This is a genomic window from Aureispira sp. CCB-QB1 (genome assembly GCF_000724545.1).
Lineage (GTDB): Bacteria > Bacteroidota > Bacteroidia > Chitinophagales > Saprospiraceae > Aureispira.
This window is the reverse complement of sequence record NZ_JHBV01000038.1, coordinates 1-83,792: the sequence shown is the minus strand read 5'-3', so window position 1 is coordinate 83,792 and position 83,792 is coordinate 1. Positions and strand designations below refer to the sequence as shown.

At 36.7% G+C, this 83,792-nt stretch carries 54 protein-coding genes; 41 read left to right on the top strand and 13 right to left on the bottom strand.

Annotated elements, in window-relative coordinates:
* The coding region (locus tag CG11_RS19435) for a hypothetical protein (RefSeq protein WP_052598504.1) at positions 1-281 on the bottom strand (281 nt) is incomplete at its 3' end.
* A gap of 1,053 nt (positions 282-1,334) precedes the next feature.
* Between CG11_RS19435 and CG11_RS19430 the strand changes: the two genes are divergently transcribed.
* The 4 genes from CG11_RS19430 to CG11_RS19415 all read left to right on the top strand — a co-directional run bounded on the left by CG11_RS19430 (position 1,335) and on the right by CG11_RS19415 (position 10,818).
* A complete protein-coding gene (locus tag CG11_RS19430) occupies positions 1,335-2,342 on the top strand; it encodes a type IX secretion system membrane protein PorP/SprF (RefSeq protein WP_052598503.1) in 1,008 nt (335 codons plus the stop codon).
* 61 nt (positions 2,343-2,403) lie between these two features.
* Positions 2,404-3,912 (top strand): SUMF1/EgtB/PvdO family nonheme iron enzyme, encoded by a 1,509-nt coding sequence (locus tag CG11_RS19425; RefSeq protein ID WP_052598502.1) that lies wholly within the window; start codon positions 2,404-2,406, stop codon positions 3,910-3,912.
* A gap of 336 nt (positions 3,913-4,248) precedes the next feature.
* Positions 4,249-8,811: an alpha-2-macroglobulin family protein gene (locus CG11_RS19420; RefSeq protein WP_052598501.1), complete on the top strand. Its 4,563-nt coding sequence runs from the start codon at positions 4,249-4,251 to the stop codon at positions 8,809-8,811.
* Positions 8,812-8,967: 156 nt separating this feature from the next.
* Positions 8,968-10,818, top strand: a complete 1,851-nt coding sequence (locus CG11_RS19415; protein WP_052598500.1) for a DNA topoisomerase IV subunit B — start codon at positions 8,968-8,970, stop codon at positions 10,816-10,818.
* A gap of 74 nt (positions 10,819-10,892) precedes the next feature.
* On the opposite strand, the gene CG11_RS19410 is transcribed toward CG11_RS19415, so the two are convergent.
* Complete coding sequence (locus tag CG11_RS19410) at positions 10,893-14,537, bottom strand: T9SS type A sorting domain-containing protein (RefSeq protein WP_052598499.1); 3,645 nt, start codon at positions 14,535-14,537, stop codon at positions 10,893-10,895.
* 631 nt (positions 14,538-15,168) lie between these two features.
* Between CG11_RS19410 and CG11_RS19405 the strand changes: the two genes are divergently transcribed.
* The 4 genes from CG11_RS19405 (at position 15,169) to CG11_RS19390 (ending at position 20,672) form a co-directional block, all read left to right on the top strand.
* On the top strand, positions 15,169-16,392 hold the full coding sequence (locus tag CG11_RS19405; protein ID WP_052598498.1) for an HD domain-containing protein: 1,224 nt from the start codon (positions 15,169-15,171) through the stop codon (positions 16,390-16,392).
* Positions 16,393-16,610: 218 nt separating this feature from the next.
* The gene (locus CG11_RS19400) at positions 16,611-17,696 is read left to right on the top strand and encodes a peptidoglycan-binding protein (protein WP_052598497.1); all 1,086 of its coding nucleotides are present in this window, start codon (positions 16,611-16,613) and stop codon (positions 17,694-17,696) included.
* A gap of 263 nt (positions 17,697-17,959) precedes the next feature.
* Positions 17,960-19,234 carry a hypothetical protein gene (locus CG11_RS19395; RefSeq protein ID WP_052598496.1) on the top strand — a complete coding sequence of 425 codons (1,275 nt, stop codon included), beginning with the start codon at positions 17,960-17,962 and terminating at the stop codon, positions 19,232-19,234.
* Between the two features lie 478 nt (positions 19,235-19,712).
* Positions 19,713-20,672, top strand: coding sequence for an energy transducer TonB (locus CG11_RS19390; protein ID WP_063833150.1), 960 nt, complete (start codon positions 19,713-19,715; stop codon positions 20,670-20,672).
* Positions 20,673-20,768: 96 nt separating this feature from the next.
* Here CG11_RS19390 and CG11_RS19385 read toward each other — a convergent pair whose 3' ends face one another.
* Complete coding sequence (locus tag CG11_RS19385; protein WP_052598494.1) at positions 20,769-21,872, bottom strand: anhydro-N-acetylmuramic acid kinase; 1,104 nt, start codon at positions 21,870-21,872, stop codon at positions 20,769-20,771.
* Positions 21,873-22,025: 153 nt separating this feature from the next.
* Positions 22,026-22,448, bottom strand: a complete 423-nt coding sequence (locus tag CG11_RS19380) for a hypothetical protein (RefSeq protein ID WP_052598493.1) — start codon at positions 22,446-22,448, stop codon at positions 22,026-22,028.
* Positions 22,449-22,900: 452 nt separating this feature from the next.
* Between CG11_RS19380 and CG11_RS19375 the strand changes: the two genes are divergently transcribed.
* From CG11_RS19375 to CG11_RS19360, 4 genes are all read left to right on the top strand, one after another.
* Entirely contained in the window at positions 22,901-23,293 is a 393-nt protein-coding gene (locus CG11_RS19375) for a RidA family protein (RefSeq protein WP_052598506.1), read from the top strand.
* Positions 23,294-23,533: 240 nt separating this feature from the next.
* Positions 23,534-24,790, top strand: a complete 1,257-nt coding sequence (gene hemA, locus CG11_RS19370) for a glutamyl-tRNA reductase (protein WP_052598492.1) — start codon at positions 23,534-23,536, stop codon at positions 24,788-24,790.
* Positions 24,791-25,017: 227 nt separating this feature from the next.
* Positions 25,018-26,046 (top strand): hypothetical protein, encoded by a 1,029-nt coding sequence (locus CG11_RS19365; RefSeq protein WP_052598491.1) that lies wholly within the window; start codon positions 25,018-25,020, stop codon positions 26,044-26,046.
* Positions 26,047-26,059: 13 nt separating this feature from the next.
* Complete coding sequence (locus CG11_RS19360; RefSeq protein WP_052598490.1) at positions 26,060-26,707, top strand: hypothetical protein; 648 nt, start codon at positions 26,060-26,062, stop codon at positions 26,705-26,707.
* A gap of 55 nt (positions 26,708-26,762) precedes the next feature.
* Here the strand turns inward: CG11_RS19360 and CG11_RS19355 are convergent, their stop codons facing one another.
* From CG11_RS19355 to guaB, 4 genes are all read right to left on the bottom strand, one after another.
* The gene (locus tag CG11_RS19355; protein ID WP_052598489.1) at positions 26,763-29,321 is read right to left on the bottom strand and encodes a T9SS type A sorting domain-containing protein; all 2,559 of its coding nucleotides are present in this window, start codon (positions 29,319-29,321) and stop codon (positions 26,763-26,765) included.
* 4 nt (positions 29,322-29,325) lie between these two features.
* Positions 29,326-29,685, bottom strand: coding sequence for a hypothetical protein (locus CG11_RS19350; protein WP_052598488.1), 360 nt, complete (start codon positions 29,683-29,685; stop codon positions 29,326-29,328).
* Positions 29,686-30,120: 435 nt separating this feature from the next.
* Positions 30,121-31,662 (bottom strand): glutamine-hydrolyzing GMP synthase, encoded by a 1,542-nt coding sequence (gene guaA, locus CG11_RS19345; RefSeq protein ID WP_052598487.1) that lies wholly within the window; start codon positions 31,660-31,662, stop codon positions 30,121-30,123.
* A 107-nt stretch (positions 31,663-31,769) separates the two neighbouring features.
* Positions 31,770-33,233 (bottom strand): IMP dehydrogenase, encoded by a 1,464-nt coding sequence (guaB, locus tag CG11_RS19340; protein WP_052598486.1) that lies wholly within the window; start codon positions 33,231-33,233, stop codon positions 31,770-31,772.
* Positions 33,234-33,602: 369 nt separating this feature from the next.
* Here guaB and CG11_RS19335 point away from each other — a divergent pair, with 369 nt between their 5' ends.
* The 10 genes from CG11_RS19335 to purF all read left to right on the top strand — a co-directional run bounded on the left by CG11_RS19335 (position 33,603) and on the right by purF (position 49,536).
* Entirely contained in the window at positions 33,603-34,682 is a 1,080-nt protein-coding gene (locus CG11_RS19335) for an AIR synthase-related protein (protein ID WP_052598485.1), read from the top strand.
* 681 nt (positions 34,683-35,363) lie between these two features.
* Positions 35,364-36,446, top strand: a complete 1,083-nt coding sequence (locus tag CG11_RS19330) for a 3-oxoacyl-ACP synthase III family protein (RefSeq protein WP_052598484.1) — start codon at positions 35,364-35,366, stop codon at positions 36,444-36,446.
* A gap of 288 nt (positions 36,447-36,734) precedes the next feature.
* Positions 36,735-39,740 (top strand): AIR synthase-related protein, encoded by a 3,006-nt coding sequence (locus tag CG11_RS19325; protein ID WP_052598483.1) that lies wholly within the window; start codon positions 36,735-36,737, stop codon positions 39,738-39,740.
* 16 nt (positions 39,741-39,756) lie between these two features.
* Positions 39,757-40,593, top strand: coding sequence for a phosphoribosylformylglycinamidine synthase subunit PurQ (locus CG11_RS19320; protein WP_052598482.1), 837 nt, complete (start codon positions 39,757-39,759; stop codon positions 40,591-40,593).
* A gap of 280 nt (positions 40,594-40,873) precedes the next feature.
* Entirely contained in the window at positions 40,874-42,493 is a 1,620-nt protein-coding gene (gene purH / locus CG11_RS19315) for a bifunctional phosphoribosylaminoimidazolecarboxamide formyltransferase/IMP cyclohydrolase (RefSeq protein WP_052598481.1), read from the top strand.
* Between the two features lie 188 nt (positions 42,494-42,681).
* Entirely contained in the window at positions 42,682-43,980 is a 1,299-nt protein-coding gene (gene purC / locus CG11_RS19310) for a phosphoribosylaminoimidazolesuccinocarboxamide synthase (RefSeq protein ID WP_063833149.1), read from the top strand.
* A gap of 471 nt (positions 43,981-44,451) precedes the next feature.
* A complete protein-coding gene (purB, locus tag CG11_RS19305; protein ID WP_052598480.1) occupies positions 44,452-45,813 on the top strand; it encodes an adenylosuccinate lyase in 1,362 nt (453 codons plus the stop codon).
* A gap of 222 nt (positions 45,814-46,035) precedes the next feature.
* Positions 46,036-47,286 (top strand): phosphoribosylamine--glycine ligase, encoded by a 1,251-nt coding sequence (gene purD / locus CG11_RS19300; RefSeq protein WP_052598479.1) that lies wholly within the window; start codon positions 46,036-46,038, stop codon positions 47,284-47,286.
* A complete protein-coding gene (gene purN / locus CG11_RS19295) occupies positions 47,287-47,856 on the top strand; it encodes a phosphoribosylglycinamide formyltransferase (RefSeq protein WP_052598478.1) in 570 nt (189 codons plus the stop codon).
* A gap of 234 nt (positions 47,857-48,090) precedes the next feature.
* On the top strand, positions 48,091-49,536 hold the full coding sequence (purF, locus tag CG11_RS19290) for an amidophosphoribosyltransferase (protein WP_052598477.1): 1,446 nt from the start codon (positions 48,091-48,093) through the stop codon (positions 49,534-49,536).
* 84 nt (positions 49,537-49,620) lie between these two features.
* Here purF and CG11_RS19285 read toward each other — a convergent pair whose 3' ends face one another.
* Complete coding sequence (locus CG11_RS19285; protein ID WP_052598476.1) at positions 49,621-50,259, bottom strand: hypothetical protein; 639 nt, start codon at positions 50,257-50,259, stop codon at positions 49,621-49,623.
* A gap of 223 nt (positions 50,260-50,482) precedes the next feature.
* Here CG11_RS19285 and CG11_RS19280 point away from each other — a divergent pair, with 223 nt between their 5' ends.
* Positions 50,483-51,742, top strand: a complete 1,260-nt coding sequence (locus CG11_RS19280; protein ID WP_231512819.1) for a pyruvate dehydrogenase complex dihydrolipoamide acetyltransferase — start codon at positions 50,483-50,485, stop codon at positions 51,740-51,742.
* A gap of 62 nt (positions 51,743-51,804) precedes the next feature.
* Positions 51,805-52,674: a hypothetical protein gene (locus CG11_RS19275; protein WP_156039835.1), complete on the top strand. Its 870-nt coding sequence runs from the start codon at positions 51,805-51,807 to the stop codon at positions 52,672-52,674.
* Between the two features lie 54 nt (positions 52,675-52,728).
* Here CG11_RS19275 and CG11_RS19270 read toward each other — a convergent pair whose 3' ends face one another.
* Positions 52,729-53,319 carry an SIS domain-containing protein gene (locus CG11_RS19270; protein WP_052598473.1) on the bottom strand — a complete coding sequence of 197 codons (591 nt, stop codon included), beginning with the start codon at positions 53,317-53,319 and terminating at the stop codon, positions 52,729-52,731.
* Positions 53,320-53,925: 606 nt separating this feature from the next.
* Between CG11_RS19270 and CG11_RS19265 the strand changes: the two genes are divergently transcribed.
* The 13 genes from CG11_RS19265 to CG11_RS19205 all read left to right on the top strand — a co-directional run bounded on the left by CG11_RS19265 (position 53,926) and on the right by CG11_RS19205 (position 75,480).
* Entirely contained in the window at positions 53,926-55,191 is a 1,266-nt protein-coding gene (locus CG11_RS19265) for a CinA family nicotinamide mononucleotide deamidase-related protein (protein ID WP_052598472.1), read from the top strand.
* A 371-nt stretch (positions 55,192-55,562) separates the two neighbouring features.
* Entirely contained in the window at positions 55,563-57,944 is a 2,382-nt protein-coding gene (locus tag CG11_RS19260) for a TonB-dependent receptor (protein WP_052598471.1), read from the top strand.
* Positions 57,945-58,225: 281 nt separating this feature from the next.
* Complete coding sequence (locus CG11_RS19255; protein WP_052598470.1) at positions 58,226-59,554, top strand: dihydrolipoamide acetyltransferase family protein; 1,329 nt, start codon at positions 58,226-58,228, stop codon at positions 59,552-59,554.
* Positions 59,555-59,830: 276 nt separating this feature from the next.
* Positions 59,831-60,616 carry a hypothetical protein gene (locus tag CG11_RS19250; RefSeq protein WP_052598469.1) on the top strand — a complete coding sequence of 262 codons (786 nt, stop codon included), beginning with the start codon at positions 59,831-59,833 and terminating at the stop codon, positions 60,614-60,616.
* Positions 60,617-60,788: 172 nt separating this feature from the next.
* Positions 60,789-61,589, top strand: coding sequence for an alpha/beta fold hydrolase (locus CG11_RS19245; protein WP_052598468.1), 801 nt, complete (start codon positions 60,789-60,791; stop codon positions 61,587-61,589).
* Positions 61,590-61,862: 273 nt separating this feature from the next.
* Positions 61,863-63,212, top strand: a complete 1,350-nt coding sequence (locus CG11_RS19240) for a cytochrome-c peroxidase (protein WP_052598467.1) — start codon at positions 61,863-61,865, stop codon at positions 63,210-63,212.
* Positions 63,213-63,732: 520 nt separating this feature from the next.
* Positions 63,733-65,268, top strand: a complete 1,536-nt coding sequence (gene cysS, locus CG11_RS19235) for a cysteine--tRNA ligase (RefSeq protein WP_052598466.1) — start codon at positions 63,733-63,735, stop codon at positions 65,266-65,268.
* A gap of 557 nt (positions 65,269-65,825) precedes the next feature.
* Complete coding sequence (locus CG11_RS19230; RefSeq protein ID WP_052598465.1) at positions 65,826-68,048, top strand: tetratricopeptide repeat protein; 2,223 nt, start codon at positions 65,826-65,828, stop codon at positions 68,046-68,048.
* 132 nt (positions 68,049-68,180) lie between these two features.
* Positions 68,181-68,930, top strand: coding sequence for a LytTR family DNA-binding domain-containing protein (locus CG11_RS19225; protein WP_052598464.1), 750 nt, complete (start codon positions 68,181-68,183; stop codon positions 68,928-68,930).
* A 317-nt stretch (positions 68,931-69,247) separates the two neighbouring features.
* Positions 69,248-70,540 (top strand): T9SS type A sorting domain-containing protein, encoded by a 1,293-nt coding sequence (locus tag CG11_RS19220; protein WP_052598463.1) that lies wholly within the window; start codon positions 69,248-69,250, stop codon positions 70,538-70,540.
* A gap of 165 nt (positions 70,541-70,705) precedes the next feature.
* The gene (scpA, locus tag CG11_RS19215; RefSeq protein WP_072011008.1) at positions 70,706-72,847 is read left to right on the top strand and encodes a methylmalonyl-CoA mutase; all 2,142 of its coding nucleotides are present in this window, start codon (positions 70,706-70,708) and stop codon (positions 72,845-72,847) included.
* 18 nt (positions 72,848-72,865) lie between these two features.
* Positions 72,866-74,074, top strand: coding sequence for a macrolide family glycosyltransferase (locus CG11_RS19210; protein ID WP_052598462.1), 1,209 nt, complete (start codon positions 72,866-72,868; stop codon positions 74,072-74,074).
* Positions 74,075-74,175: 101 nt separating this feature from the next.
* A complete protein-coding gene (locus tag CG11_RS19205) occupies positions 74,176-75,480 on the top strand; it encodes an NAD(P)/FAD-dependent oxidoreductase (RefSeq protein WP_052598461.1) in 1,305 nt (434 codons plus the stop codon).
* A gap of 129 nt (positions 75,481-75,609) precedes the next feature.
* Here the strand turns inward: CG11_RS19205 and CG11_RS19200 are convergent, their stop codons facing one another.
* Positions 75,610-76,758 carry a hypothetical protein gene (locus CG11_RS19200; protein WP_052598460.1) on the bottom strand — a complete coding sequence of 383 codons (1,149 nt, stop codon included), beginning with the start codon at positions 76,756-76,758 and terminating at the stop codon, positions 75,610-75,612.
* A gap of 411 nt (positions 76,759-77,169) precedes the next feature.
* Between CG11_RS19200 and CG11_RS19195 the strand changes: the two genes are divergently transcribed.
* Both CG11_RS19195 and CG11_RS19190 read left to right on the top strand, forming a co-directional pair.
* Entirely contained in the window at positions 77,170-78,393 is a 1,224-nt protein-coding gene (locus CG11_RS19195; RefSeq protein WP_052598459.1) for a macrolide family glycosyltransferase, read from the top strand.
* Entirely contained in the window at positions 78,386-79,063 is a 678-nt protein-coding gene (locus CG11_RS19190) for a glycoside hydrolase family 25 protein (RefSeq protein ID WP_052598458.1), read from the top strand. Before CG11_RS19195 ends, CG11_RS19190 begins: the two co-directional genes overlap by 8 nt.
* 326 nt (positions 79,064-79,389) lie before the next feature.
* Here the strand turns inward: CG11_RS19190 and CG11_RS19185 are convergent, their stop codons facing one another.
* On the bottom strand, positions 79,390-80,814 hold the full coding sequence (locus tag CG11_RS19185) for a hypothetical protein (protein WP_052598457.1): 1,425 nt from the start codon (positions 80,812-80,814) through the stop codon (positions 79,390-79,392).
* Complete coding sequence (locus tag CG11_RS19180; protein ID WP_052598456.1) at positions 80,807-81,319, bottom strand: RNA polymerase sigma factor; 513 nt, start codon at positions 81,317-81,319, stop codon at positions 80,807-80,809. The genes CG11_RS19185 and CG11_RS19180 overlap by 8 nt, the downstream gene beginning before the upstream one ends.
* Before the next feature lie 297 nt (positions 81,320-81,616).
* Here CG11_RS19180 and CG11_RS19175 point away from each other — a divergent pair, with 297 nt between their 5' ends.
* Positions 81,617-82,141 carry a TetR/AcrR family transcriptional regulator gene (locus tag CG11_RS19175; RefSeq protein ID WP_052598455.1) on the top strand — a complete coding sequence of 175 codons (525 nt, stop codon included), beginning with the start codon at positions 81,617-81,619 and terminating at the stop codon, positions 82,139-82,141.
* A gap of 49 nt (positions 82,142-82,190) precedes the next feature.
* Positions 82,191-83,387 (top strand): FAD-dependent monooxygenase, encoded by a 1,197-nt coding sequence (locus tag CG11_RS19170; RefSeq protein ID WP_052598454.1) that lies wholly within the window; start codon positions 82,191-82,193, stop codon positions 83,385-83,387.
* The last annotated feature ends 405 nt before the right edge of the window (positions 83,388-83,792 follow it).

The window sequence follows — 83,792 nt, the reverse complement described above, 5'->3', positions numbered from 1 at the left end:
GTATTAGTCAAAGGTGAGTATTGTTCATTGACCAATCTTGCGGTCAAATCACCATAACTATTCAAACGAATTTGTTTAGAGAAGATAGGAAGACGTGCTTCTGTTCCATTGTAATTTGCCTTTTCAAAATAAAGATAATGTAAGGTGTTTCCATCGGGCAATTGGTATGTCCTAGGTTGTTCTTGCCAATTAATGGTGATGCTTTCTGTGGTGGTTTGTGCATAGGAGCTTGTACTAACAAGCAATGTTAGTAGAGATGCTTTGAAAAAAGAGTTAAGCATAGCGTTCTTTTTTTAGAATGATGATCTAGCAGTGATAGGATTTGCGATCAGAAATATAATTGATATTGCAAAGTGCTTGCTTGGCAACCATCTGTCTTGTGAATAGTGTAGGAGAGGCTATTTTAGGAGAAGACAAAAACTCAAGTTTAGGAGACAAGAGCGGTTGCATAAAGACTTTGATAAATGACAAAATTTATACAGGTGTATTGGTTTAGTGTTGTTTAGGTGTTTGGATACAAAATTACATTGGTGAAAAAAATTATAAAGTATCAATTAATAATACTCCGTTGATTTTTTAGTTTTTCTACGAAAAACGTAAAAAAGCATCTTGTATTAGTTTGATTACCAGTCTTTTAGTGTAAAGGTTAGTAAAAGTGCATCTTGCTGATAATCAAACTAATACGATTTTTCAACGGAGTAATGAATTAACATTAGTTTGCGTAAACTATGTAGTAGCAGTGTCCCCAAGTTGTTGGCTCATAACCCAAGAGAATAACAACGCTCATCGAATAAAAGAGGCTGTTACCTTTCAGTTAAAGAGCTACGTAACTTCTTGCTAGAAGGAAGTGAATGAGCGAACTACTACTGATTAAAACGTAAGAAAATCAAAAGTGTAGAGGGATGTAGTAGAAAAAATAATAGAATTGTTCAATTCCTTAATTTGACATTATCAAGTAGATCCTTTATATTTATAGGCAATACGTTCCCGCCTTTTGGCTTAAACACCTTTAAGCCGTCACACATCATTAAAAACTTTTAGTGGTGGTGGTCATCCATTACATAGTTATAAGAGTATTATTATAGTATACAATCTTAGTAGAGTTGGAGACACCAACTATATAAAAGTGGAATAATAATTTTGATTTCGTACATAAGCTTAAAAATAAGTGTACTTTTATCACCGTTAAAAGAGGGTCGAATTTAAATTCTTTCAGAGAATTTAAAATAATTGATGCTATAGACAACCAAAAGACTTTCGGTTTTGTATGCTTATGAAATGGTTCGAAATCAGCTAGAATCGTCATCAATTACCCATCTATCAAATAAAATGTTATGAGATATAGATTTTTTGTACTTTTAGGATTGTTGTTGATTGGTACAAAAATATCAGCACAAGATCCTGTTTACAGTCAATTTTTTGCAGCACCAATGCAGTTAAATCCAGCTATGACTGGCTTGGTAGAAGCACCTGTCATCACCCTAAATTATAGAAATCAGTGGCCTAATATTCCTAATGCTTATTCTACTTATGCTGTATCTATCAGTCATTATGCTTCTAAAATCAATAGTGGTTTTGGGGCATTAGTAGAGGCAGATATAGCTGGTGGAGGTATCTATGCAACCTATCGTATCGGGTTATTTTATGCATATGACATTCGCTTTTCAAAAAAATTCTATATTCGTGCTGGTTTAGAAGGAAATTTTGTGAATTCTAGATTGGCTTGGAACAAATTGGTCTTTTTAGATCAGTTGAATGTTGCAACAGGAACGGTGGATATGAATGGAAACCCAAATCCTACCAATGAAGCTCAAGGTAGTTCAAGTCTCAACTATTTTGATTTGGGAACGGGTTTATTGGTCAACACGCCTTATTTTTATGCTGGGGTCTCTGTAAAACACTTGACAACACCTAGGGAAAGTTTTTTGGGAGCATCTCAAGATGGATCGGATGAATTGCCCTTGCGCTATAGCATACATGCGGGAAGCGAAATTCGTCTAACCAAACGCAATAAATTGGGAAAACAAGCGTTTTTATCTCCAAATGTATTATTTGTTAAGCAAAGATCCTTTCATCAACTGAATATTGGTACATACGCTCGGTACGGAATATTTTTGGGAGGAATTTGGTTTCGACATACTTTTACCAATGCTGATGCCGTTATATTTATGGTTGGTATTCAGAAGGGTGTTTTTAAATTGGGATATAGTTATGATTTGACCGTATCCAAACTAGGAGCTGAATCGGGAGGAGCACATGAAATCTCTTTGACTCTCAACTTTGAAAATAAAAAACGAAAACACCGAAATAGATATAATGATTGCCTAGAAATATTTAGGTAATTTAAAAATTTTACTAAATTTGTTAGCCTTTTATTTAGATCATAAAAAATCTTAGCTCGTAATGAAGAAAATATTTTTATTTGGACTGCTTGGTATGTTGGTAGCAATGTCTTCTTGTAAAAAAGAAGAACGTTCAAACACAACAGGGTGGGTATACAACTCTCCAGAATGGGGTGGTTTTGAAAAACCCATTGACTATCAAGGGCAGGAAACAGGTCCAAACCTCGTTTTTATTGAAGGTGGTACCTTCAATATGGGACAAACAGAAGAAGATGTGATGAAGGATTATCGTGGTATTCCTCGTCGTGTAACGGTATCTTCTTTTTATATGGACGAAACAGAAGTTTCTAATATTGCTTACTTAGAATACTTATATTGGTTACAACGAGTGCATTCTTCAATGCCTCAATTACATAGAAAAGCATTGCCAGATACATTGGTATGGTTAGAAGAATTGTCTTATAACGAACCTTATGTTGAAACATATTTGCGCCATCCTGCTTATATGGATTATCCTTTGGTAGGGGTTACTTGGTTGCAAGCACAAGAATATTGTAAATGGAGAACAGACCGTGTCAACGAAATGATTCTTATCAGAGATGGTAAAATTGCTGGAGACATGGAAGGTCAACAAGGAGCTAACAATTTTGTGACAGAATCTTACTTAGCAGGTGTTTATGAAGCTGATCCAGGAGACAAGCCAATGGTAAGTCCTTCTACTGGTGAAGAAAGAAGCGTAAGATTTGAAGATGGTATTATTCTACCCGACTACCGTTTGCCTTCGGAAGCAGAGTGGGAATATGCTGCTTTGGCTTTAGTAGGAAATCAAGCATATGCTAGAGATGAGCGTATCTCTGACCGTAGAATCTACCCTTGGGATGGAACTACAGTACGTTATCCTCAACATGGTAGATACCAAGGGATGATTGTGGCTAACTTTAAGCGTGGACGTGGTGATTACATGGGTATGGCTGGTGCCTTGAATGATAATGCATCAATCACAGCTCCTGTTCGTTCTTATGTGCCAAACGATTATGGTCTATACAATATGGCTGGTAACGTAAACGAATGGGTACAAGATGTTTACCGTCCAATGACTAGTACTACTTTAAGAGATGTTGAAACGCAAGATTTGAATCCTTATCGTGGTAATGTATTTATGGAAATAGAGTTAGATGCAGATGGCAAGCCTCAATTGGATGATGATTCTATTGCTCCTGGGCGTTTGAAATACAAAGAATTGGATGCAGATGAAATTGCAAATAGAAGAAACTTCCAATTCTCTAATGTAATCAATCACTTGGATGGTGATGCTCAGTCTGAAGCAACATATGAGTACGGAAAACACAGTTTAGTTTCTGACAAAGCACGTGTTTATAAAGGTGGTGCTTGGAACGACAGAGCTTACTGGATGTCTCCTGGTACTAGACGTTTCTTAGAAGAAGATAAATCTTCTGCTTATTTAGGTTTCCGTTGTGCGATGACTCGTACAGGTTCTCCAAAAGGTAATGGAATGCCAGGTGGTAACCAGTTTAAAACTACAAAACGCAAAACTAAGAGAAGATACTAGAATTAATATAAGCTAAATTTTTTAGTGACTTGAAGCCGCCTCAATTTAATTGAGGCGGCTTTTTGTTTTTATTAATTGCGTTTTATAACTATTTTATAATTATTATCGCTTTAGTTGGGGGAATTATTAGGAAGTTTCTTATGGGCTCAATGATAATAAAATTCGTACCCCAAACACCAAAAAAAAGCAAGGCTGCATCTTCTAAGTTATAAGCCAATTCAACCACACCTTATTATATAGACTAGTCGTTGCTCGTCTAGGTTGGATGCGGTCTTAGAAAACCCAAAGAGTGAAAACCTGATCACCAACTTATTCTTTTATTCCAGTCTTATAATTATGAAATCGACAACACAAAAAATAGCTATTTCCTTTTTAATTTTTATGATGTTGGGCATTGGCTTAGCAAGTGCTATTTATAACCAACCCAATATATTATCCAATCATCCATTTCTAAAAAACTTGGTAGAAAAGTTAGCGCTTTATCAAGAGCAAATGGCAGAGGACAAAGTTTATCTGCAATTTGATAAAACTTTTTATGAACCAGGAGAATCAATTTGGTTTACAGCGTATGTTAGAGATGCTCGTACGTTTCAGGCAAGTGATAAAAGTGAAGTAGTGTATGTAGAATTACTGAGTCCTAAAGGAAGTGTAGAACAAACCTTAACGCTGATTGCCCAAGAAGGACAGGTAGGTGGTGCTTTTGATTTGGTCGCAAGTTTAAAAGGTGGTTTGTATACCATCAAAGCCTATACACAATGGCAGAAGAATACAAACGCTTTTTTTGAACGGGATATCACTGTCCAAAAATCTGTATTGCCCAACCTTAATATGAAGCTTAATTTTGATAAAAAAGCATACGGTGCAGGAGCTGCTGTAATCGCAACGTTAGATTTGAATACGCTAACAAAGAAAGCATTGGTAGGACATGCCTTTGATTATGTTGTTAATTTGGAAGGGAAAAGAATAAAAGCAGGAAAAGGAAAGACCAATAATGTAGGTCGTGCTTACCTCAAATTTAATTTGCCTCAAAAACTGGCTACCAATGATGGTTTGTTGAATGTAATGATTCAATACAAAGGTCAAACTGAGTCCATAGCTAGAAGCATTCCTATTGTGCTGGGGAATATTGATTTAGCATTTTATCCAGAAGGGGGGGATTTAATCACAGGTATGAATTGTGGAGTTGGCTTTAAAGCACTTGATGAGTTTGGTAAACCTGCAGATGTAGAAGGACATATTGTTGATCAAGAAGGAAAAATTGTCACAACATTTGATAGTTACCATCAAGGAATGGGACAGTTTGAGATGACGGCACAAAAAGGACAACAGTATACTGCCAAAATTACAAGCCCTGCTTTTATAACAAAAGAGTATCCTCTTCCCGTTGCCTTAGACGAAGGCTATGCTTTAAAAGCCGTGACGTCTGACCCAAAACATATCAATTTAGGGGTAATCAGTTCTAAAGAAGAAGAACTCTATGTTGTGGTTCAAAGTCGCCAAGAGGTTCAGTATTCTAAAGTAGTTGCTGCCCAAAAAGGCTTGAACACACTTTCTATTCCAACAACTAATTTTCCTGTAGGAATTGCCCAAATTACCTTGTTTAGTAGTGACAAAATAGCTAGAGCAGAGCGATTGATTTTTGTGAATCCTAATAAACAATTGAATGTAGAAGTTATTACCAACAAAGAAAAATACCTTCCGAGAGAAAAAGTAGAAATGAGCCTAAAGGTAACCAATGAATTGGGACAACCTGTATCTGGAGACTTTTCCTTGGCAGTAGTAGATGATAAGTTGTTGACTTTTGCTGATGATAAACAAGGGCATTTGTTGTCTTATATGTTGTTGGAGTCGGATTTAAAGGGCGAGGTTGTTGAACCTAATTTTTATTTTGATGACGAAAAAGATGCAACGCGTTTAAAGCCTAATATTGATCGAAAAAAAGCATTAGACCACTTAATGATGACACAAGGGTGGAGAAAATTTGCTTGGAAAGAAATTATAGCAGAAAGTTATCAAGCACCAACTCAAACTGGTGAATTAGCTAGAATAGGAGGTACTGTGTTAAATGAAAAGGGAGAGCCAGTATCTGGCATAGCTGTCGAGTTAATGGGAAAAGATGTGGTAGCAGTAACCGATCAAAATGGTCGATTTTCTATCAACAATTGGAAGTTGTTTGAATCGGTTAATCTTCAGACAAAGTCTGATATTTATTATCCTGTATTGACAAGCGTTTTGGATTATAATAATGACCTCACTCTACAAGTATACAAAAAAAGAGTTATTACTGGAGTTGTTAAAAATAGTGATAATAAGGTAATTGCAAATGCGGAAGTGCGGGCTTCGGGAATAACAGCAACCAAAACGAATGGAAAGGGTGTCTTTTCTTTAACCATCCCTAACAATATAACAGCTTTGCAAGTATATGGAGCTGGTTATCGTGCTGAAAATATTATTCTAAAAGAAGGAGAGAATGTTGTTAATGTAATGTTGGATGAAGCTTTAATTGTTGCGACTAGGGCTACGGCTGTTAATAGAGGTGGTGTGGTGAGAGTATTTGATGCTCCTGAAGCGGTAGAGGAATTTGAAGAAGTTGTTATGTTTGATGGAGTAGCAGAGCCTTTGCCAGAGCCAGAACCTGCCCCAATGGATGATGTTGCATTGATAGATGAAGATGTAGAAGGGCTTATAATAGGGGAGTTGGTACTTGATAAAGAAGATTTGGTATTAGAGGATTTGGAAATGAAAAAAAATGAATTGGAAGGATATTGGGCGCCTCAAATTACAGGGACACGTTATCAGCGTGTTCGAGAGTTTCCAGTAGTGACGTATGAAAAAGAATCAGTTTCTACAGTGCGGACAGATTTTCGATCAACGGTATATTGGAACCCCAGTGTTAGAGTGGGAGCCGATGGCAAAGCACAGATAACTTTTTATAACAATGATGCCATTACGCAGTTTAGAGTGACAATCGAAGGGTTTGGAGATAACGGAGGACTTGGTCGTACGAGTTATACATACTTTACACAACTACCATTTGAAATGTTGACCAAAGTACCTAAAGAGGTGTTGACTGGAGATCAAATTACCATTCCATTAACGTTAACAAACAACAGATCAATAGCGCTTAAAGGAAATTTGAGCATCACACTGCCTACTCATATTCAACTGCTAGAAAAAGCTCCTACGACTATTCATGTAACAGCAGAAGGAAGCAAAACAATAGCTTTAAAGTGTTTGGTTTTAGACAAAGTTGCAGAAGGAGATTTGTTGCTTGGATTTGAAGCAGAAGGTTTAAAAGATCAATTATTGACGACAATTAATGCTCGACCAAGAGGCTTTCCTGTGCATGAGGTAGTTACAGGTGACAAAATGCGCCAAGAGTTTTCGTTGACAATTCAGGAACAATTAGAAGGTTCTCTAGTTGCTAAATTGCAAGCATACCCCAACACTTTGGATGAAGTTATGAAAGGAATGGAAAATATGTTGAGAATGCCCCATGGTTGTTTTGAGCAGACTTCTAGCTCTAATTATCCGAATTTATTAGTATTGGATTATTTACGAGAAACAGGAATGTCTTTGCCTCAAATAGAAAAACAAGCGATGGAGTATCTTGATGCAGGATACAAGCGTTTGGTAGGTTATGAGTCGCCTTCAGGAGGTTTTGATTGGTGGGGAAGAGACCCTGGGCATGAAGCTTTATCGGCATATGGTTTGATGGAGTTTGTTGACATGAAACGAGTTTACGATGTTGACAAAGAATTGATTGATCGAACCGCAAAATGGCTGTTGAGCAGAAAGGATGGAAAAGGGAGTTGGAACAAAAATCAACAGGCACTACATAGTTGGGCGGTAGCTGAAGTTACCGATGCGTATATTGTTTGGGCAGTAGCAGAAGCAGGATATTCTGATAAAATAACCAAAGAACTGGACAAATCGTATAAGGATGCTGTGAAAAGTGAGGATCCTTACATGATGGCTTTGGTGGCAAATGCTTTATTTAAGGCAAAGGATAAGCGAGCAACAACGCTTGTAAAAGAACTCGCCAAGTTGCAGCAGAAAGATGGTCGTTTTGTCGGCTTAACTAGTTCGGTAACCAATTCAACAGGACAGTCTTTGATGATCGAAACGTCTAGCCTAGCGGTTTTAGCAATGTTGCAAGCTCAGGGGTATGACAAGGCTGTACAAGAGGCTATAAAAGCAATTCAGAGTGGAAAAAATTACTATGGATATGGTTCTACCCAAGGGACAGTTTTGGCATTAAAAGCAATGTTAGAGTATGCCAAAAATAGTAAGAAAGCCGCCGAACCAGGAGAACTTGTTGTGTCTATAGATGGGCAACAAGTAGCTACAGTTGCTTACACGGAGGACCAAAGTGAGGTTTTGATTCCTAATCTAGGTGAATTCTTAAAAGATGGAAAGCAAAATATTGTTGTTGAATACAAAGGAACTAAAGTAGCAATGCCTTGGGATTTAGAAGTTACTTACACAACTCGTTTGCCTCAAAATTCTCCCAATTGTCCATTGTCCTTGCATACTACATTGCCTAAAAACGAGGTTAAAATGGGAGAAACCATTCGGTTAACAACAACATTGTCTAATACTAGTGCTAAAGGGCAACCAATGGCGATGGCGATGGTTGGGATTCCTGCTGGTTTGAGTTTACAGCCTTGGCAGTTAAAAGAATTACAAGAAAAGAAGATCGTCGATTATTATGAATTATTTGATGGATATGCTGTCTTTCATTACGAACAATTAGAGCCCAATCAAACCAAAACGATACAGCTTGATTTGAAAGCAGATGTCCCTGGAACTTATGAAGCCCCTGCTTCTTCGGCATTTTTGTACTACACTAATGAGGATAAGGTTTGGGCGAAGCCCAAGCGGATGATTATCCAATAAAGCGATAAAAAAACTTCAATTTCAACATCTTGTTTAGAATTTATTTTTGAAACAATTTGTTTTTTATTCCTAGAATTAGTATATTTGTAGTAAAGCTTGAAATTTTTTAGAATTTCAGGCTTTTCTTTTGAAAAGAACAAGCATTAAATAACACAAATGGCAACAGCAAAATATACAGAAGATAATATACGATCTTTAGATTGGAAAGAGCATATTCGTTTACGTCCAGGTATGTACATCGGAAAGCTGGGCAACGGAACAGCTCCTGACGATGGAATCTATATTTTATTCAAAGAGGTAATTGATAACTCTATTGATGAATATATGATGGGGGCTGGCAAGAAAATTGAAATCAAGCTGACAGATGATGGCATGATGACTCTAAGAGACTATGGTCGTGGTATTCCTTTGGGTAAAGTTGTTGATTGTGTTTCAAAAATTAACACTGGAGGAAAGTATGATTCCAATGCTTTTCAAAAAGCAGTAGGACTGAATGGGGTTGGTACAAAGGCTGTTAATGCATTGTCTACTTATTTCAAAGTTTGCTCTTATCGTGATGGAAAAATGAAAACAGCCATTTTTGAGCAAGGAGTATTGAAAGAAGATAAAAAGCTTGTTAAAACGGAAGAACCTAATGGAACATACATCGAATTCCGTCCAGACAATTCCATTTTTAAGAACTATAAATTCAATCGACAATATATTGAAGATCGTATTTGGGATTATGCTTACCTAAATGCAGGCTTGCGATTGACGTTCAACAGCAAATCATTTGTTTCTAAAAATGGTCTGTTGGATTTATTGACCAAACGTGTCGATATTGAAAAAATTCGTTATCCTATTATTCATTTAAAAGGAGACGATATAGAAATTGCCATGACACATGGACAACATTATGGAGAACAATATAATTCTTTTGTTAATGGTCAAAATACGACTCAAGGAGGAACGCACCTAAATGCGTTTCGTGCAGCGCTGGTAAAAACTGTTCGTGATTTTTATGGTAAAAATTATGATGCAGCAGATATTCGGAGTGCGATTGTTGCAGCAATTAGTGTGCGTGTTCAAGAACCTATTTTTGAGTCACAAACTAAAACAAAATTAGGTTCCATTAATGTAGGTCCTCAAGGTCCTAGTTTGAATGTCTTTGTAGGGGATTTTATCAAAGAAAAGCTAGATAACTTTTTGCACAAAAATCCAGAAGTTGCAACTGCCTTACAGAAGCGTATTGTTCAGTCTGAACGAGAGCGCAAAGAAATTGCAGGGATCAAAAAGTTGGCAAATACTAGAGCTAAGAAAGCGAATTTGCACAATAAAAAACTTAGAGATTGCCGTTTGCATTACAATACAAATAAAGAAGGGGCAAACGAAACGATGTTGTTTATTACAGAGGGAGACTCAGCAAGTGGATCGATTACCAAAGCTAGAGATGTAAAAACTCAGGCTGTTTTTAGTTTGCGTGGAAAACCTTTGAATTGTTATAATCTCACTAAGAAAGTGGTTTATGAAAACGAAGAATTTAATTTGCTGCAACATGCTTTGAACATTGAAGACGGCTTGGATGATTTGAGATACAACAAAGTAATTATTGCTACCGATGCCGACGTTGATGGTATGCATATTCGTCTATTGTTATTGACCTTCTTTTTGCAATTTTTCCCAGAGTTAGTGATTCGTGGACATTTGTATATCCTAGAGACGCCTCTCTTTCGAGTAAGAAATAAAAAGAAAACATTCTATTGTTATAGCGAAGAAGAAAAGCAGGAGGCAATGAATAAGTTAGGAAAAACAGCTGAGGTGACTCGATTTAAAGGTCTAGGAGAGATTTCACCAAGCGAATTCGGGCAATTTATTGGCGAAGATATTCATTTAGAGCCTGTACAAATGAGCCCATCTGCCGATATTGATAAACTATTGTCTTATTATATGGGCAAAAATACTGCCGATCGCCAACAAAATATTATACAAAATTTACGTATTGAACAAGATGTCGTAACCGTAGATTAGTGGAATGTAATTTTTTGTTGTAAATAAAAAATCCCCGTATAGCAAGTGCCATACGGGGATTTTTAGCATCAAGATTAATTCTTCACTAGTTTAATCATTTTACCTTCTGTATGGAGAAGATAAATTCCTTTAGGAAGGTCTTGTATGGGTAGGACAAACGTATTCAACCCTTTGCTAGCTTGAACCTGTCCTTGAAGTAAGTTTTGTCCTAATAGATTGGTAATTCTATAAGGAAGATTGGCAGCAAATTCAGAATGAAATTGCAAAGATACCTCATTTTTGAATGGATTCGGGAAAACAACAAAGCTGTATACATCAACATCGCAGTTAGCTACTGTGTTTAAGCTATAGTTTTTGGTATCGTTGTTACCAATCATAGCTAAACGGTAGAGGTTTTCACCTAAAAGAGGGTTGGGATCATTAAATTGGTATTCTCTTTGGTTGGTTGCTGTTGTCGTGCCAATAGTCGTCCATTGTTCATCAATATATTTCTCTATTTCAAATATACCTTTAAACTGATTGTCAGACATTGTCCATTCTAACAAGTTGTTACCACCGCCTTGACAATTTGCTTTAAAGCTTTCCAATCTTGTTGATAATAGAACGTTAGAAACCAGTCGGATATCATCAATAGCAATATCTGATTGAAAACCATTGCCTGTAATTCCTCTAAATCTAAGTTTTACGGTTTGGCCTGTATATGGTGCTAAACTAATGTTTGTTGTTCGCCAAGCATTCCCTTGGTCGCCACTAATGGCTGGCATTATATCTAAAGTCCAAACACCTCCAATTTGAATATCCAAATGAAGTTCACCAACAGCATTGCCTGTCATGTGGTGTCCAAATACAAAATCATAATTTTGATCTAAAGTCATACAAGCTGTTTGAAGAATACCTGTACGACCACTACAACTAGATGCTTCCAAGTAAGCGTAATTTCCTGTTGCAGTACCTGGATTAAAGTCAACAGAAGGACCTGTACCAGTAGAAGGAGTTCCGCCCCTATCTATTCGCCAGTCAATATCATCATCTGTGCCGTTGGTAAGATTAGACCATAGTGGACTAGCTAGTGGACAAGTTGTTGCTCCACAGTCACTAGTAGTTGCGCAAGTTGCTTCGGCTTCAAAATCGTTATTGAATGAAGAAGCATTGGTTGCACTTGATACTGTAATGTAGCCATTCTTAGTTTCTAAATCACTTCCCGTAGCATTGCTTGCATTTAACTGTACATTGTAAGTCCCCGCAGCAGTAAAACTTACTTGTGGATTTTGAGAATTGGCATTGGTACCTCCAACAAAAGTGAATGTAGCTGGCGTAATGGTCCATGTCCAAGAAGTAGGAGTATAAGAAGAATTATCTGTAAAAGTAACAGGCTCTCCCATACAAACATTGGTAGCAGAGGTTTCAAAGCAAGCCAAAGCAGCAACATTTCCAGGATCTTTAAGATCGCTTTTCCACAATCCTTGTCCGTATGTTGCAGCATATAGCATACTTTTACATTGAGCACTGTTGTAGTGAATTTCTAATTCTGTTACCTCAACATTAGGAATGCCTGTTGCGTAAAGTACCCAATCTGCTAGTGTGTTGTCTTTGTAATAAACTCCTACATCCATACCAACATACATGGCCTCAACAGGACTTTCAGCATCAATGACAATTGTGTTTAGAGATATGTTGGGAAGTGTTCCCGAAACATCTGTCCAACTAACTCCGCTATTGGTTGACTCATAAATATTATTACCTAAAGCGATGAATAAATGAGTAGGATCTGTTGGGTCAATTTCTATATCTCTAGGTGTTCCACTAGCAGGCAGGTTAGCATCTAAGTCTGTCCATGTAGGAGAGGCAGCGAGTGCGTTGTTGGTACGGTAGAAGTTGCTACTACCTCCTTTAGAGGCATATAGTACATTGCTATTAGAAGGAGCGATCGCCAAATCGACCATATTAGAAGTATTGGCAAAATTAGAAATCTGAGTCCATGCTGTCCCTGTACGAACGGCATCGTTGCGCCAGATATCATCATAACCCGCAAACATCCTATTGGCATTATTGGGATCTAATTTATAAGGCGTAACCCAACCTCCACCTTCACCAGTAGGGCCAGAGATGCTCGCAAAACTTGTTCCTCCATTGGTAGAGCGTCTGATGTCTCCATAGTACAATGCACCATACATATACGTATCATCTGTTGGATCAATGATACATTCCATTCCATCCCCTCCAATTTCGGTTACAAAAGTAGTTCCTTCGTTAATAGCTGTTCCATTATCTTGATAACCATTGATTGCTTTATCAAGAGTTTGTTGAGAAACGCCGATTTTATAAATTTGAGCAATAGCAAGACCACTACTAAGATCCGTCCAGTTGGTGCCACCATCTACCGTAAGATAGAGCCCTCCATCATTCCCATTATAAAGATTGTTATTATGAGGAGAAAAATCTAAGGCATGTTGGTCGGCATGAACGCCATCAACACCACCAGAAGGACCTACCCAATAAGAAACACAATTCATTGTTGCCCCTCCATCAGTAGATTTCCAAATATTAACACCACCCGTATAAATCGTATTAGCATCGGTTGGGTCAGCAGCAATGACCAAGTCATACCAAGCCTGACTACCCGTACCAGAACCATTAATCGCATAATCTAATACATTAGGAGTGGTAGTTCGAGTTGTGAAAGAGGTACCACTATTGGTAGAACGATAAATACCCACTAAGCCATTCCCCGCTCCTCCTATGAGGTATACCCAGTCTGGTTGATTGGGCGAAACAGCTAAAGCAATTCGTTGCACTCCACCAGGAACGCCATTGGTAATTCGAGTCCAAGTGACACCACCATCCGTAGATTTGTGAAATCTTGTTCCTGAAGCGTAGGCAATGTTGGAGTTGGTAGGATGATAGGCAATGTCTTTAGGGTTATGCCCTAAAGAAGCAGACGAAGTCCAAGTAGCGCCAGCATCTGTTGTTCTATAAATGCGTTGATTGGAACTAGCCGCAATCATAATATTGGGGTTCGTTGGGTCCATCAACAATTCATTGATCGTTCTATTACCCATTCCTGTATTGCGAGGAGACCAAGTTAGTCCCCCATCTGTACTACGCCATACACCATACCCAGGAGCATCCCCCCCATCTCTATCCCCCGTTGCTACATAAATCGTATTGGGGTTAGTTGGATGAATTACAATACTAGATATACCTAATCTTGTTAATCCTGTAATATATTGTGTCCAAGTAGTTCCATTATCTGTGGTTTTCCAAACGCCACCAGAGGGCGCACCAACATAAATGGTATTGGCATCTGTAGGGTGAAAAGCAATACAGTTTAAACGACCATTCCCGTTTAATTGTCCAGTGCCATTGTTTGGGGTAGGAGTAGGACCTAGTATTGTCCAATTACCAGAACCAGCGGTATAGTTCCTGCTGTTAGAATGTGTATTATAATATTTAGACATTTCATTTAAGACATGTCCAGGGGCAGGGAATCTCCCTTTTTCATCGACTCGATGTTCCCAATAATATTCCCAACGTTTGTATTGTTTGATACCCAACCCTTTTTTATAGGGAACATTGCCTAGTTCATCTTCGTAAGCTTTTTGGATATCATAAAAATTGGCAGTAGGATCGTGAATCATGTCTTGCCAACTATTTTGGCCAAACAAGATAGAGCTAATAAAAAAAGAAAAGAGTAGAAGTAAGACCGTAAAAATTTTCATAGTTTAGTATATTAAAAGTGTGGTCTCTCTTCTGTTTCTAAATTGGCGATAGGAAACAGAAAAGTGCTTTTGGGACAAAAGCAGAAAGAAATTTTAAACTAAAAAATAATTGATTGAGAATTATGCGGTGAGTTTGCGTATTAAATTTCTTTTAAAGTATTGTTTTTTGTTATTAAAGTTGTTTTTTTTGTTAAAAGTAAAACAATAATTTGGTATAACATCATTATGTTAAGATATATTTGGAGGTGTCTGTTCAATTTTAGTTAAGATAATGAACCTAAAGGGAGGAGTATAAGTAATAGACAGAGTAAGAGCGATCAATATATGTATCTTATTATAAGTGGCATTATAAATAGCAAGTGGCTAGCCCAATTCTATTATATATTATGAGATAACTTACCCCTTCAACTTGGTTTTACAGAACGATTGTTATTATATTAGATTAATATGCCAAAAAACATTACTCCGTTGAAAAATCGTATTAGTTTGATTATCAGTAAGATGTGCTTTTGTTGACTTTTGTACTAAAAGGCTGATAATCAAACTAATGCAAGATGCTTTTTTACGTTTTTCGTAGGAAAACTAAAAAATCAACGGAGTATTAAAAAAAACGTAAAGGAATATAAATATTATGAGCTTAGGATATAAAATTGTGAACGATCCAATCTATGGTTTGATAGAAATACCCAAAGGAATTATTTCAGATTTGATAGAACACCCCTATTTTCAGCGTCTACGTAGAATTACACAATTAGGATTGACACATTATGTATATCCTGGGGCTACACACAATCGATTTCATCATTCGATAGGGGCGATGCATTTGACGATGCAAGCCGTCCACACACTAAAGTGTAAGGGAGTAGATATTACAAAAGAAGAATCTGAAGCAGTCATTATTGCTATTTTGTTGCATGACTTGGGGCATGGCCCTTTTTCGCACTCTTTAGAGCATATGTTGGTAGATATTAATCATGAGGCAATATCTATGCTATTGATGGAGCGTTTGAATAAGGTTTTTGAGGGGCAATTGGATTTGGCTATTCAGATTTTTAAAAATAAATATCCAAAGAAATTTTTGTATCAATTGGTTTCTGGACAATTGGATATGGATCGGATGGACTATTTAACAAGAGATAGCTTTTTTACAGGAGTTCAGGAAGGCAACATAGGTTACGATCGTTTGTTGCAAATGTTGAATGTACATGAAGACAAACTAGTCATCGAGTTTAAAGGAATTTATTCTGTCGAAAATTTTCTCATTGCTCGACGCTTAATGTACTGGCAAGTTTACTTGCATAAAAATGTGATTTGTGCTGGAGAAATGTTAATCCAAATTGTACGGAGAGCAAGGTATTTATGTCAAAACGGGGTGGAGTTACCAATTTCTAAAACATTGCATTACTTCTTAAGTCAAACTTTAACATCAAAGGATTTGAAAAAAAATGCCAATGAAATTGTAGAGTATTTTTATAGATTAGATGATATCGATATCTTAGCAGCTATAAAAGGTTTTGAAGAACATCCTGATTTTGTGCTTTCTTTTTTGTCCAAAAGCTTGTTGGAGCGAAAGCTACTAAAAGTAGATCTTAGAAACAAACCTATAGATGCGAGTTTTTTGGATGCTGTTCGGACTAAAATTAAACAAATATATCCAGAGATTAGTGACGATGAGCTTTCTTATTTGGTTTTGGAAGGGAAAGAAGCCAACCGTGCTTATAAAATGGGGAAGGAGGAAATTTTGATTTTATTACAAGATAAGACAGCCAAACCAATTTCTAAATGGCAAGAACATAGCATGCAGCGCAAAGAAATTGTTAAATATTTTGCTTGTTATCCTAAATTTGTTGTCTAAAAAGCTGCATTTCAAATTAAGATTCGGTAAAAAGCAGTTCTTGGCAAGAATAAACCTGCCAATATGATAAAAAAGTAATAAGTTTGCATATATTAATAATAATTGTTATTTGATTAGTAGGCGAATAGTTCTATACTTTCAGTAGTTAAACTTGTGATTTTACTAATGTTATTGTTCAATAAAATCCCTGAATTAAATTTATGAAACATCTTAATAATATGAAAAGAATAACTTACATTCTCTGTACGGCCTTACTTGTGGTTCCATTTCTTTCTAGTAAAATTATAGCACAAGATTATCCGCCTAATGCTGAACCAGGAAAATGCTACGCCAAATGTATGATTCCTGATGAATATGAAAATCTGACAGAAGAGGTTTTAACGAAACAGGCAACACAAAGATTAGAAATTGTTCCAGCTCAATTTGAAGAAGTAGACGAACAAGTTGAAGTAAAAGGAGCTTCAACTCGCTTAGAAATTATTCCAGCAGTTTATGAGACGGTTACAGAGCAAATTGAAATTAAACCAGCTTCTTTTCGCTTAGAACCTGTTGCGGCTACTTATAAAGATGTTGAGACTCAAATCATGGTTCGTCCAGAGGAAATTAAGTTGGTTGAAGTACCAGCCGTTTACGAAACGGTAACCGAACAAATCGAAATTTCTCCTGCTTCTACAAAATGGGTTAAACGGAAAGGTGACAAAAATTGTTTGTCGCAAGACCCTGAGGATTGTTTGGTTTGGTGTTTGGTTGAAGTGCCAGCACAATATCAAACGGTTACAAAAACAATTATGAAAACGCCTCCAACAACCAAAGAGGTGGTTATCCCTGCTGAATATAAAACGACCAAAGATCGTGTGGTGGAAACGCCTCCAACAACAAGAAGAGTTGAAATTCCAGCAGAATACAAAACGATTACTAAGACCATCGTTGTTCGCCCATCAGAAACTAGAACCATTGAAATTCCAGCAGAATACAAAACTGTGAAGAAAACAGTAATGGTAAAACCAGCCGAAACAAAGGTGACGGAGGTACCTGCTCAATATAGAACGGTTTCTAATCGTCGTCTAGTAAAAGCAGGCGGTTTCTCTGAGTGGAGAGAGGTTTTATGTCAAAATAAAATTAATGCGGTTAAAGTACAAGAAATTCAAGCTGCTTTGAAAGCAAGAGGTTATGATCCAGGACCAATTGATAATGTAATGGGAAAATTGACAAAGGCGGCTTTGGTGAAGTTTCAAAAAGATAATGGTCTTCCAATCGGTCAATTAGACTTTGATACACTTAAAGCCTTGGGTGTTAGTTACTAAATCTGTAAAAAAAATAATTTAGTAGAAATCATAAATTCTAAACGACAATAAAAATATCGCCACTTGTTCTTTTTTTAAGGCAAGTGGCCTCTTTTTTTGCAAAAGAAAGCTTAAATTAGAGGACGAACCATTTATCATACGGATTTGTTATAATGATAAACGAACATCTATATTGGCATAGATGTGGAGAGAAAATTAAATATACATTGTACAAAAAGGCTGCTAAATGGCCTTGATTATAAATTACGGAAAGAAGGACTGTTATGAAAACAAAACTTGTATTGTGGGGAACTAAAGGTACTGAAGAAAATGCTCAAAAAGTATTGATCGCTTTAGAGTTAAATCCTGAAACAAACAAAGTGAAATCTTGGTTTTTCGAAGGAGAGGTAGCATCAGAGGAATTTGCAAAAGCCTTGATGGACCAATGGCGAAAAGGAGAAGCCGTTGCTTTTCCTGAAGGAGTAGAAGCGCAAGAGATGGCACTGTCTGCTAGTACTAGCTTGCTCCCAGAAGGGATTAGCACAGACAAAGCAGAGTTGTTAGCACGCACACAAACAGAATGGATTTTTATCGTTTTGTCTACCAAATTGTACAAAAACTATCAAGTAGAACTAGAGGAGTTGCAAGAACAGGTCGATGGGTTGAAATCTTACTCGAAAGATATGTGGGAACGTATGAAAGATTTTTGGGCAAAGGTTCAAATGCAAGTTAGTGAGCAAAACTTATTTAGGGAGCATACTAATAATCTTAGAAATAGAACCAATGAGTTATTTGCTCAACTGAAAAAAATGCGCTCTCAAGAAGATGCTAAGTTTGAATCAGAGGCAACAGAAAATTATAATAAATTATTGGCAGTTTTAGAACCTATTGAAGCACTAATTGAGCAAGAAGGAGCTGACTTGCAAAAGGTGTTTGATAAGCTCAAAACACTTCAGCAAAATTTTAAAAACTCTAAATTAACAAGAACTCTTCGATCAAAACTTTGGGATCGAATAGACAGTGCCTTTAAAAAAGTAAAAGCTAAACGCTCTCCTAATAGTTCTCCTGAAGGTCGCCTTACTCGCCGTATAGAAGGGTTAAAAGGTGCTATTGATAAAATGGAAAAATCTATTGGAAGAGATCAAAAAGAATTGTCTATCCAAAATGATAAAATCAACTCGGGTGATGTGAGTCAACTAGAAACACAACTAAGAGAGGTACGAGCAAAACTTATTCGTGAACGCATTGATTCTAAAAGTAAGAAGTTAGAGGATATGTATGCGACTATGAAAGATTTGGAAACAAAGCATGCTCGAAACTTAGCTCGAAGAGCCAAAGAAGAGGCGGCAGCAGCGGCTAAAAAGGCAGAAGAGGCTAAGGCAGCAGCAGAACAAGCAAAAGCAGTGGCAGAACAAGCTATTGCTGAGCAGCAAGAGCAACCAAGTGAAACTGTAGAGCAACAAGATAAGACAGAGGAAGTATCTGAAACTGCTAAAAATGAGGAGATTAAAGAGAATGTTTCTAACGAGACTCCAGCAGAAAAAGATGAAGAGGAATAAGGGAACTACAATGAATTTAGTATAACTGATTTATAATCAGTAGTAAAGTCGCTATCCATTATTGGGTGGCGACTTTTTTTTGAAAAAAAATAATCTAGACACACCAAAATAGAAAATGGCAACATCTATATAATCAAATGCTACTATTAAATGCTAGTTTACTTTAGATAGTATTTTATTACTTACTACAAGAGGATAAAATTTGACGAGGATTCACATTGGCTTTGAGGTTTGTCAAAAAATCAATGAGATAGCAAATTTTCATGCTTCTAAACATAAAGTATAAGTGGTGGGCAAAAGGCTCACCCTACTTTACACACCAATATTTATATTCACCACAACATACTTGTAATTATATCTAAAAGCATAACCCAATGGGTGTTATAGCTAAAGGGCATTGCCATGCCTAAAACTAAACTTTTAACATTAAATTGACTATAAGCTCTAGGAGTTTATGGTCCAAACAATTCTAAACATTATGAATACATTATTTGCTACATCAACCCTAATTTTGAGTGGGGGACAGGTATTGTTAGGTTTTGCTGCTGTAGGAGTAGCCATCTACTTGGGAATTTTTGCCACAAAGACTTATATGAATCAACAGGCATTAAAAATCAAAACAGAAGGAAACAAGAATGATTCTCCTTTGGTTCGGAAGTATGCCGCAGTAGATATTCATCAACATACTAAAAATATAAAGTTAGCAGGTTTTGCTTCAGCGGTAGCCGTGGTATTGATTGCGTTTGCTTGGACACAGTTTACGAGTGAGCAAGTATTGGCAGAATTTTTTCCTGAGCTAGAAGAAATCGAAATGGAGGTGCCACCAACTTCTCAAGACAAACCTAAATTGCCACCAGCTTTGCCGCCACCAGCTCCTAAACCTGCGCTAACTTTTGAGCCAACAGATGAGCCAGAACCCGAACCAGAAAAGCCAGAAGAACCTATTATAGATGTGAGTCCAACTCCTAGTACTTATACAGGTCCAACCGACCCAAATGCTACAGAATTGCCACCAGTTATCGCAATAGAACCAGAGCCAGAACCAGAAGAACCAGCACCTAATGATGATATTATTCTGATTGCAGATCAAATGCCAAGATTTCCAGGATGTGAAGAACAAACAGGAAATCATGAAGCGAAAAAAGCCTGTGCCGATAAAAAATTATTGAGCTTTATTTATGAGAATATTAAATATCCAAGTATGGCTCGTGATATGGGCATAGAAGGAGCCGTTGCGGTGAGTTTTGTTATTAACAAAGATGGTTCGGTAGGAGATATTAAAATTCTAAGAGACCCAGGAGGAGGATTAGGCAAAGAGACCATTAGAATTATAAAACTAATGAACAAAATGCCTGAAAAATGGACGCCAGGAAAACAACGTGGAAGACCAGTAAGAGTTCGTTATAATTTGCCAGTAAGATTTAAACTAAATGATTAATAAGTATTTATAATCTATTCTATTGATTGCTAGATAGAAGTTATGAATGATAGAGTCGCAGCCTGAGTAACTGCGGCTCTTTTCTTTTTTAGAAACTTACAACAAACCTTGGTAAATTGCACCATTTATAGTGTTTCTTCGAGCGCCTGTAATGCTTTTTAGGCTGTTACTGGTCTTTTCTATGCGCATGACACCCAACAATGCCATCAAAATGGCTTCTTTAAAAGAAATAATAGAAGCATCAGGTAGAAATAATTCTACTTCAGCATGGCGATTGCAATAAGCATTGATGCGCTCCATTAAAAATTCATTAAATGCGCCTCCACCTGTTACTAGAACCTTGTAGTTTTGTTTTGAAAATGCTTCCTTTTGAAGTACTTGTTCGATACAGGTAGCAATTTCAATAGCAATATGTTCGCAGGCAGTGGCTAGTTTGTCTTGCCATGAAAAAGATGCTGCTAAGTAAAGTGGTAAAACTTGTTGCCGAATCCACGCGTTGCCCAGTGATTTTGGGTAGGATTGAGTGTAATAGTCAAAATTGGCAACTTGTTCCAATAGTCCTTGAGCAACGATGCCTTGACTAGACCAAATACCTTTATCGTCATATTCTGCTCCTAGTTCTTGCGCCAAAGCATTTAAAACTTGGTTGGCAGGACAACAATCCATAGCTACCCATTTGTTATTGATATTGGCGGATAAGTTGGCTATCCCTCCAATATTGAGATAAAAATCGTAGCCTTTGAAAAGATATTGGTCGGCTAATGGAGCTAGAGGCGCGCCTTCTCCATCCAACGCAACATCTTGGGTTCTAAAGTCACAAATGGTCGTAATACCTGTTTTGGCAGCAAGGGCAGCTCCATCGCCAATCTGAATAGAAATCCGCTGATTGGGGTTGTGAAAAATTGTATGCCCATGCGAGGCGATAAAATCAATATTTGATAAGTGGTGTTTTTGAATAAACGTTTGAACCAATTCGGCCATATAGTGCCCAAAATAAGTATGTGTTTTGGCAAAAATAAGCCCATCTTGGCTGGGCAAATTGCGAAGCCTACTCTTCCACATATCCGAAAAATCTAATGTTTCGGAAGCCAATAATTCCCATTCTTTTACTTGTTGATTTTCCCAATTGATAGAACAATATGCAATATCCAAACCATCTAAAGAACTCCCTGACATGAGTCCTAGTACTTTATAATTCATAATCTATTTTTATTTGAACGTCGAAAGTACAAAATATTGTTACGAAAAATACAAAGCGGATAATCATTCTTAAAGGGAAATGGCTTATATTTTTAATAATTGGTGGTGTCGTTATCGTTTTGTAAATGATTGATAAACGTTATCTTGATAAATCTAGCACCAGTCTCCTGAAGTAGCTAATCCAATGATGAGTATAAGCCCAAGTATTAGAAACAAAAGCAATGGTAAACATAACATGATAATAGCGGCAACAAGTAGGGGCGTAATCCCCAAAACAAGTGCAGTGACTAGCAATGCAATCGCAATGGGATACCAAGCTATTCCAACAATGACAAGTAGAGTATGTGTCACATCCGAATTGGGGCGAGTCAGTTGCTTTTCTTTAAAATATTGAATTCGTTTTTTTATTGCCTTTCGTCTTTTTCGCTTCAATTGCTTTTTTTTATGATTGAATTGCTTTGATGTAGAAGTGTTGGATTTGATAACAGGGACTGCGGAAGCTTGAATGGTATTGGTAAAACTATTGCCTAAGAGAAAAAAAATTAAGCAAAGCAGAAATGATAATTTTATGCTCATAGTATCTTAAATTTTAAACTGTTCTTGATTATAACAACAGTTCGTTGAAGATTTTATTAGCTTGATAATTAATAAGTTATGGTTTTATTGCGTTTTGTGTTAAAATTTTGATTATCAAAATAATATAAATGTGCTTTTTTATCTTTTTGGTAAAAAAGCAAACAACTAAGCGATAGCGATCTCACGACCGCAGGGAGCTAATCAACGAACTACTATTATAATAGAGAAAGGTTTTACAAAAAAGTTTGTTGCGCTACTATGGTTTGAGTAACCTAAAATTACACCAAAATTGAATGTTTGTTTAATTTTAGAACATTTGTTTAATTTTTAACTTTTTGTTAATGATTTATAGAAGAATAGTAGGCATGAGCCATGTATGCATAAAAAACTAGGAATTGACAAGTGTCAACTACTTGTGATTTTATACTTAACAATTAAAGATGATAATGATGATGAACAAGAGACAAAAAATTCAATCTGGTACAAAGTGGGAGAAAACGGTAGGATATAGCCGAGCTGTTCGAGTTGGAAATATAGTAGAAGTGGCAGGGACAACAGCAATGGATGGAGATCAGTTGATTGGAAAAGACGATGCGTATGCACAAACTAAATTTATTTTAGAAAAAATAGAACAAGCACTAGGAGAGGCAGGAGCGTCTCTAAAAGATGTTGTTCGAACTCGAATGTATGTTACCAATATAGACGAGTGGGAAGCAATTGGTCGAGCGCATGGAGCCGTCTTCAAAGATATTCAACCAGCAGCTACAATGGTAGAAGTGAGTCGCCTGATAAATCCTGATTTGAAGATAGAAATAGAAGTTTCTGCCATATTAATGTCAGAATAGCACTCTAGGAGATTAAATGAACATTCAAATCAATATTAGAGACCAAAATAGAAAAGAATTTTGTATATTTTGGAATAGAAGCAAGGTTATTTGATTAGAATAAATTTAAATAAGGATAGCTTCTAGCGAACTGACATAAAAATGACAGGAAAAATGTATATTTTCTTGTACTTTTGTGTTCTAAGATAAAGAACCAAACACAAGTTATACAACAGTTAACATCCGTACTTTACTACATACATGGACACACTAAGTAGTTACAAAATATTAACTATCACGCACAAAAGCACACCACTTAAAAATATTGGTAATTTTGTATTGCCTAATTTAGATAGTGAATGTGCCCTTCAACAAAAATTACAAGCCATCCAAACTGCCCTTGGAATGGACGAATTGTTATATTTGGCTACCTGTAATCGTGTCTTGTTTTTCTTCACATCTGCACAACCTTTAACTGATTGTTTTTTAGAGAAATTTGAATCAGTTGTCTATCCTAATTTAAGTGCTAATATTAAATTAAAAGATTCTGCAAGTATTTATTATGGGAATGCTGCCATTACTCATTTGTTAGAGGTTGCTTCGTCTGTAGATTCTTTAGTAATTGGAGAAAGAGAGATTTTACGACAATTAAGGGAGGCTTATCAGCGTTGCTGCAAAGTTGGAGCAACAGGGGATTCTATCCGTATGGCAGTACAACTAGCAGTGGAATCTGCCAAGAAGGTTTATTCGACTACTCGAATTGGTCAGAAAGCAGTATCCGTTGTTTCTTTGGCTATTCGCCAATTGTTGGCTAAAAATCCCCCTAGAGATGCTCGTATTTTAATTGTGGGAGCAGGACAAACCAATACGCTTGTTGGAAAGTTTTTGTTAAAGTATGGTTTTCAAAACTGTACGGTGTTTAATCGTTCTAAACCCAATGCAGTTACTTTAGCAAAAATGTTGGGCAAAGGTCCGGCATTTACATTGGATGCACTGCCCCAATATGACAAAGGTTTTGATATCTTAATTGCTTGTACAGGAGCAACAGAAGCTATCATTACTCCCGAATTATACGAAAAGCTGTTGCAAGGGGAAACAGATGAGAAAATTTTGATTGACTTGTCTATACCTAATAATATTAACCCAGTAATTGCAGAAACCTATCCAACAACTTATATTGAAATTGATGGATTGAAAGAGTTGGTAAACGAAAACTTAGCATTTAGAGAAAAAGAGGTCATTAATGTTCAGGCAATTATCAAAGAACGTGTCGCTGAGTTTAGAAAAATTTATAAAGGTAGGCAGGTAGAATTAGCTTTGAAGGAAGTTCCGACGCAAATCAAGGCGATTCGTCAACATGCTTTAACGTCTGTTTTTAAGAACGAAGTTTCTTCTTTGGATCATGAAGTACAAGAATTGATTGATCGAATGATGACTTACATGGAGAAACGATGCATTGCTATTCCAATTCAAGCGGCAAAAGAACATTTAGCAGGGGTTGTTTCTAGCAAAAAATAGTTTGAATAATACAAATAATTATTAGAGAAAAAGCAAAATCTGTTGTAGTAGATTTTGCTTTTTTTTTTGAAAAATTTACATTGTTTTACATTTGTTTACACTCGTTTACAATGTTTTACATTTTATTTTTTTTTAATATTTTTTGTGCTGGATAATTTTGTGAAAACAGTTTGTTTTTATAAGTTTGGATGGATATGTAATTATAAATCATCCAAATAGTCCCAATTATGAAAGCTCGTTTTGTTGCTTTATTTTTTATCGTTGGTGCATTTACTGCCTGCGAAAGAAAAGAACCTTTACCAAATCTTCCCATCCCCTCTTTAAGTGAGGTGCGTCTGATTGACGGTCGCTTGCACTTCCCCTCTCAAGAACAATTTGATGCCACTCGTCTAGCCATTAATAGACCAATGCCCATTGATGTGAGCGAATGGCAATCGAAAATAGGCTTCCACTCTATGAAGATGACATTTGATGCCATTCAGAGAGATTTTGAACAGGTTGAAAATAGAGTCGACTATCAGCGCTTTCAAGAACAACATCAAGATTATCTTTGGATGACACCAGATAGTTCTGTTTCTATAAAGGGCTATCATCCCTTTTTGAGTGCACTGCTCAACATCAATGGAGAAGTATCGATTGCAAATTTCTTGGTCAAATATACCAATACGCATATAATACGTATCGAAGATAGTTCTGAGGAAAAACTAGCACAAGCACAAAAAGAACTTATTTCTGATGAAAAAAATGGCATTTGGGTAGTACCTAGACGAGATATGGAAGCTAATTTGGTAAATAGTCGATATTGCCATCCCAATGATATATGGCATACATTGCACGGGTATTCTGGTGTAGAGCATCGAATCTATGCTTATTATAATGTGGATAATAAAACTAGCCAGTTATCTTATAGTGTGTTAATTAATGCAGCACCAATGGAGGTGAAAAGCTATTTTAACGTACACATCAAATCTCAGTACAGAGGCTTTTTAAATTATTGGTACCGCAAGCGAACAACCATTACTTGGAATGTAGGATGGGGAGTAGAAGCCAATGATAAAACTAAAAGCCCTAATTTTGGTCATGGGACAGGCGGAACTGTTGGCAATGTTAGTGAGATCAATTATAGCTATGATATACGACCCAATGGATTGTTGATTTACTGGAATGAAAAATCGGATAATGATTATCGATTTGACTACTGTTCATCTTATTTACAAACACCTTTAATGAGTGGTTCTAAATCTTGCCCACGATAAAACTACAATTGTTATGAAAATATATTATAGCATCTTATTTATCTTTTTTAGCTATACTCTTGTGGCACAATTTAGTGTAGAGGCTATAGTAGGGACAGGCTTAAATATGTCAATTCATCGCCAATATGTATCCCAAGAGAAGCCGAGACCTAATTTTACGGCTGAAACGCATTTTCCAGGAGGAGGGTTGGACATAGGCTTTGGAGCTAGGTTGGGATTTGATGACCGCCTTTCTTTTGGTCTGGGGATAGAATATCAGTATAAAGGACACGAAGGAAATTACATAAAGCAAGCTTATATAAATCCAGAAAACAGTAAATACTGGTTTCATATTTTGGTTATACCAATAGATGCGCAATATACTTTGCCCAATAACATAGGTTTCCATTTAGGGGTAGAGTTGGGCAATATTTTAGGACCTTGGTTCAACAATGGATTTTTGTTTTATCAGAACAAGGTAATGGTGGGAGCCTTGACAGGGATTTCGTACACCAAAGGGCGTTTTCGATTTGAGCTCTTGTACAAGCACTATTTTAATTATTACATGAAACAGACCATTTACATAGGCAGTACTGCATCTGGCTTTGTAGAGTTTTCAGATTACAATCGTTTTCACGATATACAATTGAGAGTAGCTTTTCGTTTGTTTCGGGTGAATTAGGAAATAAAAGAACGGGCAAAGTCTATGTTGACCTTGCCTGTTTTGTATCTAAGGTTTACCGAATAATCGTAATTCTTTGAGTTGATTTTAGACCACTTTGTGTGATACTGATATAATAAATCCCATCAGGTAAAGTAGATGTATTGATATGATTGGGCTCGTTTAAGTCCATTTGACCAATAGAATAATCTACCATAGTTTGTCCCACCATATTAGCAATATGAATGTGTAAAGGTGATGAAAAATCATTTCCAGTATACTCAAATTGAATATAGTCTTTTGCAGGATTTGGATGTAGTTCTGTGGTTAAGTTGTATCCTAATTCTTTGTCTGAACGTACGCTAATAATAGGAGACTGAGTAATGCTACCATCTATAGCTATAATTTTTAACCTATAGTAAGTCGTAGGAATAAAAGGAATTGGATCTACAAAAGAATATTTTCTTTGAGTAGGATCACTATTAACAATATCTGTTGTCTCCCAATTAATGCCATCGGTACTTTTTTCGATTCTGAAAAACTCTAAGTTTTGAGTGTTATCAATAGTCCAACTCAAGAAGTTTTTGGAACCGATTTGTTTGCCCTTAAATTCTATCAAGTCAGTTGACAAAAGAATGCAATCAAATGAAGCAGGAAATGTAGTTGGTATATCAACAGTACATCCAATATCTGCCCAAACTCCAATTTCTCCATCTGAAAATGTTTTCATAGAAACACTACAATCTGTTTCTCCTAGACTACAAGCAGTAATGTCTTTAACTTGCAGAGAGAAACAAACTTGCCAGCCCCCAAGATCAGCACATTGAGGAAAATTGTTGTCTCCGTAACTACTGTTAGGGTCTGTTTCTGGCGTGTTGCAATCACCACTAGGCGAAGCATAAGAAGTTAAAAAGAACCAACCTGCTCCAACATTATCTCCAGAATTTAATCCTGTTGGGTTGGGGGTGGTTAGGTTATAGGTTACGGCTCCATCAGGAAACCATGCCCAAGAACCTGGAGAATCTCCCTCACAAGGATTGGGAGGGCCTGTTGTTGAAGGTCCAATAACCCCAACTGTAGACAAAGGCGTTGGCAAACTAGTAGGTTGACCTTGTGCATCGAAAGATACAGGATCCCAGCAGTTTCCAAAACTAGGAACAATGCCATGAAGATAATTGCAATTGGTTGTAGATGAAATATAAGAATTGATGGTATAACAAAAAGTAACAACCTCTCCAGCTTGGAAAGGTCCCGTCAAAGGAGACCCCATAGAAGTGCTTGTTACCTCAAGCCTATTATCTACATTACAAGCACTGTTGTCTAAATCTTGACTCAAGCACAAATCAAATACTCCAGTATTCCCTGAAACATCCGATACGGCAAGAATATAAGTCGTATTAGGCGCTATATTAATTTGTGTCGCAGCAGCACTACCTCCTGTTCCTTCTGTACAATTGACAATGGTAAAAGGTCCACAACTATTGGTAAATAAGGTAAACTCAGGGGTTGATAAGTCGGTACTCGTTAGGTTTATATCTAAAGTAGCTGCTGCTGCATCAGTGGTAAAGGTATACCAAACGGTTTCATTTGGAAGGTCATAACAGTTGTTTCCTGTAAAGTTAGGACCAGCAGTAGCTCCATTGTTACAGTCATTAACACAGGCTGCAGCTCCTCCAGAAGCGTTTAAAGTAATTGTCGCTGCAGAGGTACATTCGTTGTTGTCTGTACAACTAGAAGGGGCAACATCTTGGCTGATACATAAATCAAAAGTCCCTTGATCTGCCGTAGCATCTGAGATGGCAATTAGATAGGTGGTGTTAGGCGTAACAGTTACATTACTAGAGCTAGCCGAACCACCAGTGCCTTCTACACAATCAATAACTGTAAAATTGCTACAGTCAGGAGTTGTAAAAACTGTAAATTCAGGGTTGCTAAGTGTAGCACTAGTAAGATTAACACTCAAAGAGGTTGCTGTTGCATCAGTAGTAACAGAATACCAAACGGTATTGTTAGGAAAATCAAAGCAATTGGTTCCCGCAAAGTCAGGACCAAATGAAGCTCCTGTATTACAATCGTTGACACAGACATCTGCCCCACCAGTAGGGTTTAAGGCAATAGATGCAGGGCTACTACAATCTTGATTATCGATACAACCAGGTGGAGGTGCAGGATTGTCTACACAAACACTCAATGTTCCTGTGCTGTTATCGTTATTACTAGAAACAACAATCCAGTAGGTTTCTCCTATTGTTAATGGAGTAGTAGCAGCGCTAATACTCGTATAATTACCATTTTGGTCGTTACAAGATACTTCTGTAAAACCCGCACAGGTACTAGCAGGAGTTCCTGATACAACCAAAAATTCTGGACGCCAGCCATTGGCCGTACTGCTTACTGTTATATTGGCGGAAATTCCTTGTGCTGTAAATTGAAACCATGTATCGTTATTTCCTTCTTCGCAAGACCCTGCTCCTAGTGCATTCGTAGTACTTGGAGCACTCGTGGCACAGGTTGAACCTGTTAAGTCCGTGACGGCTACTGCCGATCCACAATCGTTCTGTGCACGGGCAAATAAACAAGTGAAGGTGCTCAACAATAGAGTAAATATTATTTTTCTAGTGTATAAATGCATCATATTATTATTCGCTTTTAGTTGGGTTAGAAGATATAGAAGCAGGAGTATGACTAAGGGGGAAGATGACAATCGTAACATAATTATCCCAATTCAACCGAACTATTTCGGTTGCTTTTCGGGAAGCTTTTATCGTTTCTAGCAAGCTCTGGGTATAAAGTACCTGATAATTGGCTAGGTTGGTCTCGACATAAAACGTCCCATCTAGTTCTTTTTTTAATAATTCTATATCTGAAGGAACAGTTCGTATGGCTTCAGAAGTAGAGGTTGTGGTGGGAACGACTGTTATAGGAGTTTTGGATAGCGTTGTTTGTCCCCAACTTAACCATGGCATAAAGGCAAGAAAGTACAGTAAAGTATATTTCATAAAATATATTTTAAGCATTAAAAAATAGATAGAATTGGGAAGAAATTGAGAAGGAATAGTGGAGGGTGATTATTTACTTTTTATTACTTTATGATTAAAAAATAACAAAAGTGAACTTAGTTGGACGATAATCTTAGGTAAAAGGGCTGATTAAAAGATGATAATAAGAAAGTTACTTATCCCAAACCACTACTATCAAATGAATAATATTGTCTTGTGATGGAATGTTTTATCCTTTTTAGGAGATAGATTTGTAAGAGCGTTTTTAATAGAACGGTGAATTAGAAAACTTTGTTGTGTGAAGAGTAGGGATATTGGATGACATGCAGCAACTACACTTATGACAACTAAATTGGTAAAAGGTTGGAATTTTGTAGTGATAAGCATATAAAAAAAAAGCAAGTTTCGACCGAAACTTGCTTTAAAATTTATTTTTTACTCCCACTCGATGGTCGCAGGAGGTTTAGACGTGATGTCATAAACGATACGATTGACATGTTGTACTTCATTCACAATACGAGTAGAAATAGCTTCTAAAGTAGGATAAGGAATTCTAGCCCAATCAGCAGTCATACCATCCAAACTTGTGACACCACGTAATCCGATGGTATAGTTATAGGTGCGTTCATCTCCCATCACACCGACTGTTTTAATTCCTGTTAAGACTGCAAAATATTGCCAAATTTCTTTCGCCAAACCAGCTTTACGAATCTCTTCTCTGTAAATCCAATCCGCTTCACGCAAAATATCCAATTTCTCTTCTGTAATGTCTCCGATAACTCGAATAGCGAGACCTGGACCAGGGAATGGTTGACGATCTACAACATGACCTGGTAAACCTAGTTCACGTCCAACTTCTCGCACCTCATCTTTAAACAAGTCACGCAAAGGTTCAATAACACCAGTAAAAGACATATCCTCTGGTAAACCTCCTACATTGTGATGACTTTTGATAACAGCGGCATGCTCGCTACCACTTTCAATAACATCTGGGTAGATTGTTCCTTGTACCAACAATTCTACGCCATCTAGTTTATCCGCTTCGGCTTCAAAAACACGGATGAATGTTTCACCGATATTTTTACGTTTTGTCTCAGGATCGGTGATACCAGCTAATTTACTTAAAAACAATTCTTGTGCATTGACACGAATTAAATTTAAATCAAATTGTTCTGTAAATACTTTTTCAACCAAATCACCTTCATCTTTACGCAATAAGCCATTATCCACAAAGATACAAGTTAATTGATGTCCAACCGCTTTGTGCACTAGCATGGCTGCCACAGACGAATCAACACCACCAGACAAGGCACACAAGACTTTGCGATCACCAATTTCTTCTTTTAGTTGCTGAATGGTGTTTTCTACAAAATTACTCATGATCCAATCTCCTTGACAACCACAGATTTCGTACAAGAAATTCTCTAGCATTTGTCTACCTTCTGTGGTATGCACAACCTCAGGGTGATATTGAAAACCATAAATCTTGTCTTTGTCGTTGGCAAACGCAGCAATTGGACAGTGATCTGTTTGAGCAATTATTTTGTAATCCTCGCTAGGTAGTTTGGTCACATGATAAGTATGACTCATCCAACAAACTGTTTTCTGATGAACCCCTTTGTAGATAGGATGGGCTCCAGCCACCTCCAGTTCCTTTTTCCCATACTCACGGTTTTGAGCAGCTTCTAGCGTTCCTCCTAAAAGATGGGCAGTTAATTGAGCACCATAACATATTCCTAAAATTGGAATGCCTAGCTCAAATATCTTAGGATCAACAGACGGTGCATTTTCTTCGTAAGCAATGCTAGGACCACCTGTAAAAATAATTCCCTTTGGGTTTTTAGCTGTAATAGTAGCTAAATCAGCATTGTGAGGTAAAACTTCACAATATACTTTTGATTCTCGGACACGTCTAGCAATCAATTGATTGTACTGACCTCCAAAATCTAATACTAGAATTAACTCGTGGTTATTCATTTTTTTATAATTATGACAATGACCTGTTGAAAATTAACAAGTTTAAGATGATGAATAAAGGAACATTTGCTTTTTAAAACCTATAACACAGCATACTTAGATCAACTCTAACGAACACTGTAATTAGGAGCTTCTTTAGTAATATAGATATCATGAGGATGACTTTCTTTTAAGCCAGCACCTGTAATGCGCATAAAACGTGCAGTTTCGTGCAACATTTCGATATCTTTAGCTCCACAGTATCCCATACCTTGTTGTACACCACCAATCAGTTGGAACAAAGTATCGGCTACTTCTCCTTTGTAAGCAACACGCCCTTCTACTCCTTCTGGAACTAATTTTTTCTCTTCTGTTTTCCCTTCTTGGAAATAACGATCTTTACTTCCTTTTTGCATGGCACCAATCGATCCCATCCCTCGGTAAACTTTGAATTTACGACCTTGGTACAACTCCATAGCACCGGGGCTCTCTTTACAACCAGCCAGCATACTACCCATCATACAAGTAGAAGCACCGGCAGCTAATGCCTTGATTACGTCACCAGAGTATTTTAATCCTCCATCTGCAATAACAGGAATGCCATAAGATTTGGCTGCTTCGGCACAATCCTCAATTGCTGTAATTTGAGGAACCCCCACACCTGCAACCACACGAGTTGTACAGATAGAACCAGGACCAATACCAACTTTTACAGCATCGGCACCAGCTTCAATTAGAGCAATTGTTGCCTCAGGTGTTGCAACATTTCCAGCGATAATATCTACATTCGGGTAGGCTGCTTTGATGTTTTTCAAGTGGTCAATAACACCTTTAGAATGCCCATGAGCAGTGTCAACAACCAGAACATCAACTCCTGCCTCTACTAAAGCCTTAACACGTTCAGGTGTATCTTTAGAAGTACCAATAGCTGCCGCTGCCAACAAACGCCCTTTTTCATCTTTTGCAGCATTGGGATATTGGATTGCTTTTTCGATATCCTTGATGGTAATTAATCCACCGAGTTTGAAATCCGCATCTACCAAAGGCAGTTTTTCGATACGGTGTTTTTGCAAAATAGCTTTAGAAGCCTCTAGAGTTGTTCCTACAGGAGCTGTAATTAAGCCCTCTCTAGTCATTACTTCGTCTATTTTGCGATTGTGATTGGTTTCGAAACGTAGGTCTCTATTGGTTAGAATTCCAACCAAAGTGCCATTTTCGTTTGTAATAGGTACGCCAGATATTTTGTATTTAGCCATCAATTCTTCTGCTTCATAGACGTAGTGGTTGGCAGATAAATAGATAGGTTTTGAAATTACAAAATTTTGAGAGCGTTTGACTTTAATCACCTCTTCAGCTTGTTCCTGTATGGACATATTCTTATGAATAACTCCAATTCCACCATTTCTTGCCATTGCGATTGCCATAGAGGCTTCTGTAACCGTATCCATACCAGCACTGATTAGTGGCATATTCAGCCACAAGTTTTTGGTTAGGCGTGTACGCAAAGATGTTTGATGTGGTAAAACTTCGGAATAGTTGGGGATGAGGAGAACATCGTCGAAGGTGAGTCCTTCTTTTAGCAACTTTTTCATCTTGGAAAGTTAAGTGGTTTGGAAAAAATTGCGAGCAAATCTACATTGTTATTTTGTTAATCCCAAATATACGCGATTTAAAGTGGTTATAAAAAACAATTAAAGTCTTAAAATTAATATTAATTTAATAAATTTAATAGACTAAGGAAAAGGTTGAGTGGTTTTATGTGTTTGCTTTTTAGTGTTTTATGTGTTTGTTTTTCTGCTTTTTATTCCTTTTGATGAATTGGAGGATTATTTTTCGGTAACGATTATTTGTTTTAGATATAAAAATGCTACCTTTGCACTTTAATTCAGAGGGAGAGAAAAAAAGAGTTAGGCAGAGCCTATAAATTTAAACCATTTCATTTCTTTTCACAACATTAACAAATGTCCAATCAAAAGAAAAGTGGCCTAGATATCGACCTTGGAAATCTTTGTTCCAAAGATGCATTCGGCTGGGCTAAAAAGACCTTCTCCAATAGAACCAATAAGGCAGGTGCTGCCGCACTAAAAGTTGACGGCGTTTTCTCTAATATGCTTCAATTTGGCAATCAACGCATCGGAATTGCTTCCGATGGTATTGGTACCAAGATAGAGCTGGCAGAACGTACGGGTATTTACGATACCTTAGGCTTTGATTTAGTAGCAATGGTAGCAGACGATCTAGCAACGGCAGGTTTTGAACCTACGAATATTTCCAACATCATAGATGTCGATCAGTTAGACCGAGCAACCATTAATAGCTTGATGAAGGGACTAACAGAAGCTTGTGACTTTTGTGGCATGAGTATTTCTGGTGGTGAAATTGCTGAATTGGGAAATCGCATTGGTGGATATGGTGACGGAATGCATTTCAATTGGTGCTCTACGGCAATCGGTATTTTACCAGAAGAATTAGAAAAACCCTTTGATGGTACTGCTGTTCAAGCAGGGGATAAAGTGATTGCTTTAAAAGGGCGAGGATTTCGCAGCAATGGTTTTTCATTGATTCGCAGAATTATGCAAGCTAGCTTTGGAGATGCTTGGCACAATGAAATATACGAAGGCGAGACTACTTGGGGCGAAGCTTTATTGACACCTTCTTTGATTTTTACCCCTGTTATTACCAAAATGATTAAGGCGGGCGTAGCATTGTCTGGTGTCGCACATATTACTGGTGGAGGTATTATTGATAACTTTCAGCGTGTACTAAAAGCGAATGGAGTAGGGGCAGACTTGGACAACTTGTTTGAGCCTTTGCCTGTTATGAAACGCTTGATGGACTTAGGAAATGTAGCGGCTGAGGATGCTTATTTATACTGGAATATGGGCAACGGAATGTTGGTTGTAGCCGAAGAAAGTCAAGTAGATAAAATCCTAGAGATAACGAAAGAACAAGGTTATCAAGCACAGATAGCTGGAACAATTACGGCAGAGCGTAGGATTACGCTGAAAACAGCAAGCGCTGAACTAGAAGGAACGTACTAAAATAATGAAGAAGACTGTCTGCGAAAGACAGTCTTTTTTCTTTAACGATATCATGATTTATTGAAAAATAATTAAGTTGTTGAATCCATGCTTTGTGACGAAATCGCTTTAAACGAACAATTAGTAGGTATTATAAAGAAATAGGTTGCTAGTTTTGTTGATTGTTAACAAAATTTGCTTCTCCAGTATTTAAAAAGCTAATTGTTAATTTAATAGCCAATGATTTCTGCTGTTTTGCTTTGTTAACTCTGAGGTTTCTAGCAACAGTAAAAAACACCAAGCACTATTTTGATCTACTTGAATAGATAAAAGGAACCTTTTTTTATCCCAAATAAGGAACCCTATCTTTTGTTTAAAATAGTATATTTGCAATTTAAAATCTACTCAAAATCCCAAAGAAGAAACAGACTAGAAGTAGTGTGTATTTTAGTAGAACATTTTTTAATAGAAGCTATTTGAAGCAATGTTGGAGGATGGTTTCTGAAAACAATACTTAATGAATTTGATCTCTCTTTAAAGTGTTTTTTAGGAGGATAAATGTGATTTTGTAGCTGTTTGCTCTTAACGAAATTATTGTATTATAATACAATTTGTAGTGGTAAGCGTGAATTTAAACGTCTTACAAAGAGTAACCAAATCATTATCATCAATCACATTAAGTAAGACAATAAAAAAAATTTCATGAAAAGATATAGTTCAAGAATTATAGGGAGTGGATCGGTATTACCAAAAATAAAAAAAGCAAATAATGCTTTTTGGAACAATACGTTTTTTAATAAAGACCACGAACGAATGACTAAAACAAACGAGGCAATTACCGCTAAGTTTGAAGAAGTGGCAGGTATTGTAGAGCGTCGAGTAGCAGAGAAAGGAGTGAAGGCATCTGATTTGGGAACTCAGGCGGCTAAATTGGCTATAGAATCTTCAGGAATAGATCCTGAAACGCTAGAATATATTATTGTGGCACATAACTTTGGTGATGTAAATTACGGAACGATTCAATCCGATTTATTACCAAACTTAGCCGCTAAAGTAAAACAAAAATTAGGGATCAAAAATCCGAATTGTGTGGCATATGATATTTTGTTTGGATGCCCTAGTTGGGTGCAAGCATTTATTCAAGCCAATTACTATATCAAATCAGGTGATGTAAAACGCGTTATGGTTGTTGGAGCGGATACCGTTTCTAGAATGACCGACCCGCACGATATTGATGGGATGTTGTTTGCTGATGGAGGGGGTGCCGCTATATTAGAGGCTGTTGAATATGAAGAAGACGAAGAACCAACAGGAATTTTGTCTCATGTGACAGTTTCTGATTGTGTGGGAGAGGCGGATTATTTGAAAATGGGAGACTCTCTACGTCCAGAAACAGAAGGACAATACATTCGTATGTACGGAAAAGGTGTTTTCCGTTATGCCGTCACCAAAGTGCCTGCTGCTATGAATGAATGCTTGGCAAAAGCTGGATTGAAGTTGGAAGATGTAGACAAATTTGTCATGCATCAAGCGAATATGAAAATGAATAAGATTATTTTGAAGCGTTTGTATGAGCTAAATGGCTATTCGGATTATCCTGAAGAAATGATGCCATTGGTGGTGCACAAGTTGGGCAATAGCTCTGCTGCTACGGTGCCAACTGTCTTAGACCTTATTATGAAAGGTGTTATGGATGGTCAGACAATCAACAAAGGTGATATTGTTGTTTTTGCATCTGTAGGAGCAGGAATGCACGCCAATTGTGTGGTTTATAAACATTCGTAATGCTTTGAAGTAGTTGTAGCAATAGGTTACATCATGTTTGCAATACATAGATTGTTGGATAGATAGGATAGTTCCTCATTGATAATTGTCAAAGAATAAGAAAATTATATAGATAATCATAATCACTTAATAAATTGCTTTGTTGAAATATAAATGTTCTAAATGCATGTTTATGAGCACCAAAGTAATTGTTAGACTTAATCATTACTTCGTCAAACTAATGCAAAGATGTTTTTAGTTTTTTAGCTAAAATCCACGAAGTATTAACTTAATAACAGAACATAAATAATGACTGCTTCTATTCAAGTTTTATTGAAACCACACATCGTTGATGTAAAAGGCAAAAAGGTTGAAGAGAAATGCCTAAAACAATTAGGGATTACAACAGGAAAGGTAAAAAGCGCGAAGCTTTTTTCAATCAACTACAATGCAAGTTCAGCCGAACTACACGACTATGCCACTCGTTGTATTAAAGATGTTGTAACAGATGAAATTTTGGTTAATGAGTTGTATGCACCGACAGATTATCAATCTTGTATTGCGATTGCTCAATTGCCAGGGGTAACTGATGATGAAGGGATGTCTGCTCAAATGGCATGGGTAGATTTCTTTAATATAGAAGCGGATGTAAATACACAGCAAATTTTTACGCAAGTAGTGTATTACTTTGAGGAAAAGCTTTTGGAAGGAGAGTTGAAATTGATTGCCAAACGCTTGTTGGGAAATCCTTTGATCAATCACTTTACCTATGCTTATCAAGACGAAACGGGAACATTGAGTTTCAAACCTTATGTGCCTGAAGTGAAAATGACAACGGATGCTACGACAGAGATTGTTAACTTGAATCTAAGTGATGAGGATTTGGTACAATTGTCGAAAGAAAAGGTGTTGGCTCTGAATTTAGCCGAGATGAAAGCCATTGTTGGTTATTATAATAATGACAAGACAAAAGAAGCACGTCAAGCAGTAGGTTTGCCAATAGACCCTACCGATTGTGAGTTGGAAATACTGGGGCAGACTTGGTCAGAACACTGCAAACACAAGGAGTTTAATGCTGCCATTCATTATAAAAATACAGAAACGGGAGAAGAGAAAACCATCAATTCTCTATTTAAAACGTATATCAAAGGAACAACATCTACGGTTCAAGAAAGTCTAGAAGCAAACAACAATAAGTGGTTGGTGAAGGTGTTTTCTGACAATGCTGGAGTGGTTAAAGCAACCAAAGATCAGCTGTTTGTTTGGAAAGTAGAAACGCACAATTCTCCATCTGCCTTAGATCCTTACGGAGGGGCTATTACTGGTATATTGGGTAATAATCGTGACCCCTTAGGTACAGGAGTAGGTGGTGCAAAGTTATTGTTTAATACCAATGTACTTTGTTTTGGTAATCCAGATTATGACAAACCTTTGTTGACGGGGCAATTACACCCTCGCCAAATTATGGAAGGAGTGGTGTCTGGAATTGAAGATGGCGGGAACAAATCTGGGGTTCCAACCGTAAATGGCTCGGTTGTTTTTGACGATCGTTATAGTGGTAAACCTTTGGTTTATTGTGGAACAGGTGCTTTAATGCCTTACGACTACAAAGGAAAACCATCTTGGGAGAAACCAATTGATGCTGGAGATAGAATTATTGTTGCAGGTGGACGTGTGGGGAAAGATGGTATTCATGGTGCAACGTTTTCTTCTATAGAAATTGATGAGCATTCTCCATCTTCCGCAGTTCAAATTGGAAGTCCAATTACACAGAAAAAAGTAGCAGACTTTTTAGTAAAAGCTTGTTTGGAAGGATTGGTGAAGTGTAGTACCGACAATGGTGCTGGTGGTTTGTCTTCTTCTATTGGTGAATTAGCAACTATTTCTGGAGGAGCTATTGTACACCTAGAAAAAGTGCCTTTAAAATATGCAGGATTAAAACCTTGGGAGATTTTTGTTTCGGAATCTCAAGAGCGAATGTCATTGGTTATTGAGGAGGATAAAGTAGCGCCTTTGTTTGAAATGGCCAAAGCAATGGAGGTGGAATTGACCGACATTGGAGTGTTTACAGACAATGGTTATTTGGATATTCGCTACAATGATAATAAAGTAGCTTATTTGGATATGGAATTCCTACATGAAGGTGATCCTCAAAAAGTGATGTATGCACAATGGGATAAGCCTTCTTTAAAAGAACCAACTTTGCCAACGATAGAGAATTATAATGAGGTATTGGTTCAATTAATGGGAAGTCTAAATATATGCTCTAGAGAGTCTATTATTCGTCAGTACGATCATGAGGTAAAAGGTAAAACAATTATCAAACCGTTGATGGGACCCAAAGGAAAAGCACCACAAGATGCTGCAATTATGCGTTTTGGGTTCAATAGCTTTGAAGGGGTGGCTGTTTCTAACGGAATTTTGCCTAGATACGGCGATATTGATGCTTATGAAATGTCGGCAGGGGCTTTTGATGAAGCCGTGCGTCAAATTATTTCAGCAGGAGGAAGTTTGCCAAATACAAAGTCGGATGATGGTATTTTTTGGTCGGTAAACGACAATTTCTGTGTACCTGATTCAGAGTATCACGAAGTCAGTAATCCAGATGGAAAATTGAAATTGGCTAAATTGGTTCAGATGTGTGAAGCATTGAATGATATGGCAACTTATTTCGATATTCCTCTAACATCGGGCAAAGATAGTATGAAAAATGACTTCAAAGCAGATGGTGTTAAAATATCGGTACCGCCAACAATCTTGTACTCAATGACAGCGAAGGTAGACGATGTTAGAAAAACAGTTACGTCGAACTTCAAAGCAGCAGGAGATTTAGTTTATCAATTGGGAACAACTTATGATGAATTAGGTGCTTCAGAGTTTTATAGCTTGTACAACGAGCTAGGGGCAAATGTACCTAAAGTACGCAAAGAAGCGGCTAAAGAACTGTACTTAAATGTTATGAAAGCGAATGCGGCTAACCTAATTGAATCAAGTCATGATTTATCCGATGGTGGACTAGCAGTTGCTTTGGTAGAGTCGGCTTTTGGAGGCGAGTTTGGATTGGAAGCTAATTTGGATGCTTTAGGTGATTGGACAGATTTGGTAAAACTATTTTCTGAATCACATTCTCGTTTTGTAGTGTCTATTCGTCCAGAGAATAAAGCGGCATTTGAGGCTATTTTGGGCGACAAGGCTTACTACTTAGGAAAAGTAACCGCTGAAAAGACAATTAACATTACTTCTAATAATAATAACTTGATTGATTTACCAACAGAAACCCTACTAGATGCTTGGGCAGGAGGTTTGGTATTGTAATAAATAGAAAAATAACATGACAACAGTAAAATCTTTAGTGATAACAGGCTTCGGAATCAATTGTGAAGAAGAAATGGCAGCTGCTTATCAATTGGCTGGAGCGATACCAGAAATTGTCCATTTAAATGAGATTCTATTGGGACAAGTTTCTATTCATGATTATGATATTTTAAACTTTCCTGGTGGCTTTTCTTTTGGCGATGATTTGGCATCTGGAAAAGTAGTTTCTAATAAAATTAAGTTTAAAAAATTACCTTCTGGAAACGTTTTATTGGATGAAATTAAACAGTTTTTGGAAGATGGTAAGTATATTTTAGGCGTGTGTAATGGTTTTCAAATGTTGGTGAGAATGGGGCTATTGCCGAATACGAACCATGACTTTGAGCCAGAAGCTACATTGAGCAATAACAACTCAGGAAAGTTTGAAGATCGTTGGGTTTATTGTAAGGTTAATAGTACGACCAAAACGCCTTTCTTGAAAGGAATAACTAAGATTGCTTTGCCTGCTCGTCATGGGGAGGGTAAGTTAATTTTTATGGATGATGCCATGCGTGCAAAAGTGCAGGCAGAAAGCCTAAATTGTTTGACTTATTGTACCGAAGATGGTACGGAAACAGCAGATTATCCAGCGAATCCCAATGGTGCTGATTTGAATTGTGCTGGTTTAACCAACCCAACAGGACAGGTGTTTGGATTGATGCCACATCCAGAGGCTTATTTGAGTTTGTACAATCATCCAAATTGGGGACAAATTAAACGAAATAATCCAAATCATAACGAAGCGGGAGAAGGATTAACTATCTTTACAAATATTGTAGAGCATATCAAAACGAAGAAGCTGGCAACAGTTTAAGACAAAACATTTAATTGAAGGCTAACCAATGAAAACAGGCATTCAAAATACGTATATCGTTGATACAAAAATAAACCTAATACAATGTGTATATAGGGAATAAAACTAGGCGAGATAGAGCCTGTTTGGAGCATACTTCAAACAGGCTCTTTGTGTTTGCGTGCGATAGAAATACAACCTAAAAATCAACGACCACGAAGTAGCAGCATCGCTAACTACTATTATTAATAACAACATAAGAACAATTTTTTATCAAAACCACATAAATCAATAACAAACAATGGATCTTTTGATTCCGATTAAACGAGCTTTAATTAGCGTTTCAGACAAAACAGGAATAGTTGAATTAGCACAATCTTTGGCAGATGCAGGCTGTGAGATTATTTCGACAGGAGGAACACAACGAAAACTAGAGGAAGCAGGCATTACAACAACAGAAATTTCTACTGTGACAGGAAATCCTGAGGCTTTTGGTGGTCGTATGAAAACAATTTCTTTTAACATCGAGTCAGCTTTGTTGTTTGATCGTGAAAAAGATGCCGAAGAAGCGGCTGCACTTAATATTGAGCCTATTGATTTGGTGGTTTGTAACTTGTACCCATTTCAAGAAGTCCTCAAAAAAGGAGCTGACTTTGAGACACTAATTGAAAACATTGATATTGGTGGTCCAACCATGATTCGTGCTGCTGCAAAGAACTTTAAGTATGTAGCGACAGTAACACAACCTTCGGATTATACAGAGTTGATGGTACAATTAAAAAGCCACAAGGGGGCTTTGACTTATGATTTTCGCAAAAAATTGATGACCAAAGCATTTAATCATACGGCTGACTACGATGCATTGATTGCTACCACAATGGACAAAGAAATTGGCGTCAATTCTTTGCGATTGGGCTTTGAAGAAGGTATTGATTTGCGTTATGGTGAGAATAGTCATCAAGCTGCTCGTTTTTACAAAGAAAAAAATGCAGACAATTCTTTGTATGATTTGAATGTTTTGCATGGAAAAGCCTTGTCCTTTAATAATATTCTAGACATTAATGGAGCGATTGAAGCCATCAAAGAATCTACTCGTTCTGCTTGTTCTGTAATTAAACACAGCAATCCTTGTGGACTTTGTGAAGGAGACGATCAAGCAGAATTGTTGCAATTGGCTTGGGCTGGTGATCCTATTTCTGCATTTGGTTCTATCATCGCATTTAATAAAAAGGTGACCTTTGAAACAGTGCAGTTTTTTGAATTGAACAATGAGGACAAGAGCAAACGCAAATTTGTAGAGGTTGTTATTGCACCTGCATTTACACCAGAAGCGTTGGTTTATTTACAACAACACAAAAACCTTCGTATCATAGAGTTTGATGCTGCTAGCCTAACTGGTCACATGGACTTGCGTTATATGAATGGTAGTTTGTTGGCACAAGATACCGACAATGAGTTGCACAACAAGTTGGATGTAGTTACAGAAGCTCCTGTTGATATGGAGGTAGAACAACCATTGATTGAGTTTGGCTTGCGTGCCATCAAAACAATTAAGTCAAATTCTATTGCTATTGTTCGTTTTAAAAATGGTTATGCTCAGTTGTTAGGAATGGGAGCAGGACAACCCAACCGATTGATTGCAACTAAGCTATCTATTGAGAAAAGCCGTGAAAACCTACGCAATGAATACACTGGAGCAGCCGAAGATTTTGAAGCTTATGTAGCTGAAGAATTGGCAAATGCATGGCTAATTTCAGATGCCTTTTTCCCATTTGCAGATAATGTGGAGATAGCTGCCGCAGCAGGTATCCGAAAAATTGTTCAACCAGGAGGTTCTATTCGAGACAAGTCGGTTATTGCAACTTGCAATGATTTGGGAGTATCAATGGTCTTTACAGGCATTAGACACTTCAAACATTAGTCAATTATCGTCTGTTAATAGACGGTTTTAATTAGGCAATAGTTCGTTGAAACCACGCAGTAGCAGCGCAGCTAATCAACGAACTACTAAATTAGGAATACTGCCATTTAATAATAGTTCGCTCAGAGAATATATTGTTTTGAGCGGACTATTGATTTAATTAAAAAAGCTAAATAACGAATAAGAAAATGGATTGCTTAACAAAATTTGATTCCCCTCAACTAAAAACGCTTCATAGAGGAAAAGTTAGAGATAGTATCCGTATTGATGATAATACACGTATGATTGTTGTAACGGATCGTATTTCAGCATTTAATAAAAAAATAAAGACAGCTATTCCTACCAAAGGGGCTGTTTTAAATGGTATTGCCAATTTCTGGTTTGAGCAAACAAAGCATATTATAGACAATCACGTCATTGAGCAAGTAGATGATTATGTGACGTTAGTAAAAGAAGCAGAACCTATTCGTGTAGAAATGGTAGTACGTGGATATTTGACGGGCTCTATGTGGAGAGGATATGAAAATGGAAAACGTCAAATTAGTGATGTAGTCGTTCCTGATGGAATGGTCAAAAATCAAAAATTTGATCAACCTATTTTAACACCAACGACAAAAGATGACGATGATTCTGAAATCAACGAGCAGGGAATTTTAGAAGCGGGTTTGGTAAGTGCAGAAATTTATCAACAGATGAAAGCTAAAGCCATTGAGTTGTTTACATTTGGTAGTGAATTCTTGGCAGAACGAGGAATTGTATTGGTGGATACAAAATATGAGTTTGGCTTGCTAGATGGCAAGTTGATTTTGATTGATGAAATGCATACGCCTGACTCTTCTCGTTTCTGGAGTTTAGAGGATTATCAAGCGAATCCATCAACAGCAGAGCAAATTGATAAGGAATTTGTTCGCCAATGGATGCTAGCGAATCAAGTAAATGGAGAGGTGCCAACTATTCTGTCACCAGAAGTAGTCGCAGAAACCAGTCGTAGATACCAAGAAATTTACAAAGCAGTTACAGGGAAGCCTTTTAGTTTGGTAGACCTACCTTCTAAAGTTCGTATTTATAATAACCTTGTTAAAGCGGGCGTATTGAAGCCTGGTTTTATCGGAATTATTATGGACGATGAAGAAGATTTGGACGACTGTAAAGTTCTAAAAGATTTGGTAGAAGAATACGACCTCTGTGTAGATATGCGCGTGATTTCGGCAGATAGAAATGGAGAGCGAATCTTAGACTTAGCCGCCGTTTACAATACTTCTGTAGAACCTGTAGCAGTGATTGCTGTTGGTCCAGATAGTTTAGGGATGGCTTTGGTTGCCAATCTCAGTGTTCCTGTTATTGATGGGGTAGGAGCATCAATGGATAGTGTTGTTCGAGCAACCGTTTCTAGCCTAAATATTCCTAGTATTCGTGAGCAAATGGCTCAAGAGATTGTAGAAATGAAACAATCGTTAGCAGATGCAGATGCTGTGATTCGAAATTAGAGAATGCTTAGAACGGGGATTGCCTGTCACAAAAAAATTTGGACAATAATACTTTGAAAGATTTAATAATGTTCAATGATAGCTAAGTTGTGTTTTTAAGCTATTGACTATCATTGTTTATTTAAAAAATACTTCGGGGTATATGCAGTATTTTAGTATAGACAAGTTTTTACATTACGTGATAACCCTTAGTAAAAGAATATAAGAATTAGAAGCCTTGTAGCTTCATTGGATTGAAAAAACAATACTTTGATATTCCTCGTCTTACGGAAGGAAGTGTAACGAAGACCTAGAGGGCAAACCTTGCTTCGGATATCAAAGCACTGATTAAATAACTAGTACGGAATTGAATAATTTATGTCGCAATAAACATTACTTCGTATAAAAATCCACGAAGTACTAAATAAAAGAATCTATCTTTTATTTTGCACGATATCCTTTATTCAATTCCGCAGAATAATACACCTATAAATGATAATTGATGCTATTTCACCTTTAGATGGTCGATACGCTGGAAAATTAGTTCCTCATAGAAAATATTTTTCTGAAAAAGGATTGATGTACTACCGTTGCAAGGTAGAGTTACTATATGTGTTAGCCTTGGATGAGGCAGGACTATTTGAGCCATTGAATGCAACAGAAAAAGCAAACATTCAAGATTGTATTGACAATTTCACAGATGCGGACTATCAGCGTATCAAAGAGATAGAAAGTGTTACCAACCATGATGTGAAAGCTTGTGAGATGTTTTTGAGAGAGCGTACAGAATTGCGCGATGTAAATATGCTGCATTTTGCCTTGACATCGGAGGACGTTAATAATCTGGCGTATAACTTTATGCTAAAAGATTATCTAGAAGAACAGCACTTGCCACAAATTGAAGAAGTATTAAATAAATTGATCGAATTGGCAGAGGCTTGGAAGAATATTCCTTTCCCATGCCGTACGCACGGTCAAAAAGCGTCTCCAAGTACTGCGGGGAAAGAGTTTGCAGTATTTATTAACCGCATTACTCGAATTTACAAATCTTTAAAAAGCTTTACTTTTTTAGGCAAAATTAATGGTGCAGTAGGAAATTACTCTGCTATGTTGTCTGCCTTTCCTGATTTTGATTGGTTGACATTTGCGCATAACTTTTTGACAAAGCATGGTTTAGAACCTAATATTGCAACAACTCAGATCGAAGACCACGATACATTTGCTACGTACTTTAACTGGACGCGCCAGATTAATAATATTGCAATGGATTTGGACGTAGATTGCTGGTTGTATATTTCCAAAGATTTATTTTCAGAGAAAGTAAAAGCAGGAGAGGTTGGTTCTTCTACCATGCCACATAAGGTAAATCCAATCAACTTTGAGAATAGTGAAGGAAATCTAATGTTGTCTAACTCTATGTTGACCTTTTTGTCTGACAAGTTGTGTCGTTCTAGAATGCAAAGAGATCTTTCTGACTCAACAGTTCAACGCAATATGGGCTCCGCTTTGGCATATGCTTCATTGGGTATGACAGAGTTATTAAGAGGGTTGAACAAATTAAAAATTAATGAAGAGAATTGCCGTCAGGAATTGCAAGATAGTCCAGAATTATTAGCTGAACCAATCCAAACCATTCTTAAAATTGTAGGGGTAGACGATCCATATACTTTATTGAAGAAAGTTTCTCGTGGACAAAAACCAACTAGAGAAATGTTAATGGATTTGGTAAAAGGCTTGGATATAGAGCAATCTGTAAAAGATAGAATTTATCAGTTAGAGACAGTAGATTATATTGGAGATGCCGTTCGTATCTGTGATCTAACAATCAAAACAGCTAAGGAAATTATGCAGTAAGGATGGATAGATTTCATCTAGAAATAATTAGCAATGTTGCAAAATTAGTAGTTAGTTGGGCTACTATTACGTGGTCGTTTGGTCTTACTTTTTTATATTTTTAGTGAAAAAGTATATTTATATGACTTGGCAAGGAAAAGGTTAAGTGAAATATAATAAAACGACAACTTGCTGGCTATTAAACTAATAACGTTTTTAACGAACTATTGTAAAATTTAAAAAATGAAAATAGCAATAATTGGCTCGGGAGGAAGAGAACATGCCTTGGCTTGGAAACTTGCAAAAGATTTAGGCGAACAAGCCGTATACGCCTTGCCTGGAAATGGTGGAATTCCTAATAGTCATCCAATAGACATTAGCGATTTTGAAGCTATCCAGACGTTCTGTGAAGCCAATGATATTACTTATATTTTTGTAGGACCAGAAGTTCCTCTTGCTGATGGAATTGTAGATTATTTTAATCAAACAACAATCAAAGCATTGGGACCGTGCAAGGATGCGGCACGTTTGGAAGGTTCTAAGATTTTCTCCAAGAATTTTATGAAAAAATATGGCGTAGCAACTGCTGCTTTCCATACGTTTTCTGAAGTGAGTGAAGCCGAAGAAATTGTACATGAAATGGACGGTGATTTAGTCATTAAGTACGATGGCTTGGCTGCTGGCAAAGGTGTTTTTGTTTGTGATAATGTGCAGGAAGCTTTGGATGCTTTGGATGAGATGAGAGCACAGTATGGTGAGGAATGTCCGTTTCTGATTGAAGATAAAATTGTTGGGGACGAAATCTCGATTATTGGTTTTACAGATGGGCAAAATATTCAATTATTACTCCCTTCTCAAGATCACAAGCAGCTGAACGATGGTGATACAGGACCTAATACAGGTGGAATGGGCGTGATGTGCCCTGTCCCGTTTTGGAATGATGATTTGGCGCAAGAAATTGACGAAAAAATTGTTCAGCCTACTTTGAAAGGGATACAAGCCGAGAAAATGAATTACAAAGGAGTGATTTATTTTGGTATTATGATGGGAGAAAATGGACCAGAATTATTAGAATACAATGTTCGTTTTGGCGATCCAGAAACAGAGGTATTGTTGCCTTCTTTGAAAACAGATTTGTCAAAAATTGTCAAGGCTTGTTTGAATGGAACATTGGGCGAATTGACCTTGGAATTTGAGGACGGCTTTTTTGTAGATGTTGTACAAGTATCGGGTGGTTACCCCAAAAGTTATCAAAAAGGTTATGAAATTCACGGTTTGTCTGAAGTAAACGATGCCATCGTTTTTCATGCTGGAACCAAAGTACAAGAGGGCAAAATCGTTACCAATGGTGGACGTGTTTTAAACATTGTTGCACAAGGTGAAACATTAGATGCGGCTATCCAAAAAGCGTATGAGGAATGCAAAAAAGTAAGCTTTAAAGATAATTTTTATAGAAAAGATATTGGTCAACGTGTTTACAAAGTAGTTCAATAAATGAAAAAGAAAATCGCGATATTTATATCGGGGCGAGGAAGTAATATGAGGGCTATTGTTGAGCAATGTCAACAAGGTATTTTAAAAGACTTGGCAGAAGTAGTGTTGGTTTTTGCCAACAAGCAAAGTGCTGCTGGTTTAGAATATGCCAAAGAATTAGGATTGGAGACACAATGGATAGAATCTAAGGGACTAAAACGAACTACTTTTGATGAAAAGGTATTAACTTTATTGTCTAATTACGATTTGGATTATATTGTGTTAGCAGGATATATGCGTGTCTTGTCCAGCAAATTTGTTCAAGCTTATCCAAAGCAGATTATTAATATTCATCCTGCGGATACGACCCAACACCAAGGTTTAAATGGCTATGGTTGGGCGTTTGAAAATGGTTTGGACGCAACAAAAGTAACCGTCCATTATGTAGATGAAGGATTAGATACGGGAGCTATTATAGCGCAGCATCCTGTTGATCTTAAAGGGGCAGATACTTTACAAGAAGTTGAGCGTCGAGGATTGGCAGTAGAGCATTATTTTTATAGTAAAACACTTCAAGGAATTTTTGAATAAGAAGTCGTTTAAAATTGCGTCTTTTTTAAATATGAGTACAATTTTTGGTTCTAATTAAGGCGGATTTGAGAATAATAGCCGTAGCTATTTGACGAAAATCCAACGCAAAGTAGGACAAAAAGTGATTTCATATTTGATTATTACTTAATTTTAAACAACTTCTAAGCTTTTGTTAAAAAAGAGCTGATTGGAGAGTGTAAAAAAATTACCAACTATCATTTTAAAAAGAAAAAAATGTGTGGAATTGTAGGTTTTATAGGTCGTGAAAAAATAGTATACGACTTGATGATGGGCTTAACAGCATTGCAGCATAGAGGTCAAGATGCAGCTGGGATAACAACGTTCAAAAAACTATTTCATGAGAAGAAGGGATTAGGTTTGGTGAATAATGTTTTTGAAGAAAAGCACTTAGAGCGCTTGTTAGGGGATATTGGCATTGGGCATGTGCGTTATACAACACATGGCTCCAATGAGTTAAAAAATGCACAGCCTATTGGGACAAACTATCCTTTTGGTATTTCAATGGCACATAATGGAAATATCACTAATTTTAATGAAATCAGCGAACACTTGTATAGAGAGCATCATATCTTGCCCAATACAACCAATGATTTGGAGTTGATTTTATATACTTTTGTATCTGAATTGCGTTCGTCTAAAGATTTGGGAAATGTAACACCCAATGATATTTTTGATGCCGTAGAGGCTACACAGAGAAAAGTGCATGGTGCTTATGCTGCGGTAGCTATTATTGCTAATCATGGTTTGTTAGCATTTTGTGATCCTAACGGAATTCGCCCTATGATCTTAGGCAAAAAAGAAACTAAAGAAGGAGTGATATATGGTGTTGCCTCTGAAACAGTTTGTTTTGACCACTTGGGGTACGAAGTAGTTCGTGATTTGGAACCAGGCGAGATGATTTTTATTGATAACAATAAGAAAATATATTCTAGAAAAGGACATAGCAATGGTCAACGATTCTGTGTATTTGAATTTATCTATTTTGCTAGAGAAGATTCTTATTTGCATACTCGCTTAGTTGCTGGACAACGTGTAAAAATGGGACGTCAGTTGGCAGAAAAAGTTCGAGCAGCAGGGTTAGAACCAGATATCGTAATTGATGTTCCAACATCGGGATATTTTGCTGCTTCGGGGCTAGCAGAAGAGCTACAGATTCCACACCGTAGGGGATTGGTTAAAAGTAACTATATTGGACGAAGCTTTATTTCGTCTAAGCAGTCGGAACGAGAAGATATTGTTAAACGTAAGTTGAATCCTATTTCTAAAACAGTTGAGGGAAAGAAAATAGCAGTGGTAGATGATTCAATTGTTCGAGGAACGACTTCTAAGCGGATTGTACAAATTCTAAGAGAAGCTGGTGCTGCCGAAATTTATTTCATCTCTGCGGCACCTCCATTGCTCAATCCTTGTATTTATGGAATTGATATGTCTGTTACCACAGAGTTGATTGCTGCGAATAAGACCGTAGATGAAATTAGAGATTACATTGGAGCAGATGCACTGATTTATCAATCTTTGGAAGAATTGCAAGCGCAATTTAATGAGATGGGATTAAATACTTGTATGGCTTGCTTGTCTGGTGATTATCCTACCGCCAATGCAGCACTTGCTTTGCGCCAAATTGAAGAAGAACGATTAGAAGCAAAGAAACAAGGTTAACGATAAGACCTTAAAAATTGTAGCTATTTGGAGATGGGAAGCTAGTTTTTCCCAAACTCCAAATGGTTATAAATAAATTTTGACTTAAGAGTCAACCCTAGGACTCAAATCATACATCGCTCGATATTGTTTCATCAAAGGAGGTAATTCCTTTTTTAGCTGTGTTATTGTGGCAGCCTCATCAAAAAGATTTTTTTCTCCCATACGCTTCAACTCTTGCCGCAAGAATTCTTTTCTCTCTTTTCCATTTTTAGCAACAGGATGACTGCGATTATTCTCTGTAATTTCTACTGTAATTTCTAACGATTGGTATAGATACTCATACGCCTTTTTGTAATCTTTGGTTATGTGAAAATTGAACTCAGCTAGTTTGAGCAAAGACTGAGGGTTAAGGTAGTTTTCAGCAGCAATGTAATGGTATTTTTTTGCCGATTCCATCTCCCCAGCAATAGCATACTGATTGGCCAAATAATAAAAACCATAAGAGGCACGATGCAACTCTAGCCCCTTGGCATTCAATTGCTCTAAGATTTGCTCTTTATCCAAATTTTGAAACTCATCAAAAAGATCTTGATAGTCATTAGCATCTAAAGAGTCAATTCTTAAATCTAAGGTATTTAATGTGTTGCTTTCCAACTCCTCTAAGGTATAACTTCTTGAAGTGTCGCAAGAAAACAAATAAACAGAAAGTAGTAAGAAAATTAAACTTAGTCTTTTTAACATTGTTGTGCTATTTTTAAGGATTTTAATATTTTAGCCTTTGTAAAGGTATTTATGAAAAATAAGACGATTTTGGACTAATGAATTTTTAGTCTCTATTACTTAACGTCAAATAAAACGATTCAATTTTATAACATTAAAGAATCATTACTATCTTTATCGTGAGATTATAAAAATATCTAAAAAACTACCGAAAAAGACAACTATAATGGCAAATGTGGTACATATGCCCGCACTTAGTGATACCATGGAAGAAGGGACACTAGTGGCATGGCACAAAAAAGTCGGCGATACTGTAGAATCAGGCGAACTATTAGCCGAAATTGAAACAGACAAAGCAGTTATGGAATTTCAAAGCTTCTACGATGGTGTACTTTTGTATATCGGTGTAGAGGAAGGTAATGCAGTTCCTGTAGATGCTGTAATTGCAGTAATTGGAGAAGAAGGGGAAGATTACAAAGCCTTGCTAGGAGGCGCAGATCAAGGAACTTCCAAAAAAGAAACTACTCAAGATAAAAAAGAGGCTCCAAAGAAAGAGGAAAAACCTTCAGAGGAGGTTTTAGAAACTGTTTCTGCTCCTCTGAAAAAAGAGGAAGGAACTAGCAATAATTCGAGCGATGGTCGAATCAAAGCGTCTCCTTTGGCAAAAGCAATGGCAAAAGAAGAAGGGATTGATTTGAGTAAGGTTAAGGGAACAGGTGATGATGGACGTATTGTGAAACGAGATATAGAGGAGTACCTTAAAAATCCTCAGCCAGAAGAGCCAGTAGCAGCTCCTGCGACGACTAAAGTTCCTGAACCAGAGGGCGACTACGAAGACGTTCCTGTTAGCCAAATGCGTAAGGTTATTTCTCGTAGATTGGGCGAAAGCAAATTCTCTGCGCCTCATTTCTATCTAACAATGGAAATTTGTATGGATAAGTTGATGGCTACTCGCAAGCAACTAAAGGAACTAACAGATACTAAAATTTCATTTAATGATTTTGTTGTTAAAGCAACAGCTAAAGCATTAAAAGATCACAAAAATATCAATGCTTCTTGGTTGGGAGATAAAATCCGTTATTACAACTATGTTAATATGGGAGTAGCGGTAGCAATTGATGAAGGTTTGGTGGTTCCTGTTGTTCGTAATGCAGATACAAAGGCATTGTCTCAAATTGCTACTGAAATTCGCGACTTAGCTGGCAAAGCAAAAGATCGTAAATTAACGCCAGAACAAATGTCTGGAAATACATTTACTATTTCTAACTTGGGAATGTTTGGTATTGACGAGTTCACGGCAATTATCAACTCACCAGATGCTTGTATTTTGGCTGTAGGTGCTATCAATCCTAAATTGGTGATGGTAGATGGCGAAGTCAAAGAGTCGCACTTTATGAAAGTAACATTGTCTTGTGATCATAGAGTAGTAGATGGTGCTTCTGGAGCTAAATTCTTGCAAACACTAAAAGCGATCTTAGAAGAACCAATGCGTTTGATTATCTAAGAAAGTCCTAAGAATATAGAATAGATAGGGTTGTTGTCTAATGGTGAATTAGTTGATAGCATGTGCTTAAACTAAACCACCAAGATAGCAATCCTATTTTTTATGGTATTTCCTTTTCTTATGCTATGTTGAAATCTTGTTATATATGGATGAACTTGTGGTTCTCTTGTGTATTGTATGGTCAAGAAAACTATTTCATTTTAGATACGCTAAGTAGTGATGACATTTATCTAGAAGATATTGATTTTAGATATGGACACACCTATCAATTTACAACAACAATTAAGAACGATAGTACATTTTTAATTTTGCCTTCAGGAGTGCCCAAAGGATATTACGAGGCATATTATGATAAGGATACCAATCGTTTGGCGTTGGTTTATTATAATAATGGAACACAAACGTATGGGCAACAATTTTATGCTGACGGAACGATGAAAAGCGATACAGAGTATAATGCAACAGGGGAATTTCATGGTTTACAGGTTTTGTACAATCGAAAAGGAGAAGAAGTATGGCATGCCGAGTATGTAATGGGGATTCTAAAACCTCAGTATGATTTGACTCAGCTGAAAATGATCAATAAAACTCAGTTATTGTTACAAAACAAAAAGGGGTTTGGATGGTATGTGTTTACACCAACGCCTTCGAGGGCAAGAAGAGAACGCATTCAGCTCAATTCAGACCAGACATTTTTATATGAAAATTCGACACGTGACTGTCATTATTGTAATCGTTATAAGGGGACTTGGACAGCAGTGGATAATTTTATTTATTTAACATTGATTGATTCTACTGGATGGAGAGGTACTACTCGTAAATTTGCCATCACAGCGACGAATCGATTCACACACTTAGAATTAATTGAAGTCAAAGATTGGGGTGTTGAGTGGTATCATTCAGAATATCGAAAAGTGAAAACTCCCAATTAATTGAAGTGAATTTTATACTAACAATCATTTGTTGAAACCACGTAGTACAGCGAACTACTTATCTCTAAAAATACGTTCTTCTACTAGTTGGCAAATGGTGTGCCCGATTAGGATGTGACACTCTTGTATTCTCGGAGTATCTGAAGATGGAACATTAAAAACTAGGTCACATAGGGTTTGCATTGAGCCTCCTTTTTCTCCTGTTAAACCAATGGTTATCAAGCCTGTTTTTCGAGCCTGTTCTAATGCTTTGATCACATTGGGAGAATTGCCAGAGGTAGAAATCGCCACTAAAATATCTCCTTTTTTACCCTTTGCTTGAACGATTCTTGCATAGATGTCATCAAAGGAGTAATCATTAGCAACAGCTGTTAAGTAAGAGCCATTGACATGCAAGGCTTCGGCAAATAATGGTGCTCTATCGTAATAAAATCGACCAGAAAACTCGGCTGCTAAATGTTGTGCATCCGCAGCACTTCCTCCATTGCCACAAAAAAGAACCTTGCCATCAGACTGAAAGCAATCAACCATTAATTCGATTGCTTCTTGAATTTTCTTTAAAATCAAATCTTGTTGCAGCAGTTGTTGTTTAACAGCAATAGAAGCTTCTAGGATATTTTTTATGGATTGTTGTTGCTCTTTCATTATGGTAATTGGTGCAAATCATAAGAATAAATACAAGAATACGAGAAACATTAAGGATTACCTAGCTTTTAATGTATTTCTGTAGAATAATCAAATAGGAGAATAAAGACGTTACAAATAGGCTTGGCGTTGTAAAATAACAAGAGTGAATTAAGTTTTTTATTAATTCCAGAAGTGTAGTTCATTAATAGAGCACTTTTCTAAACGATTACTTACAACGGATCAAAGATAACATTCGTCCATAAACTGGTTGGTTCTCGTATGATTCTTTCATTTTAAATGGCGGAACATAATATGCCAATTTGATAGAATTTATCCAAGGTATTGTCTAGTATTGTGAATAAACAAACGATTGTGTTACTATATTTAATAAATGCAAAAAAATCGCCAAAGATTTGGCAATCCATAAAATTCCTGCGTAACTTGGTTTGTTAGATTAAAAAACACAAAGAAATAAATAAATTAAAATTAGCAAGATTTTGTTGAAAAGAGTAGTCTTGATAATCACTTAAAAGATTGGTTGTCAATTTTTTTTTGAGAGTGGCTATGGGATGGTTGTGATAAAACAAAGGACCGTCATGTCGACAAATAACTAAATAAGTATATATGAAAGCAACGATTATAAATATAGGAGATGAAATTTTAATAGGGCAAGTTGTGAATACCAATGCAGCTTGGATGGCCGAAAAGTTAAACCAAAATGGTATTGCTGTTGATCGAGTATTGACAATTGCAGACACCAAAGAGGCGATAGTAGATGCCTTGGATTTGGCTATAGCTCGTACGGATCTTGTCTTGATAACCGGTGGTTTGGGATTGACAAAAGATGATATTACCAAAAGAACATTAACAGACTATTTTGGAATGGAATTGAAGTTTCATGCACCTAGTTTTAATAATCTACAACAATTATTTGCTCAATTTGGACGAACCCCTGATGACCGCTATAAGGTACAAGCTGAAATGCCAGACGGAGCAAAGGTTTTAATCAATAAAGTGGGCGCTGCTTCTGGAATGTGGTTTGAACGAGATGGAAAAGTTATTGTTTCCATGCCTGGTATACCTAGAGAGGTTAAGTACTTGATGAAATATGAAGTATTGCCCAATTTAAAAATGCAATTTCAGTTTCCTTCTATTATGCATTATACTGTAAATGTAACAGGTAAGGGCGAAACTGATTTGGCTGAAATGTTGACAGAATTTGAACAAAAACTGCCTTCAAATATCAAATTGGCTTATTTACCTAACTCTATGATTGGAGTTGTTCGTTTGCGTTTGAGTGCTTATGGAGAAGATGTGATGGTCTTAGAAACTCAATTAGATCATTATATTCGAAAATTGCCACCAGTGTTGGGAAGCTTAATTTATGGAGAGCACAAAGATACACTTGAACGAGTCATTGGTCAAATGTTGCTAAAAAGAAAGTATACATTAGGAACTGCTGAAAGTTGTACGGGAGGAAATATTGCACATAAAATTACTTCAGTAGCAGGTTGTTCTGCTTATTATGAGAGTAGTGTTATTGCTTATTCTAATGCAGTAAAGCGAGATTTACTAGGGGTAAAACAAGAGACATTAGATGAGCATGGAGCAGTAAGCGAGCAAACAGTAATTGAAATGGCAAGGGGAACACAGAAATTATTGAATGTAAATTGTGCTATCGCTGTATCAGGAGTTGCTGGACCAACAGGAGGCAGTCCAGAAAAGCCAGTTGGAACAATTTGGGTTGCAGTAACGGAGAATGAGCGAATTTATACTCAAAAACTACAATTAGGAAAGGATCGATTGCAGAATATAGAAAGAACAACAACGATTGCGCTTAATTTATTACGCCGTTTTTTGCTAGACGATTTGTCTAACGAAGCGGAATAAATATAATATTGATAGATTGATTCACCTACTGGTATAGCTGATAATCGAAAGCATTATAAACCATTTTAAATTTAATTTAAAATGGTTTTTTTATGGGCATAGAAACGACTTTAACTTTTTGGCTTGATTTGGTGTTAAGTGTTTGTTAATTAATTGTTTATGTTGGGTTGTGTTGGTGTAGGATGTATTGTGGAGAGGAAGAGGATAGGCGGTTTTTGCTTTGGCACTAAAAAAAAACTATATATCTTATTATCTTGCTGCGTTATTTATTGAAATAGCGCAAAATTTTACCCCTTAAAATACAATCTATTTTTACTAAAAAAAGGCAAAAATAGAAGTCTCATAGTAAAACCAATTAATCCAAATAAACAATGTATCATAAATTAGGAATTATTTTTGGCTTTTTTCTTTTGATGAACACGCTTTGTGCTCAACAAGGAGATAAGTCTGTTAAGTTGCAAACAGTACGAGGTCAAGTAGTCGACCAAGTGACAGGAAAAGGACTCTCTAATGTATTAGTTGAGTTATTAAATTACACGCCAAGGGTTGCGGCAATCTCTAGTGAGGACGGTTCATTTGAACTAAAAAATGTACCTATTGGTTATCAAAGAATTCGGGCTAATGGCTACGGTTATTATGATGTAGTTTATACTGAGCTGGTTATAGCAGGTAAACAGTCTGTTATGAAGATAAAGATGGAAGAAGAGGTAGAAATTGAAATTGCAACCATAGAAGCAACAACAGATGGTCGAATCAAGAATGCTAAAATGATAACCATTGATGAGATGAATGTGGTGAGTGCTCGACCCTTTAATATAGAAGAAACGAATCGATACATTACAGGATTTGGAGGACCAGCGAGAGCCGTAACTAATTATCCTGGCTTACTAAATACAGACGATGCGCAAAACTATATTGTATCTAGAGGATATAGCCCTTATGGTATCCAATGGATGATAGAGGGAGTACCTGTAGAAAATCCTCATCATTTTGCTACAATGGGAAATACTGGGGCATTGTTCCCGTTGCTAAATAACAATTTATTGGCTTCTTCGGATTTTGTGAATGGAGCTTTCTCTGCTCGATACAACAACGTGTATGCAGGAATGTTTGATATTAATATGCGTCGAGGAAATAACCAACGTCATGAATTTTCGGCTTTGTTGAGTGTGTATGGAGCAGAATTTATTGCAGAAGGACCTTTTAAAAAGAAAGGTGCTTCTTATGCGATAGCTGCTCGTGCAGGTATTTTTGACGTTTTACAGCAAATTGGATTAAGCTTGGGAACCAATGCTACGCCTAGGTATTATGATGTTAATTTTAAAATTGATATTCCTACTAAGAAAGCAGGGCATTTTTCCTTGTTTGGAGTAGGAGGACTTTCTGATATTGCCGTTTTGGATGAAGGAGCAATAGACGAAGATGCATTTGTCAATGCAGGGATTAACTTTTATATTAATACTGGTTTTGGGTTGGCAGGGTTGAACCATCTAAAACATTTTGAAAATGATGTGTCTCTCAAAACAACACTATCTTATTTAATCGAAGATTATAAATTGCACCGTGATACGATTTTTCCCGATACTTTAGTGCCATTTTTTACTGTTAGAAATTTCCGTCAACGTGCAGGTATCTCAACGCTACTGAGCAAAAAGTTTAGTCCTCAATTTGTATTGAGAGGAGGGGCTAGTGCATATGTTCACTTTATATCTGTGAAAGGAGAGTGGCGTAGACGAAACGAATTGCATTCTATGGCGGATGATATTCAAGTGTTAGCAAATGCTTTTGCTGAGGCACGATATAAATTTTCAAGTGCATTTGCTTTTGTTTTAGGTGTACAAGGAATGTATTGGTCTTTGAATAAGAATTCATGGGCAATAGAACCAAGGCTTGCATTAGATTGGCGAGTGGGGAAACGTCATAGAATTAGCTTAGGATATGGCTGGACAAGCAAAATTCAATCTTTTGCGGTTGCTTTTTTGGTAAAGAAACAAGCGGATGGAACTTATGATGATAGTAACCGAGAGTTAGGATTAAATAGGAGCCATCAGTTGGCATTGTCTTATGATACTTATTTAGCTCGTTTCTGGGGTATCAAAGCGAATGCCTATGTCTCATACAATACAAATCTAGCGGTAGATAGAGAACGTAATAGTTTTTCTATAGTTAATCATGGAAATTTTGCCATCTATCCTGACTCAACGGGGCTACAAAGTACAGGTAAATCCTTAAATTATGGTGTCGAAATTTCAGTAGAAAAATTCTTTAACAAAGGTCTGTATGGGTTGTTGTCAGCAGCTTATCAGCGTTCCATGTACCAAGGTAGTGATGAAGTATGGCGTAGAAGTGCTTTCGATGCTCAATATGTAACCTCTTTAGTAATGGGGAAAGAATTTAAAATAGGAAAAGAAAAGCAAAATGTAATTTACGGTGATTTTAGATTCAATTTGCATGGAGGGCTGCCTTATACGCCAATAGATTTGGAAGCTTCTAAGCGTGCAGGTAGAGAAGTACTATTGGAAGATCAAGCTTATAGCCAAGAATTGGGATTATACAAACGAATCGATGTACGTGTTGGTGCTCGATTTAATCACCGTAGAAAACGAATTTCACATCATATCTTTTTAGTTGTGCAAAATGTAGCTGCTTTTCGCAATGATTTTGAAGTTCGTTACAACCCTACAACAGAAGAAATTGTTAGGACACAACAGTTTGGTATTATTCCCAACTTATTTTATCAAGTTTATTTTTAATAAGTATGCGTTTAGTATTTGGCATTTAAAAACATTGTTGCAAGAGCGATACATGCCTTATACAGCTTGTTTTTATAAAAGAACCAAATAAAATTCTGAAAAATAGATTTTGAGAGTAGCAAAAAATGGTAATGTTCGGTAAAAGTATAGTTTTGTAAAATCTAAAAATTATTTTTATTTGAACTGCTTTTGATAAAAGCTCGGTATTTATTATTATAAATTCATGTTTTTTGTTACTTTTGCGCTTGAATTAGGATTTTTACACCAAATATTTTAGTACAATGGCAAAAGTCGAGCTAATAATGCCCAAACTGGGCGAAAGTGTTATGGAGGCAACCATTCTTACTTGGGAAAAACAGGTTGGAGACACGATTGAGATGGATGAAAATGTGGTGGTAATTGCAACAGATAAAGTAGATACGGAAGTACCTTCTCCAGTAGAGGGTAAGCTAGTAGAAATCCTATTTCAAGAAGGTGATACCGTCGCTGTTGGTGCTGCTATTGCTATGATTGAAACAGATAGTGCAGCAGAGGTTCAAGCATCTCCTGCGGTCGTGGAAACAACTTCTGAGGAGGTAAAACAACCTGCCGCACAAAATAACGGTACTGTGGCTACTCCTTCTGCTAATTTAGATACTTCTTCTTCTAATCGCTTTTATTCTCCATTGGTGAAGAGTATGGCAAAAGAAGAGGGCATTGGATTAGAAGAACTAGAAAAAATTACAGGAACAGGCAAAAACAGTAGAGTTACTAAAAGTGATATGTTGGCTTACATCGAAAATAGAGGCAATGCCCCTGTTGCTACGACACCAACTACTACAGCTAAAACGTCACAACCTACTGCTGCTAATAATACTGTTGCAGCTCCTCAATTCAAAACACCGCCTGTTAATAGAAGCGGAAATGTTGAGATTGTTGAAATGGATCGTATGCGCCGTTTGATTGCCGATCATATGGTGATGTCTAAACATGTATCTCCACACGTTACTTCTTTTGTAGAAGCAGATGTAACGGACATTGTTAACTGGAGAAATAGCATCAAAAAAGATTTCCAAGAGCGTCATGGCGAAAAAATCACGTTTACTCCAATTTTTATGGAAGCTGTCGTGAAAGCCATTCAAGATTTCCCAATGGTCAATGTTGCTGTTGATGGCGATCAAATTGTACGTTATAAAGATATTAATATAGGGATGGCTGCAGCTTTGCCTACTGGTAATTTGATTGTACCTGTTATTAAAAATGCAGAAAACCTAAATATGGTTGGATTAACAAAGAATGTTAACGACTTAGCAAACCGTGCTCGAAACAACCAACTACGTCCTGATGAAATTCAGGGAGGAACATTTACTTTAACTAATGTAGGAACATTTGGTAATGTAATGGGAACTCCAATCATTAATCAACCTCAAGTAGCCATTTTGGCTGTAGGGGCTATCCGCAAAAAACCAGCTGTTATGGAAACACCTCATGGTGATGTCATTGCTGTGCGCCACATGATGTTCTTGTCTTTGTCTTATGACCATAGAGTAGTAGACGGAATGTTAGGAGGTTCTTTCTTGCGCCGAGTAGCAGATTACCTAGAAAAATTCGATGTGAATAGAAGCATCTAAGAATAATTAACTTTTATAGTTAAAGAATTACAAGCCTCGTCATTTAATAATTAATGATGAGGCTTTTTTTTATTGTTAATCGCATAAAAAACTCATTGTGAATAATTAAGCCCCTGAATGCTTCGATTGGTATTGAATTTGTTATTTTAAAGAAAAAAAAATTAAACTTATAGACATCTCAATAGTCTAACCTAAACGGGAAAACTATATTCCTCCCCGAAAAACTTGAACCACATTCGCATTATTTAATCCCTATCTTAAAAAAAAAGTAATATTATGAAACTACTGAGTTATTTTACCTTGAGCATTGCTACGCTTTTGTTAGTAACAACTGCTTGTGAAAAACAAGAAGCCGCAGACTGGACATACTCTACAGATGATACAATGGCTGATTTGGCTTTTGATGATGTCTACAATGCTATGAGTGGTGAATCTAATGATAATAATAATTTACGAGCTTGTGCTAACTTGACGCTTAGTGGCACAACATTTCCAATAACAGTAACGGCCGATTTTAATGCCTCAACGGGATGTGGAGATGGTCGTGTGCGTTCTGGAGTAATCACAGCGGTGTATAGTGGTCGCTGGAATGCTACAGGTACTACGGTGACGATTACTACAACAGATTATACCGTAAATGGGTATAAAGTTGCGGGAACAAATGTTATTGAAAACTTAGGTACTGTGAATGGAAATCCAACATTTCGTTCTACAGTAACGAATGGACAAGTAACTACTCCAACTGGAGATGTCATACATCGTGACGCAGTAAAAGAGTATGCATGGATAGATGGTACCAATACGCCTCTGGATATTACAGATGATGTTTGGCAATTAACAGGAAGTGCCAATGGGACTACTAGAAATGGAAATGCATATACCGCACAAATTACAACTCCCGTTATCAAAGCGAATAGCTGCAACTGGGTACAACAAGGCGTTGTAGAGGTACAGCCTGCTGGTGGTGGCGTTGTTCGAAAAATTGATTACGGTCCAAACACTTGTGATGCTACAGCAACCGTATCCTATGGTCTTTGGTCTATGAATATTACAATGAACTAACATCACTTACTAGACTATTTTGTGTTGTAAGGGAATTTCATACGTTAAAACAATAGATAAACATTAAAAGCCATAAGTGGCTTACAAGAATAAAGAGCGATACAGACCTTTTGTTTGTGTCGCTTTTGCATTTTCTCTATCTTGCCAAAAATTTAACAACAAGCATTCAAAAATGAAGCAGGAAAGAATAGATCGTTTTGTAACCATATTGGATAAAAAACTTCGTGTAAGGCATTTAAAACAGAAGAGAACCAACAACGATACACCAACCATTGTATTTTTGCATGAAGGTCTAGGATGCATTGATTTGTGGAAAGACTTTCCCAATTTGGTGGCAGAAGCAACGGGACTAGATATAATAATGTACGAACGACAAGGGCATGGAGAATCTGATCCTTTAAACAGTCCACGACCTTTAAATTATCTAGAGGTTGAAGCAGAGGTTTATCTTCCTCAATTATTACAACAATTAAAAATTGACCGTCCTATTTTGATAGGGCATAGCGATGGGGCTACAATTGCTTTAATTTATGCTGCTCTTTATCCTGTTTCAATGGTGATAACAGCTGCTGCGCACGTGCTGGTAGAAGAAATAACTATAAAAGGAATACAAGAGGCTGTCTCTAATTACGATAAAAATAATATTCGAGCTAAATTGGAACGATATCATGGCAACAAAGCAAATGATTTGTTTTGGGCATGGGCCAATACTTGGTTGAATCCAGAATTTAAGTCTTGGAATGTTACGCATTATTTGCCAAAAATAAACTGTCCTGCCTTATTGGTACAAGGAAAAGAGGATGAATATGCAACTTTGGAACAACTGCACTTAATTGCCGATTATTTGGAAGCCCCAACAGAAGTGTGGGAAATTGACAATTGTGCGCATGCTCCACATATTCAAGCGAAACAACGTTTTTTAGAGAAACTAAAATGTTTTATCAAAGAACATATTTTAGTGTTGAAGAATTGATACTGCTGGGTTCGTTTATTTTTTGATCTAATTTTTACCAAGCAATTATTCTATATTAAAATTTTTAGTAAATCAGTATTGACTGCTTATATATTAGCAGGATAGCACGTTATACATACAATGTAAATTGGATGAAGTCATGATTTTAGAAAACAACACAAAATAATTATTAATTAACTCATTAAAAAGACCCCTTTGTAAGGATTAAATATAGACCCCCTCTAATTTGTACGTCCATTCAAAGGAGTTAAAAGACTTTAAATAACTGGACACATGAAAAAGACATACAGTTTTGCTGCTTTGTTGCTACTACCTATACTACTAAGCCAAATAGGCTGTCAGGAAGAAACACTTAATCCATTAGATGAACAGTTGATTCAGCAAATGAAAACCTCATCTTATGGTGAAGGTGTTAGCTATTATCAACTTCCAGATAGTGATGATTTGGAAAATATTCCCCAAGACCCTAAAAACCCGTTAACAGCAGAGAAAATAGAATTGGGTAAGCTCATTTATCATGAAACTGCTTTTGCTGTAGATGTAAAATTTTCAGGAAGCATGAAGGCAATTTCTTGCGCTACTTGTCACCATGCAGCGGCTGGTTTTCAAGCAGGAATGGCACAGGGAATTGCTGATGGTGGAACAGGTTTTGGAGTACAAGGAGAAGGTCGAGTAGTAGACCCACTTTGCCCATTGGATTCTATAGATGTACAAGAAACCAGAACTCCTTCGTTGCTTAATGTTGCGTATCAAAAAGTAATGCGATGGAACGGTTCGATGGGAGCTACTGGCTCTAATTTGGGAACAGAGGCACGATGGGTAGGACCTGCTTTTTCTAAAAATCACTTGGGGTTTGAAGGGGTCGAAACTCAAAGTATTGTCGCTTTAAAAGGACATCGCCAAAATATGGACCCAGCGGTCATTCAAGGAACCGCTTATAAAGATTTGTTTGATGCTGCTTTTCCTACCGTACCAGTTGCGGAGCGTTATACTAATAAGATGGCAGGATTGGCAATAGCTGCTTATTCTCGCACTGTTATGGCAAACAAAGCCCCTTTTCAAGAATGGGTTAGAGGTAATTATACGGCTATGACCGATCAACAGAAGCAAGGTGCGTTGTTGTTTTTTGGAGAAGCAGGTTGTTACCGTTGTCACAATGGACCATCCTTAGCAACAGAAGGCTTTCATGCTTTTGGAACAAAAGATTTGTATCAAAACACTAGTGCCCCGATATACAATACATCTATAGATAGTATAGAAACATTGGGACGTGGTGGTTTTACAGGGAACGCAGCGGATATGTATCGTTTTAAAGTTCCTCAACTTTACAATGTTAGAGATTCGCCTTTTGAAGGACATGGCGGCTCTTTTGGTTCTGTGCGAGCAATGGTTGATTATAAAAATAAAGGCATAGCCGAAAACCCTAATGTGCCTGCCAATAGATTGTCTCCTATGTTTGTCCCTTTAGGATTGACAGAGGAACAAGTTGATCAGATTGCCGATTTTATTGACAATGCTTTGCACGACGATTATTTGGATCGTTATGTACCTAGCAGCCTGCCTACAGGTGCTTGTTTCCCAAATGCCGATGCACAGTCAAAAATAGATCTGGGCTGTAATTAATGGAGAAGTACAAAAGCTGTAACAATGAAGAGACCCACAACATAAAAAATTACGCTCTAATGGGCATAATAGACTAAAAGAATTCGTGGACTAGTGAATACATTCTAAGGTTAAATTAGAATTTTACAATTTAGAAAACTATTTTTGTTTACAATAGTTCGTTGAAACCACGCAGTAGCAGCGAAGCTAAACTTTATTAGTTTACTTCGTGAGTGCTGCGCAGTTGATAATTAATAAATTATGATTTTATCGTGTTTTGTGTTAAAATTTTGATTATCAAACTAATATAAATGTGCTTTTTTGTCTTTTTGGTAACTAAGCTTGCGATCTCACGAGCGCAGCGAGCTAAAAAAGTAAACAACTAAGCGATAGCGATCTCATGACCGCAGGGAATAATCAACGAACTACTATGTTTAAAGACTGTTTCGTTAATTTCTAAACAGTTTTTTTTAGCTTTGCTAACCACTAGACAATAGGTCTAAACAATTATTATCATAATTATCAATGAACAAAAAGTACGATGGAACAAGAATTTAAACCTAAGTATGAGTTGACGGTAACCAATACGTTGACACGTGAGAAAGAAAAATTTGAATCACTAACACCTGGCTATGTCGGAATGTATGTTTGTGGTCCTACTGTTTATAATGAGGTGCACTTAGGAAATTGTCGTACGTTCTTTTCATTCGATTTGGTCTACCGCTATTTGATGTACTTAGGGTACAAGGTTCGTTATGTTCGTAATATTACAGATGTGGGGCATTTGGTAGATGATGCCGAAGAAGGAGAGGGCAAGATTGAGAAGCAGGCGCGTTTGGAACAGTTGGAACCAATGGAAATTGTACAAAAATACACCAATGGTTTTCACGATGTGATGCGTCAACTAAATGCTTTGCCCCCAAGTATCGAACCTACTGCTACAGGGCATTTGATTGAGCAAATTGAAATGGTCAAAGCTATTATAGACAATGGTTATGCGTACGAAATGAATGGTTCTGTTTATTTTGATACGCAGAAATTGATTAAAGAGGATACGGGCGTATATGATTATGGTACGTTATCGGGCAAAAAACAAGAAGATCTGTTGACGGAGACTAGAGATGATTTAAAAAATCAAAGCGAAAAACGCCATCCTTCGGATTTTGCTATTTGGATGAAAGCCGATGAAAATCATATTATGAAATGGCCTTCGCCTTGGTCGTTGGGCTTTCCTGGTTGGCATTTGGAATGTTCAGCTATGAGTACCAAGTATCTAGGAAAGCATTTTGACATACATGGAGGGGGAATGGATTTGCAATTTCCTCATCATGAGAACGAAGTAGCTCAAAATGTAGGGGCTTGTGGATGCCAACCTGTTAAGTATTGGTTGCATACCAATATGCTGGTTTTGAATGGTAAAAAAATGAGCAAAAGCAAAGGAAATTCAATTTTGCCTGTGGAGTTATTTACTGGCAACAACGATATTTTGTCCAAAGCGTATAGCCCAATGACCGTTCGTTTCTTTATGTTACAAGCGCATTATGCGAGTACCTTAAATATTACAGATAAAGGACTACAAGCTGCCGAAAAAGGATACCATCGTTTGATGGAAGCATATCATATTTTAAATGATTTAGAATATACTGTTGAGGAAGCATTGACGGATGATGATGATCAAATCAACAAAATGTTGGATCTAGCATTTGAAGCTATGAGTGATGACTTTAATACGGCTGCTGCTTTAGCAAAACTAAATATTGTGATTCCTAAGATTAACGCCATTCAAAATGGTCGCATGAAGATGAGCAATATTAGCAAAGCTACCTTAGCTAGAATGAAGCAAGTTTTCCATGATTTTATTTTTGCAATATTTGGTCTATTAGATGAGGATAAAGAAGGAGAAAGTGAAGATGAAAATAACTTGTTGGATCAAGCAATGGAAGTGATCATTGAGTTGCGTCAAGAAGCACGTAACAACAAAGATTGGGCAACAAGCGATTTGATTCGAGATAAATTGCAAGAAATCGGTATTCAAATCAAAGATTCCAAAGAAGGTGCTTCTTGGATTAAAAATTAAAAGCATCCAACAAATCACGAGCAAAAAGCAGGTGTTTTGTTTCAAGGTTTAATGGCGAAAAATTACTTTTAAGATAACTTAGATTATCAAATGATTTGAATATCTAGTTTATAATAATATTTATACTGTCTATTGGGTGTTCGGCATCCAATAGACAGAAAAAGTTTCCCCAACTTTTACTAAAAAACGCTTCTAGAGGAAGGTGTTTTTAGAATTTTATGTAAAATCAGCAACCTCGCGGAGTTCCATCAAAAAATCGATCTATAAAGCCTGTCCGTGCGTCAATGAAAGAAGTCACAAAGAATTCATTCTGCTCTAATACCCATCAATCGTATTCTCCCCAAAGGGTAAATTCTCAAACATTAATAGTAGTAGTTCGTTGAAACCACGTAGTAGCAGCGCAGCTAACTACTATCAAATAGTATTTGGCTATATCCTAAGTAGGTGGACCATATCCGTCAGGTTAAGAAACGATTACTTAACCATTATTCTCAATAGTAAAAAATGTAATCAATAGTGGTATTACATTCAATATTTACTCCAATTATTCCAGTCTTATGAAAACTATTTTGTTATTTATTTTCTTTTTAGCGAGTTATGTTAGTGCTTTGGGGCAAGATTCAGTATGGATAAAAAGCATTGATCATTATAATATGCTGGCACAAAAGAGTGCTATTAGTGGAAAGTTTCAAGACGCATTGATGTATGCTGATAGTGTGTATCAACTTTGTCTTAAATTAAAAAATCCTCGAAGGCTATTAGCGTCCAAATCACTAAAAGGAAAGCTTTATCAAGCAATGGGCAAAAATGAAGAAGCCTATTCCTTTTTTCAAGAAGCCTTAGAGCTAGTAGATGATGTTTCTGAAGAGGATTTTGACGAAAGTTTTAGCCCGAGCAATGCAAAAGCCAATATGTATAAAGATTTGATCAAACTTTTTCATAGGCAACAGAATATAGATTCAATGGTGGTGTATTGTAATAAAATAAATCACCTTCCTTGTAATGAGGGAACATTGTGGGCAAAAGATTACGTGGTTACCTTATTTAGGGAGCAAAGGGAGTTTAAGAAAGCACTAGAAATAGGTCATGAAGTTTTAAATTGTTATCATGCTGATTTAGAGAATAAACACCTGATACCTAAAATAATGCTTTCGTTAGCGCAAGTTTATAGTGAATTGGGGGAACATGAAGTGGCTATTGTTTATCTAGATAGTACCTTAAAAATTGCAGAAAGTATAAAAGATTCTTTTGCTATTTTGCTTTCTTACGAGCAATTGGGCTTGGAGTTTGGAGCAATCGGTAATGATAAAAAAGCACTCAATTGGCACAAAAAGAGCATTGAAATAGCCGAAAAATTACCAGAATATCTGTCTTTGCATCGGGTTTCGACGGTTCAAGTAATTGTTCCTTTAAGTGCTTTGTATGTAAACTTGAGCCAAACCTACAAGAATATGAACAATATAGATAGTGCTAAGTATTATGCTCAAAAGTCGTTAACTGTTGCCTATCAAAGAGGTAGATATGACAATGTGTCTAATTCACTGATAAGTTTAGCCAATCTTATTATAGACGAAGGAAATGATTATCAAGCCGCTCTAGATTCTTTAGATAAAGCATACAGAATTGCTCCAAGATATAGAGATTGGTTGTTTCGCCAACTTGATATTTATTTAGCTAAAGGGAAAATTTATACCCAGAAAAATAATAGAGATTCAATCTTATATTATTACAACAAAGCAGAAAAAACGGCGCTGAAACTTGGTGTGGTAGATCGTTTAGTAGCTACTTATCAGAGGCTAGAAGATTTTTATTTGCAGCAAGAAAACTATGCAAAAGCTTATACTTATCAAGCATTAAAAGTAGCCCAAGAAAATAAAATGAAAGATAGAATGACACAAAATTCTATCTTGGGTTTTGAAATAAAATACGATTCTGAAAAACTAAAATTAGCCAACTTGGAATTGGCTAAAAATCAGGAAATACAAGCTAAAGAAATCGCCTTTACTAAAGCACTTAACACACGGAATAAGTCTATTATTATAGGGCTTGTTTTTTTAATTTTGTTGTTAGGAAGTATTGCTTGGTTGCTCTATCGACAAAAGAGGATACAACATCAATTTAGAATCATGGAATTGGAGCAAAAAGCTTTAAAAGCTCAAATTAATCCCCACTTTTTCTTTAATGTTCTTAACTCTTTGCAAGCAACTATTCTATCTGAAAAACCTACAGTCGCTTATAAATACCATGCTAAGTTTACCAAATTAATGCGTTTGATACTCATGCAATCGAATAAGGACAGCATCTCTTTAAAAGAAGAATTGGAAGCCTTGAAATTGTACATTGAGTTGGAGCAATTGAGAACGGGAAATGCTTTTGATTTTGAAATTATCAATGAGCTAGACTCGAATGAAGAATTAATGGTTCCTAGCATGTTATTGCAGCCCTTTGTAGAAAATGCTATCTGGCATGGTGTTATGAATAGAAGAAAAGAAGTACAAAAAAAGATTACTATTCGTGTGCACAAAAACAATAATTCAATTGTTTGCCAAATAGAAGATACAGGAGTTGGACGCGAACGAGCACAGCAAATCAAACAACAGAAAACGAAACAACATGAATCGATGGGAATCGAAGTAACCAAAAACCGTTTGGAGTTATTTCAGTTACGATATAATACTCCATTAAGGTTTAGTATTCAGGATATTAAAAATGCACAGCAGGAGGTAGAAGGAACAAAAGTGGATTTAGAAATTCCTATCATCAATAAACATAATGTCTAACCAATTAATAGTTCGTTGAAACCACGCAGTAGCAGCGAACCGAGCTATGCGAGCTCACGACCGTAGGGAGTAACAAAGCTAATCAGCGACCACGAAGTAGCAGCGTAGCTAACTACTAATAAATAAGAAAAAATGATTAATGTTATTATTATAGATGATGAACCCGCAGCAAGAACCTTGCTCAAGGTTTTGTTAGAGGAATATAAACACGAAATTAGAATTGTTGGAGAAGCATCTTCAGCTAGAGAAGGGATTGAGCTGATTCAAAAAGAAACGGTTCATCTGATTTTTTTGGATGTGGAAATGCCCCAAATGGATGGCTTTGCTATGTTGAGGCAGTTTGAGACAATAGATTTTGATGTTATTTTTACCACATCTTATAGTGAATATGCCATTGATGCCATAAAGCTATCAGCCTTAGATTATTTATTAAAACCAATTGATATAGACGAGTTGGAGGCATCTATAGAACGCTTCAAAGGCAAACAAGAAACTCAGCAGCCTGTAAAAGAGAGTATCTATTTTTTGCCAAAGGATTTTACCAACCTTCAAAATCAGCATAGTAAAATTGCACTTCCGATAGCCAAAGGATTTCAAATCCTATTTATCTCCGAACTTTTTTATTGTGAAGCAGATAGAAACTATACGTTATTTTATTTAAAAGATGGCAAAAAAATTACGGTGAGTCGCAATTTGAAATACTTTGGAGAAAAACTAGAGCCATTTGGTTTTTTTAGGATTCATGAATCTTTTCTAATTAACCTGTCTCATTTAAAGAGCTACCTAAAAGGACGAGGAGGACAGGTGGTGCTTTCTAACGAAGTGATTTTGGATGTTGCGCGAAGCAGAAAGAAGACGTTGTTAAAATTATTGTCGCTCTAAAATATTGCTTATACCAATATATTTAAACTCTTGTAGGAGGTATTCTTGAAAAAGGATACCTCTTACTTTTTGTAGATGCTAAAAACAGCAAAAAAAAGACTGTCCAATTGTACCTCAAAATAACCCGTTTATCCTCGCTACTGAACATGATGTACAAGTCCTTGCTTGAGACTTGCTTTCTGCACTAGGCTAATCTACCTTTGTAATATAAATCCAATACAGATTAACCTCGCTATAGCATATTTTGTAAAGGAAATATCGTTCCCCACGATTATTCGTACAAATAAATTTAAAATCTAAATTAAAAAAGAATCAAAATGAAAAACATGTTAACAGCCGTATTTTTATTGGGCTTTTTAGGAATTAGTTTTGGCGTTTTTGGACAACATTTATCAGTAGTAGAATCTTCGAGACCTTGTGACATTAATAGCCGATACACATTATATTTAGAAGCAGACCCGACTGCTTGTTATGGAAATAGCATTCAAGTCACTTCAGCAGGATGGAGAGCAGCTCCTATTGATCTTGGAAATGGAGTTGGTTTTGCTGCTACCGTTTCTACTTCAGTGTCTCCCACGGGGTGGGCTTATGCCATAGAGGTGCAGCCTACAAACCGAAACAGAGATATTGAGGTTCGAGAATTAGTATATACACCTAACTGTCTGCATGCCTCTTATACAACAAATATAACGATTACGCCAAGAGTTCGTCTGGTACCTAATTTAACAGATATTGAAATTGTTAGTAGTTCTCTGTGTGTAGGGGCTATTTTGGCCGAAGCAAAAGATGGTAATAAAACGTCCGCTAGTACTTACACTTGGACTTTTAATGGGGATCCTATTACAAGTAATGCCGTACAAGGTTTTCTCGATAAGCCAGCAGGGGCTGCTATTACCAGTGATTTTTCGATAGGAGTAGTAGCGCACAATGGTTGTACGGCAAGAAATTACACCAAAAACTTTGAAATATATCCTGTATTTATGAATAAGGTAAAGATAAATGTACCTGATGGTTATTGCGATGGAACTAAAAACGAATTTTCAATCGCTTCTGCACTTCCTGGAATTGAATATAAATGGGAATTTACAGCCAATCCTTATCCTGGGGCAGCACCTTTACCCGCTTCAATAGCTACACAAGGACCTTATCAAGCATTGGATAAGATTAATTTTTCTCCAAATTTTGGAAAAGATCCTCTTATTAATAACTATGGTTTGGTAGGCTCTTATACGATTACTGCATGGTATAGAGGCAGCGATTGTGTTTGGAGATTGGTAGGAAGTGAAACAAATAATGTAGACTATAGTTCTTGTAGTGGCAACGGAGGAAGTGCTAGAACAGCAATGGGTGATAATTTGTCAATATTCAATTCTGCTGCTACCTTAACTGCCTTTCCTAATCCAACAACAGGTTTGGTTGAACTAATTAGAGAGGGAGGGCAAATTGAAGCAGTGAAAGTATACGACATTGCAGGTGCTTTGGTCGCACAAAAACTAAATATTACAGATTCTAACACTAGTATTGATTTAGGTAAGTTTCCAAAAGGATTATATATGGTAAATATCCAAACCGCAACAACCAATGAAACAATTCGAGTTGTGAAAGAATAAATATTATGACAAGTTTCCTTTTTAGGATAGGAACTCACAATAGCCTACATTCAGATGTATTCTGGTGTGGGCTTTTTCTTTATAGAAAATCTAGACAAGCAAGACGCGAATTCCCATTCAAATTTCTATAAAAAAGTGTACCTTTGGAAAAAAAATATCAAGGATATGAATCGACCAGATTTTTCAAAAATAGATATTACCAAGCCGTCTAAATATTGTAACCCTACTGTTGAAGGAAAAGAGCAGTGGGAAACGTCTGAAAAAATAGACCTCAAACAAATTTATACGGAAAAGGATACGAAAGATATTCCACACCATCAGTTTACTTCGGGCTTACCTCCGTATATAGGAGGTCCTTATGGAGGGATGTATGCCATACGTCCTTGGACTATTCGTCAATATGCAGGTTTTTCAACAGCAGAAGAGAGTAATGCTTTTTATAGAAGAAACTTAGCTGCGGGACAAAAGGGTTTGTCGGTGGCTTTTGATTTGGCAACTCATAGAGGTTATGATTCTGATCATGAACGTGTTGTTGGTGATGTTGGAAAGGCAGGAGTAGCCATAGATAGCGTTGAGGATATGAAAATTCTATTTGACCAAATTCCCTTGGATCAAATGTCCGTATCCATGACGATGAATGGAGCTGTATTGCCTATTATGGCATTTTATATTGTTGCAGCTGAAGAACAAGGTGTGGATCAAGTGAAATTGGCAGGAACGATTCAAAATGATATTCTAAAAGAGTTTATGGTGCGTAATACGTATATTTATCCACCTGCTCACTCAATGCGAATCATTGCTGATATTTTTGAGTATACGTCTCAATTCATGCCGAAGTTTAACTCTATTTCTATTAGTGGTTATCATATGCATGAAGCTGGTGCGCCAGCAGATATTGAATTGGCTTATACATTGGCGGATGGGCTAGAGTATATCCAAGCAGGGTTAAAAGCAGGATTAAAAGTAGATGATTTTGCGCCTCGTTTGTCTTTCTTTTGGGGAATTGGGATGAATCATTTTATGGAAATTGCTAAAATGCGTGCTGGACGAATGCTGTGGGCAAAATTGATTCAACAATTTGAGCCTAAAAATTTAAAATCCTTGATGTTAAGAACGCATTGCCAAACATCGGGCTGGAGTTTGACAGAGCAAGATCCATTTAATAACGTAGCTCGTACTTGCATAGAAGCAATGGCTGCTGTATTGGGAGGAACACAATCATTGCACACCAATTCTTTTGATGAAGCGATTGCTTTGCCAACTGATTTTTCAGCTGGAATTGCTAGAGATACGCAGATTTATATACAAAAAGATACAAAGGTAACCAAGGCAATTGACCCATGGGCAGGTTCTCATTACGTAGAATATTTGACCAATGAGTTGGTACACAAAGCTTGGGCGCATATTCAAGAGGTGCAAGAGTTGGGGGGAATGGCAAAAGCAATTGAAACTGGTGTTCCTAAAATGCGTATCGAAGAAGCTGCTGCTCGTAAACAAGCTCGCATTGATAGTGGAAAAGATCAAATTATCGGTGTCAATGTTTTTCAATTAGAGAAGGAAGATCCGTTAGATATTTTAGAGGTGGACAACAAGGCCGTACGATTGTCTCAAATCAAGCGTTTGGAGGAAATCAAAGCAACAAGAGATACTCTGGCGGTAGAAACGGCTTTAGCAAAAATTACTGCTGCTGCAAAAGCAGGAAAAGGCAATCTTCTTGCCTTGGCAGTAGAGGCTGCGCGTGTCCGTGCTACCTTGGGAGAAATATCAGATGCCATGGAGGTTGCTTTTGGTCGTTACAAAGCCAATACTAAATCTATTTCTGGTGTATACTCTAAAGAAATTGCAATGGATGATAACTTTAAAAAAGCACAAGCTTTGGCTGATCAGTTTGCTAGCTTGGAAGGGCGCCGTCCTCGTATTATGGTAGCTAAATTAGGGCAAGATGGGCACGACAGAGGTGCTAAAGTCATCGCTACTAGTTTTGCTGATTTGGGCTTTGATGTAGATATAGGACCTTTGTTTCAGACACCTAAAGAGGCCGCAAAACAAGCTGCAGAAAATGATGTTCATATTTTAGGCGTATCTTCTTTAGCTGGTGGGCACAAAACATTGGTTCCTGAAATTATAGGGGAACTAGAAGCATTAGGACGCCCAGACATTTTGGTAGTTGCTGGTGGTGTTATTCCTGCACAGGATTACGATTATTTGTACGAAGCAGGTGTAGCAGGGGTATTTGGTCCAGGAACTGTCATTGCTAAAGCGGCTAGTGCTATTTTGGATATTTTGATAGAGTCTGTGGAGGAATAGTTATAACCATAAAATACGATGAAGGCGAAAGGGATTTTTTTTAATATACCAGGCTATGGACATGTAAACCCAACTTTACCAATGGTAAAGGAATTGGTAGCGAGAGGGGAACAAATTGATTACTGTTGTACAGAGGAGTTTCGACCAGCCATAGAACACACAGGAGCTAATTTTATCCCTTTCCCTGATGAATTGGTACATGTTACCAATGATAACGTCAATTTGTTGGAGATTTTTGCAGATTTGATTGAGACCTGTTATGAGGTGTTGCCACAAATAGAAGCCATTATTCTAAAAGGGAAATATGATTACCTGTTGGTAGATATGTACACGCCTTGGGGACGTTTGTTGGCAGAAAAGTTGAATTTGCCTTTAATTTTGTTTTTCCCTTCCTTTGCATTGCACCAAAAAATGAAAGAACCGCCCAATTCTAAATTACAATTAATAAAGAGTCTGGGGCGATCATTGAAGAATGGCGTGCGGTTGTTTGCAATTTATAAAAAAATACAAAAAAAATATGGCGTACCTTCTGTCAATGTATTGCATTTTTTGAGTGCAGAAGTAAGCGAACCTTGTATTACATTTACCGCAAAAGAATTTCAACCTCAGTCCGAACTTTTTCCTTCTAACTATCTTTTTACAGGACCTAATATTGACATAGAAGCAAGAATATCCGATTCTAATTTTTCTATAAACAATCCAGAGAATAGAAAAATCATCTATATATCTTTAGGGTCAGTGGTTGTCCGAAAGGAGTTTATTAAAATGTGTATAGAAGCATTTAAAACTTCTAAATTTTTGATTGTTTTAAATATTAGTAAATATTTAAATGCTTCAGACTTTCAGGTTCCGTCACATATTATACTTTGTAATTTTGCCCCCCAATTGCAAGTGTTGGCAGCAGCAGATTTGTTTATAACGCATGGAGGTATGAATAGTGCACACGAAGGGATTTACTTTGAAGTGCCGTTATTAGTATTACCACAATTTGGTGACCAGTTTTTAGTAGCACAACAAGTGGTTGAACAACAGTTGGGCGTTTGGTTAAATCACAAGACACTATCGGCAAAAAAACTGTTGAGAACGGTAGAGGAAACAATGGAAAATCAAGTGATTAAAAGCAATTTAAAACGCATGAGTAAGGCTTTGAGAACGGCGGGCGGTTTTAAGAAAGCAGCAGACGAAGTTCAGGCATTTATACAAAAGTGTGTTTTGGTTAAAAATTAATTGATTTTCAGCATTACAAAAGAACTAAAAAGCACCATCTTTTGTTCTCTAAGAAAAGAAAATAGCCAGCCCTAATCCCCACTAAAATAAATTGCAAAAGCATGAATGTACCACACAGAGATTTACCTCGAATTGTTATTATTGGATGTGGATTTGGAGGGCTAAAACTAGCCAAGAGTATTAATACCAACCAATATCAAGTAGTTCTTTTTGATAAAAATAATTACCATACCTTTCAACCTCTTATGTATCAGGTAGCCAGTGCTGGTTTAGAACCTGATTCTATTGTTTATCCCATTCGGAAAGTATTCAACAAAAAAGAAAACTTCCATTTTAGGATGGCAGATGTCCATGAGATTGATGCCGAAAAAAAACTATTGCACACCTCCGTTGGGACATTAGATTATGATTATCTAGTGATGGCAACAGGTGCCGTTTCTAACTTCTTTGGAATGGAGAATGTAGAGAAGCATTCGATGCCTATGAAAAGCTTAGTAGAGGCCTTAAATTTGCGCTCGGTTATTCTGCAAAATTTTGAAAAAGCGTTGAATAGTTCGGATGTACAAGAACAGGATGCCTTAATGAATTTTGTTATTGTAGGTGGGGGCGCAACTGGGGTAGAACTAGCTGGTGCTTTGGCAGAACTAAAACGGTATATTTTGCCCAAGGATTATCCTGATTTGGATATTAGAAGAATGCAAATTCATGTAGTCCAAGGAGCCGATCGTTTGCTACCTGGTATGAGCGAAAAAGCATCGGCAGATTCAGAACGTTTCCTTAGAAAAATGGGGGTCAATGTTTGGTTGGACATACGAGCCCAAGATTATGATGGAACAACGGTATATACCAACAAAGAGACGTTTAAAGCGAAGACATTGATTTGGACAGCGGGAGTTAAAGGGGCACCAACAGCTGGGTTAGATGCTAGTCAAACTACAAACATGGGGCGCGTTTTGGTCAATGAATGGAATCAAATAAATGGTTATAAAGATGTTTTTGCGATAGGAGATGTGGCTGCGATGACTTCAGAAGAGTTGCCTTATGGGCATCCAATGTTGGCGTCTGTTGCTGTACAACAAGGAGTACACCTTGGCAAAAACTTCAACCGCTTAGCCAAAGAAAAGGAGATGTTACCCTTTGTTTATAAAGATAAAGGAACAATGGCAACGATTGGGCGAAACTTAGCCGTTGTCGATATGAAGCGGCTTAAATTTGGAGGTTGGTTTGCTTGGCTAATGTGGATGTTTGTTCACTTGATGTTATTGGTTGATTTTCGTTCTAGATTAGTTGTTTTTGTGAATTGGGCATGGTCTTATTTCTTTTATGATAAAGGAACCCGCCTTATCGTTAGAAAAGTTAAAAATAAGGCGGTAGTAGATTGTTTGGAAGATGAGGTTCCTGCTTAAAAACTAAAAGGCTGTTAATGAGCTTCTTCGCCAACCTAAATTTGTTTTAATGTAGATATAATTGTTGTCCCAACTAATATCCCCTGTATTGCCATTGGGATCAGAGGAATTAGTAGGGGTGTACGATTGTCATAATCTGAATTGGTTATAACCATTATTACCATTAATATCGAATAAGGAAGTTGGAGTTAGGGTATTAACACCAATAGAAGAACGACCACCCAAGCCGCCTGATAGATAAATACTTTCAGTACCTGTCGAAATTCTCGCAACATCTCCTGTTACATGAACCGTTTCGGAAGGAGATTCTAGGCGAAGTTCATTCAAACCACTATCGTGGTATAACCAATTATCAAAATTGCTACCATCGACAATCAAGCGTTGGTCGCTGTTAATCATAATATTGCCATTTACATGTAATTGAGCAGAAAAATTAGGTGTAGTATTGATACCGACCCTTCCTGTTGCGAGGATACGTACTCGTTCTGTATTGTTGGTTCGAAACACCAAGTCATTGGCATCTGTAGTCCCCAAGAAATGGAGGCTTGGATTGGTGGCTGTATTTCCAGTTAATTGCCACCCTGTAGTGCTGCTTATATGCTGCCATGTAAGATTGCCCAAACCGTCAGTTGTCAAAACTTGTCCATTACTACCATTCCCAATAGGGAACTGATAAGAGGTGTAACGAACTTCTCCTGTTGTTGCATTCCGAAGTTGTAAAACTTGGCCTACCATTGCAGTGGCACCAATGTCAGGAGTGGCAATTCTCAATTCATTTAAGCCACACCAAATACTAGCGTTATCTCCATACATCAAAGCAAAAATAGTAGCACCATTGGTAATGTTAAATCCATAGTCTCCAGAGGCATCTTCAAAGGTAAGTGCTTCTCCATTGCAATTGACAGTGGTTCCATGCGTCAAGTTTCCTCCTAATTCAATATTACTGCCAACTAAACTAAGCCCATTGTTACCTCCTGCATTAGATTTCAAAGGTGTCCATAAGCTGCCGTTCCAGTAATAAAAACCAGTGCCATTACCACCCGTTACCGTTGGATTTGTATTCCAAACCAAGAGCCCCGTAGCAGGCATATTAATAGGTGTGGTCGTATTCGTAACAGCAACCAGAGAAACGTGAGGTAATAAGAGACCTCTATTGGGATCTGAGATATGTACTTTTGCGCTAGGGGCAGGTGTATGGGTGCCAATTCCAACATTTTGTGCATTAGAGAAGGTAGCGAGGGAAATTCCTACAATAAGGGAAATTAATAGCGTTTTCATAGCTGTATGGTTTGATGATTTGTAATAATGGTTGATTCTTTTCTTGAAAGAAATTTGCATTAGATAAAATATGAGGGAATATAAGACCAGACCTAAAAACAGTCGTATATTAGTTTAGTTTTAGTCTTATATTTTCTTTTGTTCTATAGAAAGGGGCTAGCAGAGTTAAGTCATGAGGTGCAAGAGGGCCTTTTTCAAATTCTAAATGAGTATTGATTTAGAGATTTTTGAGTGCTTTGGAATTAATAACTTAAAAAAGAAGTCATTTTTGTATAGTGTTGATAATTAGGTTGATATGTTTTGTGAAAATGATCTTGTAGAGGTGCTAGAAAGAAGAAAAGGGAAAACGCAAAATACTAAAACCCCAATATCTAATGCGACTTCACGTATTAATTTAATATTAAATAGAATATGAAATCTAAAGGAGTATTTTTCAACATCCCAGGACATGGTCATGTCAATCCAACGTTGGCTGTTGTTAAGGAGTTGATAGAAAAGGGAGCTGTAATTGATTATTATTGTACTGAGGAATTTCGAGAAAAAATAGAAGCCACAGGAGCCAATTTTAGAGCAATGCCTCATGAGTTACTAGCTGAATCGACTCTAAAGAACTTTAGCTTGTTAGGTTTTTTTGCAGATCTATTAGAGGCGACAGAAGTGGTAATGCCTTACTTATTAAAAGAGATAAAACAGCAAGAATACGATTATGTACTGACTGATTTATTCGCTGTATGGGGGCGTTTGGTGGCAGAGCAAGTAGCGTTGCCAATCGTTGTGTTTTGTCCTTGTTTTGCTATCCGTAGAGGTTTGAAAGATCCACCTAATTCTAAACTCCAAATGTTGGGAACACCTATTAAAACTTTTGGGCAGATTAAAAGGATAGGGCGTAGTATGAAAGTCTTAAAAGAGACCTATACTCCTTATAAGATTCATCAATTAGATGATTTTCTAGTAGGAGATTTAGAACTCCCTTGTGTGGTGTTTACAGCAAAAGAATTTCAACCTCAAATAGAATTGTTTCCTGATAATTATTTTTTTTCAGGGGCTACCATAAATGTGCATAGCACCCCAAAAGACGAAAGTTTTCCTTATGATAAATTAGAAAAAGAAAACAGACCCATAATATACATTTCTCTAGGATCCATTTTATCCGATAAAGCATTTTATCAAAAGTGTATTCAAGCCTTTGCAGAAACCGACTACATGGTCGTGATGAATATTAGTACCCAGTTGAGAATAGAAGATTTTGAGGCTCCAGATAACTTTATTATTTGTAACTATGCGCCTCAATTAGAGGTCTTGTCTAAAGCTTCTTTATTTGTAACTCACGGAGGGATGAACAGTGCACACGAAGGAATCTATTTTGAAGTTCCCATGCTTGTCATTCCTCAAGTATCGGATCAATTTATGGTTGCGAAAGCCATACATGAGCAACAATTAGGAATTTGGTTAAGTAAATATTGGTTGACGGCAGCCAAACTCAGAAAAGCTGCGGCACAACTAATGGAAAACAAGATCATACCCCAACACCTAAAAAAGATGAATCTTGCTCTTAGACGAGCAGGAGGGTATCAAGCTGCTGCTGAACACGTACAGTCATTAATTCAAATAACCCCACCTTTTCAGAATGTTTAAATTACTTGTATATAGTTCTTTTTTATGCCTCGTTTTTTTTATGCTGATATCCTGTACGCACGATGCCGACCAGTATAAAATACAAGGAATTGATGTTTCTCATTATCAAAAAATTATTGACTGGGAAACAGTTGCACAGCAAGATAAGATACATTTTGCTTTTATAAAAGCTACTGAAAGTACAGATTATCAAGATTCAATTTTTGAAAACAATTGGTCAAAAGCCAAAGAAGTTGGCTTAATAAGAGGAGCGTATCATTTTTTTAGACCAAATGTTAGTATTGAATGGCAAATCAAAAATTTTACGCAACAAGTACAGTTAAGCAAGGGGGATTTGCCACCAGTTTTGGATGTAGAAGATTTTAAGAATGTGAGTATGCCGACTTTGATTGAACGAGTGCGACTTTGGTTAAGTTTTGTAGAGGAACATTATCAAGTAAGACCTATAATATATACTTCCTTAAAAGTTTATGAACAACATCTAAAAGGAGCATTCCCTGATCATCCTGTTTGGATTGCTCGTTATAATCGAAAAGAACCACCTCAAGATATAAATTGGTTGTTTTGGCAATATAGCAATACGGAAGAACTCGAAGGAATTGTAGGTTATGTAGATAAAAATGTATTTGTGGGGACACGAGCAGAATTACAAGCTTTGTGCATACCATAAAAAAAAGGGCAACCTTTTGTTGCCCTTCTAGCAAAATTGTGGTTCTCTTTTGCTTGAAGCGAATTCATTACTCTTTAATTGAAGTAAAATATTCCGTTTACCAAAGGAGCAGTGAGCTATTATCTTGATTAATTTTAGTAGAATAATCTTCCTTCTCTTTAGGTGCTCAATCCGCTAAAATAAACCCTAAAGTTCCTGCAATTACTCAACAGAATGGTACAAAAATCAAGGAATAGCTCACATTTCCTCACTCAAAAAACTGTTATTAAAGTACGGTTTTTATTTGGGGGATTGAGTTGGTTTGGGCAATCCCTGGTTGGTTATGGTTATTTTTCTTTGGCTTTTTTCTTTGCCAATTTTCGTCTTTCTTTAGCTTCTTTTTGCAATTTTTTAGCCGCTTCTTCCATCGCTTTAGCCTCCTCTTTTAATTCTTTGGCAGTACGTTTTTCCAATTTTGGAGCCGCAGGTGCTTTTTCTTTTTCAACAATAATAACTGGCTCATCAGGACTAGGTACTGTGTAGACTCGTGTTCGGTTGTGATTATGGAGACGCTCTTTTAGTTTTTCTCTAACTTCTCGATCAAGGTCAATGCGCATTCTAGCTAAATCCTTTTGTAGGGCTTTCATGTCATCCTTGAAGTTTTTATCAAGGATAATAACATCCAAATCATCCAAAGCGTCTTTGATTTCATCGTCAATATCTTCAAGTTCTACTTCTTGCATTGCTTTTTCAATATCAGCTTCGATTTTATCCCAATCTACTTTTTCTAGGCGTTCCAATTCTCTCATTCTTGCTTTAGAATGTTCTCTGTGTCTCAATCGAGCAACTTCCTCTCTTGCTCTAGCAATCTCAACTTGAGCATTGGCCATTTCTTGTTGAGCATTGGCCATCTCTCTTTGGGCTCTAGCCATTTCTTCGTGCATTTGATGTCTTAGTTTCCGAGCTTCTTGTGTACTAGAAATAACTTCATCGTCATAGCATTCTATTGTTTCCTCAAAATTCTCAGACTGAATTTTCAAGTATTTTAAATTTTTATTTTCAGCAACTCTAAAGATAAATTCCATGGATTTAAAAGAACCACTAATATCAAATTCATAGTTATTCATGCTAGAACCACAAAACAAACTATCCGTTTTAAATTGCCCTTTGAATCGTTTGATTTTGTTATTATTATCATAATTCAGAATCTTTACATCCATATGGATCCCATAATTAGCAAGCTCTGTTTTTAATTTTTGAATTTCTTGTTCAGAATTCTCTTTCCGAATTTCTAATGTATATTCTGTAAACGTTTTTTTCGGTCCCAGAGAATCTAGGAAATCAACTTTTTGAGCCAACAATGGAATTTCAGGAGTCTGCTCTAGAGAAGTTAATTGTATAGGTTGAATGGGAGTTGACGGATGGTCTACCTTAGTAATAATAGGCAGGGGGATATTATCAGGAATAGCATCTTGCAATACAATAGTATTTGGGGGAGTAGGCGCAGATATGTGATGTTCTGCTACACGAGGAGGCTTAGTTGTGGTCTCCGTTTCAGAAATTGGCGTAGGTGTATTAGAAGGGTTGAACCAACAAACAATGCCAATAGTTATTATACCTATAATCGATGTACTCATAATCCAAATTTTTTGATTAGTCCATAAAGATGGTGACGCTTGGGCATGAATAAGTTGTTGCACCTCTTCGAGTGGCATCTCCGATTGCATAGACTTCCGAGCTTGCTCAAACAAATGATCCAAATTCTTATTCATAAGCTAATGTTGTTTTTGGTGACAGAATTTTACCTAATTTTTGTCGTCCTCGTGCCAGTCTTGCCTTGACAGAAGAAATACTACTGTTTTGTATCTCAGCAATTTCCTTGATGTTGTAACCAGATATCTCAAATAAAATTAAGGCTTCTTTTTGAGCGGCTGGTAAGCGATCTAATGCCTGATATAATAACTGTACATCTTCATTTAGCTCTGGGCTAGTAGGTGCAACAATTTTTTCAGCTTGTTCTGTATTAAATAAACCCCAAAATTTTTTGCGTCGCTGCAGACGACGAATTAGGTTGCGCGCAATACCAAACAAAAAATAATTAAAGGATGCTTCTTTTTTTAACTTGTCCAATTGCTCATAAGCTATCAATACTGTCTCACTAACCAAATCTTGTGCATTAACAGGGTCTCTCAAAATAGACTCGCAGTAACGCAACAACTTGGTATGATTCGGCTCATAAAGCCGTAAAAAGTATTGTTGTTTTTGGTGATGATTCATGTAGCGAATTGAACAGTTTTTTGTTTAAGGACTTATGCTCTTTCATAAGTCCGTACATCTATAAGTGCCATAAGATTGCTCAAAAGTTACATCGCAATCAAATTTTTTCGATAAAAAGTCAAAATAATTCGTTAGGAAATCTGAAAGTGGACTTTTTTTAGCTTGTAATAGTTTGATTTTGATGTTTTTGTGATGGGCTAGTAATAGGTTTTTTATTTTTTTAGTTGAACTAACTTGACTTCTTTCTATTTTTGTTTTATTTTTATGAATGAACGGTCAGTCATAAAAATAATAAGCATGACAAAAAAAGAAAAAATCATACACGCAGCTTTGAATTTATTTGCAAAGCATGGATATACAGAGACATCTATAAGTAAAATTGCAAAAGAGGCAGGGGTATCCAAAGGTCTTACCTATAATCATTTTCAGAACAAAGAAGATCTATTAAGGGCAGTTGTTGGTGAAACATTGGGGGAGATGACACAATCTTTGATGGATCTAGAAACTTTACAAATGGATCAATTACTACAAGTCTATTTCCAAATGTTGAAGTCTAAAAAGGATCTTATACGGTTATGCACCTTATTGGTGGTACATCCAGAAACTCCCCAAATTGTCAAAGAGATGCTAGGCAAACAGCAAGTAGAGTTGTTAGATACTTTTACACATCTCTTAATGAATCCTGCTCAGCAAGTATCAGATATAGAGGCTAGGATTTTACTCGCTACTTTGGATGGAATTACATTAGAATATATTACAACAGAAGATGATGTTTTGTTAGGTGAAATGGAAAAATACTTAGTGAGCAAGTATAGTCATTAGTCTATTAAAAACATGCAGGAGTGTAGCTAACTACTAAATATTAATAATAATGAAAAATAAAAAAATCCTAATTTCTGGTGCAGGTATAGCTGGATTAACGCTGGCTTATTTTTTACAAGAGAATGGTTTCAAACCTACTGTTGTAGAAAAGGCTAGTGGTTTGAGAGATGGTGGGTATATGATTGACTTTTTTTCATCTGGAGTACATGTAATTGAACAAATGGGATTGTTGGATGCCTTGAAAGAAAAAGATCATGGTTCTTCCATTGTCAAACAATATACAGATAAAGGCAAGAAAAGTATGACATTGGATATTTCAGCTTTTAGAGATTCTCAAAAAGGCAAACTATTCAATTTTTTGAGGACAGATTTGGTAGATGTGTTGTACCAAAAAGTGAAGGGAGTAATTGATTTGCGCTACAAGACATCCATTCATGAAGTAGAAGAAAATACTGATGGCATTGGGGTAACTTTTGATGGAGGAAAAAAAGAGCAGTTTGATTTATTAATTGGGGCAGATGGTATTCATTCAAATGTTCGAAACTTAGTGTTTGATGCTAAGAATGTAGAACAACTGTTCTTGGGATATTATGTAGCTGCACTAGAACATAATGTGCCTTTGGAAATAAAAAAAGAAGAGGTTTTGGCAATGATGGTTCCTAACTTACAGGTTATGACGTATACTATAGATGAAGCTACTTTGGAGCAGAATTCTAGTGTTTTCGTTTTCAAAAAAGAAGAGCGATTACCTCGCATGAATCATCAAGAACAAGTGCAATTACTCCAAAACGAATTTAAAACCTTTTCCCATCCAGTACCTGAAATTTTAGAGACGGCTGCGAAACTAGATAAAATTTATTTTGATGAAGTTGCTCAAATTAGAATTAATGGAAGTTGGGCAAAAGGGCGAACAGTATTAATTGGAGATGCTGCATATTGTGTCACTCTATTATCTGGACAAGGAGCCTCCATGGCAATGACAGGAGCTTATTTATTGGCTCAAAAATTAGTAGAATCAAATGGGGCGTATAAGGTGGCATATCAAAAATTTGAAGAAGAATTAAGACCATTGATTCACTCATTACAAAAGAAAGCCGTCAAGAATATAGGCTCTTATTTGCCTTCTTCTAAATTTTCGATGTGGATTAGAAATTTATTGGCTCCAATGTTATTCAAAAAACCATTTGTTCCTTTAGTTACAAAACAATTAGGTGCCGTGAATTTTTTTGAAGAGACGAAAATTTAATAAAAAAGGATTGTCTCCCCACAAGACAACCCCTTCACACTAAAATGAAACCCTATGAATTTTAGTAATTATTAGCAAATATTCTTACAGAGTAAAAATGATATTATAAAGATATTTTAAGATGCGTTTTTATTCAAAGACTTTATTTTAAGGTTCTTTTATTTATTATTTTTATTTATAATATATTGATTTTTGTCAATGAGAGTTAGATAGGTATATTAATATATAAAAACGCCCAAAACGATTTTCGTTTTGGGCGCTAATTTCTAAAATTATATGGCAAGTATTTTACCTAAGTAGAATAACACTACCTTTAAGTTGTTCTGTATGTCCATCTTTAAACAAGACATCAGCATACCAAGTATATGTTCCAGAAGGAGCTGGACGACCACGATAGATTCCATT

Excerpts from the sequence above, each read along its gene's own strand:
- CG11_RS19430 (WP_052598503.1), top strand. The coding sequence starts at position 1,335 with ATGAGATATAGATTTTTTGTACTTTTAGGATTGTTGTTGATTGGTACA.
- CG11_RS19425 (WP_052598502.1), top strand. The coding sequence starts at position 2,404 with ATGAAGAAAATATTTTTATTTGGACTGCTTGGTATGTTGGTAGCAATG.
- CG11_RS19420 (WP_052598501.1), top strand. The coding sequence starts at position 4,249 with ATGAAATCGACAACACAAAAAATAGCTATTTCCTTTTTAATTTTTATG.
- CG11_RS19415 (WP_052598500.1), top strand. The coding sequence starts at position 8,968 with ATGGCAACAGCAAAATATACAGAAGATAATATACGATCTTTAGATTGG.
- CG11_RS19410 (WP_052598499.1), bottom strand. The coding sequence starts at position 14,537 with ATGAAAATTTTTACGGTCTTACTTCTACTCTTTTCTTTTTTTATTAGC.
- CG11_RS19405 (WP_052598498.1), top strand. The coding sequence starts at position 15,169 with ATGAGCTTAGGATATAAAATTGTGAACGATCCAATCTATGGTTTGATA.
- CG11_RS19400 (WP_052598497.1), top strand. The coding sequence starts at position 16,611 with ATGAAAAGAATAACTTACATTCTCTGTACGGCCTTACTTGTGGTTCCA.
- CG11_RS19395 (WP_052598496.1), top strand. The coding sequence starts at position 17,960 with ATGAAAACAAAACTTGTATTGTGGGGAACTAAAGGTACTGAAGAAAAT.
- CG11_RS19390 (WP_063833150.1), top strand. The coding sequence starts at position 19,713 with ATGAATACATTATTTGCTACATCAACCCTAATTTTGAGTGGGGGACAG.
- CG11_RS19385 (WP_052598494.1), bottom strand. The coding sequence starts at position 21,872 with ATGAATTATAAAGTACTAGGACTCATGTCAGGGAGTTCTTTAGATGGT.
- CG11_RS19380 (WP_052598493.1), bottom strand. The coding sequence starts at position 22,448 with ATGAGCATAAAATTATCATTTCTGCTTTGCTTAATTTTTTTTCTCTTA.
- CG11_RS19375 (WP_052598506.1), top strand. The coding sequence starts at position 22,901 with ATGAACAAGAGACAAAAAATTCAATCTGGTACAAAGTGGGAGAAAACG.
- hemA (WP_052598492.1), top strand. The coding sequence starts at position 23,534 with ATGGACACACTAAGTAGTTACAAAATATTAACTATCACGCACAAAAGC.
- CG11_RS19365 (WP_052598491.1), top strand. The coding sequence starts at position 25,018 with ATGAAAGCTCGTTTTGTTGCTTTATTTTTTATCGTTGGTGCATTTACT.
- CG11_RS19360 (WP_052598490.1), top strand. The coding sequence starts at position 26,060 with ATGAAAATATATTATAGCATCTTATTTATCTTTTTTAGCTATACTCTT.
- CG11_RS19355 (WP_052598489.1), bottom strand. The coding sequence starts at position 29,321 with ATGATGCATTTATACACTAGAAAAATAATATTTACTCTATTGTTGAGC.
- CG11_RS19350 (WP_052598488.1), bottom strand. The coding sequence starts at position 29,685 with ATGAAATATACTTTACTGTACTTTCTTGCCTTTATGCCATGGTTAAGT.
- guaA (WP_052598487.1), bottom strand. The coding sequence starts at position 31,662 with ATGAATAACCACGAGTTAATTCTAGTATTAGATTTTGGAGGTCAGTAC.
- guaB (WP_052598486.1), bottom strand. The coding sequence starts at position 33,233 with ATGAAAAAGTTGCTAAAAGAAGGACTCACCTTCGACGATGTTCTCCTC.
- CG11_RS19335 (WP_052598485.1), top strand. The coding sequence starts at position 33,603 with ATGTCCAATCAAAAGAAAAGTGGCCTAGATATCGACCTTGGAAATCTT.
- CG11_RS19330 (WP_052598484.1), top strand. The coding sequence starts at position 35,364 with ATGAAAAGATATAGTTCAAGAATTATAGGGAGTGGATCGGTATTACCA.
- CG11_RS19325 (WP_052598483.1), top strand. The coding sequence starts at position 36,735 with ATGACTGCTTCTATTCAAGTTTTATTGAAACCACACATCGTTGATGTA.
- CG11_RS19320 (WP_052598482.1), top strand. The coding sequence starts at position 39,757 with ATGACAACAGTAAAATCTTTAGTGATAACAGGCTTCGGAATCAATTGT.
- purH (WP_052598481.1), top strand. The coding sequence starts at position 40,874 with ATGGATCTTTTGATTCCGATTAAACGAGCTTTAATTAGCGTTTCAGAC.
- purC (WP_063833149.1), top strand. The coding sequence starts at position 42,682 with ATGGATTGCTTAACAAAATTTGATTCCCCTCAACTAAAAACGCTTCAT.
- purB (WP_052598480.1), top strand. The coding sequence starts at position 44,452 with ATGATAATTGATGCTATTTCACCTTTAGATGGTCGATACGCTGGAAAA.
- purD (WP_052598479.1), top strand. The coding sequence starts at position 46,036 with ATGAAAATAGCAATAATTGGCTCGGGAGGAAGAGAACATGCCTTGGCT.
- purN (WP_052598478.1), top strand. The coding sequence starts at position 47,287 with ATGAAAAAGAAAATCGCGATATTTATATCGGGGCGAGGAAGTAATATG.
- purF (WP_052598477.1), top strand. The coding sequence starts at position 48,091 with ATGTGTGGAATTGTAGGTTTTATAGGTCGTGAAAAAATAGTATACGAC.
- CG11_RS19285 (WP_052598476.1), bottom strand. The coding sequence starts at position 50,259 with ATGTTAAAAAGACTAAGTTTAATTTTCTTACTACTTTCTGTTTATTTG.
- CG11_RS19280 (WP_231512819.1), top strand. The coding sequence starts at position 50,483 with ATGCCCGCACTTAGTGATACCATGGAAGAAGGGACACTAGTGGCATGG.
- CG11_RS19270 (WP_052598473.1), bottom strand. The coding sequence starts at position 53,319 with ATGAAAGAGCAACAACAATCCATAAAAAATATCCTAGAAGCTTCTATT.
- CG11_RS19265 (WP_052598472.1), top strand. The coding sequence starts at position 53,926 with ATGAAAGCAACGATTATAAATATAGGAGATGAAATTTTAATAGGGCAA.
- CG11_RS19260 (WP_052598471.1), top strand. The coding sequence starts at position 55,563 with ATGTATCATAAATTAGGAATTATTTTTGGCTTTTTTCTTTTGATGAAC.
- CG11_RS19255 (WP_052598470.1), top strand. The coding sequence starts at position 58,226 with ATGGCAAAAGTCGAGCTAATAATGCCCAAACTGGGCGAAAGTGTTATG.
- CG11_RS19250 (WP_052598469.1), top strand. The coding sequence starts at position 59,831 with ATGAAACTACTGAGTTATTTTACCTTGAGCATTGCTACGCTTTTGTTA.
- CG11_RS19245 (WP_052598468.1), top strand. The coding sequence starts at position 60,789 with ATGAAGCAGGAAAGAATAGATCGTTTTGTAACCATATTGGATAAAAAA.
- CG11_RS19240 (WP_052598467.1), top strand. The coding sequence starts at position 61,863 with ATGAAAAAGACATACAGTTTTGCTGCTTTGTTGCTACTACCTATACTA.
- cysS (WP_052598466.1), top strand. The coding sequence starts at position 63,733 with ATGGAACAAGAATTTAAACCTAAGTATGAGTTGACGGTAACCAATACG.
- CG11_RS19230 (WP_052598465.1), top strand. The coding sequence starts at position 65,826 with ATGAAAACTATTTTGTTATTTATTTTCTTTTTAGCGAGTTATGTTAGT.
- CG11_RS19225 (WP_052598464.1), top strand. The coding sequence starts at position 68,181 with ATGATTAATGTTATTATTATAGATGATGAACCCGCAGCAAGAACCTTG.
- CG11_RS19220 (WP_052598463.1), top strand. The coding sequence starts at position 69,248 with ATGAAAAACATGTTAACAGCCGTATTTTTATTGGGCTTTTTAGGAATT.
- scpA (WP_072011008.1), top strand. The coding sequence starts at position 70,706 with ATGAATCGACCAGATTTTTCAAAAATAGATATTACCAAGCCGTCTAAA.
- CG11_RS19210 (WP_052598462.1), top strand. The coding sequence starts at position 72,866 with ATGAAGGCGAAAGGGATTTTTTTTAATATACCAGGCTATGGACATGTA.
- CG11_RS19205 (WP_052598461.1), top strand. The coding sequence starts at position 74,176 with ATGAATGTACCACACAGAGATTTACCTCGAATTGTTATTATTGGATGT.
- CG11_RS19200 (WP_052598460.1), bottom strand. The coding sequence starts at position 76,758 with ATGAAAACGCTATTAATTTCCCTTATTGTAGGAATTTCCCTCGCTACC.
- CG11_RS19195 (WP_052598459.1), top strand. The coding sequence starts at position 77,170 with ATGAAATCTAAAGGAGTATTTTTCAACATCCCAGGACATGGTCATGTC.
- CG11_RS19190 (WP_052598458.1), top strand. The coding sequence starts at position 78,386 with ATGTTTAAATTACTTGTATATAGTTCTTTTTTATGCCTCGTTTTTTTT.
- CG11_RS19185 (WP_052598457.1), bottom strand. The coding sequence starts at position 80,814 with ATGAATAAGAATTTGGATCATTTGTTTGAGCAAGCTCGGAAGTCTATG.
- CG11_RS19180 (WP_052598456.1), bottom strand. The coding sequence starts at position 81,319 with ATGAATCATCACCAAAAACAACAATACTTTTTACGGCTTTATGAGCCG.
- CG11_RS19175 (WP_052598455.1), top strand. The coding sequence starts at position 81,617 with ATGACAAAAAAAGAAAAAATCATACACGCAGCTTTGAATTTATTTGCA.
- CG11_RS19170 (WP_052598454.1), top strand. The coding sequence starts at position 82,191 with ATGAAAAATAAAAAAATCCTAATTTCTGGTGCAGGTATAGCTGGATTA.